Genomic DNA, 89,034 nt, shown 5'->3' with positions numbered 1-89,034 from the left:
CCCTGTCGCCAGCGACGTTGCCGCCGTCGATGAACCGGGTTATACGCAGACCAACTCACCCCGTCAACAACCGTTTTGATTTTTTTTGAAAGAAAATTCGTCCCCCTTTCCAGGCAGTGGATATTAACCATTCACTAACCATGAAAAGGCCCGGTTTTCCTCAGTTTCACCCGATTGGCGCATTTCCGAAGCCCATCAGTCGCTGTCCCGCATCCACCACCAGAGTATGTCCGGTCACCTGTTTGGCCTCTGCCAGATAGATCACGGCGTCGACCACATCGTCCGGACCAAGCCCCGCACCAAGCGGCGTCAAATTCTGCCGGGAGTCAAAGTTTTCCTGGGTCTGGTCACTCGGCAGGATCAGGCCCGGAGCAACCGCATTCACGCGGATGCCCTTAGGCCCCAGATCGAACGCCGCCAGCCGGGTGGCACCGTCGAGAGCGAACTTGCCGCAGAAATAGCTGAACCGTTCCGGCGACGCCGATTGCATCTGAGTATCGAGCATGTTCACGATCGCCCCACCCTCCGGCAAGGGCTCCTGATTGGCAAAGGCCTGCATCAGGAACACAGGCGCAGCCGCATTGACGTTCATCAGGAACTGCCATGTATCCATGGTCAGGTCTGACAAGCTGTCGGTGTTGAAGGCCGATGCGGAATTGACCAGCACGCTGACCGGCCCTCCGAGAGCAGTGGCGGCCTCCCCGATCAGTTCGCCCGCTGTTCCGGGCCGGCTCAGGTCTTTTTGCAACAGCGCCGCCCTGCCGCCTTCCGAGACAATCTCGTCGTGAAGGTCCTGCGCGCCATCAGCGGAGGAGTTGTAATGGAGGCCCATGGCGTAACCCCGGTTCGCCAGACCTCTGGCGATTGCCTTGCCCAATCGCTTTCCGGCGCCTGTCACCAGGGCGATCCTGTCGTTTGCCATTTGCATTCCTCCGGAAGGCTCGAGTTGTCTCTATCCGCCCTTGTGCAAGTTGTGCTGAAAAGGCCGGGCAGGTCTTCAGGCGAAATCCTGCAGGTTCAAGACCGGCTGCACGCGCGGCACTTCATGGCTGCGCACCAGATTGGCCCTCGACATGACGGCAAGTGTGGCTGCGCTGGTTTGCGCCACCCGCACCTCATCCCGGAAGAGATAGACCGCACCTGTCAACTGAACCGTCACTGGCCAGCCGAGCTCGCGCAGGCGGAAGGACTGAAGAATGCTGTCGGTCTGATAGCGTATCCGGTCCGGACCGTCCGGCAAATGCAGCGCAAAGCCGAAACCGGGATCGACCCACAGCCGCTCGATTCCGGCTTCCGTCGCCAAATGGACTCGCTCGCGGAAGAATGTCAGCTGATGGTCGAAAATATCTTCGGCCGGCGGCAGGTAATCGGCGGAACGGGCATTCTTGCCCGGCGTATAGCACAACACGATACCTGCCTGATGTTTGGCGATCGCCTCGTAGAAGGCCGGGTCGTCAACGCGTCCCGTCAGATTGACCACGCCCGCCCCGGCCTCCAGCAGGGCGACGCCCACTTCCGGATGATAGGTTTCAACGGAAACAAGAATGCCTTCGTCGGCAAGAGCCTTTACGACCGGGCGCATGCGGTCGATCTGCCGCTCGGCCGCGACGATGTCTGCGGTCTCGCCGGTCGACTCCGCGCCGATGTCGACCATCGCCGCCCCCTCCAGCGTCATGCGCCGACCACGATAAAGCGCCGCTTCGAAGGTATGGCAGACCGTTTCGCGATAGGTGCTGTCCGGTGACAGGTTCAGGACGCCCATCTGATAGGTGCGGTCCTCGAACCGCCGGCCAAACTTTTCAAATTCGAAGGTTCGGATCGGTGCTTCGAGGGCATCGCGATACTTGAGCCAGAGCGGCAGCAGGCGGTCGGCGGATATCATGTGAGGCAGGGCTCCCGGTGTCGAACCTCTTGCCCGGATCAGGACCGGGCGGGATCAGGCAAGTTTCAGGGCAGATAGGGAAAAGCGGCAGGACGGCAAGGTCAACCGGCTGGCCGACGTCGCTTGACGCGAATGCCGACCCCCGCCGCTTCATCAAAGATGTCCGGTTTGGTGACCTTCACACTCACCTCTTCGACCAGCTCATTCGTCAGGGCAAATTCCGCGACAGATTCGGCCCAGTCCTCGACAAGATCGATATGCTCGCCGGAGGCGGCCTTCTCCAGGATGAACTCGACCGCGTCGGCATAGGAAACGAATGCACCGGTTTCGCGCACGATCCGGCGATAGCCGGCCACGGTCTGCATCTCGATATCGAAGCAGACGGTTTGCGTCCGGTTTTTCTCGCTGTCCAGAATGCCGATCTGCGCCGCGACTTTCAGTCCTTCGATGAGGATGACATCACGCCCGTCCTCGACAAGGGTATCGCCATTCGTTTCCATTCGGGTCTCCGGAGTTCCAGGCATGACCGGCATCATCACGATCGCCGTGAAGTGTCTCAGCAGATGGATGTAACCGGATGCCTCGTCCGGTCAAGCCTGCCGCATTGCCCGAAAGGTCTATTCCGCCGCCGCGCCGGCAGCCTCCAGAACATCGACGGCAAGGGTGACGCCGCGCAGTTCCGCCAATCCGCGCAAGCGGCCAATCGCCGGATATCCGGGTGTCGACGTTCCGCCGAGATCGCTCAATATGCGATGCCCATGGTCGGGCCGCATTGGGATCACCTTGCCAACCTGCCGTTCGACACGCCGCAGGGCACGAATGATGGCGACCATGTCGACATCGCCCTCAAGATGCGCATCTTCGTGGAAACTGCGCGGATCCTGCTCGCGCTTCGTTGCCCTCAGATGGGCAAAATGAATGCGTTCGCCCAATGCATCGATGATTTCGGGAATATTGTTGTCCGCGCTTACACCAAGCGAGCCGGAGCAGACGGTAAAGCCGTTTGCCATCGACGGGTTCATGCCGGCAATCCGGTTCAGATCGCCAAGTGAGCCGACGATCCGCGGCAAGCCGAAGAGTGACCGCGGCGGATCATCCGGATGGATGGCCAACATGGCACCTTCTTCTTCAGCTGCGGGAACGACGATCTCAAGAAAGGTCTGAAGATTGCGGAAAAGTTCTTCCCGGCCGATATCGCGATAGGAAGCCAGACGGTCGCGGAACGTCTCCAGCGTGTAGCTTTCTTCCGAACCGGGAAGCCCTGCAATGATGTTGGCGGTCAGCCGGTTCCGTTCCTCGGCGGACATGCGGGCAAACCGCTCTTCGGCACGCGCAATGTCCGCCTCGTCATAATCGGCTTCCGCTCCCTCGCGTTGCAGGATGAACAGGTCGAACGCGGCATAGGCCACAAACTCAAAGCGCAGCGCCGTTGCCCCGTCCTGAAGTTCGAAATCGAGATCCGTCCGGGTCCAGTCCAGCACAGGCATGAAATTGTAGCAGATGGTCCTGATGCCCTGGCGCGCCAGCGCCCGCACAGTCTCGGACCAGTTTACCGCCCATTTTTCCCATCCGGGAGCGCCGGTCTTGATGTCCTCATGCACGGGAATGCTCTCGGTAACCACCCATTCCAGCCCGGCCGCCTCGATCATCTGTCGGCGCAAAGCGATTTCCTCTTCCGGCCAGAAAGTGCCGTTCGGAATGTCATGCAGGGCGGTCACGATGCCGCTCGCGCCTGTCTGGCGGATATCTCTCAGGGAGATGGGGTCCTGCGGTCCGAACCAGCGCCAGCTCTCGATCATCGACTGAAGTCTTTCTTGTTGTTATCGCTGCAGCGTTTTGCGTTTGGGGAACTATTGTCGGCACACCTCAGACGGCGGCGATCACGGCGCGGCCTGAGCCGGCGTATAAAGGTAACCGTCGAATTCCGGATCGCCGACGTCGGAAAGCTCAAGCAGGGTCAAGCGAACATTTTCCAGGTGCTGCCACATGGCCTGGCGCGCCTTGTCCGAATTGCGGTGGCGCAACGCCTCCAGAATTTCAGCGTGGTCGTCCAGCCATTTCGCCCTGTAACTGAGATCGAAGATACGATCGTGCAACCGAGCCCACATGGAACTGTTTTCGCGCTTGTTCCAAAGGTCTTCCACCTGGTCGACCAGAACGCTGTTCTGGGTCGCTTCGGCGATCAGCTGGTGAAACTGCCGATCAGCGGTGTAATCTTCTTCGCCGTTCTCGATCGCCCGGCGCTCCAGATCCAGTGTCTCACGCAAATGGATGATATCGTTTTTGGTTATCGTGGTGGCGGCAAAGCCCGCGATGCTGCTTTCCAGAAGCTGGCGGGCCTGCAGGAGCTCGAAGGGACCGTAATCGGCTTTTGGAATGTGAAGCGAAATCTTCTCACCGGCGGCCACATAGCTGCCGGAGCCCTTGCGCACATCCAGATAGCCTTCGATCTCCAGAACGATGAAAGCCTCGCGCACCAGCGATCGGCTGATCCCGAGTTCCACGGAAATCTGCCGCTCGGTCGGAAACTTGTCGCCGGGCTTGTAGCCCTGCTCCTCGATACGCCTTGCGAGAAGTTCGGCAATTTCCTGGTACCGGCGCTTTCCTGCATCGCTGGTCATGAGGCTTTCCTTGCTTCCTCCCCGGCGTCGGAAATCTCGCGATAATAGTCGGCCAGGATATGGAATGCTTTTTTCTTGGTTTTCTTGTCGGCGGCAATCAGCCCCTTGTGATTATAGCCGTTCTGAAAGATGTTTTGGCGCCGTTCGACACGAAAATCGTAAAGTATCCACGGCGACATGCCTTTGATATAGCCAAGCTCGCGCAGAGTTGCGATCTGCCTTGTATAGACTTCGGCCATATAGTCTTCGCTGAAGAGGCCTGATTTGGGGCCTTTCTCACCGATAACCCCGTCGGCTCCGGTTTCCGAGATCACCACCGGCCGGTCCGGATCGGAATTCTCGCCGATCGCGGCAAGGTCGTCGAAATTCTCTTCGTACCAGCCGTAATATTCGTTGAGACCGATGATATCGATATGGGCCGCCAGCCTGTCCTCGATACGGTTGCGCGCGTGATTGACCAGGCAGGCTGCGGATGTCAGCCGTGTGGGGTCGAGGCGCTTGCAGGTTTCCGCAAGGCCTTTCATGAAGGTCAGGCGGGCATCCGTGTCCGGGTTTTCGTTGCCGACAGACCAGATGACAACGCTTGCCCGGTTGCGGTCCCGCTTGATCAGTTCCGACAACTGGTTTTCAGCATCACGGTAGGTCGCCGGATTGGCGAAATCGATCGCCCAATAGACCGGAATTTCCTCCCACAGCAAAAAGCCGAGTTCATCCGCGATCTGCGCGGCCTGCTCATGATGGGGATAATGCGCCAGGCGCAGGTAATTGCAGCCAAGTTCGCGCGCATGGGCAAAGCGGCGGCGCAGGTCGTCTTCATTCGTGACCTTGCCGAGGGTCGCATCGTCCTCGTGCACGGAAATCCCGCGCAGGAAAACGGGCTGCCCGTTGAGCAGGATGTCCGTGCCCCGTCGCTCGATCTGGCGAAAGCCGATCCGGTCGCTCACACGATCTTCGCCGCAGGCGAGGTTGACATCATAAAGAACCGGAGCTTCCGGGCTCCAGAGCTGCGGCCGGGCCGCAATGTCGAGCGTTCCCTTTCCGTCCGCATCCAGCGCGATGTCTTGCTGGACGCCGAGCCCGGGAATGGACAGGGTTGCAGCACCGGCAGGTGCTCCGTCCACCGTCACCTCGGCCCTCAGGGTGGAATAAGTGCCATCCGGCACCAGGTAGACAAAAAAGTCCTTGATCAGTGTCCTGGGCGTTTCGAAAAAGGAAACCTCCCGGTAGATCCCACCGTAATTGAACCAGTCGGTATTGCGCATCGGTACACGGTCGCGTGTGCGGGTGTTGTTGACGCAAGCCATGATCCAGTTGCGGCCGGTTTTCAGTCTGCCCGTAAGTTCGACGCAGAAGGGCGTCGATGCGCCGTAGTGGTTGCCCAGGAATTCGCCGTTCACAAAGATCTTGCAGTCGTAGCTTGCTGCACCGAACCTCAGGAACTGGCGCTTGGAGGTATCGACGGTCTCAATGTCGAGAGGCCGTGTGTACCAGGCGCTGCCTTCGAAGAAGTACCACTTCTCCTTCACCATCGCCCAGTTGGAAGGCACCGGCACCGTTTCACCCATATATGGATCATAGTCCCAGGGCTCGGTGCGGTCTTCAGGTGCCTCCGGCAACATGGCGAACCATTTCTGCCGGAGGCCGGTGTCGAGAAGATCGACACAGAAGGTCCAGTCGCCGTCGAGGCTTTCCGATGCCCGCCCGCCCATGAAGATCAGGCCATCATGGTTCAAAGACTGCGTGTTGAAAGGCACGTCGTAGTCTTCGTCATGCAGCGCCTGCAAGGCGTTGTCGGCGAGATGGGAACGTTCGAGCATCGGTCAGGTCTCCGGCAGGACTTTCAAATATCGGCAGTTGTTATTGCGCTGTTGCCTTGATGCGCTTGATCAGATCGGCAACGACCGGAGACTTTGCCGCCGCTTCTTCATGCATCGGCAGAACGGCCTCGATGAACGGACCCTTTTCCACTTCGATGAATTCCACGCCGAGCTCGTTCTTGGCGGTCTCGACGGCTTCCGCGCTCATGGCATCCCACTGTTTGCGGTGGAAATCCATGGATTCACGTGCTGCTGTGCGCATGGCTTCCTTCTGCTCGTCGGTCAGATCGTTCCAGGAGCTGGTGGAAATCATCACGACTGACGGGATCATGGTGTGACCGTCATCGGAGTAGAACTTGGACACTTCGCCGTGGCGGGCGGAGGTCAGGGCGATCGGGTTGTTTTCCGCACCATCGACAACACCCTGCTGCAAGGCACTGTAAAGCTCACCCCAGGCAATCGGGGTCGGGTTGGCACCGAGCAGCTCGACCATGCGAATGGCGGACGGGCTCGGCTGAACGCGGATCTTCATGCCTTTCAGGTCGGCCGGGGAATGGATCGGCTTGTTGGCATAGAAGGAGCGTGCGCCTTCGATGTAATAGGCAAGGCCGATGAAGCCCTTGTCTTCGGACGAGGCCAGAATGTCCGCGCCGATATCGCTTGTCAGGACATCATAGTAGTGATCCGCGCTGACGAAGATATAAGGCAGGTTCAGCGCGCCGTAGGACTCCTCAAAGGCTTCCAGCTCGGAAGCGTTGGAGCGAGCCATGTCCAGGGAACCGTTTTGCATCAGTTCCATGGATTCGCGCTGCGTGCCCAGCTGTGCATTGGCGTAGATGCGGATTTTCAGATCGCCGTCTGTCAGTTCCTCAACGCGGTCGGCCATGAACTGCATCGACTTGTGCAGCGGATGGTCTTCCGGATTGTTGTGGTTCAGGCGCAGTGTCTTGGCACTGGCAGCAGACCCAAGGGCGACGACGCCCGCGGCCAGAACAGCCGCCAGCTTAACGAATTTCGACATGATTTCCTCCCAATTGCAGCCTTGGCCGCAGGACTTGCGTTCCATTGCGGAACGGATCGGTTGGCCGCGGGACTTGCAAGGCCAGACCGCCGCGGATGCAGAATTGTTCGTCCAATTTTCAAAATCAGTCAACCTTTTTTGGAAAATTGGTTGACCAATTTAATTTCCTGACGCATGTCTTAAGGTGTCGGAGCCCACGCCGCGCCTGTTGTCGCGGCACCAAAGAGGCCTGCGCGGGAGGAATATCGTGACAGTCATCACCAGAGGCGTGGACATGGTCCTGCGTCTCGTCATCACCATCGCCTTCGCCGTCCTGGTCGCCTGCGTCGTCTGGCAGGTCGTCTCGCGCTACGTGCTGCAAAGTCCGAGCACGGTGACCGACGAAATGGCCCGTTTCCTGTTCATCTGGGTTGCACTGCTGGGCGGGGCCTACACGTTCGGCCAGCGCCGGCACCTTGCCATCGACCTGCTGCCGGTGATCACCACCGGTGTCCTGCGGCTTCTGGTCAATTGCGGCATCATCGCCGCCATCGCGCTCTTTGCCGGGGTCGTGATGGTGTACGGCGGCCTCGATCTGGTCAGCCGCACACTGGAAACCCAGCAGGTTTCGCCAGCGCTGCGACTGCCCATGGGCCTTGTTTACGTCGCAATACCCTTCTCTGGGATCTGCATTCTCTACTACTGCCTGACCTTTCTGGGTGACGTCTTTCGCAGCGGCCGCGGGCCAAACGATCAGGGCGACACTGCCAGCATCGGCGGCCCCTTGGACTGACACCTGACCGGGAACGAGAAATTTCATGGATATCCAATCTGTCCTCGTCCTGTTTGGGACATTCGCCTTTCTGATGATCCTGGGCGTGCCGATTGCCTTCGCCATCGGTCTTGCGGCATTTGCCACCTTCCTGCTGTTCATGTCGTTCGACCAGTCGGTCTATATCGTCGCTCAGCAGGTTGCCTCCGGCCTCGACAGCTTCACACTGCTGGCGATCCCGTTCTTCATCCTGGCAGGCAACATCATGAACCGGGGCGGCATTGCCCTGCGGCTGATCGAATTCGCCAAGGTGCTGGCCGGCCGCCTGCCTGGCTCGCTGGCGCATTGCAACGTCATCGCTAACATGATGTTCGGCTCCATCTCCGGGTCTGCCGTCGCCTCGGCCGCAGCCGTCGGCGGAGTCATGTCTCCGCTGCAGAAGAAGGAAGGCTACGACCCGGCCTTCAGCGCGGCGGTCAACATCGCCTCCTGCCCGACGGGTCTTCTGATCCCCCCAAGTGCAACCTTCATCGTCTATTCGCTGATCACCAACGGCACCTCCATCGCCGCGCTCTTCGTTGCCGGATACATTCCCGGTATCCTGATGGGGCTCAGCCTGATGGTCGTGGCCGGCATCATCGCCAAGCGCAGAGGATACCCGGTCGCCGAACGGCCGACCGGCCAGGAGGTGATCGCCAAGACCCTGGACGCCATGCTGCCGCTCGGCCTGATCGTGATCGTCATGGGCGGCATCATCGGGGGCATCTTTACCGCGACCGAAGCCTCTGCCGTCGCCGTGGTCTATACGCTCTTCCTGGGCGTGATCTGGTACAGGGAAATTTCACCGCGCGAGCTGCCGGGCATCATCCTGGAAAGCGCCGTCACCACATCGATCGTGCTGCTGATGATCGGCTGCTCCATCGCCATGTCGAAGGCGATGGCCTTTGCGGATATTCCTTATTCGATCTCCGACACGCTGCTGAGCCTTTCCGAAAACCCCCTCGTGCTGCTCCTGATCATCAATCTGGCGCTGCTGGTGGTCGGCACCTTCATGGACATGACCCCGGCATTGCTGATCTTTACGCCGATCTTCCTGCCGGTTGTTACGGATCTTGGTATGGATCCGGTGCATTTCGGTGTCGTCATGACCTTCAACCTGTGTATCGGCATCTGCACACCGCCGGTGGGGTCGGCTCTCTTTGTCGGCTGTTCGGTCGGCGGCGTGAAGATCGGCCAGGTTCTCAAACCCATGCTCGGCTTCTATGTGGTGCTGGTCGCTCTCCTGCTACTGGTCACTTACGTACCTGCCCTCAGCCTGTTCCTGCCGCGTCTCCTCCTCGGCTACTAGGATCTGTCATGAAAGCCCTCAAAAACTGGCGCTATCTGGGCCGCTCCAGCGCCGGAATCGCACTTGAAGTCGAGAACCGGCACCGTCTGATGGTCAAGGTTCTGGAAAATACGCTCATCCGCGTTGTCCTGTTGAAGGACGGCACATATCGGCACGACCGGACCTGGGCCATTGCACCGGACGGCGACGTTCCGTTCTGCGGTCGTGCGCGCGACGACCTTATCGGCTTTTCCTGTCCCGCCTTCATTCTGGAAGAGCAGGACGACATGCTTGTCCTGGAAACGGAAAACCTGCGCCTGACCATCGGCACGCCGTTGGCCTTCATCTGGGAAAGCCGTCCGAATGCCGGTGAGGCGTGGCATGAGATTGCCCGCGACCGGCCGCAGGATGCCTACATGCTCGGGCGCCGGGACCATCGCAATCATCATTTCATGCGGCGGAACCCGGGAGAGCGCTACTATGGCCTTGGCGAAAAGGCCGGCGGACTGGAGCGCACCGGCAAACGCTTCGAGATGCGCAATCTCGATGCCATGGGCTACGATGCGCAGACAACCGACCCGCTCTACAAGCATGTGCCCTTCACCATCACCGACAAGGGCTCACTCGGCGCGGTCGGGCTTTACTACGACACGCTGGCGCCGTGCTGGTTCGATCTCGGCAACGAGAAGGACAACTACCACCTGCCTTTCCGCGCCTTCCGTGCGGCGGACGGGGATCTCGATTATTATTTCAGTTGGGCACCAAGCGTTCTGGACGTCGTCAAACAGCATCACCTGCTGACCGGCGGAACCGCCTTCATGCCGCGCTGGGGGCTTGGTTATTCCGGCTCGACCATGGCCTATACCGATTCCGAAAACGCGCAGGAAAGGTTGATGGAGTTCCTCGGCAAGTTGTCGGCAGAGGACATGCCCTGCGACAGTTTCCAGATGTCCTCCGGCTATACCGCCATCAAGGGCAAGCGCTACGTCTTCCATTGGAACACCGACCGGTTTCCCGATGTCGAGGCCATGACCCGGGCCTATGCCGAGGCAGGCATCAACCTCATTGCCAACATCAAGCCGGTGTTGCTGGACGACCATCCACTGTTCGGGGAAGCCACAGAAGCCGGTCTGTTTATTCGTGACAGCGAGACCGGGGCGCCAGAGCAGTCACCGTTCTGGGACGGTTACGGCTCTCACCTCGATTTCACCAACGAGTATACCGTCCGCTGGTGGCAACAAAACCTGAAGGAAAAGCTCTTTTCCAGAGGCATTGCCTGCACCTGGAACGACAACAACGAATATGAAGTCTGGGACGATGAAGCCGTCTGCGCTGGCTTCGGCAAGCCGATCCCGGTCAATCTGATCCGGCCCCTGCACAGCCAGTTGATGACCCGTGCATCCTACGAAGCCCAGGTAGCCCATCAGCCAACAAAACGGCCCTATCTGATTTCCCGCTGCGCCTGCCCGGGCACGCAGCGCTACGCCCAGACATGGACCGGCGACAATTACACCAGCTGGGACACGCTGCGCTGGAACATTCCCATGGGCCTTGGCCTCAGCCTTTCGGGCTTTTACAACATCGGCCACGATGTCGGCGGCTTTGCAGGCCCGCGGCCTGAGCCGGAACTGTTCCTGCGCTGGGTGCAGAACGGCATTTTCCATCCACGCTTTACCATCCATTCCTGGAACGACGATGGCACGGCCAACGAAGCCTGGATGTATCCGGAAGTCACACCGCTGGTGCGTGACGCGCTGAAGTTCCGGGCGCAACTGATCCCTTATCTCTACAGCCTACTGCATCTTGCCGTGACCGAGGGCGAACCGATGCTTCGGCCGCTGTTTCTGGATCATGCGGACGACCCCTCCTGCCGGAAAGCCGAGTTTGACTTCCTTCTGGGCCGGGATCTTCTGGTCGCAACAGTGGTCGAGGAAGGCGCGACGTCACGAAAGGTCACGCTGCCCGCCAACAAAGAAGGCTGGTGGGCCTTCGACGGCAGCAGCTGGCATGAAGGCGGCCAGGTGATCGAGGTGCCGGTTGCTCTCGACACCATTCCGCTCTTCGTCCGGGGCGGCACGGTCCTGCCAATGGCCGCCGCAAACCTCAGGGCAACACCTTCTGCCGACACGTCGCGCACGTGGCGCATCTATCCGCAGCCGGAGGGGACACCCGACAGGCACTCGCAATTTTATGACGACGACGGTGACTCGGTGGATGCATTGGCTGGCGAAAACTGCATCACCCGGCTTTGCCTGTCCCGCACGGCAGAGGCTGTGCGTCTGGATTGGCAACGTTCCGGCAACTGGCAACCGGCCTTTGACACGGTCTCCCTTTGGATGGCCGGAACCGGACCGTTGGTTGTCAACGGGACGGAGGCGCACGCTGATGGCACAATTGACTTCACGGTGCGCACCTCATGACCCTATCCGGCCAAATGCTCCGGACGGTTGATTACGACCGGACAAAGCTTCGCATTCGTCTGCTGCATATCGGCTTCGGCGCCTTTGCCAAGGCACATGTCCTGGTGTTTCACGACGAGATGCTGCGCCGGACGGGAAGCGACTGGGGAGTTGCGGTTGCGCGGCTCAATTCCGGGGCGGACGAGCTGACACGTCTAGACGAGGCCGGCGGGGTATTCACCGTCGGCGAAATGTCCGGCGATGATCTCTTCTTGCGCGAAATCGATGCGATACGCACAACGATCCACCCCAAGCGCGACGGCATCGATGCCCTGCCGGACCGGATCGCCAATCCGGACCTTGCCGTGATCACGCTGACGATCACCGAGAAAGGCTACTGCCTGAAGGACGGCAGGCTGGACGCAGACAATGCCGGCATCCGGCAGGACCTCGCGACGCCTGAAGCTCCTTCCACAGCCATCGGGGTTCTGGTGGCAGGCCTCCGGCGACGTCAGGCAGCCGGCCTGGCCGGTTTGACCATCCTTTCCTGTGACAACCTTCCCGCCAACGGCAACCTGTGCCGCCGCGCGGTTCTGGATTTCGCCAATGAGTCCAACCCGGATTTGGCGAGCTGGATCGAGGACAATTGCACTTTTCCCTGTTCCATGGTCGACCGCATCACACCTGCAATGTCGGACAGTTCGTTCGAGACGCTTCAGAACGCGCTTGGCCACAAGGACCGGAACGGCGTCCTGTGTGAAACATTCCGCCAATGGGTGATTGAAGACCGGTTTGCGGGCCCTCGTCCGGACTGGCATCTGGCGGGAGCCGAATTCGTCGGTGATGTCGCGCCGTTTGAAGAAATGAAACTTCGAATGCTGAACGGCAGCCATTCGTTTCTCGCCTATCTGGGAGCGCTGGCGGGCAAGGAAACGATCGCCGAATGCATGGCCGATCCTGTTTTCCGGGACGCCGCTCTTGCGCTGATGCTGAACGAACAGGCCCCGACTCTGGCCGTACCGGACGGTGTCGACATCAAGGCCTATGCCGAGGCACTGATTGCCCGTTTCGAAAACACGGCCCTTCACCACAAGACCACCCAGATTGCCTCTGACGGAAGCCAGAAGCTGCCGCAAAGGCTGCTGGCTCCTATCCGGCAGCACCTGAAGGAGAACAGCCCCTGGCCACTTTCGGCGCTCGCGGTCGCCGGCTGGATGCTCTACTGCCGCGGTGTTTCAAAAACAGGGGCCACACTGCCGCTGAACGACCCCATGTCCGACCGGATTGAAATCATCACGCGTGAAACGGATGGCCCCGACTATGTCGACAGGATGCTGTCGCTTTCCGAAGTTTTCGGCAGCGACCTGCCACGATCAGCGGAGTTTACCGGCGCAATCAAGTCTGCCTACAACCGGCTGCAGTCCGAAGACGTGACATCGGCTCTGAAGGGATAGACGCCGGCAATAAACTGTCCGCTTATGCCGGAGAGCTGCCGCTAGTCCCTGACGAGACGCAGGGTCCTGGGCTGTTCGGGGGGCTTCAGTCCGGAAAGCTCCTTGCAGCGTTCGGCTGCGGCCTGGACCGTGCGGCGGGCAAGGTCTTGAATGCCGTTTTCGTCAGCCATGAATTCCAGCATACCCGCTTCCGTCGTGCCGCCCTTGGACGTGACGGCAACGCGGAACCCGGTCGCATCCGCGTCGGGCTGCGCAAGCATGCGTCCGGCCCCGGCCACCGTCCGCACGGCCAGCTCGTGGGCAAGGTCCTCCGGCAGACCAAGGCGTGCCCCTGCTGCGGCAAAGGCCTCGGCCATGGCGAACACATAGGCCGGTCCCGCGCCGGACAGAGCGGTGACGACAGGCAGCAGGTCTTCGTCCGGCAGTTCGACAACGGAGCCAAAGGCGGCAAGCAGTTTCGTGACCTCCGCCTTCTGCCCGGCAGACAGTGCCTCATTGGCAACAAAGGTCGAAATCGCCGCACCGACGGTCGCCGGCAGATTTGGCATGGCACGGATAATTGGCGTTCCATCCGGGAATTGCTTTTCCAGGACAGAAATCGGCTTGCTGGCAGCAATCGACAGGATCACGGTGTCGCCACCACCAAAACTGCTCAGTGGCGCCAGAACCTTTTCAACAATCTGAGGACGCGTCGCGATGACAATGGCCGCGGGCGCAACCGGGAACGGCTCATTGATGTTGATACCGCCCTGGCTCTTCAACCAGTCGGAAGGCCTTGGATCGCGTACGAAGATGGATCCGGCCGGCAATCCTTTTGCCAGCCAGGCCTCCAGCAGGGCTTTGCCCATGAAACCGCATCCAATGAGGCAGACGCCCCTTTTCGCCAATTTGTCCATAGCTGCGCAATCACTAAAATTCAGATCTTCGAGCTAATAGAATGGTTTCTTGCTCTGGCAACAAGTCTTAACTGGTCGATACTGGTAATTTTTCGTTTCCCGCAAAATTCGTTTTAGAGGAATGAAATTGAGAATCTTCGTTTACTTGAGGTTTTTCCTTATAGACGGATGACGTAGGGAAGCCTGCCAATAGGCCTGCAACGACAATAATGACAAGTCTCGCTAGGGAAACTCCCCAACAAGACCAGCTATTCTCTACGTCACCTCAGCCCGACAATCACCCACCCCAGGTGTCGCTGAGCTTGTATCCGCCTGGCCAGGGGTCGCTTGGATCGAGCATGTGTTGGTGAATGCCGGTGACCCAACCACGGCCGGAAATCTCCGGAATAATTCCGGCCCGGTCCCTCACCATCTGCTCCGATACGATCCGGCCGGTGAAGGTGGATCCGATGATGGAAACGGCTTCGAAGGTGTCGCCGACCTTCATCTGGCCTCTGGCCGCCATCAATGCCATGCGTGCGGAAACGGCCGTGCCCGTCGGCGACCGGTCGACCTTGCCGGGCTGGATGGCAACCGCGGACCGGCCTGTGAGGCCGGTTGGAGTCTTGGACAGCGGACCGCAAAAGGCGCAGAAGGAGATATGGTTCCAGTCGGCGTTGTCCGGATGAGAGAACCCGAGCTGTTCGTTGGCCGCATTGGTGATCCGAACACCCAGACGGGCAATGTCCTTGGCCTCGTCTTCAACGATGCCGAACCCGAGCGCCTCCGCATCCACGACCACGAAACTGTCGCCGCCATAGGCTGTATCGACCGTCAGCGTGCCGAGGCCTTCGACCTCCAGCGGCACCGACAGCTTGTCGGCGAAGCTGGTGACGTTCTGGACGAAGATGCGCTCCGCCTTGCCATTCCGGCATTCGGCCTTCACCCGCACCAGCCCGCCGGGCGCTTCCAGAACCATTTCAGTGACCGGCTCGATCATCGGCACGATGCCACCGTCGAGCAGCACCGTGGAAACGCAGATGGAGTTGGACCCGGACATCGGCGGCGTGTCTTCCGGTTCCATGATGATGAAGGCGGCATCCGCTTCCGGATGTTTGGGCGGCACAAGCAGATTCACATGACGGAAGACGCCGCCGCGCGGTTCGTTCAGAACGAAATTGCGCAACGTCTGGTCTTTCGCAATAAAGCTGCGTTGCTCCCAGAGCGTTTCGCCCGGCGGCGGCGCAACACCGCCGACGATCACGTCGCCGACCTCACCTTCAGCATGACAGGAAATCACGTGGATGGTCTTGCTGCTGCGCATGTCTCTGCCTTGTGGTGAGCCGGGTCAGGAATAGCGGGCGACAGGTTCGCCCAGTGCATCGAAGATCGGCGTGATGCCGAGCCCCGGCTGGTCGGAAGCGGTCATGCGGCCATTGACGCGCTTCGGCGCGCCTTCCGCGATATCGACCGTGCCGTAACTGTTGAAGTCCGTCGCCGAGAAAGTGAAGTCAGACGGGGTCGAGCGCGCCAGATGGGCGATGGCTGCCGTGACGATGTCCCCGCCCCAGGTGTCCTCGATCGTCATCGGAATGCCGTGGGCAATGCAGAGATCACGCATCAACTTGGCCTTGGTGAGGCCACCGACCTTGGAGATCTTCAGGTTGATGCAGTCCATCGCGTCTTCAGCAATGCCGCGCACCAGCGTGTTCGGCCCGTCGATCACCTCGTCCAGAACGAATGGCAGCGCCGTCCGGCGGCGAATGGAGACGCTTTCCTCGTAAGTGAGGCAAGGCTGCTCGATATAGACATCGAGCGACGACACCGCCCCGACGACGCGTGCAGCTTCATGCCGGGTCCAGCCGGTATTGGCATCGGCCACCAGAAGGTCCGACTTTTTCAATACTGCGCGGGTGGCGTGGATGCGGTCGATATCGTCATTGGCATCGCCGCCGACCTTCAGCTGGAACTTGGTGTAGCCTTCGGCGGCATAACCTTCGATCTTCCTTGCCATGATCTCCGGGGCTTCCTGGCTGATCGCCCGGTAAAGCACCACATCATCCTGCGCCGCACCGCCAAGCAGGGTATAGAGCGGGTGGCCCGTCGCCTTGCCGAGCAGGTCCCAGCAGGCAATATCGATCGGAGCCTTTGCATAGGGGTGGCCGCGAAGGGCGGCATCCATCACCCGGTTGACCTCGCCGATATTGAGCGGGTCCATGCCGATCAGGTGCGGCGCCAGTTCCTGAAGTCCGGAGCGCACCCCAAGCGCGTAGCTCGGCAGATAGGCCGACCCGAGCGGGCAGCATTCGGCATAACCCTTGAGGCCTTCATCGGTCTCGATCTCGACAACGGTGCTGTCGAAAACGTCGACGAAATTGCCGTTCGACCAGCTGTAGCGTCCTTCTTTCAGGGGAAGATCGACCTGAAAGACGTTGATGGCCGTAATTATCATGAAGTTCCTCCTCCAGAAGAGATTAGAAACGCCGCGCGGAAAAAGCGGCCATATCGATGGGGTTTTGTGTGTCGGAGACGAGATTGGCGACAAGTTCCGCCGTTCCCGCGGATTGAGTCAGGCCGAGGTGGCCATGGCCGAAAGCATAGACGACCCGGCGGTCACCAGGCGACCGGTCGATAACCGGAAGGCTGTCCGGCATGGACGGCCGGAAGCCCATCCATTTCTTGCCACCCTCCGTTTTCAAGTCAGGCAGGAAACTCTTGGCCTTGTTCAGCAGGATGTCGGCACGCCTGTAATTCGGCGGAAGCGTCAATCCACCCAGTTCGACCGCCCCACCGACCCGGACGCCACCATTGATCTTGGTGACGACGAAGCCATGACCGGAAAAGGTCAGGTGAGTTTTCAGATCAAAGGAACCTTCCGGCAGCGTGGTGTTGTAACCGCGCTCGGTTTCCAGCGGGATGCGGTCGCCAATCGTCTTCACAAGATGGTGCGACCAGGCACCGGATGCGACAACGACCTGATGTGCTTCCAGGTGTCTCCCCGAGACGTCAACCCGAACTGCCTGCTCCAGCGGTTTCAATCCTGAGACGTCGGCTTTTTCAACACGGCCGCCTCGTTTCAGAAAGACAGACGTCAGATGCGCCAGCCAGCGGGCGGGATCGCATGTATTGGTCCAGTCCGGCGTGAAGGCGGCATGGGTGAAGCGACGGTCGAGACCCGGTTGAATGGCGGCAATTGCCTCCGGGCTTTCCAGCAGTTCGAACCGGATGCCTTGCTGCTTGCGCAGCTCCCAGCCTGGCAGGCTGGCGCGGAACTCCGCTTCGCCTTCATAAAGCTGCAGCTGCCCTTCGGCCTGGATCAGGGAGGCTGCTCCGGTGTCCGAAACCTGCCGGGCAAGGGCATCCTGCGCCAGCTTCATCAACTCGGCCTGCGCCGTCACCGACGCCTGATAGCGGTCCGGCCAGCTTGCCCGCCAGAACCGCAGCATCCAGGGTGCGATCTTGAGGGTATAGGCGGGCGGAACGGAGAGCGGACCAAGCGGATCGAGCAGCCATTTCGGTGCCTTGCGCATGATGCCCGGCGTTGCCAGCGGGATGATATCGGTAAAGGCGAAGGCACCGGCGTTCATCTCCGATGCGCGCGCTGTTTCCGCTTGCCGATCCAGCACAAGCACCTGCTGCCCCCTTGCCTGAAGGGCAAGCGCGGAACTGATGCCGATGATGCCGGCGCCGATCACGATGATATCCTGGACGGTCTCATCCGCCATTTTCAAAGTCTTTCAAAAAGGCCCGCGAGGCAGGGCAAAGTACCTCGCAGGCGGTTTGCTGCCCGTTGGCCGCACTTTAGGGAAGCGTGTAGGCGGTCTTGACCGAAGTGTAGAATTCAGCGGCGTAACGCCCCTGTTCGCGCGAGCCGAAGCTGGATCCTTTGGTGCCGCCAAAGGGTACGTGATAATCGACCCCTGCCGTCGGCAGATTGACCATCACCATGCCGGCCTCGGCATTGGCCTTGAAGTGGCTGGCATGCTTCAGCGACGTAGTGCAGATACCGGAGCTGAGCCCGAACTCCGTGTCGTTGGCGACAGCCAGGGCTTCCTCGTAATCCTTCACGCGGATGACGGACGCGACCGGTCCGAAAACTTCTTCAGTGTTGATCCGCATCGCGTTGTCGGTTTCGCTCACTAGCGCCGGCGCCATGTAGAAACCTTCAGTGTCCCGGTTGAGCCGCTCCCCGCCCTGAACCTTGCCGCCTTCCTTTGCCGCGATATCAACATAGGAAAGGTTCTGCTGCAGTTGCCGATCATCAACCACCGGGCCCATCTGCACGCCATCTTCGAGAGCGTTGCCGACCTTCAGCGCCTGCATGCGCTCGGCAAGCGCTGCGACGAAGCGGTCGTGAATGCCGTCGGTCACCACCAGCCGTGAGCTTGCCGTGCAGCGCTGACCGGTGGAGAAGAACGCCCCGTTGAGCGAAGCCTCGACGGCTATGGCAAGGTCGGCATCATCCAGAACCACCATCGGGTTCTTGCCGCCCATTTCCAGCTGCACCTTTTTCAGGCGCTGGCCGCAGGCAGCCGCAATCCCCCGACCTGTCGGCACCGAGCCAGTGAAGGAAATCGCCTTTACCTTGGCGCTTTCCACCAGACGCGGGCCAATCTGCGAACCGCGCCCCATCACCAGGTTGACCACGCCTTCCGGCAGGCCGGAGCGGGACAGGATCTCGATGAGGGCATGGGCACAGCCCGGCACCAGTTCTGCCGGCTTCAAAACAACCGCGTTGCCGTAGCAAAGTGCCGGAGCAATCTTCCATGCAGGAATTGCTATCGGGAAATTCCATGGCGTAATCAGGCCGACAACGCCAACCGGAAAACGGGTGACATCGACCTCGATACCGGGTCTGACGGACGCCAGCCGGTCCCCCGCAAGCCGCAATGCTTCGCCGGCAAAGAACTTGAAAATCTGCCCGGCACGTGCCACCTCGCCAATGCCCTCCGGCAGGGTCTTGCCTTCTTCGCGTGATAGCAGCCGGCCAAGCTCGCCCTTGCGGGCAAGCAGTTCCGTGCCGACGAAATCCAGCACGTCGAAACGCTGCTGCGGCGTCGAGGCTGCCCATCCGGGTGCGGCCTGATGGGCAGCGTCTATGGCCTGGTCAAGCTGGTCAACCCCAGCCTTTGCGGCATGGCCGAGAATATCGCTGATATCCGACGGATTGACGTTGGGCGTGCTTTCGGATGTTTCGAGCCATTGGCCGCCGACAAAATTCCTGTAATCCATGACTTGGCGTATCCGGGATTTAGAGGCGTATCCCTGCGCGGTAGGGGTCCGCCGGATTGAAAATCAGGTTGGCATCGGACGTGACGAAGGCCTGTCCGGTGATGGTGGGAATGACGCCGCCGCCCGAGCCGGGCTGGTAGCTGATCCTGTAGGTGCTGCCGATGACGCTTTCCTGCAGGTAGTCCTCACCCGGTGCCAGCGCACCATCAGCGGCAAGGCAGGCAAGCTTGGCCGAACAGCCGGTGCCGCAGGGCGAGCGGTCATAGGCACCGCCCGGACACAGCACGAAGTTGCGGCTTTGCGCGGACGGGTCTTCGGCCGGCCCGAACAGCTCGATATGGTCGATCCAGGCACCGTCCTTACCGGTAACACCGGCCTTATCCAGCGCATCGCGGATCTTGAGTGTGAGGTCGGTCAGTGGGCGGATATTGGCCCCCGTCAAGGCAACCGGGCTGTTCTTGACCAGGAAGAACCAGTTGCCGCCCCAGGCGACATCGCCCGTGACCTGTCCAACACCTTGGACTTCAACCGCGACGTCCTTCGCCAGCCGGTAGCTCTCGATGTTGACCACCGACACCGTGTTGGCGTCGATCAGGTCGATCTCGACCACGCCCACCGGCGTTTCGAACTTGTGCCGTCCCGGTCCGATCCGGCCGAGATGGGCCAGGGTCACACCGAGGCCGATGGTGGCGTGGCCACACATGCCGAGGTTCTGCAGGTTGTTGAAGTAGATCACCCCGGCGACGCAAGAAGGGTCGGACGGCGGCACCAGCAGCGCACCGATGATGGCATCATGACCGCGCGGTTCCAGCACGACGGAAGCGCAGAAGTCGAGATGCTCGGCTTCCAGCCGGGCGGCGCGTTCCGCCAGCGTCCCCGATCCGAGATCGGGGCCACCGTCGAGCACAACGCGGGTCGGTTCACCCGCCGTATGGCTGTCGATTACGCGCATTCGGCGATCACGCCACCTTGCGTGCTCCAGTCGGCGTACCATGTCTTGAACAGCTTGTACTGCGCTTCGACATAGTTGCGCTGTGCATCGTTGAGGGCGTCGCTCTCGTTGAAGTGCAGCGTGTATTCGGTGTCGCCGTTCAGCACCATCAGGTGCTTGTAGTAGAGCACCAGGTCCGGGCCTTCATCGAAGCTGGACAGAACAGCCAGCGCCTCTTCCAGTTCCCTGGCCCGCAGGCGAGCTTCCGCATGACCTTCTGCGGCCTTCTTGCAGAGCGCCACCAGATGCAGGACTTCCTTGGGAATGGCATTGCCGATACCGGTGATCGCGCCGGTCGCACCACAATTGATGAAGCCGTGATAGACGGCTGTGTCGACACCGACCATCAGCGTCACCTGGTCATCCTGCGAGGTGATGTTTTCAGCTGCATAGCGCAGATCCGCAAGACCACCGAATTCCTTGAAGCCGATCAGGTTCGGAAATTCCCGGCGCAGGTCGAAGAACAGATCGGCGCGGGTGGCGAAACCGTAATAGGGGCTGTTGTAGATCACGGCCGGCAGGTTCGGCGCCGCCTTCAGGATGTCGCTGAAGTGGTTGCGCTGTGCCGACACGGAAATGCCGCGGGACAGAACACGTGGAATGACCATGAGACCATGGGCACCAACCTTTGCCGCATGGGCTGCGTGGGCAACGGCAGACTTGGTGTTGACCGCACCGGTTCCAACGACAACCGGAACACCCGCCTTCACCAGACGCTCCACGCCTTCCATGCGCTGCTCGTCCGTCAACAGCGGCCAGTCGCCCATGGAGCCGCAATAGACAACGGCGGACATGCCGGCCGCGATCAGTTCCTTGCCCTTCTTCACGAGAGCATCGAAGTCCGGTGTACGGTCGGCCTTGCAAGGGGTCATCAGGGCAGGCATGCAGCCGGAAAAGATATTGGACGTCATCATTCACTCCTGGATAGGTCAGGCCTGCCGGTTGGCTCCCACGTGCCGCGCACGGGCCCTGAGGCCTGACGGTAAGATCTAGTTGCGCCGGGTCAGCGCACGTTAGCAAGAAATTTTCGGGTGTTCTCGGATTCAGCTTGGCCGAAGATCTGCGCCGGCGGCCCGATCTCCTCCATCACGCCTTTATGGAAGAAGGCGACCCTGTCCGACACGTCCCGGGCAAAGCCCATTTCATGGGTGACGCAGATCATGGTCATGCCTTCTTCGGCAAGCAGGCGCATGGTGTCGAGCACCTCGCCGACCAGTTCCGGATCAAGCGCGGACGTCGCTTCGTCGAAGAGCATGTAGGTCGGCTCCATGGCAAGCGCCCGGGCAATCGCGAGCCGTTGCTGCTGGCCGCCCGACAGGTTGTTCGGGTAAACCTTGAGCTTGTCTGCAAGCCCCACGTGACGGAGCTGCTTTTCGGCAATCGCCTCGGCTTCCGTCTTCGACTTGCCCTTGACGATCCTCGGCGCCAGCGCAACATTTTCCAGCGCGGTCAGATGCGGAAAGCTGTTCCATTGCTGGAACACCATGCCGAGCTTCTGGCGCAGCTTGTTGATGTCCGTGTCCTTGGCATGAACGTCAGTGCCGTCAACCATGACCGATCCCTTCTGGATCGGCTCCAGGCCGTTGATGCAATAGAGCAGTGTCGATTTGCCGGATCCGGACGCACCGATGACGGAGAGCACTTCTCCCTTTTCGACATCAAGATCGATGCCCTTGAGCACCTGAAGCGCGCCGAAATATTTCTCAAGGCCGCGTATCTCGATCATTGGGCCCACCTTTTTTCCAGTTTTGCGGCATAGCGCGAGATCGGGAAGGACAGCGCGAAATAGAACGCGCCTGCGAGAGAGAGGATCAGGAACGGTTCCTGTGTCCGGGTGATCAGGATCTGGCTGGCCTTGAGCAGTTCGACATAGCCGAGCACGGAGACCAGCGCTGAATCCTTCATGACGCCGAGCGCCACACCGACCCAGGCAGGAAAGACAGCCCGCCCGCCGATGGGCAGCACCACGTAGCGCATGTCCTGCCAGTAGCTCAGCCCCAGGGAACGCGCCGCCCTGCGCATGGGCTTGCCGACCGCCTCGATGCCGCCACGGGCGACATTGGCGACCAGCGACGCGCAATAGATCGTCAGGATCACCACGCCGGAGGCAAACGGATCGAAATTCAGTCCGACGATAGGCGCGAAATTGTAGAACAGCACCAGCTGGATAATCAGCGGCACGGAGCGGAACACATCCAGCACCGGCCCCAGCAGCAGCATCGCCGCCAGCCGGCCCTCGTAGAGCATCCACCCGAACAGACCGCCGAGCACTGTGCCGATGATGATCGAGACAGCCGAGATCCACATGGTCCTGAGCGCAGCTTCGCCAAGGAACCAGAAGTCGTGAATATTGAAGCCCGAGAAGAAGCTGATGGATTCTTTCATGTCAGCCTCCTCAGTACCTGAACAGGCGCATGGCCATGAGCCGGGACGCCCCCAGGATGAACTTCACGATCACGTAGTAGATGACGGCCGTGACCGCGAAATATTCGAAGATGCGGAAAGTGCGACTGGCGAAGAACTGAGTCTCGCCGGACAGCTCGCGGAACCCGACCAGCATTCCGAGAGAGGACATCAGCACGGCCCACACCATCTGATTGGTGACCGGGTGATAGACGATGCGGAACACCTGCGGAATGATGATGCGGCTATAGGCCTGCCAGGACGTCATTCCCAGCGACCGCGCCGCGCGCAACTGCGTGTCGGGCACGGCCTGAAACCCGCCGCGAAAATTTTCCGCCAGATAACCTGCGCAGTTGAAGCTGAGGCCGGCCAGCACGATGAAAAACGGCGTCAGGTGGATGCCGAAGGCACCAAGCCCGAAGCCAAAGAAGAACAGCTGGAACAGCGCCGGCGTATTGCGTGCCAGCTCCACCCAGGTTGTCGCAAGCCAGTAGAGCGGCCCTCTAAGCTTCAGCCGGATCAATGCCAGCGCAAGGCCGACCACGATGCCGATCACCATCGACAGGGTCGCGACTTCCAGCGTCAGCAGCCCGGCTTCCAGCAGATCAGGCAGGCTTTTCAACACCGGCCGCCAATGGAAATTATAATCGAACATTTTTTACGAATTGCTCCGGCTATCCCGCCTTATCGGGGCGAGGCATACGCATTCGTGAGATCTCGGCGGTGAGGATCACCACTGCAGATCTGATTTTGGTGCCACCCCGGACAAGCGGAGTGCAGATCCGGGGCCTACTCTCGGTGAAACTTGCTGAAGCCGCGGATCTCTTCGCCGAGGATCAGCACACGCTTCAAACTTTCCGGGAATGAGTGGGCCCCGGGTCTCCCTTCGGTCGCCCGGGGTGACATTGAAAGAACCGCGAGCGACCGGTAGTCGTCGTTCCCGATCGCTCATTCAGGTCATTCTCAGTACATCACACCCGGAATGCGCAGTTCCGGTGCTTCGCCGCCGACATATTTGCCCCACAGCTCGCCATAGCGGCCGGAGCGCACCTGGTGGGTGACGAAGAGGTTGAGGAAGTTCAGCCAGGTCACGTCTTCGCGCTTGGCAACGACGGACGTGTAGTCCGTGGTCCAGGGCATGCGCGGGCCCGGCTCCAGCGTTTCATACTGGTCGGTGACCGGCTTGACGGCGGTGTTGGTGGTCAGGCCGATATCGGCCTTGCCCTGGGCAACAGCAAGAAACACTTCGTTTTCGGACTGATAGCCCTGATAGAGGTGCTCTTCGCCCCAGTCGGCGGCGATCTTCAGCCATTCCTGCTCCGGCACGGTGCCGATGGCAGCGGCGACGCGCTTTCCGCGGATATCTTCAAAGGTGCTGATACCGCTTTCGGTGTTGACGACACCCTGGGCGTAGTAAATGGCGTAGGGAATGGTGAAGCCGACGGTGCGGGCACGGGCAAGGCTGTCGGAAGTCGCACCGAACACCACATCCGCGCGGCCGGTCACGATCACCGGCAGGCGCTCGGCCCAGGTCACCGGATAGATGATCGGCTCGACCTCAAGCGCCGCGGCGAGATCGTTGCAATATTCCACGTCGAAGCCGGCCGGTTCGTTGTTCTCGTCCCGATAGCCGATCGGCGGAAAGTCCAGCACCACGCCGCACCTCAGCTGGCCACGGTCGACGACATCATCCAGCGTGTCGGCCTTGACGGGCAGCGCTGCGGCGACAGACAGCGCTGCGGCAGCCACAAATTTCCTGATCATGAGTTCCCCTCTTCCTTCTGAAGATTGTTGGTCCCGAGCAGTTCCTGCCCCGGATCGTTTGTTTCCCGGCCCGGCGGGTTTCCCGCTCGAACCGGAATGTGTCCTGCCCCTCTGGCCTCCCGAGCCATCGGGGCTTCCGGTGTTCCGCCGGGGCGATGCCACCGCCCGCGTCCTGTGCCGGTCTCACCGCACGGTCTTGCGACCCGCGGTACGTCTTGCCCGCGCCTTCGCACCAGCAGACGGCACGCTTGCCGTCTGTTGCCGAGCGCTCACCCGAGCCCGAGATTGATAAACCAAATTGGATCCAATATTCAATATAAAATATTCAAAATCATTTTCGCTTCACCAATCAGGGTCCATCCCGTAAAAGGTGGCTTCAGGGAGAACTGGTCCTATGAAACTGAAAACGATGGATATTTCCGCGACTGCTTCGGCATCGTCGATTGTGTTCGACGCGCTGCGGAAAGCCATTATCGAGGGCCAGCTCGAAGAAGGTGAACCGCTGCGTCAGGACGAGATCGCCCGCCTGTTTAACACCAGCCGCATCCCGGTGCGTGAGGCTATCTCGCGGCTGGAGGAGCAGGGCCTCGTCAAGACCCAGCGTTACAAGGGTGCGGTCGTTGCCGGTCTTTCACCCAAGGAAACGGCGGAGATCTTCGACCTGCGGGCGTTGGTGGAACCGGAAATCATCCGCAATGCGGTGCCGTTGATGTCGAAGGAGTTGCTGAGGGATGCGCGCGCGAAATGCGCCGCCTTTTCTTCGGCAACGGATCCGATGGCCTATGGCGACCTCAACCGCGATTTTCACGAAACGCTCTACAGCGCCAGCGACCTGAAGTTCTTCCAGGAGATCGCCGACAATGCCATCGACCGGGTGGAACGGCAGATCCGGGCCCAGCTGGTGATGTCCAACGGCATGGAAAGGGCAGGACGCGAACATTTCGCTATCCTGGAAGCCTGCGAAAAAGGCGACGCGGACCTCGCCTCAAAGCTCACCCGGGAGCATATCCACGGCGCCAAGGCTTCGCTCTTGAAGCATCTGCCCGGCGCGTGACTACGTCACTTCGTGCTTAAGTGCTTAAACGCGATTGACCGACTGCACGGTGCCGGTTTCGTCGATGACGCAAACCGCCTGCCCGCCATCAAAGGTCAGATTGACCTGATAGGCGTTCTCGCCAGAGGGCATCGAGCTGACGGGAAGGACATTGCCCCCGGCAATCTTCAGCTCTTCAGCGGTTTTCGATGCACAAAGCAGTTGCAGGTCTGTCGGTGCGGTTTCGCCCGACGAGCGCACCGCACCGGCGGTCGGGCTCTGGTTGGAGCTGCTGGTATTGCAGCCCGAGACAACGGAAAGACTTAGCCCTGCGGCTAGTCCGGCAGCAAGCTTTTTCGATACCCTGATTTTCATGTCGAGTTTCTCCCACCCGTCCCCGGTAAACCTAGACGCCCTTGTAAAGGGCCGCCCCCTGCATCAGCACAATCACCTTCGCACCGACTTCGACCCGGCTGTAGAGATCCGCGACATCCTCGTTGTTCAGGCGGATACAGCCGGACGAAATATTGAGACCGATCGTCCAGGGCTGGTTGGTTCCATGGATACGATAGATGGAATCCTTGTTGCCGATATAAAGATACATCGCGCGGGCACCGAGCGGATTGTCGGGCCCGCCCGGCATCCCACCCGCCCATTTGGCGGATTCCGGGTCCCGGGCAATCATTTCAGGTGGCGGTGTCCAGGTCGGCCACTCCTGCATTCGGCCGATCTTGACGATGCCGGCCCAGCCGAAACCGTCACGCCCGACACCGATGCCATAGCGGATTGCCTGGAAATTGGGCTGCACCAGGTAAAGGAAGTGCCGGTCACCATCGATGATGATGGTACCCGGCTTTTCAGCCGTCCGGAACGAGACCACCTGCCGCCGGAATTCCTCGGGTGACTGACCGTGCCGGTTATAGAATTTGGCGGCTGCGCGCGGAGTGTAATCCACCCATTTTCGTGTCGTCGGGTCGTAGATCTGTGTCTGGAACGATTGCGCCAGGGCCATGCCCGCAAAGGCCAGCACGGCCACGGCAGGCATCCAGCTCAAGACGGTGCGAAGTGCGCTCGGCAGTCTGATCATTTGGTCCACTCCCCGATACGGTCCGCATTCGCGGCAATCCAGTCCCTTGCAACATCTTCGGCAGGTTTGCCCTCGACAACAACGGCATAGCTCATCCCGGTCACATCGGCCGGTGTCAGTTCCAAGGCTGAAAGGAACCTGGCCACTTCGGGCATGCCGCTTTCAAGGGAGGTTGCAAAGGCAATCTTGAAACTGGACGCGTCCCAGGCGGTATCGGCATGAGACTTTTCCAGCCAGTCGTTGTCCTGGGCACGGGTGACGATTGTCCAGCGCGCCGGATCATACGCCGGCTCTTCCAGCTTGACGATGTCATGAAGTTCAAAAACATGGTGCGGCCCGTAACAGTAGAAAACCACGGGTTTGCCGAAAGAGACCGCGGCATCGACCGCCGCCATGGCGACATCTTCCGGCATTTCCAGAAGAGCCATTGTCTGGTCATAGCCGTAGGAATGGGCCCTGATCTTTTCGATCTCCGTTGACGACCAGCTCGGCGCACCGATCCAGATCTCACCTCTGCCGTCTCCGTCACTGTCGAATTTCGCGGCCATCTCCGGCTTCACCAGATCGGTCACCGCCTTGATGCCCGTTTGTTCGACCGTCGCGCGTGTCGCGCAGATGTTCTGTGTCGCGGCAACGCTGTTCGGGCTGAGTGACAGGACGTGCTTTTCCTCGCTCAGACGGGACACCATTGCCGACAGGTTGGGAAACCAGACTTCGGGATGAACCTGGATTTCGCCCCGGCCGATATCGGAGAGAATTGTCAAGGTTCCGCGGTCACGCAATTCCGTTTCGACGCCGAGGCGGTCTTTCAGAACATCGTCAATGATGTGAGCGGTAACTTGAGCCGACGGCCAGGCAGGCACGCCGATGACGACGGCGTCAGCCCTGGCTGAGGCGGTGACGGCAACCGCCAGAAACGAGGACAAGAGAACAGAACGCCACACAGCCATTACTCCCTACACACCTGGTTCACTACCTTAAACACTGGGGCAAATCTGACGCAACGGCAAATAGCAGAAAAGACTATATCCGGCACCCGGCGGGCTTCGAAGGATGTTCACTTGACCTGATTATGACCAGGAGCAGGGCGTTTTGACGCCCGATCACCCAAATTCTCTATCACTCCAGATAAACGTCTTCCCGGTAGTCGGGCACCCAGCACGGCCAATCAAGCTCGCTCTCGATCCTGTAGCGCAGGGTATCGGCAGCTTCCGGTTCGCCATGGGTCACGAATGTCATTTTCGGTGGCTGTGAAAAATTGCCAAGCCATTGCATGATTTCGTCCGCATCCGCATGCGCGGAAAGCATATGCAGGTTGCCGACCTCCGCCCGGATAGGCACGTCGGAACCGTGTATCCTGACGCTGGTCGCGCCGGACGTGATGGCCGCGCCGCGTGTTCCACCCGCCTGGAACCCTGCAAACAGGATCATGTTGCGATGGTCGGTCGCATAGTGCTTCAGGTGGTGCAGCACCCGGCCGCCTGTTGCCATGCCGCTTGCCGAAACGATCACCTTGGGCATGCGATTGCGGTCGAGATCCTTGGATTCCTCGACATCGGCAACGTAATGCGCCGCCCCATTCGACCAGTCGCATTCCTCCGCTGTCAGCCGATGATCGTCCGGGTGTTTGCCATAGATGTTGGATGCGCGGACCGCCATTGGACTGTCGAGAAAAACAGGCAAATCCGGAATACGTCCCTCGTCCTTCAGATGCTGGATGTGGAACAGCAGCGACTGGGCCCGCCCGACGGCGAAGGACGGAATGATGACGGTTCCACCACGCCCCGCCGTCTTGGTGATGGCTTCGGCCAGAACGTCCTCTGCATCCAGCTTCTCGTGCCGGCGGTTGCCATAGGTGGATTCGACCAGCAGATAATCCGCCTCACGGATCGGCGAAGGGTCGAACATCGTCGCGTCGCCGTAGCGCCCAAGATCTCCGGAGAAGACAATTCGCGTTCCGCCCCAGGTCAATTCGACGATCGCCGCACCGAGAATATGACCGGCCTTGCGAAAGGAGACGCTGAAAGCGCCCAGCATCTCATGCTCTTCATTGAACGCGACCGGCCGGAACCGGTCCAGCGACACCTCCGCGTCCTTCTTCGTATAAAGCGGCAGGGCTGGACGATGCTTTGAAAACCCGTGCCTGTTGGCGAATTCCGCGTCCTTTTCCTGCAAAAAACCGCTGTCGGGCAGCAGGACCGCACACAGATCCCGCGTAGCCCTGGTGCAGACAACCGGCCCTTTGAAGCCATTTCGAACGAGTAGCGGCAGATAGCCGGAGTGATCCAGATGAGCGTGCGTCAGAATAACCGCGTCAATGGTTTTCGGATCGACAGGCAGCGGTGCCCAGTTCCTGAGCCGCAACTGCTTGTAGCCCTGGAACAGGCCGCAATCGACCAGCACGCGGACACCATCCTTTTCGAGCAGATACTTTGAGCCCGTGACGGTGCCAACACCGCCCAGAAAAGTCAGTTTCACGCTCATGGTGCTGCATTCTCCCGATCGTCCGCGAAAGTTTCAGGCTCAACGGCCTCACCTGCCCGCGCATTCCGGGAAAGGCGGATTGAATTCAGGCATGAAATCAGAAACTTGCGCAAGTGCCCCGTTGTCACGGAGGTCACGTGATATCGCGGCGCAGCAGCCTCTTTTTCCCGTTGAAGACAGCCGGATATTGCCGGTAAACCCCGCCTGAGCGGACGGGCACATTGAAAAATGTTGCATTGCAACATATCTTAGTCTTCCGATGCACCGGCAGGCCGTAAATGGTTTACCGCCGATCACCGCTCACAAGCGGCCGGGCACGAAACTCAAGCAAAAAAATATCACGAGGAAACGTTTCGGGGGTTGGACACTACTTCGTGGAAAGGAACCCGGACCTTGAAACATACTGTTTCGCATAGCGCTTCAGGAGCGCGCAGGACACACGTGAACCTGGCGCTCCAGGGTGGCGGTGCCCATGGCGCCTTCACCTGGGGCGTATTGGACCGTCTCCTGGAGGAAGAGACACTCGAGATCAACGCCCTTTCGGGCACGTCGGCCGGCGCAATGAATGCGGCGGCGTTGCTGACCGGCCTTGAGAAAGGCGGGCGTGAGGAAGCGCGTGCAGCGCTGGAAGGCTTCTGGAAAAAGGTTTCAAAAAGAAGCCGGTTTACCCCCTTCAACCTGACGACATCCAGAGCCGTACTCGGCGGATTGGGAATAGATTTCGAAACCTTGCCGTTCCTGTTCGGCGCGGGAATGAATTTCCTGTCGCCTTACGACCTCAACCCGGTGGGGTTCAACCCCTTGCGGGAAATCATAGAAGACACGATCGATATCGAGGCCATTTCCCGCTCCATCATCCCGCTGCATGTGACGGCGACCCATGTCGGCTCTGGCGAAGCGCGTATCTTTTCCAATGAAGCCATCAGCACCGACGTGCTTCTGGCATCTGCCTGTCTTCCCTCGCTTTTCCACGCGGTCGAGATCGATGGCGAGCATTACTGGGACGGCGGCTACACCGGCAACCCCAGCCTGATGCCGCTGGTTCTGGAACCGGGCGATGCGGACCTGTTGCTGGTGCAGACCAGCCCCACCGAACGGGTCGCCCTGCCACAGGACGCCCGGCAGATCGCTGCCCGTGAAAAGGAGATTTCCTTCAACGCGCCCTTGATCAAGGAACTGCGCCAGCTGGCGGAACTACAGCATCAGGCCGGCGTCGCCTCACCGGCGGCCCGACCGGGTTTCCTCCCGAGCCTGTCCGGACGCAATGCCGGCTCGGGTCGGCCGCGCTCCGATCGCGGCACCAACCCTTTTGCCGACCTGAGGATTCACCGCATTGCCGGTGCCGGCATGAATGGCCGAAGCGACCAATCCAAGCTCAATTCCACCTGGCCATTCCTGGAAGAGTTGCGCGAGGAAGGCCGCGTTGCAGCCGAAGAGTTTCTTCAGCACCACGGTGCGGATGTGGGACGGCGGTCGTCACTGGATCTCAGCCAATGGCTGCAGAGAACGTCTCCCCGTCCTCATCGGAAGGCAAAGGCATCCTGACTGCGTCCGAAGGGAACGCTCAGCGTGGCAGCAAACCGTTCAGGATGAGCTGGATCGTATGGTTGAGATAGGTGCGAATGTCCGACAGGCCAGTGATCATGTCGGGTGTCTTGGGCCGGAACAGCCGGGCCGCAATAAGGACATCCAGAAGGTATTTCGCCGTATCCCGCGAAGACTGGGTGACGATCCGCCCCTTTGCGACTTCCTCCTCGACCCAGGCGGTCACCACATCATGCAGCTCGCTGCCGCAATGTTTCCTGAGAAGCGTGCCCAGTTCCTCGTTGGCGACGGCCTCCACGTAGAACAGGCGCATTTCGGCAGCCTGCTGAAGGTGTTTCTCGTCACTCTGGTCGACCTTGAAGACCGCTTTCAGGGCCTCTTCCAGCGTTGCTGCCTGCCGGCCCGCCGGAATATCAAGAAGATTGGCGCGGTGGCGGATGGCAAGTTCGGCGAAGAGTTCGATTTTCGAGGGAAACAGCTCGTAGAGCGTCCTCTTGGAAATACCGGCATTCTTGGCGACCAGTGCCATGGTCGTGCCAGTGTAGGCATGCGTCCGGAACGTCTCGAAGGCAGTCTCGACAATGCGCGCCTTTAGCGTTGCCTCGTCATGAACCTTCTGCCGGCCCCGCTGCCGGTGCTCTGATCCGATGTCCTGCTCCCCAGGACAGCTACGCGTTTGCACACTTTTTTTTTCCGAAGAGCTCATCAAGTCTCCTCCCCCGTTACGAACTGATACCGAATTTCGATTGACGAGGGAACCTTGAAGAGAATATTGGTACCCGAGAGTTTTCTAATACTCCACAGTCTTTGCGACCAAAGAGGTTCCTCCCGGAAATGACGTGTATCCCTCTCGGTTCGAGCACTGCGTCCCTGTGCTCTACGAAGAAGCCGTTCCATGCTTTTTTCATCGCCTTCCTGATCTCCTCAAGCCTTGGAACCGGCATCTCCCATGCCCAGCAGATGAGAGGTGCCGCACCCAAACCGGAAGTCGGCGTTGTCGAACTTGAGCCGGAATCGGTCGCGATCACCGCCAAGCTGTCCGGCAGGATTGCAGCGTCCCTGGATGCCGAAGTCCGGCCGGAGGTTGGCGGCATCATCAAGGAGCGGCTGTTCAAGGAAGGCACGGAGGTCAAGGCCGGGGATATTCTCTACCGGATCGAGGACGATCTCTACAGGGCAGCTCACGACAGCGCCCTGGCCGCCCTTCAAAGAGCGGAAGCCGCCCTGCCAAGTGCCCGGACCAAGGTCGAGCGATACGAGGAGCTGATCACCCAGAACGCCGTCGCCAAGCAGGAGCTGGACGATGCCAAGGCCGCTCTGGCACAGGCGAAGGCGGACATTGCCTCTGCGAAGGCCAGCGTTCAGACCGCAAGGATCAATCTCGACAACACCGTCATCAAGGCGCCGATTTCCGGCCGCGTTGAAGCCTCGACACTGAATGTCGGCGCGCTGGTGACCGCCAGCCAGCCGGCCCCGCTGACCATCATCCGCCAGCTTGACCCGATCAATGTCGACGTCACCCAGTCGAGCACCAACCTGCTGAAGCTGCGCAAGGCCGTGCGCGAGGACCGGATCAAACTGTCCGGCGACAACGTTCAGGTGCGTTTGCTGCTCGAAACGGGTGAGGAATACTCGGAAACCGGCAAGCTGGAATTTTCCGAAGCCCACGTCGACCCGACCACGGGCACCTACACGCTGCGTGCTGAGTTCCCGAACCCCGACCGCCTGCTTCTGCCAGGCATGTACGTTCAGGCGATCGTCGAGGAAGGCATCGCCCAGAATTCGTTCCTCGTGCCGCAGCGCGCCGTGTCACGCAACGCCAGAGGCGAACCGACTGCGCTGTTCCTCGGCCAGGACGGCAAGGTGGAAGAGCGCGTCCTCAGGGTCGAAGGCGATATCGGCAACAACTGGCTGGTCAACGAAGGCATCTCGGAGGGAGACCGGGTCATCGTTGAAGGATCGCTGTTCGTGCGGGCGGGCCAGGAGGCAACCGGCACCCTGGTGACCATTGACGAAGCAACCGGGGAGGTCGAAAGCCGCGGCGAGGCGGTGTCGAACACAAGCGAGACTTCCGACTGATGTCAGCTTTCTTCATCGACAGGCCGATCTTTGCCTGGGTCATCGCCATCGTCACGATGCTGGCAGGCGCACTGGCCATCACCACGCTTTCCGTGTCGCAATATCCGCAGATTGCCCCGACCACGGTCAATATCAGCGCCAACTATCCGGGAGCCGATGCGGCAACGGTCGAAAACTCGATCACCAAGGTGATCGAACAGGGCATGTCCGGGATCGATTACCTGGACTACATGACGGCGACGTCTTCGAACTCCGGTTCAGCCCAGATCTCGCTGACCTTCTCGTCCAAGGCGGATCCGGACGTGGCCCAGATGCAGGTGCAGAACAAGCTGCAGCTCGTCTCCAGCCAGCTGCCGCAGATCGTCCAGAACACAGGTATCACCGTCACCAAGTCGACCTCCGGCTTTCTGATGGTGCTCGGCTTCGTTTCGACCGACGGACGCCTGACCTCCACCGACATTGCCGATTATGTCGACAACACGCTGAACGACACGCTGAAGCGCGTCGAAGGTGTCGGTGAAACCCGGCTGTTCGGCTCCGGCTATGCCATGCGTATCTGGCTCGACCCGACGAAACTGCTGAAATACAACCTGATGCCGGGCGATGTCAGTTCCGCCATCCAGGCCCAGAACACCCAGGTTTCCGCCGGCCAGCTCGGCGGCCTGCCGCAAGTCGAGGGACAGCAGCTCAACGCGACCATCACCGCGTCCAGTCGCCTGCAAACGGCGCAGCAGTTCCGCGACATCATTCTGAAGAGTTCCGAAGACGGTTCCGTGGTTCGCCTCAATGATGTGGCCCGGGTGGAAGTTGCCAACGAAAGCTACAGCACCGCCGCCTTCTACAACGGCATGCCGGCATCTGGCCTTGCCGTTTCGCTTGCAACCGGTGCCAACGCCATCGACACCGCCCAGCGGGTGCGCGACACCATCGACCGGCTGTCCTCGACACTGCCTGCCGGCGTCGACGTGGTTTATCCCTACGACACCACCCCCTTCGTGAAGCTATCCATCGAGAAGGTGGTCCACACGCTGCTGGAAGCGGTCGTGCTGGTGTTTCTGGTGATGTATCTGTTCCTGCAGAACCTGCGCGCAACCATTATTCCGACACTGGCCGTACCCGTGGTTCTGCTCGGCACCTTCGGGGTGCTCGCCCTGTTCGGATATTCGATCAACACACTGACGATGTTCGCCATGGTGCTCGCCATCGGGCTATTGGTGGACGACGCCATCGTCGTGGTGGAAAACGTCGAGCGCGTGATGGCGGAGGAAGGTTTGCCACCTCGCGAGGCGACCCGCAAATCGATGAACGAGATCACCGGTGCGTTGATCGGCATTGCGGTGGTGCTGTCCGCCGTCTTCGTGCCGATGGCGTTTTTCGGCGGGTCGGTCGGGATCATCTACCGCCAGTTCTCGATCACCATCGTTTCGGCCATGGTGCTGTCGGTGTTCGTTGCGCTCATCCTGACGCCCGCACTCTGCGCCACCATGCTGAAGCAGGGTGACCACGGCCACAAGCGCGGCCCCTTCGCCTGGTTCAACAAGGGTTTTGATGCCAGCGCCGACGGCTACCGGGCCGCGAACGGCGGCATTCTGAAGCGCGGCAAGCGCTTCCTGGTGCTGTTCGTCGCCATCGGTGTTGCCATGGGCTGGATGTTCAACCGCCTGCCAAGTTCGTTCCTGCCTCAGGAAGACCAGGGCATTCTGATCGCCATGGTCAACCTGCCTGTCGGCGCTACCCAGGGCCGGACACTGACTGTGCTCGACACGGTGCGGACCCACTTCATGGAAAACGAGCCGGATGCGGTCGACAGTGTTTTCACCGTCGCCGGCTTTGGCTTCGGCGGTCAGGGACAGAATGTCGGCCTTGCCTTCATTCGCATGAAGGATTTCACCGAGCGTGAGGACCCCAGACTTGCTGCCCAGGCGGTCGCCGGCCGCGCCATGGGAGCTTTCTCGCAGATCAAGGATGCCCGTGTCTTTGCCCTTGCCCCGCCCGCCATTCAGGGCATGGGCAACACCAACGGCTTTTCGTTCTATCTGCAGGACATCAACGGCGCTGGTCATGAGCGGCTGATGGAAGTCCGAAACCAGCTTCTGGGCATGGCCGCCCAGTCCGGCAAACTGACTGCGACACGGCCCAACGGCCAGGAAGACCAGCCACAGTTCAAGGTCGACATCGACACGCAGAAAGCGCGCCTGCTCGACCTCGGCATCCCGGACATCAACGAAACACTGTCGATTGCCTGGGGCTCCGACTACGTCAACGATTTCATGGACCGTGGCCGCATCAAGCCTGTTTACGTGCAGTCCGATGCCCCGTTTCGGATGCAGCCGTCCGATCTGGACCTCTGGCACGTACGCAATTCCAACGGCGACATGGTGCCCTTCAGTGCCTTCGCCAGCTCGCGCTGGACCTATGGGTCACCCAGGCTCGAGCGCTTCAACGGTGCGTCGGCGGTGGAACTTCAGGGCCAGGCGGCTCCCGGCATCAGCTCGGGCGACGCCATGGCGGAAATCGATGCGCTTGTTGCCCAGCTTCCGGCAGGATTCGTCCATGAATGGACCGGCCTGTCCTATCAGGAACGGCTGTCAGGGGATCAGGCCGCATCGCTTTATGCGATCTCGATCCTGATCGTGTTCCTGTGCCTTGCCGCGCTTTACGAAAGCTGGTCGATCCCATTCGCTGTGATGCTGTCGGTGCCTATTGGCATCTTCGGTGCGTTGGCGGCAGCCCTGATCTTCGGGCAGACCAACGACGTCTACTTCAAGGTCGGCCTGCTAACGACCATCGGGCTGGCGGCGAAGAACGCCATCCTGATCGTGGAATTTGCCATCGAACGGCAACGCCAGGGCAAGGACCTGCTGCAGGCAACGCTTGATGCTGCTCGCCAGCGGCTCCGGCCGATCCTGATGACGTCCTTCGCCTTCATCCTGGGCGTGACGCCGCTGGCGATTGCCACCGGGGCAGGTTCGGGTGCGCAGAACTCCATCGGCATCGGTGTCATGGGCGGCATGATCGCCTCCACCGTGCTCGGCATCTTCTTCGTGCCGCTACTGTTCGTCACCGTGCGGCGCATCTTCAGCCGCAAGCAGACGAACGAAGCCGCCCCCGATACTTCAGGCAGCAAAGCCCATTGAGAGAGTTTCGATGACCCTTTTCAAACCTGAAACCGGCTCTGCCTGCGCCGTCCCCACTCAACGCCGCAAGACCTGGCTACGGCTAGGTGCGGGCCTCATGGCTGCAACCCTACTGAGTGCCTGTTCCGTTGGCCCCGACTACCAGCGCCCGGACGTCTCCGTGCCCGGCAAGTGGCGTAACACTACAGGCGAAACGCCTGCCTCCGTGCCGCAACTTGCCAACTGGTGGACGCAGCTTGGCGATGCCCAGCTCAACAGCCTGATCGCCCTTGCGGTTCAGAACAACCTGGACGTCCGTACCGCCAAGGCCAAGGTCCGCGAAGCCCGGGCCAGCTACAAGCAGGCTTCCGCTTCGCTCTTTCCGAGCCTTGACGGCGCGGCCGGCGTGAACCGGTCCAAATCGAGCGGGTCGGACAGCGTCAACACACTGTGGAACGGCGGCTTCGATGCGGCCTGGGAGATCGACATCTTCGGTGCCAATCGCCGGGCGCGGGAAGCTGCCAAATACGGTCTCGACGCTGCCGAGGAAGACCTCAGGGCAAGCCTCCTGACCCTGATCGGCGACCTGGCCACCAACTACGTCGAGGCCCGCGGCCTCCAGCAGCGCGTGAAGCTGGCGCAGGACACCGCAAGGTCGCAACAGTCCTCGGCTGACCTCATTCGCAAGCGGTTCCAGGCAGGCTCGTCCTCCGGTCTCGACGTCGCCAATGCAGAAGGTCAGGCCGCGTCGACCGAGTCCAATATTCCTGCCCTGAAGACGGCTCTTGCCGCCTCCATGCACCGGTTGAGCGTCCTGACCGGTCAGCAGCCGACCGCGCTCACCGACCAGTTGATGAAAAGCAGCCGCATTCCGACACCGAAGCTGCCCATCCCCGTCGGTATTCCGGCAAGCATACTGCTGACGCGCCCGGACGTGCGCCTGGCCGAACGCAAGCTTGCTGAATCAACGGCGAAAATCGGACAGGCGACGGCAGCGCGCTATCCCTCTGTCAGCCTGGCTGGCTCGATCGGAACCGCGGCGTCCGATTTCGGCGATCTCGGCAAGAATTCCTCGATCAGCTGGGCCTTCGGTCCGTCCCTCTCCGTGCCGATCTTCAATGCCGGCAAGCTGGCGGCAGGCGTGAAGATCGCCGAAGCCCAGCGCGATCAGTCTTTCCTCGCCTACCAGGCTTCGGTGCTGACGGCTCTGGAAGACGTTGAAAACGCACTTGTCGGCCTCACACAGGAACGCAAACGGGTCGCCAGCCAGGCGCGCGCAGCAGCGAACTTCAAGTCGGCGGCGGAACTCTCCAGATCGCTCTATCAGACCGGCGCGGCCAGCTTCCTCGATGCCCTCGACGCGGAGCGCTCGACCTACTCCGCCGAAGACACGCTCATCCAGAGCCGTGTCCGCCTGACCACCTATTACATCGCGCTGCAAAAGGCACTCGGCGGCGGCTGGACCGGCAAGGTGGAAACCGACAAGCCGGAAGTGGTCGACAAGAACACCGGCCCGCATTTGTCGGTTGCGTACTGACGCGACCTCGGCACCACTAATCGGACAGGGCAAAGGCTTGAAACCCTTGCTCAGTCCGTCTTGTTTTTGAAAGCCTGCAGCAAGTCGGCGACCAGCGGGTTCGGGAAGCGCCGGTGCAGCGTGACGGCGAAGAACCCCTCCTTGAGCCCTTCCAGCCTGCCCAGTTCGATGAGGCGCCCCGAGGCAAGTTCGTCTCTCACGACAATCGGGGGAATGACGGCCAGACCTGCATGCGCCCGCGCGAGCAGGCGAAGCATCGCCATGTCGTCGGCTTCGGCGGCAACCTTCGTGGCAATGCCCAGTTGTTCGACCATCGCATCGAAGGAGGCCCGAAGGGCCGACTCCGGTGTCGGCAGGATCAACGCTTGCGAGGACAGAAGCTCCGGCATCGGCCGCCCCACCAGGTCACTCGCCGTCGCGGGAGCAACAAGGCTGACGGGCTGCTCCGACAACCCGTGCACCAGATAGGGGCTGGAGGCATCCCGGGCGGGTACAAGATTTGTCAGGACGACATCGATCGCAAGAGACTCCAGCGCTCTCAAAAGCTCGGCCTGTGCTCCGGAGCGAAGAATAACTTCGACGTCTGATCGCCCGATCAAGGGTTCAATGAAGCCGATCTGGAAATTTCGCGAAAGCGTCGCAAGGGATCCGACACGCAAGGCCTTGCGCTCCGTGCCCGCATTGCGAAGCGTCGCGGAAAGGTCCTCAGCTGTCCGGAAGATTGCTTCAGCGTGATCAAGGGCGATCCGGCCGGCTTCCGTCAACACGAGACCACGACCGCGCCGCTCGAACAGATCATGTCCGAGGGAGGCTTCGAGCGTCTTGATCTGCGAGGAAAGCGCCGATTGCGAAAGGTTCAGGACCCGGGCCGCACCCGTCAGCGTTCCATCCCGCGCCACCGCCCGGAAAAGCCGAAGATGATGGAGATTCAACACCGAAACACTTCCAAGATATAGAACGTTATTGACTATAATATGTAATTTTTTGAAAGAAAGCGAGACGGTATACCCACGGCGTCTTCCAGTGTCCGTGAGGTTCCCATGTCGCACTTTTTCCCCCTGCCTCTTCTGGCCCCGATGCTGTTGCTGGCATCTGCTACGATGTCGACAGTGCAACCGGGCCGCCGCCCTGGGCGTTACCCTTGGGTCTCGGAGGCGATTGCGTTCTTCGCCTTTCTGATTGCCCTGGCCGGTCTTGTGCAGCTTCTGGCTTTCGGTGCCTCCGAGGCAAGCCTGCTTGAAGGCCCGTTCACGCTTGTCGTCCGGCTTGATCCGATCAGCGTAACAATGACACTGCTGGTGTCCTTCATCGGCTGGGTCGTGATGCGTTATTCCCGGACCTACCTCGACGGCGAAGCGCGCGAGGGCGCATTCCATGGCTTGATGCTCACCGCTTTGGCGGCCGTACTGGTGGTTGTCCAGTCGGGCAGCCTGCTGTTGCTGGTGCTCGGTTTTGTGGGGATCGGACTTTCCCTGCGCAAGCTCCTGCTGTTTTACCCGCAGCGCGCCGCTGCCCAGCGGGCAGCTACAAAATTCGCGATTGTCTGGCACGCAGGTGATGTCTCACTGCTGCTGGCCGCCGGACTGTTCATGGCAAGCACGGGCACCGCGCAGCTTGGACAGCTTTCTGAAACCATCGGGCCCGATCTCTCATTTGTCGAACATCTGGCTGTGGTGTTCCTCGTGTTGGCAGCCGTCCTGAAGACAGCCGCCTTTCCGCTGCACGGCTGGCTGACGGAAGTCATGGAGGCACCAACGCCGGTGTCAGCCCTGCTTCACGCGGGCATCATCAATGCCGGAGGCTTTCTGCTGATCAGGACCGCGGATCTCGTTCAGGCCAGTCCGGGAGCCATGGGAACACTTGTGGCACTTGGCGGCCTGACTGCGCTCTTCGGTGCCGTGGTGATGCTCACCCAAAGTGCGGTCAAGACAGCCCTTGCCTGGTCAACAATTTCCCAGATGGGCTTTATGCTGCTGCAGTGTGGCCTCGGACTTTGGCCGCTTGCACTCCTGCATGTGGTCGCACATTCCCTGTACAAGGCCCATGCGTTCCTCTCTTCCGGAAGCGCCGTCCTGGCGGTTGCCAAATTGCGCCGGCCCGGCCCCATCGCCATTCCGAGCGTTGCCAACGTCCTGCGGTCGTTCGCCATCGCGCTGTTGCTCTACGGGGTTGTTTCCTTCGCATTCTCGATGATCGCCGGACCAAAGACCCCTCAGGCGCTTGCCATCGGAACGATGCTGATCTTCGGCGTGGCCTATCTGGTAGCGCAGGGTCTTGCAGATGCAGCCCCTGCCGATCTGACATACCGCACCTCAGTGGCCGCAGTCATCGTTGCCCTTGCCTATTTCGGCTTCCAGCAGGTTGCGAATCTGATGTGGGGCGCAGCCTTGCCACAAGCGCCTGTCGCCGGTCCCCTTGAATGGGCGCTGATCGTCCTGGCTGTCCTTTCCTTCGGCATCGTTGCGGTTGCGCAGACGCTGTTCCCCCTCTGGTCACATCACCCGTCGACAGCCGGCCTGCGCGTTCACATCGCCAACGGGCTTTACCTCAACGCTATCCTTGACCGCTTCATTGGCGGATACCGGGTTGCGAAATCCAGATAAGACGAGGCAATTCAGATGTTCATCAAACACACTCAATTCGGTTCTTTACGGGTTTCAGGCATCCTGGAGGCGGGCGAGGCAGCCGCGCGGGCCATCCCTCCGGCCTTCCCCTTGGACGCAACCGTCGCCGTCAATCCGTTCCTTGGGCAAGTTGGCGAAAATCTCGCGGAAGCATCTGCACGCCTTTCCAGAACAGCGGGTGCCAGCCTGACCCGGCCAAGACCCAGCTACGGCTCCGACATCGCCGGCGGCCGGATTACCGACGAAGACCTCGCAGCCGCTCTCAAGGCAAGCAAAGCAGAAATGAAACCTGAGAGCCTCGCACAGCTCAAGGCATTCGCCCAAGAGGACAGACCGGCCCCAATGGCGTCGCCGACGATTGCCGATCTCGCAGCTTCTGTTTCCGGCATCGACTGGCCATCGATTATCGAAAAGACAGTCGGGCTCTGGGCAGCCGGTTATTTCGACCGTGGACAGGCGCTGTGGTCCCCGGCTCCAGGTGAAGGTGCCTATGTTGCCTGGCGGTCGTGGGCGAGCCGCGATCTGACGCCCGAGATTGCCGGCCTGGCAGGGTTCTGCTCCCATGTGACGGCTTCCCCTGACACGTCCGAACAGGCCATCCTGCGGACAACTGACCGGCTGGGCATCAGCGTGCCGGCAGCCGAGACCGTGTTTCACCGGCTGTTGATGGATCTTGGAGGCTGGGCGCAGCATGCGCGTTGGCTGCTGTGGCGGGCTGAACAGGACGGCGAGACGGACGGAACCCTTGGTGATCTCCTGGCCGTCCGCCTTATCTGGGAAGAGGCGTTGTTCAACCGTTTCCCGGAAATCGCCGATCAGTGGCAGGCCACGCTACAGCTCCATGCGGCCCCGCTCATCCCGGTCCAAGACCAGGTTGTCGATGCCATGCTGCAGGACGCGGCCGAGCGGGCATACCAGCGCAAGCTCAATCAAATCCTGACCACAGCACCGAAGCAAAAAGGTGAGCGCCCCGCTCTACAGGCAGCGTTTTGCATCGACGTGCGTTCGGAAGTTTTCCGGCGGGCGCTGGAAAACCAGAGCCCGACAATCGAAACACTTGGGTTTGCCGGCTTTTTCGGCCTCCCGACAGCGCATCGGGATCACGGCTCGGATATTGAAGAAAATCACCTGCCTGTCCTGTTGAAACCGTCTTTGTCTTCAACCAGCCACGGCTCCGCGAAAAATGAGAAAAAGACCCGCATCGGTGCGCGGGCCATACGGGCATTGGACAGGTTCCGCCAGGCCGCCGTCTCGTCCTTTGCCTATGTCGAGGCTGCCGGGCCGCTTTACGTGACCAAGCTGGTGAAAGACTCCTTCGGCCTTCACGCAGGAAAGGCCGCAAGCCGTCCTGCGCCAAAGCTAGATCCGGCCCTCGATGCCATGACAAAAGCTGCAACCGCTGCTGCCGTCCTGAAGGCGATGAGCCTGACGAAGGGTCATGCACAAGTGGTGCTGTTGGTTGGCCACGGAGCAAATGTCGCGAACAACCCTCATGAAAGCGCCTACCATTGCGGAGCCTGCGGAGGCTATTCGGGAGAAGTTTCGGCGCGGTTGCTTGCAAGCTTGCTGAACGATGCTGAAACCCGCGCCGGTCTTGCCGGTCACGGTATCGACCTGCCGGACGACACCCGGTTCGTCGCGGCTCTCCACGACACGACAACGGACGGGATCACTCTGTACGACCAGGATCAACCCGGGCCGATCGAGGGGCTCGATCTTGTGAAAAAATGGTTGAAGCGGGCCGGAGCCGAGGCTCGGGCGGAGCGCGCCCTGCGTCTGCCGGGCACCAATGCTGCTTCCGTGGCCTCCAGAGCATTCAACTGGGCGGAAATCAGGCCGGAGTGGGGTCTGGCGGACTGCGCCGCCTTCATCGCGGCTCCCAGGAACGTGACATCGACAACAAATCTGGAAGGCCGGGCCTTCCTTCACAGCTACGATTGGCAATCGGACAGGGACTTCAAGACGCTTGAACTTATCCTGGCCGCCCCTGTGGTCGTGGCAAGCTGGATCAGTCTTCAATACTATGGCTCATCAGTCGCGCCGGATGTCTTCGGTGGAGGCAACAAACTCATCCACAACGTGGTTGGCGGCATCGGTGTTGTCGAAGGCAACGGCGGGCGTCTGCGGCCCGGCCTTCCCTTGCAAGCGCTGCACGACGGTGAAAAGGACATGCACACCCCACTGCGGCTGTCGGTTCTGATCGAAGCTCCCGAGGAGGCAATCTCGGGCATACTGGATGCGCACCCGGATGTCCGGAACCTTTTCGACAATGGCTGGCTGCACCTGTTCGCTCTGCGGAACGGGCGTATGGCTGCCCGGTACCTGCCGGGTGGCACCTGGATCGAGGAAAAGACCACCACCCCGGCGCCCTGCCTCTGAAAAGACCGGTCCGGCCAGGTCCGGCGATCTCCCCAATGCGGAGCACCTGATCGGTCAGACGGGTGCTCCGCAGTTGCGACGCCGGCAAATGCCTTCAGTTACCCCTCTTCCTCGCAAGGCTCGGTGGCCAGAAAGGCGCGAAGCCCCTTGGCATCGTCGTCTTCGAAGACCGTGCTCGTGACGCTCAGTTTCACGATGCGATCAAATCGGAACGTGCGGAAGTCCTGTCGCAATTCGCACCAGGCACTGAACATCCACCCGTCGGTCAGATTCCAGATAACAAGCGGACGCACACTGCGTTCCGACAGCTGCCCGCCGACATCCTCGTAACGGATGTCCACAACAAGCTGCATCCGGATGGCTTCACGAACCAGGCTGACGGTTGGCGGGGCACTGTTCCTGATCTGGAGGCTGAAATAGGGAGCATCGGCCAGCTTGCGTTTGTCGGGATCGGGCATGCCTGCCTGGATCATGGCACGCACTTCATGAGCCGCCGAAGCCAAAGCCGGATCGCCCGTACGTTCCACGAAGGAAAGACCGATGGCCAGCGCATCCACCTGATCATGGGTAAACGTCATGTTGGGCAGATCAAAGCCCGGCCGCAGCAGATAGCCGATGCCGGCCTCCCCTTCGATGGGGAGGCCGGATGCCTGAAGATGGGCGATATCCCGGTAGATGGTGCTGAGACTGACTTCGAACCGTTCGGCAAGTTCAGCGCCCCGGATCACGTCGCGGGTTCGCATCTCGTTTATGATCCGAAACAGTCTTTCCGCGCGTCGCATTCCGTTTCCTCACGCTCCAGAAACCGGATGCAGCACCTTCGAGACTGCTTTCGGGTGTCGGGCCTCAATCGGCAGCGATCGCTTCGATCTCGAACATGAGCGGAGGAAGCGCAAGCCGGCTCACGCCAAGTAGGGTCATTGGCGGCGCAGCGTCAAGACGGCCGAACCGTGCCCCCAGGACATCGAAATTCTTCAACGCCTCGTCCACATCCGTTGCGTAGATCCTGACCTGGACGACATTGGAAAGGGTCATCTGCGCCGCGTCCAGCACAGCTTCCAGATTGGTCAGCGACAGCTCGATCTGGCCGCGCATATCCGCGGCATGCCGAGGATTTCCATCCCCGTCGACAGCAGTCTGCCCGGCGCAGATCAGTTGCCGCCCCCCGCCTTCAAGAAGTTCAGCCTGATTGTAGCCGAGCCTGAGCGACCAGGGCCAGGGATTGACGGGAGTTCTGTTCATAAGGCGTCCTTTCGATCTTCAAAAACAAGAGAACGCCTATCAACCACAGGCCTCCTGTCACCGTGGTGAGAGGAGAGTTTGTGCCCGGGCCGAATTTTTCGAGAACGGGGCCTTGCCCTGAACAAAAAGACATCCTGCGTTCTTGCAAACGCAGGATGCTTGCGCGCCGGTTCTCCCTGCCATGCACGCGGGAACAGCAGACAGGGTGATACCGGCTTACTTCGCGAGCTTGGGGTCGATCTGCCAGACTTCACTTGCCAGCTTGCCGCTCCGATAGGTCAGGACGTAGCGGACCGGGATGGTGTTCTTGCCGGAAAAGCGCACATTGGCGGTCACCGTCACGCCAGCCGGATTGGCGTTTTCCTGAACATTCGAGACATCGACTTTCAGTTTGCCCTGTGCCCCTGTGAACTTGGTCCAGACCGTGCCGATGTCGGCAGCACCGGTATAGACACCATCCAGCGGGCCACCGACCCATTCCAGCACGGCCTTGTCGGAATAGGACGCCTTGAGGGCATCGACCTTGCCGGTTGCGATGTTGTTGAAATGGGTACGTGCCAGGTCTTCGCCCGGCCCGGCCAGGGCTGCGGATGCAAACAGAACCGTGCCGGCAAAAGCAGTAGCGGCAAATTGACTGATCAGCTTCATTTCAGATCTCCATTCGTTCACTGTTCCAGATGCGATCTGCCGCATCCGGTGCTGTCCACGCAGGTGGTGGCGTTTTCCTTCCCGAAGGAGCCGGAATTTCTTTTTCGCCGGCGAGGGAATAATTCGCGCAGCGCAAGCGTTGGTGTCGGAAGTGTCCACGAGGAAGAGCTCTTGCCCGACCATACCCAAAACCTGCTCAGGGAGACGCAGGCATTGCATCGCTACGCGGTGACGCTCACCTGCGACCAGACGGAGGCGGAGGACCTCGTGCAGGACTGCCTTGAACGGGCCCTGCGCAAATGGAGCCTGCGCCGGTCGTCCGTGCCGCTGCGGCCATGGCTCTTCCGCATGATGCGCAATCTTCACATCAGCCGCTGGCGGCGCTTGCGGCGCCATTCGAACAATATCGACCTGGACAAACTGGAAAACCAGCTTCAGGCCCCGGCCTCGCAGCAGGACAGCGCCGACCTCAATCGGCTGCTGAACCGCATGCTGACACTGCCGGAAGACCAGCGCGAAGCGCTGTTCCTGGTCGGCGTGGAGGGCTTTACCTATGCAGAAGCCGCTGCAATCCTGAACGTTGCCGAAGGAACCATCATGTCGCGCATCAGCCGCGCCCGTGCCAGACTGAGAGAAGACCCCCGCGCCTCCGAGCGTCCCCATCTAAGGAGCGTGACATGAATTCCCAGACGGTGCCCCCCATCCGGGAGGAAGACCTCGTTCGATACGTCGACAACGAGCTGCCGGAGGACCGCAGACGCGAGGTCGAAACCTACCTCAGGGACAATCCGGAAGCTGCTGCCCGGGTCGAAGCGGACCGGCAGATCTCCGCCAACCTGAAGACGGCCTATGCCCGCGTCACCGCAGAGCCGCCCAGCCTGGCCACGCCTTCCAGGGGCAGATGGCTGCCGCGCGCAGGCATGGCTGCGTCCCTCGCAGCGGCCCTGCTGGTCGGTATCTTTACCGGCTGGTCCCTTAAACCGGATGTGAGCCTGCCCTCGTATCAGCCCTTCCTGACCGACGCGCTGACAGCTCACCGAACATTTACCGTTGAGGTTGCTCATCCGGTCGAGGTGGCGGCCAGCGACCAACGGCATCTGGCAACCTGGCTCGGCAATCGGCTGAACCATCCGTTCCGCATTCCCGATCTGCGGGTTGCAGGACTGACGCTGATGGGCGGACGTCTGCTGCCAAGCGGGGCTGATCCGGCAGCGCAGCTCATGTATGACGACGCGGACGGCAACCGGGTGACGGTCTATCTGCGCCGCGGGGTTGACGGTAACCCGAAATTCCAGTTCGCGGAATCGGGCACAGAACAGGCGTTCTTCTGGAGCGACACCGCTTTCACCTATGCGGTGACAGGCGACATGCCGCGCTCGCAGCTTTTGAACCTCGCCCACCTGATCCAGACCCAGCTCGACCCGGCGCAATTATCGAACTGAAGGTCGCCATACCATTTCTGACGAAGATCTCGCATGTTCGTGACCTCGCCCATGGGAAGACCTGACGGCCTGCCGGCGTAGTCCGGGGCGGAGGCGGTGCAAGACCACCTCCGGCGCGCATGCGTCACAAGCCAACAGAATTCAGGAATTCCGATATGAAAACCTCCCTCTGTGCCCTCGCGCTGCTGGTTTGCGCCGGCCCGGCACTCGCCCAGGAAAGCACACTCGCCGATCCATCCATCAAACACCGCCCCGCCGACGGCGTGGTCAGGCTCTATGGTGCGGGCGGCCCGCACACAGCGTTCCAGAAAGTTGCAAAAGCCTTTGAAGAAAAAACCGGCAACAAGGTCGAAATCACGGCCGGGCCGGAAACCACCTGGTCCGCAAAAGCCCAGGCGGATGCCGATATCCTCTGGGGAACATCCGAACAGTCGATGACGGCGTTTCTGGAAACCTATGGCAATTTTACCTCTTCCCAGGTTCAGCCGATCTACATCCGGCCCGCCATCATCGCCGTGCGCGCGGGCAACCCGAAAAAGATCGAGGGCTTTGACGACCTGCTCAGGGACGGGATCAAGATCGTCGTGACCGAGGGCGCGGGCGTCGCCAACACATCAGGCACCGGTGTCTGGGAGGACATCGCCGGAAGGACCGGAAATCTCGGTGACGTTTCGGCCTTCAGATCGAACATCGTCGCGTTCGAGAAAGGCTCCGGCGCCAGTTTCCGGGCGTTCAAGGACCTTGAGGCCGATGCCTGGATCACCTGGCCGAACTGGCCAATCAACAACCCCGACGTTCTGCGTCTTGTCGAACTGGACCAGAACCGCCGCATCTGGCGCGATGTCAACGTCGTGCTTTCGCCCGACGCCGACCCGCAAGCCAAGGCTTTTCTCGACTTCCTGCAGACACCAGAAGCCGAGGCCCTGATGAAAACAGAGGGCTGGAAGCGCTAACACCACGCTTTCGCCCTTTGCTCAGCCCTCTCCGCACCCATGCCTCCCAAGGGGTTCGGAGAGGGACTGCAATGCCTTTCCCATTTTTCCACTTGCCAACCTCAAACCGCACTGTTAAACGTTTAACTGTAAAACGTTTAACAGCGTTGGGAGGCGCCGCCAGATGTCCCGGAAAAAACCGTCAATCAAGGAAGTCGCCGCTCTTGCGGGCGTGTCGATCGCGACGGTTTCGAACGTCTTTTCCGGGCGCAAACCCGTCAACGAAGATCTGAAGGAAAGCGTGCACAAGGCCGCGCGCGAACTTGGTTATCAGCTTGACCGGGCAGCCTCCCAGCTGCGCTCCGGCCGAACGCGCATCATCGCGGTTCTTGTTCCAGACCTCACCGACACCTTCTTTGCCACTATCGTCTCCAGGCTGGAAACCGCGGCCTCGGCGGAGGGCTACGATGTGATCGTTGCCAGCTCTCACAATGACCGCGCCGTGGAATCCTCACGCCTGAAGGCCTTGCTTGCCTGGCGGCCGGAAGGACTGATCGCCGTGCCCTGCTCAAGCACCATGCCGCCAGAACTGACGGAAGCAAAATCAATGCTGCCGATTGTCCTGGTCGACCGTGTTGCCGCAGAAGGTGCGATCGCCGACACGGTGACCATCGACAACCGCGAGGCCGGTGAGATCGCTGCCCGGCATCTGCTGGAACGCGGCCACCGGAACATAGCCATCGGCGTTTCCGATCTCGACCACCCGCCGATCCTGGAAAGAACGGAAGGTGCTGCCGCCATCATCGAGGCGCGTACCGGCAAGCGCCCGACCATTCTTAATCTCGGCTCCGACATCACCGCCGGAACCAAAACGCTTCTGGACTGGATGGAACGCAATCCACTGCCGGAAGCAATCATTGCCCTTACCAACGTCACGACGCTCAGCGTGCTGTCGGCTCTGGCCGAACACCGCATCGATATTCCAAGCCGCGCTTCGGTTGTCGCCTTCGACGATTATGCCTGGATGTCAGCCCGCAACACCGGCCTGACAGCCATCCGTCAGCCTGTTGACGAAATTGCCGAGACCGCCTGGCGCCGGCTGTTGCAGCGGATCGAGGGTGACAGCAAGGCCCCGGCGACCCCGGCCGTACTGAATGCCAGCCTGATTGTGCGTGCCTCGGTCCGAGACCTGGAAAAACGCGAAGACACCCAGCCGGCATCGCCGCCCCCGGCCTCACGGGAAGGCGCTTCGGCAAACGGACAAGACAAGAAGATCCACTGATGCCAACCGCCTCGAAGGGGCAAAACGGCAGACAGGCGGCAAAGACCGCACGGACACACGGGAGGAAGAGGAGGAAGACCGGACTTCAGGATCGACGGACATTCAAACGCTGGCAGTCCCGTCGGTCCGGACGAGAAACGCGCGGAGTGCGGTGAGCAACCCCGCGCGTTGGCAAGATCGTCCTGAAATACCCACTAACCGAAGCGGCAGATAGATCCCGTCATCCGCCGGAACCCGAAAAGACATCCCGTGCCGTTGCAGCGGCCGGAGCGTCAGGGTTTCTGCGCGGACCCGATCATGCTCGACCAAGATTAGCAGTGGTCTTTCAGGAAACCAACCGGTCTTGAACGCACCCGAGGATGGGGCCGACAGACCGACTTTTGATGGAGGAAACTGAAATGAACCCGATAAACAAGAAACTCGCCGGCGCAGCCATCGTAGCCGCCGCCCTGCTGCAGGGAACCGCTGTCCAGGCTGCGTCCGGGACAGTCGCGTTTCTGATGCCCGACCAGGCGTCAACCCGCTATGAAGAACACGATTTCCCGGGCTTCAAGGCGGAAATGACCAAGCTCTGCCCGGATTGCACCGTGATCTACCAGAACGCCGATGCAGACGTCGCCCGCCAGCAGCAGCAGTTCAACTCCGTGATCACACAGGGTGCGAAGGTGATCGTGCTCGACCCGGTGGATTCCAGCGCGGCCGCCTCGCTGGTCGCCCTTGCCCAGAGCCAGGGTGTGAAAGTGATCGCCTATGATCGCCCGATCCCGGACAAGACAGCCGACTATTACGTGTCCTTCGACAATGAAGGCATCGGCAAGGCGATTGCAGAATCCCTGGTACGTCACCTGGAAGAACTCGGCGTTTCGCCGGAAGCCGGCGGCCTGCTGCAGATCAACGGCTCACCAACCGATGCCGCCGCAGGTCTGATCAAGGACGGTATCCACGCAGGCATCGCCACCGGCAAGTACAAGACGCTGGCCGAATTCGACACGCCGGACTGGGCGCCGCCGAAAGCCCAGGAATGGGCCAGCGGCCAGATCACCCGCTTCGGCGATCAGATCATCGGCATTGTTGCTGCCAATGACGGCACCGGCGGTGGCGCAATCGCCGCCCTGAAGGCCGCCGGCGTCGATCCGCTTCCGCCCGTCACCGGCAACGATGCCACCATCGCCGCCCTTCAGCTGATCATCGCGGGCGACCAGTACAACACCATCTCCAAACCTTCGGAAATCGTTGCTGCCGCAGCCGCCAAGGTCGCCGTGCAGTTCCTGAACGGGGAAACGCCGGAAACCAAGACGACGCTCTACGACACGCCGTCCGAACTGTTCGTGCCGGCTGTTGTCACGCGTGAAAACCTGAAGGAAGAGATCATCGATATGGGCATCCAGACGGCGGAAGAACTCTGCACGGGCCGCTATGTCGAGGGCTGCAAGGAACTCGGCATTCAATAACTCCTCCTCCCAAGCAGGCCGCCCGACCTTTCGGCCGGGCGGCCATCCAGAGGACCCCGAAGAAACGATGAGCCGGACAAGATGACCGACACTTCCCCGCAATCCGCTGCAGAACGGCAGCCGATCCTGAGCCTCAAGGGCATCTCCAAGAATTTCGGCGCAGTCTCGGCGTTGACCGATATCGAGCTGGACGTCCACCCTGGTGAAGTCGTTGCCCTTGTCGGCGACAACGGTGCCGGAAAATCAACCCTCATCAAAGTGCTCTCGGGCGTTCATGCGCCAACCTCAGGCACAATTCACTTCGAAGGCAAGCCGGTCACCATGCACGGGCCGAGCGACGCTCTGCACCTGGGCATCGCGACCGTGTTTCAGGATCTCGCCCTGTGCGAGAACCTTGACGTCGTCGCCAACATCTTCCTGGGCCAGGAACGCAGTCCCTGGCATCTGGATGAAGTGGCCATGGAAGTGCGCTCCTGGGAGCTTCTCAACGAGCTCGCAGCCCGGATCCCCAGCGTGCGCGAACCGATCGCCTCGCTGTCCGGAGGCCAGCGCCAGACCGTTGCCATTGCCCGGTCCCTGCTGCTCAATCCGAAGATCATAATGCTGGACGAGCCGACCGCCGCCCTTGGCGTCGCCCAGACGGCGGAAGTGCTCAATCTGGTGGAGCGGGTCCGCGACAAGGGGCTCGGCGTCATCATGATCTCCCACAACATGGAAGACGTGCGCGCGGTGGCAGACCGCATCGTGGTGCTGCGGCTCGGCCGCAACAACGGGGTGTTCTCGCCGCAATCGTCCAACGAGGAACTGGTCGGTGCCATCACCGGCGCAACCGACAATGCCGTCACCCGCCGCGCCAGCAAACGGGCGGCCGCAGGTGCCACGGCATAACGGCATCAACAAGGAAACCACCATGAACGGCCCCGCTTCCGAACCACGGTTGCTCGATCGCAGCGATACGCGCGTCAAGCACGCAAGCAGCCTCAGTGACGTCATCAGCGCCTTCATCGACCGCGTGAAGGCAGGTGATCTCGGCTCCCTGCCCGTCATTGTCGGCCTCATTGTCATCTGGACGGTCTTCACCATCCTCAATCCGCTGTTCGTGACACCGAACAACCTTGTGAACCTGCTGTTCGACTGCTCCACGGTCGGTGTCATCGCGCTTGGCATCGTCTGCGTGCTGATGCTGGGCGAGATCGATCTGTCCGTCGGCTCCATGAGCGGTGTCGGCTCGGCCCTGATCGGCGTACTCTGGGTGAACCAGGGTGTTCCCCTGCCGCTGGCGATTCTCGCGGCGCTCAGCACGGGTGCTGTCATCGGCTCGGTCTATGCGCTGCTGCGTACCCAGCTTGGCATGCCGAGTTTCGTCTCCACACTGGCCGGCCTCCTGGCGCTTCTCGGGCTGCAGCTCTACATGCTCGGCTCCACCGGTTCCATCAACCTTCCCTACGGCTCCGGCATGGTGAATTTCGGCCAGCTTCTGATGATGCCCGCATGGGCATCGCATGCTGTCGCCCTGCTGCCCGGTGTTGCCATTCTGGTGATGGGGCTGCGCAACCGCAGCCAGCGTCAGGCAGCCAATCTGTCGGCGGGTTCCGTTGGCGGACTTGTGTTCAAGGCATTGATCACCACACTCGCCTTCGAGGCTGCCGTCTTCTATCTGAACCTTGGACGCGGCGTGCCGTGGATGTTCGGTCTGTTCGCCCTGCTCGTCGTCGCCATGAACTACATTTTCACGCGCACCAAATGGGGGCGTTCGGTCAAGGCAGTCGGCGGCAATGCGGAAGCGGCACGCCGGGCAGGCATCAACGTCACCTTCACGTACCTCACCTCCTTTGCGCTGTGCTCCCTGCTGGCGGCCCTCGGCGGGGTTCTGTCTTCCGCACGTCTGGCTTCCGCCAGCCAGCAGGCCGGCACCGGCGACGTCAACCTCAACGCCATTGCCGCCGCGGTCATCGGTGGCACCAGCCTCTTCGGCGGACGCGGATCGGCCTGGTCGGCGCTGCTCGGCATCATCGTCATCCAGTCGATCTCCAACGGGCTGACGCTTTTGAACATGTCGTCCTCGCTCCGCTACATGATCACCGGCTGCGTGCTCGCGATTGCCGTCATCGTCGACAGCCTCGCCCGCCAGAGCCGTGTCTCTCACGGCCGTGCCTAACCGGATTTCAAGTCAAGGATTTCTAACATGACCGATGAACTCAAAGGCAAGGTCGCGGCCATTACGGGTGCCGCGTCCGGGATCGGCCTGGAATGCGCAAAGAGCCTGCTCGCGGCCGGCTGCAGGGTGGTCCTGATCGACCGCGCCGAAGACAGGCTGAATGCGATCTGCGACGAACTCGGACCCGATGCCATTCCGTTGGTGATCGATCTGATGGACGGGCCTGCCGTTGATGGCATGCTGGACCGGATCGTCGAAAAGACCGGACATCTCGACATCTTCCACGCCAATGCGGGAGCCTATGTCGGCGGCAGCGTCGTCGACGGCGATCCGGACCAGTGGGACATGGTGCTCAATCTGAACATCAACGCGGCCTTCCGTTCCATCCGCGCGGTGTTGCCGCATATGGTGGAGCGCAAGACTGGCGACATCATCGTCACCAGCTCCATCGCCGGGCTGGTGCCGGTGGTCTGGGAACCGATCTACACCGCCTCGAAATTCGCAGTGCAGGCCTTCGTCCACACGGTTCGCCGCCAGGTCGCCGAACACGGCATCCGCGTCGGCGCGGTCGCACCCGGTCCCGTCGTGACGGCCCTGCTGGATGACTGGCCCAAGGCGAAGATGGACGAAGCCCTTGCCAATGGCAGCCTGATGCAGCCGCGGGAAGTGGCCGATGCCGTTCTGTTCATGCTCAGCCGTCCACGCGGCGTCACCATCCGGGACCTTGTCATCCTGCCGCAAAGTGTGGACCTTTGAGGCATGAGCAAATTTCTGGTTGGTATTGATGTCGGCACCGGCAGTGCCAGGGCTGGTCTGTTCGACCAGTCCGGCAATCTGCTTGCATCGGCAAAACGTGACATCGCCCTCTTCAACAGGGGGCCTAACCTTTACGAACAATCTTCCAGCGAGATCTGGCAAGCCGTTGCCGCCACCGTTCGCGAAGCGGTCGACACGGCCGGGATAGATCCGGGAGACGTTGCCGGGATCGGCATGGATGCCACCTGTTCTCTGGTGGTCATCGGCCCGGAAGGCAGCCCGCTGCCGGTGGGCGACCCTGCCCACCCGGAGCGCAACATCATTGTCTGGATGGATCATCGCGCGCTGGCTCAGGCCGAACGCATCAACGCCAGTGGCCATGAGGTTCTGCGTTATGTCGGCAGCCAGATTTCACCTGAAATGGAAACCCCGAAGCTGCTCTGGCTGAAGGAGAACCGGCCCGAGATCTTTGCCACCGCGGAACATTTTTTCGACCTGACCGATTTCCTGACCTGGCGGGCCACCGGCAGTCTTGCCCGGTCCATCTGCACGGTCACCTGCAAGTGGACCTATCTCGGCCACGAGCGCCGCTGGGACGCTGACTATTTCCGGTCCATCGGCTTGCCTGAACTCTGCCGGGATGAGTTTGCCCGCATCGGGACAACCGTGGTCGATGCCGGAACGGCTCTGGGCAGCGGCTTGAGCGCTAAAGCGGCTGCCGACCTTGGCCTCCGCGAAGGCACACCCGTTGCAGCCGGCTTGATCGATGCCCATGCGGGCGGCGTCGGCACGGTCGGTTGGCGGGACGAGACAGCGGGCGGATCGGCGACGAGCCGGATGGCCTATGTCTTCGGCACATCCGCCTGCACCATGACATCGACAACCGAACCGGCCTTCGTGCCGGGTGTTTGGGGCCCCTATTTTTCCGCAATGGTTCCCGGCCTCTGGCTGAACGAGGCAGGCCAGTCGGCGGCGGGTGCCGCCATCGACCACCTGGTCCGTTTCCACCCCGCCTCCGGCGAGGCGCTCGAACTGGCAACGAAAGCCGGCCTTGGCCTCAACCAGTGGCTTGCAGCGGAAGCTGAGCGGCTTGCACCAGAGGGATCGGACGTCTCAAAGCTGGCCGACGGTCTGCATGTGGTGCCGGAGTTCCTCGGCAACCGCGCACCGTTTGCCGATCCGGAAGCCAAGGCCGTCATTGCAGGGCTCGACATGGACACATCTGTAGCCGCGCTCATCCGGCTCTATGTCGCAGGCATCTGCGGGCTCGGGTACGGCCTCCGGCAGATTGTCGAGGCGCAGGCCGCAAAGGGCATTCGGACGGACACCATCGTCGTCAGTGGCGGCGCGGGTCAGAGCCCGCTGGTGCGTCAGCTTCTGGCAGACGCGACAGGCCTTGTGATCGCCGCTCCCAAAACTGCGGAACCGGTCCTTCTCGGCTCTGCCATGCTGGGCGCCGTCGCCGGCGGCCTGCAAAAGGACATTCCGGCCGCTATGGCCGCCATGTCGGCAGCCGGAGAAACCTACGCACCTGCCGGTACCGAAACAGCCGCCTATCACGCCAGGCGATATGAGGCATTTGAACTGCTGCAGCAGGCAGGCCGCAAGATCCGCGGATAGAACCAGCCTGCCCTTCCAAACGGAAAGAGAGACATGAAGTTTTTCGTCGACACGGCGGATGTGAATGACATCCGCGACCTCACCGATCTCGGCCTTATTGACGGCGTGACCACCAACCCGTCCCTGATTCTCAAGTCCGGCCGGGACATCACCGAAGTGACCCGCGAGATCTGTTCCATTGTCGAGGGCCCGGTTTCAGCCGAAGTAACGGCCACCGAATTCGGGGCCATTCTGCGGGAAGGCAAGACGCTTGCGAAGATCGCTCCCAACATCTGCATCAAGCTGCCGCTGACACTGGACGGCCTCAAGGCCTGCCGCGCACTGACGGCAGAAGGGTTCAAGACCAACGTCACCCTGTGCTTTTCCGCCAATCAGGCACTGCTGGCGGCCAAGGCCGGCGCAACCTTCATTTCTCCCTTCATCGGACGGCTGGACGACATGGCGACGGACGGCATGGAGCTGATCCGGGAGATCCGGCAGATCTACGACAATTACGGCTTTGAAACCGAAATCCTCGCCGCGTCCATCCGGACCGTCAACCACGTGAAGGAAGCGGCCCTGATCGGCGCCGATGTGGCAACAGTCCCAGCGGCAACGATCAAGGCCCTGGTCAAGCACCCGCTGACCGACAAGGGGCTGGAACAGTTCCTGGCGGATTGGGCAAAGACCGGTCAGACCATCGGCTGATCAGGTTTTTGAACGCAAAGCCGGCGCTTGGGCTCCGCTCTTGAGAGACCGGCAATTGTGACTGAATTGAACCCAATGGCGGTTCGGGCGTTTTCAATGGAGACAAATCCATTGGAGGACACTATGCGCCTGCACGAAAATGTCCGAATGATCGCAGCACTGGCAACCGCACTGACACTTGTCTGCGGCACCGCGCTTGCACAGGAAAAGACCGGCGACTGCCGGGTCGAACCCGGCGCCAAGTCGCAAGACAGGGTTTCCGCCGACACGGATGAAACCGCCAGTCTGTCCGACTGCGACGGCGTGTTGACCCCGGCACCTGTCGGAGACCGGGAGCTGGTTGAACCTGCTCCTGATATTGGAGAAACACCGGTCATCTCGCCGGAAGAGATCCCGGATCAGCAGCCGGCGGATCAATAGGCCCGCCAGCCGAAGGACGTGGTCATGACCGCAGCAGACGCTTTGTCGACCCGACAGCGGTTGCGATCTGGGAGTAATGCGTCTTGCGTTTTTCCGAGTTTCCGGCCGAGCGCAGCAGTGTTGTGACGCTTTCGTCGATGGCTGCCGAGGCTTCGCGGCTGGCCTGTTCCAGATTGGCCTTGGAAACGGCCCGATAGCTGCGCTGTCCCACCGCGGCGCGCGGTGCGCTCCGGTCCTGATACTTCGTGACAATGCCATCGAGCTTGCGGGAAAGGCTCCGCAGTTCCCGCGCCGCGTCGCGATAGTTGGGCCGGTTTTCAATTGTCGAGGCGGCACGTCCCAGAACATTCCTCAGACAGTCGAAGCGGTATTCGGGCCGGATGGAACTGTGGCACTCGTTGCTGCCGTTCTGAATAATCCAGATAACACCGCGTGTGATCCGGTCGTCCAGATCATATGACGCGCTCAGGTTCGGATCGCGCTCCTGACGATCGACGTCGTAGGAAGGGCCCGACGGTTCACGGCTCATGGAAGAGCTGTACTGGGCAAGCAGAAGCTCTTCGAGAACCGCGCCCAACGGATCTTCCTGAGCAAGGACCCGGCCGCCCGGCACCGCGACCGCGTAGGCCGGCGCACCGGCAACGGTCACAATCTGACCAGCGAGCACAGCAGCGGCTACACCTGCGCAAAATCTGCTTCCAAACATGAGTTCCTCCAATCAAATATTCAAACACATCGAACAAATCGCCAGAGACAACTAAATCGAGACGCGCAGCAACCGCGATTGACGCAACGACTGCTACCGGACAAACAACTAAAATCTGAAAAATGACTTAGAAAAACGTCTGCACTGTCTAAGTTGAAATCAGGGATTGATATTTCCCGAATTGTTTCTTCTGATTGTTCTTTTTCAATTTTAAACCATTGTAATAAAAGAACAAGTCAAAAATGACCTAACGTCACATGACGATACGGAAACGGCCTGGAAAGCGGCATTCGAACACCGGCCGGGAACAGGACGCGCCTTACTCCGAAAGCCCATAGGCTTTGCGCAAACCACGCTGGGTCTGCGGACCGAACTGGCCGTCGATCGTCCCCGTATAGAACGATCGTTCCGACAGCTTGCGCTGCAGGGAGCGTCGTGTCGTGGCCTTGAACATCTTCGGGTTTTCCGAGAGCTGGCTCAGAACTTCCTCGTTCCCGGAGCGCAGGGCCCGATAGAGATATTCCGCCGCATCATCCGGTTCCTTGCCATCAACAACACCATCGTCGATCAGGGCCGCGTAATTGAACATGGCCTCCGGATGCCGCTGATCGGCGGCCTTTCCGAACAGCTCGATTGCCTTTTTGGGATCACGCGCGATCCCCAGGCCACCTTGATAATAGAGAAACCCGAGATCGTTGATGGCATCCGCAAAGCCCTCGTCTGCAGACTTGCGGAACAGCGCGAGTGCCTTGTCGACATCCTGCTCCACACCGATGCCGCGTTCATACATGCGGGCAAGTTCGAACATGGCTTCAGGGTCGCCGGCTTCAGACGCCTTTTCCAGAAAGGCTGCCGCACGGGATGGATCGTAGCGGTCCTCGCTCGGGTTGAGACGCATATAGGCAAGGCCCTTCAGCGCCCTGCTGTCACCCTCCCTTGCCGCCACCTGCAACTGCTCTTCCTGGCTGACCTCAAGACGTCCCCAGGCGTTGCGGCGGTCAACTGCTGCAAGCACGTTGACCTCCTGGCTGCCGCCGGCGAGGAAGTAGGGCTTTCCGGACAGCGAGCCGTAGGTGTGCGGCTCCTGGGCATTGGCGGTGGCTTTCAGAACGGAGTCGCGAACCTGGCGGAAGGCGAGGCCTATTTCCAGATCCCGGATCTTCAACGTCTGGGCCAGCGCTGATGCAAAGGGGCTGTTGTCGCCTGCCCCATCCAGCGCAACAGCCCCCGCTTCAGCGGCATAGGCCACAAGGGTGCCGCGTTCGGGTGACGGTGCCGCCAGCCCACGTCCATAGGCGCCCTGATTGACGGTCAGCGTTTCCTGCCCGCCCACATCGGCAAACGGGTCGTTCCGGCAGGAATCCAGGATCACGATCCTGAGCTGACGCGCCTTGTCGACCGCTTCCAGAATATCGTCGAGAGAAATCGAGGTATCGGCAACCTGCTGGCGGCTGTCTGCCTTGGCGTCCGACGGGACCAGGAAATTGCGCCCGCCGACTTCGATCCCGTGTCCGGCAAAATAGACGAGAGCAACGTCTGCCGTTTCCGCTTCGAAGGCGAAGCGGTCGAGCAGCTCACGAAACTCCTCAAGACCGATATTGAAGTGCTCGGACACTTCGAAATTCAGCTCGTTCAAGGTGTCTGAAATCAGCTTGCCGTCATTGGTGGTATTGGTCAGGTCGGGCGCATTCTCATAACCGGCTATCCCGATCACCAGCGCCATACGCCGTTCCGCAAACGGATCCGTCGCCGCATGAGCAGCCACACCGGCGACAAACAGGAACGCCACTACAGACCAGACAGGCAACCTGTTGATATTAAAAGCTCGCAACACCAGTCCGATCCGGTTTCGCATTTGGCGCAATCGCATGAAAGATCCGTTCCCGCCTTTGACCCAACCCCGGAAACACTGGCCTCATAATTGGCGGAAAGCCCTGCGAAGACAACCCCTCTTTTCGTTACGGCACCTCCGTACGGCCATCGATCCCAAACCGGCATCAGCACCAAAAAAGAGGCCGGTTCGCATCGCGGAAAGCGAACCGGCCCAAGGCGGACATTGCCTGAAGACCACATCAGACAATCGGAATTGACCAGCCTCGATAGGGGATCTGCGCAGCCTCAAACTCCGGGCAGTGCCCATCGGGGGAGGCTGCGTTCAGTCGCTCACTCCTCGCGGAAAGCGCGCGACATGCTGTCGACGATCGGCTTGGTCAGATACTGCATGAAGGTCCGCTCGGCGGTTTGGATCATGATTTCCGCCGGCATGCCCGGGGTCGGAACGAAGTTCAGCACCCGTGTGAGCTCACCCGGGGCAATGCCGATGCGGGTGACATAGACTTCTCGGACCATTCCGGTGCTGTTGTCGGTGATCGCATCAGCCGAGACATATTGCACTTCGCCTTCCAGCACCGGGGTCGTCCGCTGGTTGAGGGCGGACAGGCGGATCGTGGCAGGCTGACCGATATGAACGCTGTCGATGTCCGTTCTGGAAATCAGTGCCTCGATGATCAGCGGCGCATCGGTGGGCAGGATTTCGACAATCGTCTTGCCGCTTTCGATAACCCCGCCGGCCGTGTGGTAGTGCATGCGCACGATGGTGCCCGATACCGGAGCCTGGATGACAGCCCGTTCCAGAACGTTGCGCGCCTTGCGGGACTGTTCCCTCGCTGCGTCCAGCTCTGCTTCAATGGCTTGCAGGTCGTCGAGTACCTTCTCGTTATAGGCGGCCCGCGTCTGCTTGACCTGCTCTTGATGCTGCAGCACCTGGGCTTTGGCTTCCTGCATGGAGGCCGCCAATCGCCCGATCTGCCCCTCCGCTTCGGCAATCGCTCTTTCAAGCGCATTCAGGGTTGGCTTCAGCAGAAGGCCTTTTTCGAAAAGATGTTTCTTGCCCTTGTGCTCCTCCTTCAGGATCGCAAGCTGCTTGATCATGGAATCATGCTGTTCCCGGTAACCGTCATGCCGGTGCCGGAGAGAAGCGATCGTGCTTTCCAGAATTCTGATATCACTCGTCAGCTTGGTCTGGGATCCGATAAAACTAAGCTTCTGCCCAGCGATGATGGTGGCAATTTCCTCGTCATCCTTATTGTCGAGTAGTGTTTTTGGAAATTCCACTTCGTCCAGCCAGAGATATTCGGCGCGCAAACGGGCGTTGATCGCTTCCAGCCGGGCCAGCTTCAGCCCCAGCTGACGCTCGTTCGCCGATGCGACGGTTTCGTCGAGAAGGACGATCGGATCGCCTTGTCTAACGCGCGCGCCTTCCTGCACCAGGATCTCCTTCACGATCCCGCCCTCATAGTGCTGGACCTGCTTGTTCTGTCCAGTCGCGACAAAGGTTCCGCTCGAGATTACCGCAGCCGCCAGCGGCGCGGTAAACGACCAGGCGGCAAAGCCACCGATGAAAAAGACCATCAGGAAGACCCCGATCAGCGTGTGCCAGAAGATCGATCGCGGCACTGCCGAATACCAGTCCATCGGTTCGTATTGTGTCAGAGCGTTGCTCATGTTTTCCCCCAGGCTTGATCCGGCCCTCCCGGCCGACCGCGCTTATCCTTTTTGCTGAACCGCTTTTTGCTTCTTCCGGTCTGCGAGATACTCGAGCACCTCGTTGCGGAAGCCGAACATGCTGATGGAGCCATCGGCCAGAACGAGGATCCGGTCGACGCATTTCAGCAGCGATGGCTTTTGCGTGATCGCGACAACGGTGATGCCTTCGGACTTGGCGTGTGCCATTGCCCTTGCAAGCGCCTCGTCACCATTGGTGTCCAGGTTGGAGTTGGGTTCGTCGAGAACGACGAAACGCGGATTGCCGAAAAAGGCCCTTGCAAGCGCGATCCGCTGTTTTTGCCCACCGGACAGCGGCGCACCGTCGGCTGCAACGACCGTCTCGTAACCATGCGCCAGCTCGGAAATCATGGTGTGCACGTCTGCAAGACAAGCCGCTTCGTAGATCTGCTCATCGGAGGCATCTTCGCGCATGCGACCGATGTTCTGCTTGATCGTCCCGGGAAACAACTGAACGTCCTGCGGAAGATAGCCGATGTTTTCACCAAGCTGCCGCTGGTTCCAGTTGCGCAGGTCCATCAGGTCCAGGCGGACCGCACCCGACGTCGGCAGGATAGAGCCGACCAACATCTTGCCGAGCGTCGTCTTGCCGGCCCCCGAATTGCCGATGATTGCCAGGGAGTCACCGGCTTTCAACGAGAAGGTAACGCTGTTGAGCACGACCCGCTTGGTGCCCTGGGGCACATAAAGCAGACGCTCGACATCAAGCCGGCCCTGCGGCTTGGGCAGAACGAGGCGTTCGGAATTGAGCGGTGACGATTTCAGCAGCGTCGAGATCCTGCCATAGGAATTGCGCGACAGCAGATACTGGTTCCAGCCTTCGATTGCCCCTTCGATGGGCGATAGCGCACGGCCGCCGATGATGGAGGCCGCAATCACCATGCCGCCGGTGAGTTCGCCTTGGATGGCGAGAAAAGACCCCCAGCCGAGCATGCCGACCTGCGTCAGGAGACGCACAGCCTTGGTGATGGAGGCCGAGACGATGTTTCTGTCCTGCGCACTCACCTGGGAACGAAGCGAAGCAGCAGTGTCGCGACCCCACAGGTGCACGGCTTCCGGGATCATGGCCAGGGCGTTGATGATCTGCGAGTTTCTGGACATGGCATCCAGGTGCAGGTTCGCCTTGCTCTGGTTCTGGTTGGCGTCGCTGAAATGGCGGGACGTGATCTTCTGGTTGATGACCGCGATCACGAGCAGGATCACACAAGTTCCGCCGACAATCATTCCCAGATGCGGATGAATGAGGTAGATCGCCACCAGGAACAGCGGCGCGAAGGGACCATCAAGAAACGCCATCATGGTACCCGACACCAGAAAGCCCCGCAGTTGCTGCAGGTCGTTCAGGATCTGATATTCCTTGCCATTGCTGTTGAGTGAAGCCCTTGCCGCGGCCGCAAGGATCGGTGACCCCAATTGCGACGCAAGTTCGACCGCCGTGCGCATCAGGATGAACCGGCGAATGGCATCAAAGGCTGCCTGCAGCAAGACGGCCCCGATGATAACGGTGGTCAGCATCACCAAGGTGTCGAGCGAGCGGCTGGTCAGAACCCGGTCGGAGATCTGGAAAAGATAGACCGGAATTGCCAGCACCAGGACATTGATAACGCAGGAAAACAGCAGCACGATGAGAAGGTTTCGCCGCACGGCGGCGATGCCGTTGTCAAGCGCCGAGGAAAGATCCGGCGGTGGAGTACGGCGGTGAAATCCGGGCTTTTCGGCCTTTGCCTTGCCGGAACCGAACCAGCCGGACTTGTGTCCGCTTGCCGGTTTTGCCTTTACGTCCCCCGACTTCAGGGCCGGCCCGGCCGCGGATACGGCGTCGGCACCGACGAGCCGTGCATCGCTCTTTTCGGTATCCGGGCCCAGGACTTGCGGCTCTCCGGCACGATGCGTTCGCTGCCCATCGGCAACATCGTAGGAAATAGTCATGCGTTGCCTCCCCTAAGCAACCATCGTTGCCATCGGGTCGACACAAACCTCGTCCGGCATTTGGTTCAGATTGACTGATTCAATGTTGCTGTCGGCATCGGTCAGCATGCCGTCCGCCAGAAACACCACGGCTTCGGACGCAAGATGCGCTGCTCCCTCGTCCGGCTGCGCCACATCTGCCGTCAGAATCTCCGCCTGATAGAGCATGGCTTCCGAATAGGTTTCGCCGCCCACGCGGATGACGTTGTCCACGCCGGGTTCCTGAATCACAGCGGCGTTGTACAGAAGGTTTGAATCGCCGTTGATGCTGGTGTCTTCGTCAGTGACATCGACCCCGAGCGTGGCAATGCTGTCGCTGTCGCCCAGGATGTTGACCTGCTCAAGGTAGTTGATGTCGTAGACATCACCGGAGATATAAAGAACGTTCAGTTGATTGAAGGGCGAGGCCGACCCGCTGTAGAGCCCGGACAGGAAGTCATCGCCGAGATCGTCCTCTTCCGCTGTTGCGATACGGTTTGCGCTCACCGGATCCAGATCAACGACGGAAGAATTGTAGCTGGAAACGATATAGGCCTCGTTCCACAGCAGATTGTCGATCTGATCGTCAGGTGCAGACAGTGGTCCGAAAGCGTCTTCCGATCCTTCGGCAATGATCTGATCGAAATTGACCAGGACGTTCATCTGGCTGATCACATTGGCCGAATAGTAATTGCCGCCAATCAGGACCAGATCGAAGAAGGTGCTCAGTTCCGTCAGGTTGAGAGCGTTCGTCAGAACGTTCCCGCCCGACATGATCGTCGTGCCCGAGCCGTCTTCCTGGTAGACGATAGTGTCGTTGTCGACCAGATAGTTCGTCTGGGTCAGCCAGTTGACGAAGGTCATGTCACCATCGTGAAAGGTGACGTCCCAAAAGGCATGATTGCCCGCTGGCGCAACATCCACCGGCAGATCCGAACCGGTGCTGAAGATCGACGCGATGTTGTAGCTACCGGTACTCGGATCCGTTGCCCACTCGCCAGGATTCGCAAGATGCGGCGATGCCAGCACATTGGTCTGGCTGATGATGTCCAGATCGTAAAAATCGCCGGCAACGGCTATGGTCGCTGCCTTGCCCCAGACATCCACCAGGATCGCCTGGTTGATCAGCGTGTTATTGCCCGCACCAATTTGCAACGATGCGGAACTTCCGGCCGTGTCCACCAGCAAGGCTGTCTCGCCCGAAGCGCTTTGCGGCCCTTGGGAGACCATCTCCTCGGATAGGTCGTCGGTATCCTCATCGGGAGCACGTCCCTTCAGCCGCTCGATGACATCGTTGAGACGGGCAGCTTCCTCCACGACGACCCCGTTCTGATAAAGCTGACCGGTACCTTCTCCGATCGCCAGAACCTGTTGGCCCGCCCCCGGAGCACCAGACTGCATGGCCTCGACCGTGTCCGCCCAGCTGGTGATCGCCGCCTCCAGATTGCCCGCCGGATTATCCGCTTCCGAATAACCGAACCGGCCGGCAATTCCGGCCGCTTCCAGCGCATCAACAAAGGCAATGAGCGATGGAGCATGATAATCGAAATGGTAATGAAGGCCCGTGTTCGACAGGTAGTCGTTGTCCTCCAGCAGGTTTTCCGACCGGGACACCACGGCAAAACTGTTGGGAAGCACCTCCCTGTGAAACGTTATGATCTGGATACCGCCCGTCAGGGCGATGGTATAGGGATTGTAGGTTCCATCATTCGGCGGCAGCGTCAGATTTGCTCTCATGCCGATGCCGTCCCACTCTTTAAAGTTCAGGACAGCAGGAATGTCGTCGTAAAACTGGTAACCGGTAAATTCGTAATGGATATTCGGGTTGAGGTCGAGCAGCTGATATTCAGGCCTGATCGTCAGCAGAGCCTTCATCGTGTCGCCTTGCTCGGCCTCTTCGGCAGCAAGCTGCGCCGCGCGGAATTCAAGATATTCGAGGCGGGCACGAGCCTCCTCGAGAGACATGGAAAAACTTCCTACAAAATGTGAAATCGCTTCACGCGTAAGGTCGTCATAAAAAAACATGTCAGCCCCCAAAACTGGGTGATGGGTCGTATTCGCGGTCAAACTCGCGCGAATTTTGAATACGAGAGGCCGCATCCAGGAGGCGCGGAGCGACTGGGCTCCGCGCCTCCTGCTGTTGTCAGGAATTGAAAATCAATTCAGGTGTGACCCGGCTCAACTCAGGGAGCCGAGATCTTCGCCAGTCATGAGACTGTCCATGTTGCCGCCGACAATGGTCATGTCGACGGAGTTGTTCAGGATGTTTTCGCCCTGCACGAGGGTGTTGGTGAATGCAGACGCATCGTTGGAAGCAGATGCTTCGGCCGCATTCATGCCCTGGACCAGAGCATCGTCGTCAGCGATTACGCTGACGCTGCCGGAACCGAGATCATCGATTTCCAGGTTGCCTTCCAGGTCAACAGACATGCCGTGGAACCCGGCATGGCCGAACCAGTTGCCGACATGACCGCCAAACGCATTCATTTCAGCATCAATGCTTCCCGAACCGCTGGAGCCACCGGCCGAAATACCGTCGTCGGTAACGGCATCGCCACCCCTGGCATTCAGGGTCTGGTTGAAGCTGGCTTCGTTGGTCGCCGTCGTGCCTTCAGCCTGGTCGTTGTCTTCCAGCTGGTTGCTGTTGTTGAGCACGACACCGGTATCGTTGCCACCGCCATTGAGTGCTTCGTTCAGAATATCCTCAACGGTGATGTCATCGCCGGGGCTGTAGTCGATGCTGCCATTGACACTCACGAGCATCTCGTCAACTTCGGCGCATTCTTCCAGGTCAATGTCCACAACATCGTCATCGTCATAAACAAAACCTTCTTCGAAGTTCATCACCACTTCGGCTTTGTTGATGATCTTGGAGTCATCGACTGCATCGAAATCAGAGTAATTGAATTGAGTTCCACGCTTACCAGACATGATAATAGTCCTTGTTCATCGCGGTGAGCCAAGCCTCGTAAGACTGACGATCGAACCGCATTCTGACTTGGAGACGGGCGCAGCCGGGATTACGGAAACAGGTCCGAAACAGAAAACCGCAGCGCCTTTCGAACATCTTAGAGATCGTCTTCACCAACACTGTCGGTGTAGAGATCGCCACCAACCATCGTGGTATCGACCGAGTTGTTGAGGATGTTCGCACCCTGCACCAGCTCGTTGACGAACGCTTCGGCTGCATTGGCGGCGTTGGCAGCAGCCATCACTTCACCGATCACCGTCGCGTCATCGAGGGCGTCCACGGTCAAGGAAGAACCACCGAACGCCAGACCGTCGTCTGCTTCAGCCCAGCCGCCGTTCGCAGTCAGCTTCTGCGTAAAGGGTGACTCGTTGGCGACGTAGGTGTCTGTGGCCTGGTCGTTGTCTTCCAGCTGGTTGCTGTTGTTGATGACGAGGCCGGTATCGTTCCCAAGACCGTTCAGCGCATCGTTGAGGACGTCTTCGACCTTGATGTCATCACCCGGATCGAAGTCGATGTTGCCCTTTGCAATCAGGATGTCATCGACACTGGCATGATCGCCAATGTCCAGGTCAATGTTGTCGACGTCCGAAGGACCGTTCTCGAAATCAACGTTGATGACGGGATCGAAGTCGCTGTCGACATATTTGAACACCTGGTTATTTACATCCTGGGTGTTGTCGTCGTCCGAGTATTCCCACTCGTAGCTCTTCGAATTGTCGATGTTCGTTTCGTGGTTAAAATTGGTGTTATACTCACGAGAATAAGTCGGATTATACGACTTATCGATGTTCAGCTCGTTTTTATGCCAAACGTATTCGCTCATGGTTCTGTCCTCAGATCGGACAGCTCGGCAGATCGTCTTCTATCGATTTGCATAGAGCCGTCGTGGTTAAGAGGGGCGTTACCGCCCCAGATCAAATGGAAAATGGCGAAATGAACCACATCAGCTAATCAAAGAAGGATTAGCCGCTCCATTTACTCTTCGACCGGAAATTAAAACCTGAAAGGGGAATTCCCATTCCGAGGAATTACGCAAATCTGGCATCTCTCCAGCCAACGAAAACAATGTCAGACCGGAACGAATTCAATAAGCCGGAAATCTTAGCTAAATATTAACCATTTACGTTTCGTTCATATTTAACGGAATTGGTAAATGATGAAACACAGAAAAAGCGCCTAATTTGAATAACTTAAAGCAAAACTTGATCAAAAAATAAATCGAATTATTAATATAACCTAGGGTAAGTTTGTTATATACAAGTTATGGGTGAGGAGAAATTCAGACTAAGGGAATGCCGCACAATTCTTTGATAATATTGTGCTTTGGGCGACCGATATTTTTTCACACAGTCTTCCAAATCTGGCACCTATCCTTGATTTGAATAACCAAGATTATATTTTTTATTGCGTTGAATCCAAAAGGCGAAAGCCGACGGCAAAATAAGCCGACTCAATATTTTCAAAACACGATTCTCCTTGGTCCTGCTTAGGCAAGTACAAGCGAAATAGAGTCCTTATTAAATTATAGCTTATATGTAGGGGTGATAGTAATGGAAAGCGTAGATTACGAAAACAAAGGTTCGATCTATTATGTTGGCGCTTCCGAAAAGTTTCCGAAGGAACTTGAGGGGGTTATTGACCGGGAAATAGAAAATGGACGTTTCGTCCGCATCAGACAAAAAATTGATCTCTATCGCTCCGAGCGCCGCACGGAATTTTCAAAACGCCTCTTCCTGATTGACGAAGGATTCAGCGCCGAACGCAAGGAGTCCGTAGCCTGCCTGCGGAAAAACTTTCCCGAAGCAAACCTTTGCATGCTGATCAACGACGATTTGTCTTTCCCTTCGATCATCAGCGACTATTTCCACGAGGGCTTGATCAAGAGCGTATTGCCGATGAACCTGCGGATCGACCTCTGGCTCGGCGCGATCCGCCTCATGTTGAACGGCGGACATTACCTGCCGGCTGACGCGATCAAATACATGGGAATCGAACGTCCTTACGCGGCCGCCCCGGCCATACAGCCGCGCAAGCACCGCTCCCGAGCCAAGAACCAGTTCGGCAAGCTTACAAAGCGGGAGACCGAAGTTCTGCGCCTCATTTCCGAAGGCCACCAGAACAAGAACATTGCCGGCAAACTGTCGCTGTCGGAACATACCATCAAGCTTCACATTCATCACATCATCTCAAAGCTTGGCGTCTCCAACAGAACGGAAGCCGCTGCGATCTTCCTTCAGACAGAGCAACGTCCACCCAATTTCAAGGCTTGACGATGAGCACCGCCGAAACGTCTCAAATTACGGATGAATTTCAGACGTTTCTGACCCTCATGGGCCGGTTGAATTACACCTGGACCAACACGGAGAGCCTGCTGATCCACATGATCGCGGGCCTCGCCGGTGTTTCCAAGGAAGTTGCAACGGTGATCTTCCTGACCCTCAACACGTCGCGGGCCAGGATTGATCTTGTCGAGCGCCTGGCCAAGCTGGATACCCAGAAACCGGATTTGCGGGAAGAGGTGCTGGCCCTCACACGGGACATGCACAAAATATTGAAATTAAAAAACAAATACAATCATTGCATCTATTCGTTCGACAATGAAGGCCGCAATGCGTCAACTATTCTGATGCGCATCAGCGACCAGAAACACAAGATCGAATACGGCAAATCCAGCCCGATCAACTCCCGTGAAATCTCGCTCGTCAGGGAGACGATCAAGAAAACGCAGACGCTTAACAGGTCGCTCTGGGAGTACTTCAAGCGTCGCAGTTTTCCGGTCTGAGACCTCCTGCCGAAACACATTCCCTCGAAAAAAGAGGCCGGATCGGCGAACCGAACCGGCCTTCCAGGGGAGGATACAGGATATTTGAGCAGGTTCGGATCGGTCCGATCCGGCTGGCTGACCTCTGCTCCAGGCTGTGACCCCATAAATGGGCAGCACCCTAGCCGATCCTGGCGGCGATGCTTTTTGTCTTGCAGTAGCTCTTGAGCCCTTCGAGACCTTTCTCGCGGCCGAAACCGGATTTCTTGTTGCCACCAAAAGGCACTTCTATGCCTCCGGCAAAATACTCGTTGATGTAGATCTGCCCTGCATCAATCTTGCGGGCGAGCTGATGGGCTTTTGCAAAGTCGGAAGTGTAGATACCGGCGACCAGCCCATATTGGCAGTCGTTGGCAAGTGCCAGCGCGTGCTCGGGATCATCTGCCACCTGCACGGTCAGCACCGGCCCGAAGATCTCTTCCTGTGCCAGCTCGTCACTTGCCGCCACGCTGTCGACGATCGTCGGATCATAAAACCAGCCCTTGCCGTTCTCCGGATCGGCCACGACGGCACCGCCCGTCACAACGTCGGCACCCCGCGCCCTTGCACGGTCGACGAAGCCTGCCACCTTGGCCAGATGCTCTGCGGAATTGACCGGGCCCACATCCGGATTGCCCAGACCATGCCCAAGCTTCAACGCCTTTGTGCGCTTGACCAGCTCAGCGACAAACTCCGCATGAATGCTTTTTTCGATCACGAGACGAGACCCGGCCGAGCAGATCTGCCCGGCATTTTCATAAATCGCGCCAAGCACACCGGAGAGCGCCTGTTCGCGGTCGCAATCACCCAGCACGACCACCGGCGACTTTCCGCCAAGTTCCAGCACCACGCGGGTGATTTCGTCGGCTGCCGCCTTCATGACGGCTCGCCCGGTCTGGACCGAACCGGTAAAGGTGATGTGGTCGACGTCCGGATGAGATGTCAGCGGAGCGCCGGTTTCGACCCCCGTTCCGGTGACGACATTGCAAACACCGTCCGGCAGTCCGGCATCGTGCAGGATCTTCGCCAGAAGCAGGGCCGTGAACGGTGTCTGTTCGGCAGGTTTTGCCACAACGGTGCAGCCGGCCGCCAGTGCGGGCGCAAATCCGCGCGCGGCCGTCGAGATCGGAAAATTCCACGGAATGATATGCGCCGTAACGCCCACCGGCTCGTGAATGGCGTAACCGATGTAATTCGGCCCGAGCGGAAAGCTGTCACCCTGCAGCTTGTCGCACGCCCCCGCGTAATATTCGAAGGTCCGGGCAGCACCGCGCACATCGCCCTGGGCTTCCTGCAGCGGCTTGCCGCTGTCCAGCGTTTCTGCCACCGCCAGAAGATCAAGATTTGCCAGGATCAGCCGGGAGGCATTCAGGAGGATCCGCGACCGTTCCACCGGCGCCATGTCGCGCCAGACCGTCTCGAAAGCGGTCTTTGACGACTGCACCGCCTGATCGACATCCCCGGCGGTTCCGGCCGTGAAACGCGCAAAGGCTTCGCCTCGTCCTGGATCGAAGCTTTCCAGGGTCCGGTTATGGGACGGCTGCGTGAAGCTGCCGTCGATGAAATGGCCGAGCGGCAGTGCTTTCAGCGTGCCGGTGGCCCGATATTCCGCAATGAGTTCACGTGCTGCCGACATCGTTAGCCTTCCAGGGAGCTGATCTTGTAAGTGGATTTCGCCAGCCAATCGGGACTGATCTCGACACCCCAGCCCGGCATGTCCGTTACCGTGGCGTGGCCGTCGGCAATCTCGAAAGGAGACGATGTGAAGAGGCCGTACTGCCAGGGATAATAATCCGCTTCCTCGATCGAGAATTCGAGATACTTGCCGGCATTCGGAATGGCCCGCAGCAGATGCATGGTGAACAGCGTCACCAGCGACAGGTTGGCTGCATGCGGCGTGCAGGGAATTCCGGCCTCATGTGCCATCTGCGCCACCTTCATGGTTCGGACCATGCCGCCGAGGTAACAGACATCGGGCTGAATGACATCGACGATCCGGTCATCGATCATGCGTTTCCAGTCCACCAGCGAACAATCCTGTTCACCGCCCGTCACGTCGATGTCGAGTGCATCCGTCACCTGCTTGGTCTGGTCATAGTGCCAATAGGGACAGGGTTCCTCATAGTGGGAAATGCCGTTGGCTTCCAGGAACCGACCGATCTCGATGGCTTTTGCCGGCGAATAGCAGGAGTTTGCGTCGACCAGCAGCGCCGTGTCGTCATCGAAGGCCTTGCGCATGGTCGGCACGATTTCTTCCGTCCGCCCCGGCCATTCGTCCTGGTCGTGCCCGCATTCGGCGCCGATCCGGAACTTGAAGGCGTCAAAGCCGTAAAGGTCCTGCTGTTTCTTGAGCCTTTCGGCCTCGTCCTTCGGTGTGATGTCGCGCTTCATCGACGATCCGTAGGCCCGCACCTTGCCCGGCGTTCCACCCAGCAGTTCGCACACCGGCTTTCCTTCCAGCTTGCCGCGCAGGTCGAACAGCGCAGTGTCCAGCCCTCCCATCGCCCGGCGCAGATAGGAGCCTGGAAACTTGTGCTCCCGCTCCGGGATGATCTCCATCAGGAGTTCGATGTCGAAAGCGTCTTCGCCCAGCGCGTAGGGCGCGACCTGACGATGGACGACCTCCGCGGTGATATCCGCATAGTAAGGCGCAACCTGCCCCCATCCGGTCGCGCCGTTCTCGGCAGTTGCACGGACGAAGCAGACAAACTCATTTGTAAATGTTTCTATTGATTGTATTTTCATCGTCGTATCAGGTCCTTGGACGGACGGTCCCGATGGATAGGGGTTGGCTCCGAAACCGACCCTTATCCAGAATTGGACTTGATAGAAGGTCCGTTTTGCGCAAACTCTCATACCAATTTGGGAGAATGCGATGAAACGGCATGCCGGCGCTGTGCTCTCGTCGATCAAGATCGACAAGACGGCCGAAAAGAAAATTTCGATCCAGCTCTACATGGCCTTGCGCGACCTGCTGCTGACCGGCGCCCTGACCCCGGGTGACCGGATGCCGGCAACACGCACCCTCGCGCAGGAGATAGGCGTCTCCCGAACGACGGTGATCGACGCGATCGACCGCCTGATTGCTGAAGGCCTTCTGGAAGCACGGGTCGGTGCCGGAACCTTTGTCAGCGAGGCCCTGAACGCCCGGCTCGCGCCGAAACCCTCGCAGGAGGCAAGCGATATCACCCCGGTCGTGCCGCGCCTTTCCCACGCCACCCGGCACGCCATCCCGGACTTCACCTTGCGCTCGCGCCTGCCGCACAAGTCGCAGGCCTTCGTCACCGCACTGCCGGCGCTCGATGCCTTTCCCATGGCACAATGGGCAAAGCTCTCCGCCCGTCACTGGCGCAAGGACCGCGACCACATCGCCGGATATGGCGAACCCTTCGGTTACATGCCGCTGCGCCGGGCGATTGCCCGCCAGCTCAACGCCTCCCGCGGCATCAAATGCGATCCGGAACAAATATTCATCACCAACGGCGCCCAGCGCGCGTTTTCCCTGGTCGGTGGCATGCTGGTCAATCCGGGCGAGCCGGTCTGGTTTGAAAACCCCGGCGCTATCGGCGCACGCAATGCCTTTGTTGCCATAGGAGCTCGGCCGATCCCGGTCGCCGTTGATGAGGAAGGCCTTTGCATCGAGGACGGACTCGCCAAGGCCCCGTACTTCCGGCTTGCCTTCGTCACGCCGTCTCACCAGCAGCCGCTTGGACACGTCATGAGCCTTTCCCGGCGCCTGGCGCTTCTGAAGGCTGCCAACGAAGCCGACGCGATGATCGTTGAGGACGACTATGACGGCGAGTTCTACTTTGGCGATCAGCCGCCACCGACCCTCAAGAGCATCGATACCCACGGCCGGGTGATCTACATCGGCACCTTTTCGAAGTCCCTGTTTCCGGCCCTCAGGCTCGGTTTCGTGCTGGTGCCGGAAGGCCTGGTGGAGAGCTTCGAAAGGGTCTGCCTGACGTGGCTCGCGGGCGTCCCGACGGTCACCCAGGCGATCGTCGCCGAATTCATGGACGAAGGCATGTTCGCAACGCACATCCGCACCATGCGCCAGCTCTACAAACACCGCCACGATACCCTGATGGCGGAGGCGTCAGGCCTTGCCGGAGATATCGACCTGCAACCGACCAGCAGCGGCTTTCATGCCGTCGGCCTTTTGTCGAGTGCTTACGACGAAGACAGGATCGTCACCGAAGCGGCGAAACACGGCATCACCACCGTGCAGCTTTCACGCTACGCCCTGGGGCGGATACCGCAGCGCGGCATTGTCCTAGGCTTCGGCAGTTCCGCACAGGAAGACATCCGCAAAGGCATGAAGGTTCTCAAGAAAATCCTGCCGGATTGCTGCACCAGCTAAGGTGCACGTCCTGTCAATTGGACTGCTAAATTATCTGCAATGGATATATTTGGCAGGCCAATTCCAACCTAGGCTTTTTTCCGGTTAGTACGCTGAGTGCATTCAGGAGGACGTCATGCATTTGAAAACAACACTAACCGGCCTGTTGGCCGCAACCATGCTTGCGGGTGCCGGCTCTGCCCAGGCAGAGACCCTGCGCCTGTTGACCTGGGGGTCTTATGCCCCCGACGAACTGGTCCAAAAATTTGAAGAAGAATATCCGGACATCGACGTTGAAGTCACCTTCTCCAACAACGAGGAAATGATTGCCAAGCTGCGTGCCACCGGCGGTGCGGGTTTCGACCTGGCCCAGCCGAGCCACGACCGCATCTATGCGGCCCAGCTGGAATATGACATCTACAAGCCGATGGATCTCTCCAAGATCGATACCGACGTGATGGAAGCCAAGCTGCTCGACGGCGTGAAGGCGAACACGACGATCGAAGGCGAGGTCTACGCGGTTCCCCATCAGTGGGGCACATCCGGCCTGATGGCCGACAAGACCAAGGCACCGGACATCTCGAGCTGGGCGGATCTTTGCGACTCTGCCTACAAGGGCAAGACCTCGATGCGCCTGAAGCGCACCATCCTGCTCGGCACGGCCTTCTCGATGGGTGAAGACCCGTTCGCGGCCTATTCGGACCTCGAGAAATACCAGGGGATCCTGGACAAGGTTGCCGACAAGCTGATCGAGTGCAAGGACAACATCAAGGCCTACTGGAAAGGCGGAGACGACCTCTCCGCCATGATGCTGTCGGGCGAAATCGTTGCTTCCGAAACCTGGGATTCGACCGCCTACAAGCTCTATGACCAGAACCAGAACATCGTCTTCGTTCCGCCGAAGGAAGGGGCACTCGCCTGGATCGATACCTTCGCGTTGCCGCGCAAGGGCAAGGCCGATGACGCCGCCTACAAATGGATCAACTTCGTGCTGCGGCCCGAAAACGTGACCATCATGTCCGGAAGCACCGGCGCGATTGCCGCGGTCAAGGGCGGCACCGACCTGCTGCCGGAAGACAAGAAGGCAGCCGTCAACGCGGCCTTCACCGCAGCCGACATCGACAATCTCAAGTTCTTTGCCAACATTCCTCCCGGCGTGGAAGACATGGAAGGCAAGACCCTTGAGAAGATCAAGGCAGCCACAGGCGGCTGATCAGTACCAGGACTGCCGGAGCCACTCCGGCAGTCCTTCGTCTACGAAACAATCAAAAAACCGGAGAGGAGCAGCCGGGACCACCCGACGCTCCAAACCCCGATCCTATCCAGTTGGCCCGCATTCATGAAACACACCTCCCCCGCCTACGATCTTGAATGTCTCGACCTCGCCAAAAGCTTTGGCGGGTTTCGTGCCGTCAAGGGTGTCTCCTTCGAGATTCCGAGCGGCTCGTTCTTCTCCATTCTCGGTCCGTCGGGCTGTGGCAAGACGACCCTGATGCGCATGATCGCAGGGTTCGAGGACCCCACCTCCGGCGATATCCGGATCAAGGGCAAATCCGTGCTCGGCGTGCCGCCCAACCGGCGCAACGTCAAGATGGTGTTCCAGCATCTGGCCCTGTTCCCGATGATGAACGTCTACGAAAACATTGCCTATGGCCTCAGATGCGCAGGCGTCGGCAACGCCGACATCAAGCGCAAGGTGCAGGATGTGCTGGAGCGGATTGCCCTGCCCGATGTCGGCGAACGCGAAATCCACCAGCTTTCCGGCGGACAGAAGCAGCGGATCGCGATTGCACGCTGCATGGTGCTTGACCCGGACGTCTTGCTGCTCGACGAACCGCTCGGCGCGCTCGATCTGAAGCTGCGCGAAGCGATGAAGATCGAGCTGAAGCTGTTGCAGCACCAGTTCAACACCACCTTCATCTACATTACCCACGATCAGTCCGAAGCATTGGTGATGTCCGACAACGTCGCCATCATGAATCAGGGTCTGTTCGAACAGATCGGTACGCCGCAGGAACTCTACCACCAGCCCAAGACGGCCTTCGTCGCCGGTTTTGTCGGCGACAGCAACCGCTGGTCCGGCACGGTGAAATCCGCTGACGCCACCGGAGGCATGGTCGAAACGGATCAGGGATTGTCCATGAGCTTCAGCGCAGGTGCGGGCCAGACAATCCGTGATGGCGACAAGGTCGACATTTTCGTGCGTCCGGAATTCATTCGCACCGTGCGTGCTGCCGAGACAGATCAGGCCGCGGCGGATGGCGACAACCAGATGAGCGGCGTCATCGACAGCCTGCTCTTCAATGGCGCCAACAGCCGCGTGCTGGTGCGCACCGGCAGCGGCGAACTGATCGAATCCGATGTGACGGTGACCGGCAACAACGACCTGAAACCAGGCGAGGACGTGCGCCTTGTCTGGTCGTCCCGCCAGGCCATGTGCTTTACCCGCTCGGGGAGCGCGTGATGCAGAACAAGGACATCAAACGGCTCTCGCTGATCCTGCTGTTCTCGCCCTTCGCGCTGTGGATCCTGCTTTTGATCATCCTGCCGCATATCGGCATGGTGCTGCTGTCGTTCCGCGAGAAGGTGGCCCCACGCGTTTATGAATACAGCTTCGCCAACTACCTGGATTTCATCAACGAACCGATCTACTGGAACACCCTTCTAAGGACCGGTTCCATGTCGTTGCTGGTGACGGCACTCGCACTGCTGATCGGTTTCCCGATCGCCTATTACATCGCCAAGATCGCCGGTCCGCGCGCCCGTGGCGGCTTGTTCCTGCTCTGCCTGATCCCGCTCTGGGTCAGCGACCTGATCCGTTCCTTCGGCTGGATCCTGCTGCTGCGGGAGACCGGGGTGATTTCGAATTTCCTGCTCTGGACGGGACTTATCGGTGAGCCGGTCGAGTTTCTCTACAACGATATCGCTGTCATCATCGGTCTCGTCTACACCGTGATCCTGTTCATGATCGTGCCGCTGGTTTCCACGCTCGACGGCATGGACAATTCCATGATCGAGGCCGGCTACAATCTGGGCGGCAACGGCTTCACCGTGCTGCGCCGGATCATCATTCCCTATGCCATGCCCGGCATCGTGGCCGGTTGCATCGTGACCTTCATGCTGACGGCGGGTTCCTACCTCACGCCGATCCTGCTTGGCGGCAAGAATTCAAGCTGGTTCACCGAGCAGATCTACAACCAGTTCATCACGCGCTTCAACTGGGAGGGAGGCGCAGCCTTCGGCATGTTACTGCTTCTCTTCACCTCCGTCGTAATCTGGCTCGGGCTGAAGCTTTCCGGCCAAACCCTCGCCAATACCGTGGCCAAGAGCTGAGGAGGACAGACAATGCTTGCGCAAAAGAAAGCCTCCCCGTTCCTGATCGGTTACCGGCTCTATATCGTCGCCTTCTTCATCTTCCTGGCAGCACCACTGATCTCGGCCGGAGCCTTCGCCTTCAACGACAGCCTGTTTCCGGCCTTGCCCTGGCAAGGCTTCACACTGGACTGGTTCTTCGGCGATACGGAACCGAAGCTGGGCATGTTCCATGACCGGCGGCTGCTGCAGGGGCTCTATTACTCCTTCGTGATCGCAATCTTCGTTGCCGCCCTGTCGGTCTTTGTCGGCACCACCAACGCCTTCCTGTTCGTCCGCGGTGATTTTCCGGCCAAGAATTTCTTCTATATCCTGATGGTCCTGCCGCTCGTGATCCCGGGGGTCATCCTCGGCATCTCCATTCTGGTGCTGGCCAGCGACACCGCGAACTACATGGAAAACAGCTTCGACCTGGAGCTTGAGTTCCTGCGGCCCGGCCTGCTGCTTGTCGTGTTCGGGCAGTTTTCCTTCATTGCGACAATCACCTCGCTGGTGATCACCGCCCGGCTGAAGAAATTCGACGCGACCATGGAAGAAGCAGCCTTCAATCTGGGCGCCAGCCGGGTCCGGGTCCTGCGCACGATCACGCTGCCCTTTCTGAGGCCGGCCATGATCGCGGCGGGCATCGTTGCGTTCCTGGTCTCGTTCGAAAACTTCAACACCACGCTTTTCCTTGTCGGCTCGGAAGCACCGCTAACGATCACCATGTATGACCGGATGGCAAAAGTCGGCTCGACGCCGGTCCTCAACGCTGTCTCTTTCGTGCTTATGGTCGGCTCCGGACTGCTGGCGCTGCTCTCGATTCTCATCCAGCGCGACAAGACCTCTCAATAGGAGCATTCATGGCGGAGTTCGACTTTGTCATTGTCGGCGCGGGCTCGGCAGGCTCGGTGCTTGCCGACCGGTTGTCGGAAGACGGTAAATACACCGTCTGCATTCTGGAAGCCGGCGGCTCCGATCTCAATTTCTGGATCTGGATGCCGATCGGCTACGGCAAGGCCTTCTACAACCGGAACCTCAACTGGATGTACCACACCGAAGCGGATCCCGGCCTGAACGACCGGTCCGGCTACTGGCCGCGCGGCAAGGTGCTCGGCGGCTCCAGCTCGATCAACGCCATGGTCTATATCCGTGGCCAGCATGCAGATTTCGAGGACTGGAAGGCTCTCGGCAACACCGGTTGGGGCTGGCAGGACGTCCTGCCCTATTTCAAACGGTCGGAGACCAACTGCAACGGCGCAGACGCTTATCGCGGCGGGGATGGTCCGCTCTATGTTTCATCCATGGACAAGGACGTCCATCCGCTGTGCGAAAACTTTCTGACCGCCAGCGAGGAAGCCGGCTTCCATCGAAACCCGGATTTCAATGGCAAGACACAGGAAGGTGTCGGGCTCTACCAGATAACCGCGAAAAACGGGTTCCGCATGTCGACCGCCCGCGCCTATCTTTCCCGCGCCCGGAAACGGCAGAATGTTTCCATCCTGACGCGAGCCCACACAACCCGCCTCGTCGTCGAGAACGGCCGGGCAACAGGCGTCGTCTACAGTCGCGGTGGCACCGAACAGACCGTCAGGGTCCGCCGGGAAGTGATCCTGAGTGCAGGCGCGGTCAACTCCCCGCAGATCCTGATGCTGTCCGGCATCGGCGATGGTACCGACCTGCAGGCCAAAGGCGTTGCGACCACCTTGCACAGTCCCGCAGTCGGCAAGAACCTTCAGGACCATCTCGGTCTGGATTATCTCTACCGCTCCAGGGTTCCGACACTGAACCAGCAGCTTTACCCCTGGTGGGGCAAGCTCGCCCAGGGCATCCGTTATGTCTTGACCCGCAGCGGCCCCCTGTCGCTCAGCGTCAACCAGGCCGGCGGGTTCGTCAAAAGCAATCCCGATTGCGAACGGCCGAACATCCAGCTGTATTTTTCGCCGGTCAGCTACACCAAGGCACCAAAGGGCAAACGCCCGCTGATGAACCCGGACCCCTTCCCCGGCTTTCTGCTGGGCTTCCAGCCGACGAGGCCAACCAGCCGCGGCCACATCTGCCTGCGCTCGGCCAACCCGTTCGACATGCCGGAGATTCACCCCAACTCGCTCAGCACCAATCGCGACCTCACGGAGATGATCGAAGGCAGCAAACTGATGCGAAAGATCGCCCGGAGCCCGGCGCTGCAATCGGTCATCGACGAGGAAATCACCCCCGGCCCAAGTGTCCAGACTGAAGAGGACATGCTGGCAGATGTGCGCAGCCGCTGTTCCACAGTCTTCCACCCCGTCAGCACCTGCCGCATGGGACCGACGCCGGAAGACAATGTCGTTGACACGCGCCTGAAGGTTTATGGGGTCGTCGGTCTGCGGGTCGTCGATGCCTCGATCTTCCCGACGGTCACCTCCGGCAACACCAATGCACCTGCGATCATGGTTGGCGAAAAAGGCGCCGATCTGATCCTGGAAGACACGAGAGCGGCGTGAGGGAACCGATGACACAGGCTCTTTTTGCGGACGACTTCAAGACGACCCCCTATTGGCAGGACATTGCTCCGAAAGTCACCCTTCCCGATACCGACCTGCCTTCGGAAGTCGATGTGCTGGTTGTCGGCGGCGGCTATACCGGCCTGAATGCAGCGCTCCAGACCGCGCGCGAAGGCCTCGGCACATTGGTTCTCGATGCGGAAGACCCCGGCTGGGGCTGCAGCATGCGCAATGGCGGCCAGCTTTCGACCAGCCTCAAGCCTTCCTTTTCCAGCCTGACGGGACGTTACGGCAACGACCTGGCCACCCGGCTCTGCCAGGAAGGCCAGGCATCGCTCGACTATATGCACCAGCTTTCAAGGGAAGATGGACTTGAGCTTGGCTTGCGGGAAACCGGTCGGTTCCACGGCGCCCACAAGCCGCATCTCTACGAAAGCCTTTCCAGGGACTGCGCCGCCGGACACCCGGTGTGGAAGGCGGACACCTTCATGGTTTCCAAAGACGATATGGCGCAAGAGCTGGGCACGGACGCCTATCACGGCGGTATCGTCTATCCCCATCACTGCAGCATCGATGTTGCTCGCTATCACCCCTCGCTTTTGAACAAGGTTCTGGCCGAAGGTGGTCTGGTGCGGGGCAAGTGCCGGGTGGTGTCGCTCGAACGAGAGACGTCGGGTTTCAAGGTTCTGACAAGCGATGGCCCCGTCAAGGCGGGCAAGGTCATTCTGGCGACCAACGGCTATTCCGGCCCGCTTTCACCCTGGCTTCAGCGTCGCCTGATCCCGATCGGCTCCTACGTGATCGCAACGGAAGAAATTCCAGGCGAAACGATCGACCGGCTGTTTCCAACGGACAGGGTCCTCTCCGACACCCGGAAGCTGGTCTATTACTACCGGCTGTCACCCGACCGGAAGCGTGTCCTTTTCGGAGGCCGGGTGTCCCTGAGCGAAACCGACCCGCACAACAGCGCGCTCAAGCTCCACCGCGACATGACCGCCCTCTTCCCCGAGCTTGCCTCCGTGCGGATCAGCCACGCCTGGATGGGTTTTGTCGGCTATACCTTCGACACGCTCGCCCACGCAGGTGAAGACAAGGGCCTGTTCCATGCGGGCGGCTATTGCGGGTCCGGCGTCGGCATGGCGAGTTATCTCGGCATGCGCATCGGACGCAAGGCAGCCGGCCTGGAAAAGTCCCCTTCCGCTTTCGAGAACATTCCCTTCCCGACACGGCCGCTTTATCAGGGCAATCCCTGGTTCCTGGCCCCCTCCGTGCTCGTCTACCGGCTGCGGGACAGGTTCGGGATCTGATCCCGAACGAGAACCGCCTCCGTCATCCGCCTAGGCGTTGTTCGGCGCTGGCACATCAGCAAGCAGGCGAACCAGCCAGTCGACGAAAACGCGTACTTTGTTCGAAAGGTGCCGGTTTGGCGGATAAACGATATAAAGGGGAATGGTGTCGGTGGACCATTCGCCCAGGAGCGGCACAAGGTCCCCTCGCTCCAGTTCCTTTCGCACCATGAAGTCCGGCAGTTGCGCGATGCCGTGTCCGGCGACGGCGGCCGTGACATAGCTGCGGGCATCGTTGACCGAGCAGTGATACCGCCCGTCGACCAGAATTTCCTCGCCGTCCTTTCGGAAGGTGAACGGGAGTGTGCGTCCCGTGGCTGCTACGAAATAGTTGACGCAATAGTGGTTCGCCTGCACGTCCGCCGGGCTTTCCGGAGTTCCAGCCCGTTCGAGATAGGATGCTGCCGCGCAGGTGGTCAGGCCAACCTCCGCCACCCGCCGTGCAATCAGCGACTGATCGGCAGGCGCGCCGCCGCGCAGGGCGCAGTCGACATTTTCCGCAAGATAGTCGACCGTCCTGTCGCCGATTCCCAGATCGATCCGGATATCGGGAAATTTTTCGTAAAACCCCCCAAGCGCCGGGATCACGAACCAGTCGGCAAAGGCACCGGACATTTCAACACGCAAACGCCCTCCCGGAGTACTTTGCGCCTGGGACAGGCTGGCATCGAGTTCATCGACTTCCGAGACGATCTGAACGGCTCGCTCATAATAAAGCGCCCCGTCGGTCGTCACGATCACGCGCCGCGTTGTCCGGTTGAGCAGTTTGGTCTGCAGATGCTTTTCAAGATTCTGGATCAGGTTGGTGACCGTCGCCTTCGGCATCTGCAGGGAATCCGAAGCGCGCGTGAAATTTCCCGTTTCAACCACCCTTACAAAGGCACGCATGGCAGACAATTGATCCATTTCTGGGCGTCCTGATCAAAAAATAGGCTTATTATTCGAAATTTCGAATAGTGAAATCAATAATACACCCCTTATTCCAGAGTTGGAACAACAATACCTATTGGACAAGCAAGAGGGCTGGTGGACGCTGCCATCCCTTAATCAACGGATATGGAACGGCGCTGAAAATGACGGTGCAGATCAAGGATATGACACTCGACAAGGTGGCCATCGGCCCCGTGTCCGCACGTGTCTACCAGGGCGCCGAATACAGCAAGTCGCCACCGGTCCTGATTTATTTTCATGGTGGTGCTTTTCAAGGCACTGTACCGCAGGAAAGCGAAGTCGCGCATATCATCGCCGAAACCGGCGCGATTGTCGTGATGCCGGATTATAACGTGCCGCTTGGCAGCGTCTTCCCGAAGCCGCTGGAAACGGGGTTTTCGATCTTCTCCTATCTGGCGAAAAAACGCGCCGGTCTGGGGAACCGCAAATCCCTGCTTCTGGTCGGCGGCGTCGAGGCTGGTGGCAACATTGCCGCGGCGGTCGCCCTGAAGGCCCGGGATCACTTCGCCGATGAACTAGACGGGCAGATCCTGTTGTCGCCCCTGCTCGACCCCTTCATGGGTTCCGCATCGTTTCAGAAAGCCGGCGAGTTCGGCATGAAGGATATCTGGGCCGATGGCTGGAGCCACTATCTCAGCACCGGCATGTGTCACCCCTATGCGGCCCCTTGCATGTGCTCGCGCCTGACCGGCGTCGCACCTGCGCTCGTCCTGACCTCGCAGGACGATCCGCTGAAAGACGAAACACTCGGCTTTGCGACCTGCCTGAAGAACGCAGGCGTTGAAGTTCACCAGCATGTTCTCCCCGCCGGGGCAGGCTGGCCATCACTCTACGGCGGAAAGACGGATCAGGCCTCGACCTGGCAAGAGACAGTAACCGCACAGTTTTCCAGTTTCGTGCAGTCCGTCAGCATTCATTGAATTAATACCCAAGCCCTTCTGGTCATTGTGTTTCCGGCAGGGCTTTCAAGGAGAGACCAATGACATCACGAAGCAAGCGCTGGGCCCTGGCGGGCGCCAGTCTGGCAGTTGCTGTCTCTGTTTCAGCCGCTGTCCTCATCATGAACCTTCCGGCAAGCACCCCGGCAACGGCCGCTGGCGGCACGGTTGCCATCCCGGCTGTGCCGGTGACCGTTGCCGAGGTCAAGTCCCGCGAAATCACCGTTTGGGAAGATTTCTCCGGCAGGCTCGAAGCCGTTGACCGGGTGCAGATCCGCTCCCGCGTGGCCGGCTCCATCCTGTCCGTGGACTTTCGCGAAGGCGCGTTGGTGGAAGCAGGTGACCTGCTCTTCACCATTGACCCGGCTCCTTATGAAGCTGCCGTCGCCCAAAGAGAAGGTCAGGTCGAACTGGCGCAAACGCAGCTCAACCTGGCCAAGCTGGAGCTGGATCGTGGCAACAAATTGATCAAGAACCGGACCATTTCCCAAAGCGTGCTCGACCAGCGCCGCAACACCTACGCCGAGGCGCAGGCGAACCTCAGAACAGCGAGGGCAGCCCTCAGGTCCGCCAAGCTGGAGCTCGGCTACACCAAGGTGCTGGCCCCCGTATCCGGCCGTGTCGGCAAGATCGAGATCACCGTCGGCAATCTGGTTGCCGCGGGTTCTGCATCACCGGCTCTGACCACGCTTGTCTCCGTCGATCCGATCTATGCAAGCTTCAATGCAAGTGAAGATCTTGTCTCGCGGGTCCTGGCGGAACTGCCGGACACCGGCGGAGCCGTGCCACCTCTGGACATGATCCCGGTCGAAATCGAAACCTCGGCAACCGCCGGACACCCGGTGAAAGGCAAGCTTCAGCTGGTCGACAACCAGGTAGATGCCGTCAGCGGCACCATTGGTGTCAGGGCCGTCTTCGACAATCCGGGCGGCAGGCTGATCCCGGGCCAGTTCGTGCGCATCCGCATGGGTGAGCCCAGACCGGAACAGAAAGTCCTGATCAGCGAACGCGCCATCGGCACGGACCAGGACAAGAAATATGTCTACGTCGTTGGCGACGACAACAAGGCGGCATACCGGTCCGTCGACCTTGGCCGGACGGCAGAAGGCGCGCGTATCATCAACAGTGGTCTCGAGCCGGGTGAACGGATCGTGGTCAATGGCCTGCAACGCATTCGCTCGGGCGCGCTTGTCGATCCGCAGCTGGAAAACGACGTCGCCGCTGCAAACTGAGTGAACGGGTGGGACGCAGAGCGCTCCACCCGACCTTCCCAACAATTCAAGTCATGATCGCCGGTGGCCTCGCCACCGGCCGGGGACCTGTTGCCCCGATTTCCGACCGGAAAGGGCCTGGATATGAATATCTCGAGATTCTTCGTCGACCGCCCGGTCTTTGCCGGTGTGCTGTCCGTCCTCATCGTTATCGCCGGCCTGATCGGCCTGCGCGCGCTACCGATTTCCGAATACCCCGAAGTGGTGCCGCCATCCGTTGTCGTGCGCGCCGCCTATCCTGGCGCCAACCCGAAAGTCATTGCCGAAACGGTGGCAACCCCGCTGGAAGAGCAGATCAATGGCGTCGAGGGCATGCTCTACATGTCCAGCCAGGCGACCTCGGACGGTGTCATGACCCTCACGGTCACTTTCGAACTTGGCACCGACCCCGACCAGGCGCAGCAGCTTGTCCAGAACCGCGTTTCCCAGGCCGAACCACGCCTTCCTGCGGAAGTTCGAAATCTGGGTGTGACCACGGTGAAGAGTTCACCCGACCTGATGATGGTCGTCAACCTGACCTCGCCGGACAATCGCTACGACATCACCTACCTGCGCAACTATGCCGTTCTCAACATCAAGGACCGGCTGGCCCGTCTTCAGGGTGTCGGCCAGGTGCAGGTCTTCGGCTCGGGCGATTATTCCATGCGCGTCTGGGTCGATCCGCAAAAGGCGGCCGGACACAATCTGGCAGCCAGTGACATCACCAACGCCATCCGCGAACAGAACGTGCAGGCTGCCGCCGGCATCATCGGCGCTTCGCCCAATCTTGAGGGTGTCGACGTACAGCTCAGCGTGAACGCGCAAGGCCGTCTGCAGACCCCGGAAGAATTCGGCAACATCATTGTCCGCATCGGTGAAAACGGTGAAGTGACACGGCTGCGCGACGTCGCCCGGATCGAGCTTGGCGCGGCCGACTATTCCCTGCGCTCCCTGCTCGACGGCAAGCCCGCCGTCGCCATTCCCGTGTTCCAGGCCCCCGGCTCCAACGCCATCGCGATCTCCGACGCTGTGGTCGAGACCATGAACGAGCTGCAGGTCGCCATGCCCGATGGGGTCAAATACGAGATCGTCTACGACACCACGAAATTCGTGCGTTCCTCCATCGAGAAGGTCGTCGACACGCTGCTTGAAGCCGTGGTGCTGGTGGTTCTCGTCGTGATCCTGTTCCTGCAGACCTGGCGTGCGTCGATCATTCCCCTGATCGCGGTTCCCGTGTCTATCATCGGCACCTTCGGTGTCATGTATGTCTTCGGCTTTTCCATCAATGCACTCAGCCTGTTCGGACTTGTTCTGGCCATCGGCATCGTGGTCGATGACGCGATCGTGGTCGTGGAAAACGTTGAACGAAACATCGAGAACGGACTGAACCCGCGCCAGGCAACCTACAAGGCCATGAAGGAAGTTTCCGGCCCGATCATTGCCATCGCGCTGGTGCTGGTGGCCGTGTTCGTGCCTCTTGCCTTCATCACGGGGCTCTCGGGCCAGTTCTACCGTCAGTTCGCACTCACGATCGCGATCTCTACCGTGATCTCGGCCATCAACTCGCTCACCCTGTCCCCGGCCCTGGCTGCCCTTCTCCTGAAGGATCACCACGCGCCCAAGGACTGGTTGACCCGGGTGATGGACTTCCTGTTCGGCTGGTTCTTCAGGGGTTTCAACCGGGCCTTCGGCGCCGGCTCCAACGCCTATGGCAAGAGCGTCGGCGGCCTGTTGTCCCGCAAGACCATTGTCATGTTGGTGTACATGGTGCTGGCGGGGGCGACCTACAGCCTGTTCACCACCGTACCGGGCGGCTTCGTTCCGGCACAGGACAAACAGTATCTGATCGGCTTTGCCCAGCTTCCGGACGCCGCCACGCTGGACAGGACCGAAGATGTCATCCGCCGGATGAGCGAGATCGCCATGGAACAGGAAGGCGTCGAACACGCCATTGCCTTCCCGGGCCTGTCGATCAACGGCTTCACCAACTCGTCCAACGCCGGCATCGTCTTCGCCACCCTGACGGATTTCGAGGAACGCCAGTCACCGGAGCTGTCAGGCAACGCCATCGCCATGCAGCTGAACCAGAAATTCGGCGGCATCCAGGACGCGTTCATCGCCATGTTCTCGCCTCCGCCTGTCCAGGGCCTGGGCACGACCGGCGGCTTCAAGCTGCAGATCGAGGATCGGGCCGGGCTCGGATATCAGGCGCTTGATGCCGCCAACAAGGCCTTCCTGGCGAAGGCCTATCAGACACCTGAACTGGCGGGGCTGTTCTCCAGCTTCCAGATCAACGTGCCGCAGCTTTACGCAGACCTTGATCGAACCAAGGCAGAACAGCTCGGTGTTTCGGTAACGGATGTTTTCGAGACGCTGCAGATCTATCTCGGCTCGCTTTATGTCAACGACTTCAACGCCTTCGGACGCACCTACAGTGTCCGGGTACAGGCCGATGCCCAGTACCGGGCGCATGCCGACGATATCGGCAAGCTGAAAGTCCGCTCCGCCACGGGCCAGATGATCCCGCTCTCCGCTCTCTTGAAGGTGGAGGCGACCACCGGGCCGGAACGGGCAACCCGCTACAACGGCTTCCTTGCGGCAGACATCAACGGTGGCCCGGCACCCGGCTATTCCTCCGGCCAGGCCCAGGCCGCGGTTGAGCGGATCGCGGAAGAAACCCTGCCCAAGGGCATCGCCTTCGAATGGACCGACCTGACCTACCAGCAGATCCTTGCCGGCAGTTCCGGGTTCCTCGTCTTCCCGCTGGCCTTGCTTCTGGTCTACCTGGTGCTTGCCGCCCAGTATGAAAGCCTGATGCTGCCTGTGGCGATCGTGATGATTGTTCCGATGGGTGTTTTGGCTGCCCTGACAGGCGTCTGGCTGACAGCGGGCGACAACAACATCTTCACCCAGATCGGGTTGGTGGTGCTGGTGGGCCTCTCGGCGAAAAACGCGATCCTGATCGTGGAGTTCGCACGGGAACTGGAATTCGAGGGCCGCTCGCCCGTTGAAGCGGCAGTTGAAGCCAGCCGGTTGCGCCTGCGGCCGATCCTGATGACCTCGATGGCCTTCATCATGGGCGTCGTGCCGCTGGTGTTGTCAACCGGTGCCGGCGCGGAGATGCGGGCCGCCATGGGTGTGGCAGTCTTTTCCGGCATGATCGGAGTGACCTTCTTCGGCATCTTCATGACACCGGTGTTCTACGTGCTGGTGCGCAAGCTCTCGGGCAACCGGCCGCTTGTACAGCACGAGGAAACTGCCGAGCTGCAGGAAGCCTAGATCAACGACGCGGATGTAATCACCGCAACAGACCGGGCTCGTCCCGCGAAACTCGTGACGCCAAAACACCCCGGAAACATTCGTTTCCGGGGTGTTTTGCTATTGACCAGGTTCTCGCAGAACGGCCCAGTTTAATCGACGCGCAGCTGCTGCCGGTTGAAGCGCCTGCTCCGCCTCCTGTCAGGGGAAAACCTGAACGCTGCCCCCAAAGATCGTCGCCGCGGACAGCTGCGACGCTGACAAGGCACGGCATATCCATTGACAGCCAGGTCCACACCAACACTAAAATTGCGGGTTCCCGCAAATGGAATGCGTGAATTAACCTGTCACGTTTGGTTCCTGGCCGCGTAACGTGAAACGCCTAGCGTTGGGAGAACCAACAAAGTGGCGATGTATGTGGGAGGAAAACATGCAATCGAATAGAACTCGCGAAGACATGAACGCGCCGCGCGGCGGCGTGCAATTTCAGCGCCTTGCAAACCGTATCAGGCAAACGTCGGCGAACGTCGGGCCTTTTGGAAGCTTGTCCGCGCTGAAGACCGGAATTCTCACAGGCTTGTTTGCATTGTCGGTGCTTTCAGCACCAGCTGCGGCGATGGCAGCCGATTACAACTGGACTTTCCAGACTTCCGAAACTGCCGGTGAACCGGGCTTTATCAACAAGCAGAAATGGGCTGAAAGCGTCGAGGCAATGTCAGGAGGCCGGATCGCGATCGAGATTTTGCCGATTGGTGCCGTCGTACCGCATACCGATACGCTTGACGCTGTTGGCTCCGGCATCCTGCAGGGCCATCTGACCGACCCGAGCTATTTCGCCGGCAAGGACCCCGCCTTTGCAATGATGGGCAACCTGGTTGGTGCCTGGAGTGACCCCTTCGAACTGATCGGGTTCATGCAATCCGGTGGCGGTCATGAGCTTTACGCGGAACTGGTCGAGCCCTATGGCGTCCATTTCATCGGAGCCGCGGCGACCGAGCCGGAAGCTTTCGTCTCCAGCGTTCCGATCCGCTCCGTCGAAGACCTGAAGGGCGTCAAGATGCGCGCACCGGAAGGCATGGTCTACGAGATCTTTTCCAAGGCAGGTGCGTCTCCGGTTGCCCTCCCGGGTTCCGAAGTTTTCACGGCTCTCGACAAGGGCGTCGTCCAGGCGGCCGACTACACGGTTTTTGCAACCAATCAGTCTCAGGGCATGAATGACGTTGCCCACTATCCGCTGTATCCGGGCTTTCACTCCCTGCCGCTGATCGACATTTCGATGACCAAATCAATCTGGGATGAACTTCCGGACGACCTCAAGGCCATCCTGAACGCCTCCGTCGACAAGTTCATTTTCGATCACGTTTACTCCGTTCGCAAACTCGATGCGGCCGCGGTCGAGGAAGCGAAGGCAAACCCGGAGATCGAAATTGTCAACTGGTCCGGCGACGAGCGGGCAAAGTTCCGCAGGATCGCTCAACAAGAGTGGGAAAACTGGGCCGGCAAAAACGACCTCACCCAGCGTTACTACGATGCGGTGGTCGCTTATCTGAAGGGCCGGAACCAGCTCTGATCTGGGCAACTTCCCTTTAACGCAGCCGCTCCCGGCCTCAAGGGCCCGGGAGCGGCATGACCTTGTTTCACCTGACCTTGTTTTTCTTCCGGGCCGGGTGAAGCGAGATGACGGATCGCGGCTGCCAGCCAAGGTTGGTAGCCATCCCCCAATTCCCTCAACAGTTTGCCAACCGCACGACGGGAGAAGAAGCCATGTCGGACAGTCCGGACGTGAGTGACCTGGAAGAGAATGGCCAAGCCAACCTGCGAACCGGCCTCGACCGGCTCATTGCCGGGTCCGCCAAGCTCTTTTCCTGGGCCATCTTTCTGGCGTTTGCCATCAGCGTATATGAGGTTATCGCCCGCTATGTTTTCGACAGCCCAACCTATTGGGCGCACGAAAGCACGACCTTCCTGATCGCGGCCATCTTCCTGATTGGCGGTCCCGTAGCGCTCGCCCGCGACAAGCATATTCGCGTACGCATGATTTATGACACGGTTTCGCCCGGGGTCCGGCGATGGCTGGACATCGTGAATTCTGTGATCGCGATGATTTTCTTTGCAGGTCTCGGATACGCAGGCGCGACAATGGCCTGGAAGGCCACTCACAGGCCCAATGGCGAAATCCATCTGGAAGGCACGGGAACGGCTTGGAACCCGCCGACACCGGCGCTGCTGAAAATAATCATCCTGATCTGTGTGTGCCTGATGTTCGTTCAGACCCTGATGCATCTGATCAAGGCAATCCGCGGCGATGACGCTGCCTACAGCGAACGCGGAGGCAAATGAGATGGGTCTCAACGAACTGGGAATTGAATACGGCACGTTTCTGCTTGTTGGCAGCATTTTCGTTTTGCTGCTTACAGGTCAGCCTCTGGCCTGGGTGACAGGACTCGTTGCACTTATATTCACGTTCGGCTGGTTCGGCGGAAATGCACTTCCGCTGGTCACCGCCCGCATCTTCGGTTTCATCACGGAATACTCTCTCGTCGCCATTCCAATGTTTATCCTGATGGCCGCACTGCTCGACAGATCGGGGATTGCCAAGGATCTTTTCAACGGAATGCGCGTGCTCGCAGGACGGTTGCCTGGAGGTGTCGCCGTTCAAACCCTGATCGTTGCCACCCTGATGGCCGCCATGTCCGGCGTCATCGGTGGTGAAATTGTCCTTCTGGGGATTCTGGCATTGCCCCAGATGTTGCGGCTCGGCTATGACCGCGACCTGTCAATCGGGGTCGTTTGTGCAGGCGGTTCGCTTGGGACCATGATGCCACCCTCTATCGTTCTGATCATTTATGGGCTTGTGGCAAGTGTGTCCATTGCCGACCTCTTTGTTGCCGCCGTCACCCCCGCACTGATGCTGCTCGGCTGCTATATCGCCTATGTCCTTGTCCGCTGCGTCCGAAATCCGGACCTCGGACCACCAATTTCCGTGGAAGAACGGGCTGAGGAAACCATTGGCAGTGCTATCCGGTCCCTCATCGCGCCAGTCTTTATCGTGGTGGCGGTTCTGGGCTCGATCTACGGAGGTATTGCCTCCATCACCGAAGCCGCCGCACTCGGGGTCTCATCGGTGCTGATCATTTCTCTGCTGCGCAGGGAACTGAACACCCGCATGTTGCAGGAAAGTCTGGTTCACACGCTGGAAACCTGCGGCATGATCATATGGATCGGGATCGCGGCAGCCGTTCTGGTTGGTGTCTATAACCTAATGGGAGGCAACAGGTTTGTTTCAGCCGTCATGCTTGGTCTCGACTCCTCGCCAGTGGTCGTCATCTTGTTCATGATGCTGATCCTCCTCGTCCTTGGCATGTTCCTGGACTGGATCGGGATCGCTCTGTTGACGTTACCGATCTTCGTACCGATCGTTGTCCAGCTTGGATACGATCCGATCTGGTTCGGCATCCTGTTCGCAGTCAACATGCAGGTCTCCTACCTGACCCCCCCATTCGGACCAGCAGCCTTCTACTTGAAAAGCGTCGCGCCACCGGACATTACGCTCGGCAACATCTATGGAGCCCTGCTGCCGTTTATCGTGCTGCAGCTCTTCGTCCTGGCAATCCTGCTTTTCTTCCCGGGAATTACGACCTGGATGCTGTAGCTCAAAGGCGTGCCGCATTCATTCATTTGGATGCGGCGCACGATTGGTTTGACTACTGGGATCAAACTTGAGTCCCGCGCGGGTTCGCCCGGCAAACGGGCTTACGAAGTTTTTGTTTCAAGTTCTGAGACGGGATTGCTGATCCGCGTAACGGGAGACATCATCGCGCTTTCACCGCCGCTTATCGTTAAGGAAGATATGCTTGAAAAGATGATGTCGACCTTGGGCCGTTTCTTGCCGGCGACGGCTTAGGTTTCAGTGGTGGTTTAGAGACGCCAAAAGCCCCGCCAGTTATTTGTGCGGGGCTTTTTTGGTTTTGTTGTGATGCTTAGGTTAGTTTTTGCTCTTCTTCGTGTGGCATTGCCGTCGTTTGGGTGGACCGTTGGATGTCAGGCTCGACGTCGCCAAGATGC

74 protein-coding genes are annotated in these 89,034 nt (G+C 59.9%); 37 read left to right on the top strand and 37 right to left on the bottom strand.

The genetic code is table 11. The annotated features are described in order from the left end of the window. Positions 1 to 166 precede the first annotated feature (166 nt). The 7 genes from ACYQ54_RS27670 to ACYQ54_RS27640 all read right to left on the bottom strand — a co-directional run bounded on the left by ACYQ54_RS27670 (position 167) and on the right by ACYQ54_RS27640 (position 7,341). The gene (locus ACYQ54_RS27670; RefSeq protein ID WP_460088214.1) at positions 167 to 922 is read right to left on the bottom strand and encodes an SDR family oxidoreductase; all 756 of its coding nucleotides are present in this window, start codon (positions 920 to 922) and stop codon (positions 167 to 169) included. A gap of 75 nt (positions 923 to 997) precedes the next feature. Further along, the gene (locus ACYQ54_RS27665; RefSeq protein WP_460088212.1) at positions 998 to 1,882 is read right to left on the bottom strand and encodes a dihydropteroate synthase; all 885 of its coding nucleotides are present in this window, start codon (positions 1,880 to 1,882) and stop codon (positions 998 to 1,000) included. A 101-nt stretch (positions 1,883 to 1,983) separates the two neighbouring features. Further along, positions 1,984 to 2,382 carry a dihydroneopterin aldolase gene (locus ACYQ54_RS27660; protein WP_460088209.1) on the bottom strand — a complete coding sequence of 133 codons (399 nt, stop codon included), beginning with the start codon at positions 2,380 to 2,382 and terminating at the stop codon, positions 1,984 to 1,986. 117 nt (positions 2,383 to 2,499) lie between these two features. Further along, positions 2,500 to 3,681, bottom strand: a complete 1,182-nt coding sequence (gene uxuA / locus ACYQ54_RS27655; protein ID WP_460088206.1) for a mannonate dehydratase — start codon at positions 3,679 to 3,681, stop codon at positions 2,500 to 2,502. 81 nt (positions 3,682 to 3,762) lie between these two features. Then, the gene (locus ACYQ54_RS27650; RefSeq protein ID WP_460088204.1) at positions 3,763 to 4,503 is read right to left on the bottom strand and encodes an FCD domain-containing protein; all 741 of its coding nucleotides are present in this window, start codon (positions 4,501 to 4,503) and stop codon (positions 3,763 to 3,765) included. Further along, positions 4,500 to 6,320: a glycoside hydrolase family 2 protein gene (locus ACYQ54_RS27645; protein WP_460088201.1), complete on the bottom strand. Its 1,821-nt coding sequence runs from the start codon at positions 6,318 to 6,320 to the stop codon at positions 4,500 to 4,502. The genes ACYQ54_RS27650 and ACYQ54_RS27645 overlap by 4 nt, the downstream gene beginning before the upstream one ends. A 40-nt stretch (positions 6,321 to 6,360) precedes the next feature. Then, on the bottom strand, positions 6,361 to 7,341 hold the full coding sequence (locus tag ACYQ54_RS27640; RefSeq protein ID WP_460088199.1) for a TRAP transporter substrate-binding protein: 981 nt from the start codon (positions 7,339 to 7,341) through the stop codon (positions 6,361 to 6,363). Positions 7,342 to 7,588: 247 nt separating this feature from the next. Here ACYQ54_RS27640 and ACYQ54_RS27635 point away from each other — a divergent pair, with 247 nt between their 5' ends. Genes ACYQ54_RS27635 through ACYQ54_RS27620 form a run of 4 tightly spaced genes read left to right on the top strand, consistent with a single transcriptional unit; the run spans position 7,589 to position 13,272 of the window. Further along, the gene (locus tag ACYQ54_RS27635; RefSeq protein WP_460088196.1) at positions 7,589 to 8,113 is read left to right on the top strand and encodes a TRAP transporter small permease; all 525 of its coding nucleotides are present in this window, start codon (positions 7,589 to 7,591) and stop codon (positions 8,111 to 8,113) included. 25 nt (positions 8,114 to 8,138) lie between these two features. Continuing rightward, a complete protein-coding gene (locus ACYQ54_RS27630) occupies positions 8,139 to 9,440 on the top strand; it encodes a TRAP transporter large permease (protein ID WP_460088195.1) in 1,302 nt (433 codons plus the stop codon). An 8-nt stretch (positions 9,441 to 9,448) separates the two neighbouring features. After that, entirely contained in the window at positions 9,449 to 11,839 is a 2,391-nt protein-coding gene (locus tag ACYQ54_RS27625) for a glycoside hydrolase family 31 protein (RefSeq protein WP_460088192.1), read from the top strand. Next, positions 11,836 to 13,272 (top strand): mannitol dehydrogenase family protein, encoded by a 1,437-nt coding sequence (locus ACYQ54_RS27620; RefSeq protein ID WP_460088190.1) that lies wholly within the window; start codon positions 11,836 to 11,838, stop codon positions 13,270 to 13,272. Before ACYQ54_RS27625 ends, ACYQ54_RS27620 begins: the two co-directional genes overlap by 4 nt. Positions 13,273 to 13,313: 41 nt before the next feature. Here ACYQ54_RS27620 and proC read toward each other — a convergent pair whose 3' ends face one another. From proC to ACYQ54_RS27565, 11 genes are all read right to left on the bottom strand, one after another. Then, the gene (gene proC, locus ACYQ54_RS27615) at positions 13,314 to 14,168 is read right to left on the bottom strand and encodes a pyrroline-5-carboxylate reductase (protein ID WP_460088188.1); all 855 of its coding nucleotides are present in this window, start codon (positions 14,166 to 14,168) and stop codon (positions 13,314 to 13,316) included. Between the two features lie 277 nt (positions 14,169 to 14,445). Next, positions 14,446 to 15,471 (bottom strand): trans-3-hydroxy-L-proline dehydratase, encoded by a 1,026-nt coding sequence (locus tag ACYQ54_RS27610; protein ID WP_460088185.1) that lies wholly within the window; start codon positions 15,469 to 15,471, stop codon positions 14,446 to 14,448. A 24-nt stretch (positions 15,472 to 15,495) separates the two neighbouring features. Then, positions 15,496 to 16,599, bottom strand: coding sequence for a cis-3-hydroxy-L-proline dehydratase (locus tag ACYQ54_RS27605; RefSeq protein ID WP_460088182.1), 1,104 nt, complete (start codon positions 16,597 to 16,599; stop codon positions 15,496 to 15,498). Between the two features lie 22 nt (positions 16,600 to 16,621). After that, a complete protein-coding gene (locus ACYQ54_RS27600; protein WP_460088180.1) occupies positions 16,622 to 17,872 on the bottom strand; it encodes an NAD(P)/FAD-dependent oxidoreductase in 1,251 nt (416 codons plus the stop codon). A 76-nt stretch (positions 17,873 to 17,948) separates the two neighbouring features. Next, complete coding sequence (locus tag ACYQ54_RS27595) at positions 17,949 to 19,379, bottom strand: aldehyde dehydrogenase family protein (protein ID WP_460088179.1); 1,431 nt, start codon at positions 19,377 to 19,379, stop codon at positions 17,949 to 17,951. Between the two features lie 19 nt (positions 19,380 to 19,398). Continuing rightward, positions 19,399 to 20,331, bottom strand: a complete 933-nt coding sequence (locus ACYQ54_RS27590) for a 4-hydroxyproline epimerase (protein WP_460088176.1) — start codon at positions 20,329 to 20,331, stop codon at positions 19,399 to 19,401. Next, a complete protein-coding gene (locus ACYQ54_RS27585; protein WP_460088174.1) occupies positions 20,322 to 21,281 on the bottom strand; it encodes a dihydrodipicolinate synthase family protein in 960 nt (319 codons plus the stop codon). Before ACYQ54_RS27585 ends, ACYQ54_RS27590 begins: the two co-directional genes overlap by 10 nt. 92 nt (positions 21,282 to 21,373) lie before the next feature. After that, positions 21,374 to 22,096, bottom strand: coding sequence for an amino acid ABC transporter ATP-binding protein (locus tag ACYQ54_RS27580; RefSeq protein ID WP_460088171.1), 723 nt, complete (start codon positions 22,094 to 22,096; stop codon positions 21,374 to 21,376). After that, a complete protein-coding gene (locus tag ACYQ54_RS27575; protein WP_460088169.1) occupies positions 22,093 to 22,755 on the bottom strand; it encodes an amino acid ABC transporter permease in 663 nt (220 codons plus the stop codon). The genes ACYQ54_RS27580 and ACYQ54_RS27575 overlap by 4 nt, the downstream gene beginning before the upstream one ends. 10 nt (positions 22,756 to 22,765) lie before the next feature. Beyond that, positions 22,766 to 23,428 carry an amino acid ABC transporter permease gene (locus tag ACYQ54_RS27570; protein ID WP_460088167.1) on the bottom strand — a complete coding sequence of 221 codons (663 nt, stop codon included), beginning with the start codon at positions 23,426 to 23,428 and terminating at the stop codon, positions 22,766 to 22,768. A gap of 308 nt (positions 23,429 to 23,736) precedes the next feature. Continuing rightward, on the bottom strand, positions 23,737 to 24,537 hold the full coding sequence (locus ACYQ54_RS27565; RefSeq protein ID WP_460088164.1) for a transporter substrate-binding domain-containing protein: 801 nt from the start codon (positions 24,535 to 24,537) through the stop codon (positions 23,737 to 23,739). Between the two features lie 394 nt (positions 24,538 to 24,931). On the opposite strand from ACYQ54_RS27565, the gene ACYQ54_RS27560 reads away from it, so the two are divergent. Then, positions 24,932 to 25,591 carry a GntR family transcriptional regulator gene (locus ACYQ54_RS27560; RefSeq protein ID WP_460088162.1) on the top strand — a complete coding sequence of 220 codons (660 nt, stop codon included), beginning with the start codon at positions 24,932 to 24,934 and terminating at the stop codon, positions 25,589 to 25,591. A 24-nt stretch (positions 25,592 to 25,615) separates the two neighbouring features. Here ACYQ54_RS27560 and ACYQ54_RS27555 read toward each other — a convergent pair whose 3' ends face one another. The 4 genes from ACYQ54_RS27555 to ACYQ54_RS27540 all read right to left on the bottom strand — a co-directional run bounded on the left by ACYQ54_RS27555 (position 25,616) and on the right by ACYQ54_RS27540 (position 29,141). Continuing rightward, the gene (locus ACYQ54_RS27555; RefSeq protein WP_460088160.1) at positions 25,616 to 25,945 is read right to left on the bottom strand and encodes a hypothetical protein; all 330 of its coding nucleotides are present in this window, start codon (positions 25,943 to 25,945) and stop codon (positions 25,616 to 25,618) included. 31 nt (positions 25,946 to 25,976) lie between these two features. Then, positions 25,977 to 26,615, bottom strand: coding sequence for a L,D-transpeptidase (locus tag ACYQ54_RS27550; RefSeq protein WP_460088216.1), 639 nt, complete (start codon positions 26,613 to 26,615; stop codon positions 25,977 to 25,979). Positions 26,616 to 26,653: 38 nt separating this feature from the next. Then, on the bottom strand, positions 26,654 to 27,607 hold the full coding sequence (locus tag ACYQ54_RS27545) for an ABC transporter substrate-binding protein (protein ID WP_460088157.1): 954 nt from the start codon (positions 27,605 to 27,607) through the stop codon (positions 26,654 to 26,656). A gap of 169 nt (positions 27,608 to 27,776) precedes the next feature. Continuing rightward, positions 27,777 to 29,141: an MBL fold metallo-hydrolase gene (locus ACYQ54_RS27540; protein ID WP_460088154.1), complete on the bottom strand. Its 1,365-nt coding sequence runs from the start codon at positions 29,139 to 29,141 to the stop codon at positions 27,777 to 27,779. A 393-nt stretch (positions 29,142 to 29,534) separates the two neighbouring features. On the opposite strand from ACYQ54_RS27540, the gene ACYQ54_RS27535 reads away from it, so the two are divergent. Continuing rightward, positions 29,535 to 30,686, top strand: coding sequence for a patatin-like phospholipase family protein (locus ACYQ54_RS27535; protein WP_460088152.1), 1,152 nt, complete (start codon positions 29,535 to 29,537; stop codon positions 30,684 to 30,686). Between the two features lie 19 nt (positions 30,687 to 30,705). On the opposite strand, the gene ACYQ54_RS27530 is transcribed toward ACYQ54_RS27535, so the two are convergent. Further along, a complete protein-coding gene (locus ACYQ54_RS27530; RefSeq protein ID WP_460088149.1) occupies positions 30,706 to 31,392 on the bottom strand; it encodes a TetR/AcrR family transcriptional regulator in 687 nt (228 codons plus the stop codon). Between the two features lie 128 nt (positions 31,393 to 31,520). Between ACYQ54_RS27530 and ACYQ54_RS27525 the strand changes: the two genes are divergently transcribed. From ACYQ54_RS27525 to ACYQ54_RS27515, 3 genes are read left to right on the top strand one after another with little or no spacing between them, the layout of a single operon-like run. Beyond that, the gene (locus tag ACYQ54_RS27525) at positions 31,521 to 32,765 is read left to right on the top strand and encodes an efflux RND transporter periplasmic adaptor subunit (RefSeq protein WP_460088147.1); all 1,245 of its coding nucleotides are present in this window, start codon (positions 31,521 to 31,523) and stop codon (positions 32,763 to 32,765) included. Further along, positions 32,765 to 35,902 carry an efflux RND transporter permease subunit gene (locus ACYQ54_RS27520; protein ID WP_460088145.1) on the top strand — a complete coding sequence of 1,046 codons (3,138 nt, stop codon included), beginning with the start codon at positions 32,765 to 32,767 and terminating at the stop codon, positions 35,900 to 35,902. Before ACYQ54_RS27525 ends, ACYQ54_RS27520 begins: the two co-directional genes overlap by 1 nt. Positions 35,903 to 35,912: 10 nt before the next feature. Next, complete coding sequence (locus ACYQ54_RS27515) at positions 35,913 to 37,418, top strand: efflux transporter outer membrane subunit (protein WP_460088142.1); 1,506 nt, start codon at positions 35,913 to 35,915, stop codon at positions 37,416 to 37,418. Positions 37,419 to 37,468: 50 nt separating this feature from the next. On the opposite strand, the gene ACYQ54_RS27510 is transcribed toward ACYQ54_RS27515, so the two are convergent. Next, positions 37,469 to 38,353 carry a LysR family transcriptional regulator gene (locus tag ACYQ54_RS27510; protein ID WP_460088141.1) on the bottom strand — a complete coding sequence of 295 codons (885 nt, stop codon included), beginning with the start codon at positions 38,351 to 38,353 and terminating at the stop codon, positions 37,469 to 37,471. Positions 38,354 to 38,458: 105 nt separating this feature from the next. On the opposite strand from ACYQ54_RS27510, the gene ACYQ54_RS27505 reads away from it, so the two are divergent. Both ACYQ54_RS27505 and ACYQ54_RS27500 read left to right on the top strand, forming a co-directional pair. After that, a complete protein-coding gene (locus ACYQ54_RS27505; protein WP_460088139.1) occupies positions 38,459 to 40,021 on the top strand; it encodes a proton-conducting transporter transmembrane domain-containing protein in 1,563 nt (520 codons plus the stop codon). Between the two features lie 15 nt (positions 40,022 to 40,036). Next, positions 40,037 to 42,421: a YbcC family protein gene (locus tag ACYQ54_RS27500; protein WP_460088137.1), complete on the top strand. Its 2,385-nt coding sequence runs from the start codon at positions 40,037 to 40,039 to the stop codon at positions 42,419 to 42,421. A 98-nt stretch (positions 42,422 to 42,519) separates the two neighbouring features. Here the strand turns inward: ACYQ54_RS27500 and ACYQ54_RS27495 are convergent, their stop codons facing one another. The 3 genes from ACYQ54_RS27495 to ACYQ54_RS27485 form a co-directional block, all read right to left on the bottom strand. Further along, positions 42,520 to 43,203 carry a helix-turn-helix transcriptional regulator gene (locus ACYQ54_RS27495; RefSeq protein WP_460088136.1) on the bottom strand — a complete coding sequence of 228 codons (684 nt, stop codon included), beginning with the start codon at positions 43,201 to 43,203 and terminating at the stop codon, positions 42,520 to 42,522. Between the two features lie 64 nt (positions 43,204 to 43,267). After that, the gene (locus ACYQ54_RS27490; protein ID WP_460088135.1) at positions 43,268 to 43,663 is read right to left on the bottom strand and encodes a RidA family protein; all 396 of its coding nucleotides are present in this window, start codon (positions 43,661 to 43,663) and stop codon (positions 43,268 to 43,270) included. Between the two features lie 216 nt (positions 43,664 to 43,879). Further along, positions 43,880 to 44,311 (bottom strand): nuclear transport factor 2 family protein, encoded by a 432-nt coding sequence (locus ACYQ54_RS27485; protein ID WP_460088134.1) that lies wholly within the window; start codon positions 44,309 to 44,311, stop codon positions 43,880 to 43,882. A 171-nt stretch (positions 44,312 to 44,482) separates the two neighbouring features. Between ACYQ54_RS27485 and ACYQ54_RS27480 the strand changes: the two genes are divergently transcribed. From ACYQ54_RS27480 to ACYQ54_RS27430, 11 genes are all read left to right on the top strand, one after another. After that, positions 44,483 to 44,992: an RNA polymerase sigma factor gene (locus ACYQ54_RS27480; protein ID WP_460088131.1), complete on the top strand. Its 510-nt coding sequence runs from the start codon at positions 44,483 to 44,485 to the stop codon at positions 44,990 to 44,992. After that, positions 44,989 to 45,753, top strand: coding sequence for an anti-sigma factor family protein (locus ACYQ54_RS27475; RefSeq protein WP_460088130.1), 765 nt, complete (start codon positions 44,989 to 44,991; stop codon positions 45,751 to 45,753). The genes ACYQ54_RS27480 and ACYQ54_RS27475 overlap by 4 nt, the downstream gene beginning before the upstream one ends. A gap of 155 nt (positions 45,754 to 45,908) precedes the next feature. Beyond that, positions 45,909 to 46,706 carry an extracellular solute-binding protein gene (locus ACYQ54_RS27470; protein ID WP_460088127.1) on the top strand — a complete coding sequence of 266 codons (798 nt, stop codon included), beginning with the start codon at positions 45,909 to 45,911 and terminating at the stop codon, positions 46,704 to 46,706. 163 nt (positions 46,707 to 46,869) lie between these two features. Continuing rightward, on the top strand, positions 46,870 to 47,967 hold the full coding sequence (locus tag ACYQ54_RS27465) for a LacI family DNA-binding transcriptional regulator (protein ID WP_460088126.1): 1,098 nt from the start codon (positions 46,870 to 46,872) through the stop codon (positions 47,965 to 47,967). 398 nt (positions 47,968 to 48,365) lie between these two features. Then, positions 48,366 to 49,418 carry an ABC transporter substrate-binding protein gene (locus ACYQ54_RS27460; protein ID WP_460088125.1) on the top strand — a complete coding sequence of 351 codons (1,053 nt, stop codon included), beginning with the start codon at positions 48,366 to 48,368 and terminating at the stop codon, positions 49,416 to 49,418. Positions 49,419 to 49,499: 81 nt separating this feature from the next. Next, on the top strand, positions 49,500 to 50,306 hold the full coding sequence (locus tag ACYQ54_RS27455; protein WP_460088123.1) for an ATP-binding cassette domain-containing protein: 807 nt from the start codon (positions 49,500 to 49,502) through the stop codon (positions 50,304 to 50,306). Between the two features lie 22 nt (positions 50,307 to 50,328). Next, complete coding sequence (locus tag ACYQ54_RS27450; protein ID WP_460088122.1) at positions 50,329 to 51,576, top strand: sugar ABC transporter permease; 1,248 nt, start codon at positions 50,329 to 50,331, stop codon at positions 51,574 to 51,576. A 27-nt stretch (positions 51,577 to 51,603) separates the two neighbouring features. Further along, positions 51,604 to 52,332 (top strand): SDR family oxidoreductase, encoded by a 729-nt coding sequence (locus tag ACYQ54_RS27445; protein WP_460088121.1) that lies wholly within the window; start codon positions 51,604 to 51,606, stop codon positions 52,330 to 52,332. A gap of 3 nt (positions 52,333 to 52,335) precedes the next feature. After that, entirely contained in the window at positions 52,336 to 53,952 is a 1,617-nt protein-coding gene (locus ACYQ54_RS27440; protein WP_460088118.1) for an FGGY-family carbohydrate kinase, read from the top strand. 33 nt (positions 53,953 to 53,985) lie between these two features. After that, positions 53,986 to 54,639, top strand: coding sequence for a fructose-6-phosphate aldolase (gene fsa, locus ACYQ54_RS27435; protein WP_460088117.1), 654 nt, complete (start codon positions 53,986 to 53,988; stop codon positions 54,637 to 54,639). A 123-nt stretch (positions 54,640 to 54,762) separates the two neighbouring features. Further along, entirely contained in the window at positions 54,763 to 55,059 is a 297-nt protein-coding gene (locus ACYQ54_RS27430) for a hypothetical protein (protein WP_460088115.1), read from the top strand. A gap of 22 nt (positions 55,060 to 55,081) precedes the next feature. Here ACYQ54_RS27430 and ACYQ54_RS27425 read toward each other — a convergent pair whose 3' ends face one another. The 7 genes from ACYQ54_RS27425 to ACYQ54_RS27395 form a co-directional block, all read right to left on the bottom strand. Continuing rightward, complete coding sequence (locus ACYQ54_RS27425; protein ID WP_460088114.1) at positions 55,082 to 55,765, bottom strand: hypothetical protein; 684 nt, start codon at positions 55,763 to 55,765, stop codon at positions 55,082 to 55,084. Between the two features lie 319 nt (positions 55,766 to 56,084). Further along, positions 56,085 to 57,635: a caspase family protein gene (locus tag ACYQ54_RS27420; protein WP_460088113.1), complete on the bottom strand. Its 1,551-nt coding sequence runs from the start codon at positions 57,633 to 57,635 to the stop codon at positions 56,085 to 56,087. A 293-nt stretch (positions 57,636 to 57,928) separates the two neighbouring features. After that, the gene (locus ACYQ54_RS27415; protein WP_460088110.1) at positions 57,929 to 59,269 is read right to left on the bottom strand and encodes an HlyD family type I secretion periplasmic adaptor subunit; all 1,341 of its coding nucleotides are present in this window, start codon (positions 59,267 to 59,269) and stop codon (positions 57,929 to 57,931) included. Positions 59,270 to 59,311: 42 nt separating this feature from the next. Continuing rightward, positions 59,312 to 61,258, bottom strand: a complete 1,947-nt coding sequence (locus ACYQ54_RS27410) for a type I secretion system permease/ATPase (protein WP_460088109.1) — start codon at positions 61,256 to 61,258, stop codon at positions 59,312 to 59,314. Between the two features lie 12 nt (positions 61,259 to 61,270). Next, on the bottom strand, positions 61,271 to 63,241 hold the full coding sequence (locus tag ACYQ54_RS27405; protein ID WP_460088107.1) for a hypothetical protein: 1,971 nt from the start codon (positions 63,239 to 63,241) through the stop codon (positions 61,271 to 61,273). Positions 63,242 to 63,454: 213 nt separating this feature from the next. Further along, entirely contained in the window at positions 63,455 to 64,207 is a 753-nt protein-coding gene (locus ACYQ54_RS27400; RefSeq protein ID WP_460088105.1) for a hypothetical protein, read from the bottom strand. A gap of 137 nt (positions 64,208 to 64,344) precedes the next feature. Next, positions 64,345 to 65,070, bottom strand: a complete 726-nt coding sequence (locus tag ACYQ54_RS27395; RefSeq protein WP_460088103.1) for a hypothetical protein — start codon at positions 65,068 to 65,070, stop codon at positions 64,345 to 64,347. A gap of 727 nt (positions 65,071 to 65,797) precedes the next feature. On the opposite strand from ACYQ54_RS27395, the gene ACYQ54_RS27390 reads away from it, so the two are divergent. Together ACYQ54_RS27390 and ACYQ54_RS27385 are read left to right on the top strand one after the other, a co-directional pair. Then, positions 65,798 to 66,517: a helix-turn-helix transcriptional regulator gene (locus ACYQ54_RS27390; RefSeq protein WP_460088101.1), complete on the top strand. Its 720-nt coding sequence runs from the start codon at positions 65,798 to 65,800 to the stop codon at positions 66,515 to 66,517. A 2-nt stretch (positions 66,518 to 66,519) separates the two neighbouring features. Further along, positions 66,520 to 67,029: a hypothetical protein gene (locus tag ACYQ54_RS27385; protein WP_460088099.1), complete on the top strand. Its 510-nt coding sequence runs from the start codon at positions 66,520 to 66,522 to the stop codon at positions 67,027 to 67,029. A gap of 160 nt (positions 67,030 to 67,189) precedes the next feature. Here ACYQ54_RS27385 and ACYQ54_RS27380 read toward each other — a convergent pair whose 3' ends face one another. Further along, a complete protein-coding gene (locus tag ACYQ54_RS27380; RefSeq protein ID WP_460088098.1) occupies positions 67,190 to 68,683 on the bottom strand; it encodes an aldehyde dehydrogenase family protein in 1,494 nt (497 codons plus the stop codon). Between the two features lie 2 nt (positions 68,684 to 68,685). Further along, on the bottom strand, positions 68,686 to 69,792 hold the full coding sequence (locus tag ACYQ54_RS27375; RefSeq protein ID WP_460088096.1) for a mandelate racemase/muconate lactonizing enzyme family protein: 1,107 nt from the start codon (positions 69,790 to 69,792) through the stop codon (positions 68,686 to 68,688). Positions 69,793 to 69,922: 130 nt separating this feature from the next. Between ACYQ54_RS27375 and pdxR the strand changes: the two genes are divergently transcribed. The 7 genes from pdxR (at position 69,923) to ACYQ54_RS27340 (ending at position 78,533) form a co-directional block, all read left to right on the top strand. Next, on the top strand, positions 69,923 to 71,410 hold the full coding sequence (gene pdxR / locus ACYQ54_RS27370; RefSeq protein ID WP_460088094.1) for a MocR-like pyridoxine biosynthesis transcription factor PdxR: 1,488 nt from the start codon (positions 69,923 to 69,925) through the stop codon (positions 71,408 to 71,410). Positions 71,411 to 71,525: 115 nt separating this feature from the next. Continuing rightward, entirely contained in the window at positions 71,526 to 72,602 is a 1,077-nt protein-coding gene (locus ACYQ54_RS27365; protein ID WP_460088092.1) for an extracellular solute-binding protein, read from the top strand. Positions 72,603 to 72,728: 126 nt separating this feature from the next. Next, the gene (locus ACYQ54_RS27360; RefSeq protein ID WP_460088090.1) at positions 72,729 to 73,853 is read left to right on the top strand and encodes an ABC transporter ATP-binding protein; all 1,125 of its coding nucleotides are present in this window, start codon (positions 72,729 to 72,731) and stop codon (positions 73,851 to 73,853) included. Beyond that, positions 73,853 to 74,722 carry an ABC transporter permease gene (locus ACYQ54_RS27355; protein ID WP_460088089.1) on the top strand — a complete coding sequence of 290 codons (870 nt, stop codon included), beginning with the start codon at positions 73,853 to 73,855 and terminating at the stop codon, positions 74,720 to 74,722. Before ACYQ54_RS27360 ends, ACYQ54_RS27355 begins: the two co-directional genes overlap by 1 nt. A 12-nt stretch (positions 74,723 to 74,734) precedes the next feature. Beyond that, on the top strand, positions 74,735 to 75,595 hold the full coding sequence (locus tag ACYQ54_RS27350) for an ABC transporter permease (protein WP_460088088.1): 861 nt from the start codon (positions 74,735 to 74,737) through the stop codon (positions 75,593 to 75,595). 8 nt (positions 75,596 to 75,603) lie between these two features. Continuing rightward, positions 75,604 to 77,226 carry a GMC family oxidoreductase gene (locus ACYQ54_RS27345; RefSeq protein ID WP_460088086.1) on the top strand — a complete coding sequence of 541 codons (1,623 nt, stop codon included), beginning with the start codon at positions 75,604 to 75,606 and terminating at the stop codon, positions 77,224 to 77,226. A gap of 8 nt (positions 77,227 to 77,234) precedes the next feature. Continuing rightward, complete coding sequence (locus ACYQ54_RS27340) at positions 77,235 to 78,533, top strand: NAD(P)/FAD-dependent oxidoreductase (RefSeq protein WP_460088084.1); 1,299 nt, start codon at positions 77,235 to 77,237, stop codon at positions 78,531 to 78,533. A 30-nt stretch (positions 78,534 to 78,563) separates the two neighbouring features. Here the strand turns inward: ACYQ54_RS27340 and ACYQ54_RS27335 are convergent, their stop codons facing one another. Continuing rightward, the gene (locus tag ACYQ54_RS27335; RefSeq protein ID WP_460088082.1) at positions 78,564 to 79,478 is read right to left on the bottom strand and encodes a LysR family transcriptional regulator; all 915 of its coding nucleotides are present in this window, start codon (positions 79,476 to 79,478) and stop codon (positions 78,564 to 78,566) included. A gap of 167 nt (positions 79,479 to 79,645) precedes the next feature. Between ACYQ54_RS27335 and ACYQ54_RS27330 the strand changes: the two genes are divergently transcribed. The 6 genes from ACYQ54_RS27330 (at position 79,646) to ACYQ54_RS27305 (ending at position 88,621) form a co-directional block, all read left to right on the top strand. Continuing rightward, on the top strand, positions 79,646 to 80,443 hold the full coding sequence (locus tag ACYQ54_RS27330) for an alpha/beta hydrolase fold domain-containing protein (protein WP_460088081.1): 798 nt from the start codon (positions 79,646 to 79,648) through the stop codon (positions 80,441 to 80,443). Between the two features lie 59 nt (positions 80,444 to 80,502). Further along, positions 80,503 to 81,693 (top strand): efflux RND transporter periplasmic adaptor subunit, encoded by a 1,191-nt coding sequence (locus tag ACYQ54_RS27325; protein ID WP_460088080.1) that lies wholly within the window; start codon positions 80,503 to 80,505, stop codon positions 81,691 to 81,693. A 123-nt stretch (positions 81,694 to 81,816) separates the two neighbouring features. Beyond that, the gene (locus ACYQ54_RS27320; RefSeq protein ID WP_460088078.1) at positions 81,817 to 84,990 is read left to right on the top strand and encodes an efflux RND transporter permease subunit; all 3,174 of its coding nucleotides are present in this window, start codon (positions 81,817 to 81,819) and stop codon (positions 84,988 to 84,990) included. 409 nt (positions 84,991 to 85,399) lie between these two features. After that, entirely contained in the window at positions 85,400 to 86,539 is a 1,140-nt protein-coding gene (locus ACYQ54_RS27315) for a TRAP transporter substrate-binding protein (RefSeq protein ID WP_460088077.1), read from the top strand. Between the two features lie 194 nt (positions 86,540 to 86,733). Further along, positions 86,734 to 87,309: a TRAP transporter small permease subunit gene (locus tag ACYQ54_RS27310; RefSeq protein WP_460088076.1), complete on the top strand. Its 576-nt coding sequence runs from the start codon at positions 86,734 to 86,736 to the stop codon at positions 87,307 to 87,309. Further along, positions 87,275 to 88,621, top strand: a complete 1,347-nt coding sequence (locus ACYQ54_RS27305) for a TRAP transporter large permease (RefSeq protein ID WP_460088075.1) — start codon at positions 87,275 to 87,277, stop codon at positions 88,619 to 88,621. The genes ACYQ54_RS27310 and ACYQ54_RS27305 overlap by 35 nt, the downstream gene beginning before the upstream one ends. The last annotated feature ends 413 nt before the right edge of the window (positions 88,622 to 89,034 follow it).

This window comes from Roseibium sp. LAB1 (genome assembly GCF_054658235.1).
The sequence above is the reverse complement of the archived record's forward strand: the minus strand, read 5'-3'. Positions and strand labels throughout refer to the sequence as shown.

Coding starts and splice junctions, on each gene's coding strand:
- ACYQ54_RS27405 (WP_460088107.1), bottom strand. CDS start 63,241: ATGTCTCTCGAGGAGGCTCGTGCCCGCCTCGAATATCTTGAATTCCGC.
- ACYQ54_RS27575 (WP_460088169.1), bottom strand. CDS start 22,755: ATGAAAGAATCCATCAGCTTCTTCTCGGGCTTCAATATTCACGACTTC.
- ACYQ54_RS27580 (WP_460088171.1), bottom strand. CDS start 22,096: ATGATCGAGATACGCGGCCTTGAGAAATATTTCGGCGCGCTTCAGGTG.
- ACYQ54_RS27345 (WP_460088086.1), top strand. CDS start 75,604: ATGGCGGAGTTCGACTTTGTCATTGTCGGCGCGGGCTCGGCAGGCTCG.
- ACYQ54_RS27600 (WP_460088180.1), bottom strand. CDS start 17,872: ATGGCGGATGAGACCGTCCAGGATATCATCGTGATCGGCGCCGGCATC.
- ACYQ54_RS27490 (WP_460088135.1), bottom strand. CDS start 43,663: ATGAACAGAACTCCCGTCAATCCCTGGCCCTGGTCGCTCAGGCTCGGC.
- ACYQ54_RS27445 (WP_460088121.1), top strand. CDS start 51,604: ATGACCGATGAACTCAAAGGCAAGGTCGCGGCCATTACGGGTGCCGCG.
- ACYQ54_RS27365 (WP_460088092.1), top strand. CDS start 71,526: ATGCATTTGAAAACAACACTAACCGGCCTGTTGGCCGCAACCATGCTT.
- ACYQ54_RS27625 (WP_460088192.1), top strand. CDS start 9,449: ATGAAAGCCCTCAAAAACTGGCGCTATCTGGGCCGCTCCAGCGCCGGA.
- ACYQ54_RS27335 (WP_460088082.1), bottom strand. CDS start 79,478: ATGGATCAATTGTCTGCCATGCGTGCCTTTGTAAGGGTGGTTGAAACG.
- ACYQ54_RS27665 (WP_460088212.1), bottom strand. CDS start 1,882: ATGATATCCGCCGACCGCCTGCTGCCGCTCTGGCTCAAGTATCGCGAT.
- ACYQ54_RS27525 (WP_460088147.1), top strand. CDS start 31,521: ATGACGTGTATCCCTCTCGGTTCGAGCACTGCGTCCCTGTGCTCTACG.
- ACYQ54_RS27645 (WP_460088201.1), bottom strand. CDS start 6,320: ATGCTCGAACGTTCCCATCTCGCCGACAACGCCTTGCAGGCGCTGCAT.
- ACYQ54_RS27650 (WP_460088204.1), bottom strand. CDS start 4,503: ATGACCAGCGATGCAGGAAAGCGCCGGTACCAGGAAATTGCCGAACTT.
- ACYQ54_RS27495 (WP_460088136.1), bottom strand. CDS start 43,203: ATGCGACGCGCGGAAAGACTGTTTCGGATCATAAACGAGATGCGAACC.
- ACYQ54_RS27320 (WP_460088078.1), top strand. CDS start 81,817: ATGAATATCTCGAGATTCTTCGTCGACCGCCCGGTCTTTGCCGGTGTG.
- fsa (WP_460088117.1), top strand. CDS start 53,986: ATGAAGTTTTTCGTCGACACGGCGGATGTGAATGACATCCGCGACCTC.
- ACYQ54_RS27585 (WP_460088174.1), bottom strand. CDS start 21,281: ATGACGTCCAATATCTTTTCCGGCTGCATGCCTGCCCTGATGACCCCT.
- ACYQ54_RS27420 (WP_460088113.1), bottom strand. CDS start 57,635: ATGCGATTGCGCCAAATGCGAAACCGGATCGGACTGGTGTTGCGAGCT.
- proC (WP_460088188.1), bottom strand. CDS start 14,168: ATGGACAAATTGGCGAAAAGGGGCGTCTGCCTCATTGGATGCGGTTTC.
- ACYQ54_RS27605 (WP_460088182.1), bottom strand. CDS start 16,599: ATGATAATTACGGCCATCAACGTCTTTCAGGTCGATCTTCCCCTGAAA.
- ACYQ54_RS27315 (WP_460088077.1), top strand. CDS start 85,400: ATGCAATCGAATAGAACTCGCGAAGACATGAACGCGCCGCGCGGCGGC.
- ACYQ54_RS27565 (WP_460088164.1), bottom strand. CDS start 24,537: ATGATCAGGAAATTTGTGGCTGCCGCAGCGCTGTCTGTCGCCGCAGCG.
- ACYQ54_RS27470 (WP_460088127.1), top strand. CDS start 45,909: ATGAAAACCTCCCTCTGTGCCCTCGCGCTGCTGGTTTGCGCCGGCCCG.
- uxuA (WP_460088206.1), bottom strand. CDS start 3,681: ATGATCGAGAGCTGGCGCTGGTTCGGACCGCAGGACCCCATCTCCCTG.
- ACYQ54_RS27520 (WP_460088145.1), top strand. CDS start 32,765: ATGTCAGCTTTCTTCATCGACAGGCCGATCTTTGCCTGGGTCATCGCC.
- ACYQ54_RS27415 (WP_460088110.1), bottom strand. CDS start 59,269: ATGAGCAACGCTCTGACACAATACGAACCGATGGACTGGTATTCGGCA.
- ACYQ54_RS27590 (WP_460088176.1), bottom strand. CDS start 20,331: ATGCGCGTAATCGACAGCCATACGGCGGGTGAACCGACCCGCGTTGTG.
- ACYQ54_RS27465 (WP_460088126.1), top strand. CDS start 46,870: ATGTCCCGGAAAAAACCGTCAATCAAGGAAGTCGCCGCTCTTGCGGGC.
- ACYQ54_RS27340 (WP_460088084.1), top strand. CDS start 77,235: ATGACACAGGCTCTTTTTGCGGACGACTTCAAGACGACCCCCTATTGG.
- ACYQ54_RS27310 (WP_460088076.1), top strand. CDS start 86,734: ATGTCGGACAGTCCGGACGTGAGTGACCTGGAAGAGAATGGCCAAGCC.
- ACYQ54_RS27400 (WP_460088105.1), bottom strand. CDS start 64,207: ATGTCTGGTAAGCGTGGAACTCAATTCAATTACTCTGATTTCGATGCA.
- ACYQ54_RS27545 (WP_460088157.1), bottom strand. CDS start 27,607: ATGGCTGTGTGGCGTTCTGTTCTCTTGTCCTCGTTTCTGGCGGTTGCC.
- ACYQ54_RS27540 (WP_460088154.1), bottom strand. CDS start 29,141: ATGAGCGTGAAACTGACTTTTCTGGGCGGTGTTGGCACCGTCACGGGC.
- ACYQ54_RS27485 (WP_460088134.1), bottom strand. CDS start 44,311: ATGAAGCTGATCAGTCAATTTGCCGCTACTGCTTTTGCCGGCACGGTT.
- ACYQ54_RS27330 (WP_460088081.1), top strand. CDS start 79,646: ATGACGGTGCAGATCAAGGATATGACACTCGACAAGGTGGCCATCGGC.
- ACYQ54_RS27375 (WP_460088096.1), bottom strand. CDS start 69,792: ATGAAAATACAATCAATAGAAACATTTACAAATGAGTTTGTCTGCTTC.
- ACYQ54_RS27305 (WP_460088075.1), top strand. CDS start 87,275: ATGACGCTGCCTACAGCGAACGCGGAGGCAAATGAGATGGGTCTCAAC.
- ACYQ54_RS27550 (WP_460088216.1), bottom strand. CDS start 26,615: ATGCCTGCCGTGGCCGTGCTGGCCTTTGCGGGCATGGCCCTGGCGCAA.
- ACYQ54_RS27440 (WP_460088118.1), top strand. CDS start 52,336: ATGAGCAAATTTCTGGTTGGTATTGATGTCGGCACCGGCAGTGCCAGG.
- ACYQ54_RS27390 (WP_460088101.1), top strand. CDS start 65,798: ATGGAAAGCGTAGATTACGAAAACAAAGGTTCGATCTATTATGTTGGC.
- ACYQ54_RS27360 (WP_460088090.1), top strand. CDS start 72,729: ATGAAACACACCTCCCCCGCCTACGATCTTGAATGTCTCGACCTCGCC.
- ACYQ54_RS27380 (WP_460088098.1), bottom strand. CDS start 68,683: ATGTCGGCAGCACGTGAACTCATTGCGGAATATCGGGCCACCGGCACG.
- ACYQ54_RS27455 (WP_460088123.1), top strand. CDS start 49,500: ATGACCGACACTTCCCCGCAATCCGCTGCAGAACGGCAGCCGATCCTG.
- ACYQ54_RS27570 (WP_460088167.1), bottom strand. CDS start 23,428: ATGTTCGATTATAATTTCCATTGGCGGCCGGTGTTGAAAAGCCTGCCT.
- ACYQ54_RS27460 (WP_460088125.1), top strand. CDS start 48,366: ATGAACCCGATAAACAAGAAACTCGCCGGCGCAGCCATCGTAGCCGCC.
- ACYQ54_RS27475 (WP_460088130.1), top strand. CDS start 44,989: ATGAATTCCCAGACGGTGCCCCCCATCCGGGAGGAAGACCTCGTTCGA.
- ACYQ54_RS27660 (WP_460088209.1), bottom strand. CDS start 2,382: ATGGAAACGAATGGCGATACCCTTGTCGAGGACGGGCGTGATGTCATC.
- ACYQ54_RS27505 (WP_460088139.1), top strand. CDS start 38,459: ATGTCGCACTTTTTCCCCCTGCCTCTTCTGGCCCCGATGCTGTTGCTG.
- ACYQ54_RS27640 (WP_460088199.1), bottom strand. CDS start 7,341: ATGTCGAAATTCGTTAAGCTGGCGGCTGTTCTGGCCGCGGGCGTCGTC.
- ACYQ54_RS27620 (WP_460088190.1), top strand. CDS start 11,836: ATGACCCTATCCGGCCAAATGCTCCGGACGGTTGATTACGACCGGACA.
- ACYQ54_RS27515 (WP_460088142.1), top strand. CDS start 35,913: ATGACCCTTTTCAAACCTGAAACCGGCTCTGCCTGCGCCGTCCCCACT.
- ACYQ54_RS27430 (WP_460088115.1), top strand. CDS start 54,763: ATGCGCCTGCACGAAAATGTCCGAATGATCGCAGCACTGGCAACCGCA.
- ACYQ54_RS27410 (WP_460088109.1), bottom strand. CDS start 61,258: ATGACTATTTCCTACGATGTTGCCGATGGGCAGCGAACGCATCGTGCC.
- ACYQ54_RS27670 (WP_460088214.1), bottom strand. CDS start 922: ATGGCAAACGACAGGATCGCCCTGGTGACAGGCGCCGGAAAGCGATTG.
- pdxR (WP_460088094.1), top strand. CDS start 69,923: ATGAAACGGCATGCCGGCGCTGTGCTCTCGTCGATCAAGATCGACAAG.
- ACYQ54_RS27500 (WP_460088137.1), top strand. CDS start 40,037: ATGTTCATCAAACACACTCAATTCGGTTCTTTACGGGTTTCAGGCATC.
- ACYQ54_RS27450 (WP_460088122.1), top strand. CDS start 50,329: ATGAACGGCCCCGCTTCCGAACCACGGTTGCTCGATCGCAGCGATACG.
- ACYQ54_RS27325 (WP_460088080.1), top strand. CDS start 80,503: ATGACATCACGAAGCAAGCGCTGGGCCCTGGCGGGCGCCAGTCTGGCA.
- ACYQ54_RS27530 (WP_460088149.1), bottom strand. CDS start 31,392: ATGAGCTCTTCGGAAAAAAAAAGTGTGCAAACGCGTAGCTGTCCTGGG.
- ACYQ54_RS27355 (WP_460088089.1), top strand. CDS start 73,853: ATGCAGAACAAGGACATCAAACGGCTCTCGCTGATCCTGCTGTTCTCG.
- ACYQ54_RS27350 (WP_460088088.1), top strand. CDS start 74,735: ATGCTTGCGCAAAAGAAAGCCTCCCCGTTCCTGATCGGTTACCGGCTC.
- ACYQ54_RS27595 (WP_460088179.1), bottom strand. CDS start 19,379: ATGGATTACAGGAATTTTGTCGGCGGCCAATGGCTCGAAACATCCGAA.
- ACYQ54_RS27555 (WP_460088160.1), bottom strand. CDS start 25,945: ATGAAAATCAGGGTATCGAAAAAGCTTGCTGCCGGACTAGCCGCAGGG.
- ACYQ54_RS27395 (WP_460088103.1), bottom strand. CDS start 65,070: ATGAGCGAATACGTTTGGCATAAAAACGAGCTGAACATCGATAAGTCG.
- ACYQ54_RS27630 (WP_460088195.1), top strand. CDS start 8,139: ATGGATATCCAATCTGTCCTCGTCCTGTTTGGGACATTCGCCTTTCTG.
- ACYQ54_RS27425 (WP_460088114.1), bottom strand. CDS start 55,765: ATGTTTGGAAGCAGATTTTGCGCAGGTGTAGCCGCTGCTGTGCTCGCT.
- ACYQ54_RS27610 (WP_460088185.1), bottom strand. CDS start 15,471: ATGCGCAGCAGCAAGACCATCCACGTGATTTCCTGTCATGCTGAAGGT.
- ACYQ54_RS27385 (WP_460088099.1), top strand. CDS start 66,520: ATGAGCACCGCCGAAACGTCTCAAATTACGGATGAATTTCAGACGTTT.
- ACYQ54_RS27560 (WP_460088162.1), top strand. CDS start 24,932: ATGAAACTGAAAACGATGGATATTTCCGCGACTGCTTCGGCATCGTCG.